Source organism: Sediminibacterium sp. FW305-C-61, from assembly GCF_058231065.1.
This window is the reverse complement of the sequence record NZ_JBIQXR010000005.1, coordinates 57,672-173,014: the sequence shown is the minus strand read 5'-3', so window position 1 is coordinate 173,014 and position 115,343 is coordinate 57,672. Positions and strand designations below refer to the sequence as shown.

Annotated in this window: 92 protein-coding genes (2 of these 92 cut by a window edge); 43 read left to right on the top strand and 49 right to left on the bottom strand. The window is 40.2% G+C overall.

The window, feature by feature from the left end:
- The 3 genes in view from ACH30E_RS13875 to ACH30E_RS13865 are tightly spaced (at most 57 nt apart) and all read right to left on the bottom strand, a layout consistent with a single transcriptional unit that may run on beyond the window.
- Window positions 1-909, bottom strand: the 5' portion of a protein-coding gene (locus ACH30E_RS13875) for an APC family permease (RefSeq protein WP_294990243.1). The gene continues 831 nt to the left of window position 1, outside the view; only the first 909 of its 1,740 coding nucleotides appear in the window; it begins with the start codon at window positions 907-909; its stop codon lies off the left edge, out of view.
- A gap of 35 nt (window positions 910-944) precedes the next feature.
- Window positions 945-2,321: a Gfo/Idh/MocA family protein gene (locus ACH30E_RS13870; RefSeq protein ID WP_294990246.1), complete on the bottom strand. Its 1,377-nt coding sequence runs from the start codon at window positions 2,319-2,321 to the stop codon at window positions 945-947.
- Between the two features lie 57 nt (window positions 2,322-2,378).
- On the bottom strand, window positions 2,379-3,698 hold the full coding sequence (locus tag ACH30E_RS13865) for a glycerate kinase type-2 family protein (protein ID WP_490825332.1): 1,320 nt from the start codon (window positions 3,696-3,698) through the stop codon (window positions 2,379-2,381).
- A gap of 156 nt (window positions 3,699-3,854) precedes the next feature.
- Between ACH30E_RS13865 and ACH30E_RS13860 the strand changes: the two genes are divergently transcribed.
- Window positions 3,855-4,736, top strand: coding sequence for a DUF1684 domain-containing protein (locus ACH30E_RS13860; RefSeq protein WP_294990252.1), 882 nt, complete (start codon window positions 3,855-3,857; stop codon window positions 4,734-4,736).
- A gap of 4 nt (window positions 4,737-4,740) precedes the next feature.
- Here ACH30E_RS13860 and ACH30E_RS13855 read toward each other — a convergent pair whose 3' ends face one another.
- From ACH30E_RS13855 to ACH30E_RS13835, 5 genes are all read right to left on the bottom strand, one after another.
- Complete coding sequence (locus ACH30E_RS13855) at window positions 4,741-5,412, bottom strand: DUF8737 domain-containing protein (protein ID WP_490825333.1); 672 nt, start codon at window positions 5,410-5,412, stop codon at window positions 4,741-4,743.
- Window positions 5,413-5,529: 117 nt separating this feature from the next.
- Complete coding sequence (locus ACH30E_RS13850; protein WP_490825334.1) at window positions 5,530-6,105, bottom strand: pentapeptide repeat-containing protein; 576 nt, start codon at window positions 6,103-6,105, stop codon at window positions 5,530-5,532.
- A gap of 60 nt (window positions 6,106-6,165) precedes the next feature.
- Window positions 6,166-7,686 (bottom strand): flotillin family protein, encoded by a 1,521-nt coding sequence (locus tag ACH30E_RS13845; protein ID WP_294990261.1) that lies wholly within the window; start codon window positions 7,684-7,686, stop codon window positions 6,166-6,168.
- Window position 7,687: 1 nt separating this feature from the next.
- A complete protein-coding gene (locus tag ACH30E_RS13840) occupies window positions 7,688-8,254 on the bottom strand; it encodes a serine protease (protein WP_294990264.1) in 567 nt (188 codons plus the stop codon).
- A 257-nt stretch (window positions 8,255-8,511) separates the two neighbouring features.
- The gene (locus tag ACH30E_RS13835; protein WP_294990267.1) at window positions 8,512-9,267 is read right to left on the bottom strand and encodes a phosphoglycerol geranylgeranyltransferase; all 756 of its coding nucleotides are present in this window, start codon (window positions 9,265-9,267) and stop codon (window positions 8,512-8,514) included.
- Window positions 9,268-9,647: 380 nt separating this feature from the next.
- Between ACH30E_RS13835 and ACH30E_RS13830 the strand changes: the two genes are divergently transcribed.
- The 3 genes from ACH30E_RS13830 to ACH30E_RS13820 all read left to right on the top strand — a co-directional run bounded on the left by ACH30E_RS13830 (window position 9,648) and on the right by ACH30E_RS13820 (window position 14,771).
- Entirely contained in the window at window positions 9,648-13,022 is a 3,375-nt protein-coding gene (locus ACH30E_RS13830; protein ID WP_490825335.1) for a vitamin B12-dependent ribonucleotide reductase, read from the top strand.
- Between the two features lie 416 nt (window positions 13,023-13,438).
- On the top strand, window positions 13,439-13,873 hold the full coding sequence (locus ACH30E_RS13825) for a DM13 domain-containing protein (RefSeq protein ID WP_294990278.1): 435 nt from the start codon (window positions 13,439-13,441) through the stop codon (window positions 13,871-13,873).
- Window positions 13,857-14,771, top strand: a complete 915-nt coding sequence (locus tag ACH30E_RS13820; RefSeq protein ID WP_490825336.1) for a hypothetical protein — start codon at window positions 13,857-13,859, stop codon at window positions 14,769-14,771. The genes ACH30E_RS13825 and ACH30E_RS13820 overlap by 17 nt, the downstream gene beginning before the upstream one ends.
- 35 nt (window positions 14,772-14,806) lie before the next feature.
- On the opposite strand, the gene ACH30E_RS13815 is transcribed toward ACH30E_RS13820, so the two are convergent.
- Window positions 14,807-16,930 (bottom strand): heavy metal translocating P-type ATPase, encoded by a 2,124-nt coding sequence (locus ACH30E_RS13815; RefSeq protein ID WP_490825337.1) that lies wholly within the window; start codon window positions 16,928-16,930, stop codon window positions 14,807-14,809.
- 272 nt (window positions 16,931-17,202) lie between these two features.
- Between ACH30E_RS13815 and tsaE the strand changes: the two genes are divergently transcribed.
- Entirely contained in the window at window positions 17,203-17,625 is a 423-nt protein-coding gene (gene tsaE / locus ACH30E_RS13810) for a tRNA (adenosine(37)-N6)-threonylcarbamoyltransferase complex ATPase subunit type 1 TsaE (RefSeq protein WP_294990288.1), read from the top strand.
- A gap of 63 nt (window positions 17,626-17,688) precedes the next feature.
- Window positions 17,689-18,903 (top strand): alanine dehydrogenase, encoded by a 1,215-nt coding sequence (locus ACH30E_RS13805; protein WP_294990291.1) that lies wholly within the window; start codon window positions 17,689-17,691, stop codon window positions 18,901-18,903.
- Between the two features lies 1 nt (window position 18,904).
- Here the strand turns inward: ACH30E_RS13805 and ACH30E_RS13800 are convergent, their stop codons facing one another.
- Window positions 18,905-19,342, bottom strand: a complete 438-nt coding sequence (locus tag ACH30E_RS13800) for a RidA family protein (RefSeq protein ID WP_490825338.1) — start codon at window positions 19,340-19,342, stop codon at window positions 18,905-18,907.
- Window positions 19,343-19,409: 67 nt separating this feature from the next.
- Window positions 19,410-20,612: an anhydro-N-acetylmuramic acid kinase gene (locus ACH30E_RS13795; protein ID WP_490825339.1), complete on the bottom strand. Its 1,203-nt coding sequence runs from the start codon at window positions 20,610-20,612 to the stop codon at window positions 19,410-19,412.
- Window positions 20,613-20,653: 41 nt separating this feature from the next.
- On the opposite strand from ACH30E_RS13795, the gene ACH30E_RS13790 reads away from it, so the two are divergent.
- The 7 genes from ACH30E_RS13790 (at window position 20,654) to ACH30E_RS13760 (ending at window position 32,006) form a co-directional block, all read left to right on the top strand.
- Complete coding sequence (locus ACH30E_RS13790; RefSeq protein ID WP_366517215.1) at window positions 20,654-21,463, top strand: DeoR/GlpR family DNA-binding transcription regulator; 810 nt, start codon at window positions 20,654-20,656, stop codon at window positions 21,461-21,463.
- Window positions 21,464-21,483: 20 nt separating this feature from the next.
- Window positions 21,484-24,600, top strand: coding sequence for a SusC/RagA family TonB-linked outer membrane protein (locus tag ACH30E_RS13785; protein WP_490847349.1), 3,117 nt, complete (start codon window positions 21,484-21,486; stop codon window positions 24,598-24,600).
- A gap of 18 nt (window positions 24,601-24,618) precedes the next feature.
- The gene (locus ACH30E_RS13780) at window positions 24,619-25,914 is read left to right on the top strand and encodes a RagB/SusD family nutrient uptake outer membrane protein (RefSeq protein WP_294990303.1); all 1,296 of its coding nucleotides are present in this window, start codon (window positions 24,619-24,621) and stop codon (window positions 25,912-25,914) included.
- A 124-nt stretch (window positions 25,915-26,038) separates the two neighbouring features.
- A complete protein-coding gene (locus ACH30E_RS13775) occupies window positions 26,039-29,449 on the top strand; it encodes a response regulator (RefSeq protein ID WP_490825341.1) in 3,411 nt (1,136 codons plus the stop codon).
- Window positions 29,450-29,471: 22 nt separating this feature from the next.
- Window positions 29,472-30,305, top strand: coding sequence for a CheR family methyltransferase (locus ACH30E_RS13770; protein WP_294990308.1), 834 nt, complete (start codon window positions 29,472-29,474; stop codon window positions 30,303-30,305).
- Window positions 30,306-30,309: 4 nt separating this feature from the next.
- On the top strand, window positions 30,310-30,879 hold the full coding sequence (locus ACH30E_RS13765; protein ID WP_490825342.1) for a chemotaxis protein CheB: 570 nt from the start codon (window positions 30,310-30,312) through the stop codon (window positions 30,877-30,879).
- A 17-nt stretch (window positions 30,880-30,896) separates the two neighbouring features.
- On the top strand, window positions 30,897-32,006 hold the full coding sequence (locus ACH30E_RS13760; protein ID WP_490825343.1) for a sensor histidine kinase: 1,110 nt from the start codon (window positions 30,897-30,899) through the stop codon (window positions 32,004-32,006).
- A gap of 68 nt (window positions 32,007-32,074) precedes the next feature.
- On the opposite strand, the gene ACH30E_RS13755 is transcribed toward ACH30E_RS13760, so the two are convergent.
- The 5 genes from ACH30E_RS13755 to ACH30E_RS13735 all read right to left on the bottom strand — a co-directional run bounded on the left by ACH30E_RS13755 (window position 32,075) and on the right by ACH30E_RS13735 (window position 37,467).
- Window positions 32,075-32,692, bottom strand: coding sequence for an ABC transporter ATP-binding protein (locus tag ACH30E_RS13755; protein WP_294990317.1), 618 nt, complete (start codon window positions 32,690-32,692; stop codon window positions 32,075-32,077).
- Between the two features lie 29 nt (window positions 32,693-32,721).
- Window positions 32,722-33,519, bottom strand: a complete 798-nt coding sequence (gene lpxA, locus ACH30E_RS13750; protein ID WP_294990320.1) for an acyl-ACP--UDP-N-acetylglucosamine O-acyltransferase — start codon at window positions 33,517-33,519, stop codon at window positions 32,722-32,724.
- 38 nt (window positions 33,520-33,557) lie between these two features.
- Window positions 33,558-34,964: a bifunctional UDP-3-O-[3-hydroxymyristoyl] N-acetylglucosamine deacetylase/3-hydroxyacyl-ACP dehydratase gene (locus ACH30E_RS13745; protein WP_490825344.1), complete on the bottom strand. Its 1,407-nt coding sequence runs from the start codon at window positions 34,962-34,964 to the stop codon at window positions 33,558-33,560.
- A gap of 115 nt (window positions 34,965-35,079) precedes the next feature.
- Window positions 35,080-36,135: a UDP-3-O-(3-hydroxymyristoyl)glucosamine N-acyltransferase gene (lpxD, locus tag ACH30E_RS13740; RefSeq protein WP_490825345.1), complete on the bottom strand. Its 1,056-nt coding sequence runs from the start codon at window positions 36,133-36,135 to the stop codon at window positions 35,080-35,082.
- Window positions 36,136-36,252: 117 nt separating this feature from the next.
- Entirely contained in the window at window positions 36,253-37,467 is a 1,215-nt protein-coding gene (locus ACH30E_RS13735) for an HD domain-containing protein (RefSeq protein WP_490825346.1), read from the bottom strand.
- A gap of 205 nt (window positions 37,468-37,672) precedes the next feature.
- Here ACH30E_RS13735 and porX point away from each other — a divergent pair, with 205 nt between their 5' ends.
- The 5 genes from porX (at window position 37,673) to ACH30E_RS13710 (ending at window position 42,948) form a co-directional block, all read left to right on the top strand.
- The gene (porX, locus tag ACH30E_RS13730; protein ID WP_490825347.1) at window positions 37,673-39,229 is read left to right on the top strand and encodes a T9SS response regulator signal transducer PorX; all 1,557 of its coding nucleotides are present in this window, start codon (window positions 37,673-37,675) and stop codon (window positions 39,227-39,229) included.
- 364 nt (window positions 39,230-39,593) lie between these two features.
- Window positions 39,594-39,866 carry a hypothetical protein gene (locus ACH30E_RS13725; protein ID WP_294997021.1) on the top strand — a complete coding sequence of 91 codons (273 nt, stop codon included), beginning with the start codon at window positions 39,594-39,596 and terminating at the stop codon, window positions 39,864-39,866.
- Window positions 39,867-39,920: 54 nt separating this feature from the next.
- Window positions 39,921-40,697, top strand: coding sequence for an MBL fold metallo-hydrolase (locus ACH30E_RS13720; RefSeq protein WP_294997023.1), 777 nt, complete (start codon window positions 39,921-39,923; stop codon window positions 40,695-40,697).
- Window positions 40,698-40,827: 130 nt separating this feature from the next.
- Window positions 40,828-41,655 carry a ComEA family DNA-binding protein gene (locus ACH30E_RS13715; protein ID WP_490825348.1) on the top strand — a complete coding sequence of 276 codons (828 nt, stop codon included), beginning with the start codon at window positions 40,828-40,830 and terminating at the stop codon, window positions 41,653-41,655.
- 150 nt (window positions 41,656-41,805) lie between these two features.
- Window positions 41,806-42,948 carry an acyl-CoA dehydrogenase family protein gene (locus ACH30E_RS13710; protein WP_490825349.1) on the top strand — a complete coding sequence of 381 codons (1,143 nt, stop codon included), beginning with the start codon at window positions 41,806-41,808 and terminating at the stop codon, window positions 42,946-42,948.
- Window positions 42,949-43,022: 74 nt separating this feature from the next.
- Here the strand turns inward: ACH30E_RS13710 and creD are convergent, their stop codons facing one another.
- The 5 genes from creD to ACH30E_RS13685 form a co-directional block, all read right to left on the bottom strand.
- On the bottom strand, window positions 43,023-44,810 hold the full coding sequence (gene creD, locus ACH30E_RS13705; RefSeq protein ID WP_490825350.1) for a cell envelope integrity protein CreD: 1,788 nt from the start codon (window positions 44,808-44,810) through the stop codon (window positions 43,023-43,025).
- Window positions 44,811-44,851: 41 nt separating this feature from the next.
- The gene (locus ACH30E_RS13700) at window positions 44,852-45,151 is read right to left on the bottom strand and encodes a winged helix-turn-helix domain-containing protein (protein WP_294997032.1); all 300 of its coding nucleotides are present in this window, start codon (window positions 45,149-45,151) and stop codon (window positions 44,852-44,854) included.
- Entirely contained in the window at window positions 45,148-45,786 is a 639-nt protein-coding gene (locus ACH30E_RS13695; protein ID WP_490825351.1) for a hypothetical protein, read from the bottom strand. The genes ACH30E_RS13700 and ACH30E_RS13695 overlap by 4 nt, the downstream gene beginning before the upstream one ends.
- Window positions 45,787-45,854: 68 nt before the next feature.
- Window positions 45,855-46,646, bottom strand: a complete 792-nt coding sequence (locus ACH30E_RS13690) for a TerC family protein (protein ID WP_294997035.1) — start codon at window positions 46,644-46,646, stop codon at window positions 45,855-45,857.
- Window positions 46,647-46,655: 9 nt separating this feature from the next.
- Window positions 46,656-47,696 (bottom strand): quinone-dependent dihydroorotate dehydrogenase, encoded by a 1,041-nt coding sequence (locus ACH30E_RS13685; RefSeq protein ID WP_490825352.1) that lies wholly within the window; start codon window positions 47,694-47,696, stop codon window positions 46,656-46,658.
- 130 nt (window positions 47,697-47,826) lie between these two features.
- Here ACH30E_RS13685 and ACH30E_RS13680 point away from each other — a divergent pair, with 130 nt between their 5' ends.
- A complete protein-coding gene (locus ACH30E_RS13680) occupies window positions 47,827-49,002 on the top strand; it encodes an acetyl-CoA C-acyltransferase (RefSeq protein ID WP_490825353.1) in 1,176 nt (391 codons plus the stop codon).
- Between the two features lie 44 nt (window positions 49,003-49,046).
- On the opposite strand, the gene ACH30E_RS13675 is transcribed toward ACH30E_RS13680, so the two are convergent.
- Window positions 49,047-49,763 (bottom strand): hypothetical protein, encoded by a 717-nt coding sequence (locus ACH30E_RS13675; protein ID WP_490825354.1) that lies wholly within the window; start codon window positions 49,761-49,763, stop codon window positions 49,047-49,049.
- A gap of 196 nt (window positions 49,764-49,959) precedes the next feature.
- On the opposite strand from ACH30E_RS13675, the gene ACH30E_RS13670 reads away from it, so the two are divergent.
- On the top strand, window positions 49,960-50,793 hold the full coding sequence (locus ACH30E_RS13670; protein ID WP_490825355.1) for a universal stress protein: 834 nt from the start codon (window positions 49,960-49,962) through the stop codon (window positions 50,791-50,793).
- 106 nt (window positions 50,794-50,899) lie between these two features.
- Here the strand turns inward: ACH30E_RS13670 and ACH30E_RS13665 are convergent, their stop codons facing one another.
- A complete protein-coding gene (locus ACH30E_RS13665; protein ID WP_490825356.1) occupies window positions 50,900-51,427 on the bottom strand; it encodes an RBBP9/YdeN family alpha/beta hydrolase in 528 nt (175 codons plus the stop codon).
- Between the two features lie 334 nt (window positions 51,428-51,761).
- Window positions 51,762-53,444: an NAD+ synthase gene (locus ACH30E_RS13660; protein ID WP_490825357.1), complete on the bottom strand. Its 1,683-nt coding sequence runs from the start codon at window positions 53,442-53,444 to the stop codon at window positions 51,762-51,764.
- A 117-nt stretch (window positions 53,445-53,561) separates the two neighbouring features.
- Here ACH30E_RS13660 and gldB point away from each other — a divergent pair, with 117 nt between their 5' ends.
- The gene (gldB, locus tag ACH30E_RS13655) at window positions 53,562-54,563 is read left to right on the top strand and encodes a gliding motility lipoprotein GldB (protein WP_490825358.1); all 1,002 of its coding nucleotides are present in this window, start codon (window positions 53,562-53,564) and stop codon (window positions 54,561-54,563) included.
- Between the two features lie 40 nt (window positions 54,564-54,603).
- Here gldB and apaG read toward each other — a convergent pair whose 3' ends face one another.
- Entirely contained in the window at window positions 54,604-54,990 is a 387-nt protein-coding gene (gene apaG / locus ACH30E_RS13650; RefSeq protein ID WP_294997047.1) for a Co2+/Mg2+ efflux protein ApaG, read from the bottom strand.
- 199 nt (window positions 54,991-55,189) lie between these two features.
- Between apaG and ACH30E_RS13645 the strand changes: the two genes are divergently transcribed.
- Window positions 55,190-56,644, top strand: a complete 1,455-nt coding sequence (locus tag ACH30E_RS13645) for an NADP-dependent isocitrate dehydrogenase (protein ID WP_490825359.1) — start codon at window positions 55,190-55,192, stop codon at window positions 56,642-56,644.
- Between the two features lie 110 nt (window positions 56,645-56,754).
- Window positions 56,755-58,380, top strand: a complete 1,626-nt coding sequence (locus tag ACH30E_RS13640) for a pyruvate dehydrogenase complex dihydrolipoamide acetyltransferase (RefSeq protein ID WP_490825360.1) — start codon at window positions 56,755-56,757, stop codon at window positions 58,378-58,380.
- A gap of 139 nt (window positions 58,381-58,519) precedes the next feature.
- On the opposite strand, the gene ACH30E_RS13635 is transcribed toward ACH30E_RS13640, so the two are convergent.
- The 3 genes from ACH30E_RS13635 to ACH30E_RS13625 form a co-directional block, all read right to left on the bottom strand.
- Complete coding sequence (locus tag ACH30E_RS13635) at window positions 58,520-60,928, bottom strand: zinc-dependent metalloprotease (RefSeq protein WP_490825361.1); 2,409 nt, start codon at window positions 60,926-60,928, stop codon at window positions 58,520-58,522.
- A 140-nt stretch (window positions 60,929-61,068) separates the two neighbouring features.
- The gene (locus tag ACH30E_RS13630) at window positions 61,069-61,518 is read right to left on the bottom strand and encodes a hypothetical protein (protein ID WP_490825362.1); all 450 of its coding nucleotides are present in this window, start codon (window positions 61,516-61,518) and stop codon (window positions 61,069-61,071) included.
- A 107-nt stretch (window positions 61,519-61,625) separates the two neighbouring features.
- Window positions 61,626-63,473 (bottom strand): outer membrane protein assembly factor BamB family protein, encoded by a 1,848-nt coding sequence (locus tag ACH30E_RS13625; RefSeq protein ID WP_490825363.1) that lies wholly within the window; start codon window positions 63,471-63,473, stop codon window positions 61,626-61,628.
- 160 nt (window positions 63,474-63,633) lie between these two features.
- Here ACH30E_RS13625 and ACH30E_RS13620 point away from each other — a divergent pair, with 160 nt between their 5' ends.
- Genes ACH30E_RS13620 through ACH30E_RS13610 form a run of 3 tightly spaced genes read left to right on the top strand, consistent with a single transcriptional unit; the run spans window position 63,634 to window position 64,775 of the window.
- Window positions 63,634-63,993 carry a hypothetical protein gene (locus ACH30E_RS13620; RefSeq protein WP_294997209.1) on the top strand — a complete coding sequence of 120 codons (360 nt, stop codon included), beginning with the start codon at window positions 63,634-63,636 and terminating at the stop codon, window positions 63,991-63,993.
- Between the two features lies 1 nt (window position 63,994).
- Window positions 63,995-64,420: a hypothetical protein gene (locus ACH30E_RS13615; protein ID WP_294997206.1), complete on the top strand. Its 426-nt coding sequence runs from the start codon at window positions 63,995-63,997 to the stop codon at window positions 64,418-64,420.
- A complete protein-coding gene (locus ACH30E_RS13610) occupies window positions 64,413-64,775 on the top strand; it encodes a CoA-binding protein (protein ID WP_294997204.1) in 363 nt (120 codons plus the stop codon). The genes ACH30E_RS13615 and ACH30E_RS13610 overlap by 8 nt, the downstream gene beginning before the upstream one ends.
- 4 nt (window positions 64,776-64,779) lie before the next feature.
- Here the strand turns inward: ACH30E_RS13610 and ACH30E_RS13605 are convergent, their stop codons facing one another.
- Window positions 64,780-66,546, bottom strand: coding sequence for a hypothetical protein (locus tag ACH30E_RS13605; protein WP_490825364.1), 1,767 nt, complete (start codon window positions 66,544-66,546; stop codon window positions 64,780-64,782).
- A 169-nt stretch (window positions 66,547-66,715) separates the two neighbouring features.
- Here ACH30E_RS13605 and ACH30E_RS13600 point away from each other — a divergent pair, with 169 nt between their 5' ends.
- From ACH30E_RS13600 to ACH30E_RS13590, 3 genes are all read left to right on the top strand, one after another.
- The gene (locus ACH30E_RS13600; RefSeq protein WP_490825365.1) at window positions 66,716-66,973 is read left to right on the top strand and encodes a hypothetical protein; all 258 of its coding nucleotides are present in this window, start codon (window positions 66,716-66,718) and stop codon (window positions 66,971-66,973) included.
- A gap of 65 nt (window positions 66,974-67,038) precedes the next feature.
- On the top strand, window positions 67,039-68,781 hold the full coding sequence (locus ACH30E_RS13595; protein WP_490825366.1) for a GMC oxidoreductase: 1,743 nt from the start codon (window positions 67,039-67,041) through the stop codon (window positions 68,779-68,781).
- 46 nt (window positions 68,782-68,827) lie between these two features.
- Window positions 68,828-69,487, top strand: a complete 660-nt coding sequence (locus ACH30E_RS13590; protein ID WP_294997196.1) for a gluconate 2-dehydrogenase subunit 3 family protein — start codon at window positions 68,828-68,830, stop codon at window positions 69,485-69,487.
- A 97-nt stretch (window positions 69,488-69,584) separates the two neighbouring features.
- On the opposite strand, the gene metG is transcribed toward ACH30E_RS13590, so the two are convergent.
- Window positions 69,585-71,696, bottom strand: coding sequence for a methionine--tRNA ligase (gene metG, locus ACH30E_RS13585; protein WP_490825367.1), 2,112 nt, complete (start codon window positions 71,694-71,696; stop codon window positions 69,585-69,587).
- 145 nt (window positions 71,697-71,841) lie between these two features.
- On the opposite strand from metG, the gene ACH30E_RS13580 reads away from it, so the two are divergent.
- From ACH30E_RS13580 to ACH30E_RS13570, 3 genes are read left to right on the top strand one after another with little or no spacing between them, the layout of a single operon-like run.
- The gene (locus tag ACH30E_RS13580; protein WP_490825368.1) at window positions 71,842-72,720 is read left to right on the top strand and encodes an SPFH domain-containing protein; all 879 of its coding nucleotides are present in this window, start codon (window positions 71,842-71,844) and stop codon (window positions 72,718-72,720) included.
- Window positions 72,721-72,745: 25 nt separating this feature from the next.
- Complete coding sequence (locus tag ACH30E_RS13575; protein ID WP_490825369.1) at window positions 72,746-72,931, top strand: type II toxin-antitoxin system antitoxin; 186 nt, start codon at window positions 72,746-72,748, stop codon at window positions 72,929-72,931.
- Between the two features lie 18 nt (window positions 72,932-72,949).
- Window positions 72,950-73,858, top strand: coding sequence for a S66 peptidase family protein (locus ACH30E_RS13570; protein ID WP_490825370.1), 909 nt, complete (start codon window positions 72,950-72,952; stop codon window positions 73,856-73,858).
- 83 nt (window positions 73,859-73,941) lie between these two features.
- On the opposite strand, the gene ACH30E_RS13565 is transcribed toward ACH30E_RS13570, so the two are convergent.
- The 4 genes from ACH30E_RS13565 to ACH30E_RS13550 form a co-directional block, all read right to left on the bottom strand.
- Window positions 73,942-74,742 carry an alpha/beta hydrolase gene (locus ACH30E_RS13565; RefSeq protein ID WP_490825371.1) on the bottom strand — a complete coding sequence of 267 codons (801 nt, stop codon included), beginning with the start codon at window positions 74,740-74,742 and terminating at the stop codon, window positions 73,942-73,944.
- A 202-nt stretch (window positions 74,743-74,944) separates the two neighbouring features.
- A complete protein-coding gene (locus ACH30E_RS13560) occupies window positions 74,945-75,730 on the bottom strand; it encodes an alpha/beta hydrolase (RefSeq protein ID WP_490825372.1) in 786 nt (261 codons plus the stop codon).
- A 214-nt stretch (window positions 75,731-75,944) separates the two neighbouring features.
- Entirely contained in the window at window positions 75,945-76,244 is a 300-nt protein-coding gene (locus tag ACH30E_RS13555) for a rhodanese-like domain-containing protein (RefSeq protein WP_490825373.1), read from the bottom strand.
- Window positions 76,241-78,229: a KUP/HAK/KT family potassium transporter gene (locus ACH30E_RS13550; RefSeq protein ID WP_294993537.1), complete on the bottom strand. Its 1,989-nt coding sequence runs from the start codon at window positions 78,227-78,229 to the stop codon at window positions 76,241-76,243. The genes ACH30E_RS13555 and ACH30E_RS13550 overlap by 4 nt, the downstream gene beginning before the upstream one ends.
- A 418-nt stretch (window positions 78,230-78,647) precedes the next feature.
- On the opposite strand from ACH30E_RS13550, the gene ACH30E_RS13545 reads away from it, so the two are divergent.
- The 5 genes from ACH30E_RS13545 to ACH30E_RS13525 all read left to right on the top strand — a co-directional run bounded on the left by ACH30E_RS13545 (window position 78,648) and on the right by ACH30E_RS13525 (window position 84,418).
- Window positions 78,648-80,168, top strand: coding sequence for a hypothetical protein (locus ACH30E_RS13545; protein WP_490825374.1), 1,521 nt, complete (start codon window positions 78,648-78,650; stop codon window positions 80,166-80,168).
- 17 nt (window positions 80,169-80,185) lie between these two features.
- Entirely contained in the window at window positions 80,186-81,175 is a 990-nt protein-coding gene (locus tag ACH30E_RS13540) for a hypothetical protein (RefSeq protein WP_294993543.1), read from the top strand.
- Between the two features lie 123 nt (window positions 81,176-81,298).
- Complete coding sequence (gene purQ, locus ACH30E_RS13535; RefSeq protein WP_294993546.1) at window positions 81,299-81,958, top strand: phosphoribosylformylglycinamidine synthase subunit PurQ; 660 nt, start codon at window positions 81,299-81,301, stop codon at window positions 81,956-81,958.
- A gap of 45 nt (window positions 81,959-82,003) precedes the next feature.
- A complete protein-coding gene (locus tag ACH30E_RS13530; protein WP_490825375.1) occupies window positions 82,004-82,456 on the top strand; it encodes a protein-disulfide reductase DsbD domain-containing protein in 453 nt (150 codons plus the stop codon).
- Window positions 82,457-82,471: 15 nt separating this feature from the next.
- Window positions 82,472-84,418, top strand: a complete 1,947-nt coding sequence (locus ACH30E_RS13525; RefSeq protein ID WP_490825376.1) for a protein-disulfide reductase DsbD family protein — start codon at window positions 82,472-82,474, stop codon at window positions 84,416-84,418.
- 8 nt (window positions 84,419-84,426) lie between these two features.
- Here the strand turns inward: ACH30E_RS13525 and ACH30E_RS13520 are convergent, their stop codons facing one another.
- Window positions 84,427-85,008: a sigma-70 family RNA polymerase sigma factor gene (locus ACH30E_RS13520; protein ID WP_294993554.1), complete on the bottom strand. Its 582-nt coding sequence runs from the start codon at window positions 85,006-85,008 to the stop codon at window positions 84,427-84,429.
- Between the two features lie 311 nt (window positions 85,009-85,319).
- Between ACH30E_RS13520 and uvrA the strand changes: the two genes are divergently transcribed.
- Entirely contained in the window at window positions 85,320-88,172 is a 2,853-nt protein-coding gene (gene uvrA, locus ACH30E_RS13515; protein WP_490825377.1) for an excinuclease ABC subunit UvrA, read from the top strand.
- Window positions 88,173-88,229: 57 nt separating this feature from the next.
- Here the strand turns inward: uvrA and ACH30E_RS13510 are convergent, their stop codons facing one another.
- Both ACH30E_RS13510 and glyA read right to left on the bottom strand, forming a co-directional pair.
- Window positions 88,230-88,637, bottom strand: coding sequence for a DUF4293 domain-containing protein (locus tag ACH30E_RS13510; protein WP_294993560.1), 408 nt, complete (start codon window positions 88,635-88,637; stop codon window positions 88,230-88,232).
- Window positions 88,638-88,730: 93 nt separating this feature from the next.
- The gene (glyA, locus tag ACH30E_RS13505; protein WP_490825378.1) at window positions 88,731-90,011 is read right to left on the bottom strand and encodes a serine hydroxymethyltransferase; all 1,281 of its coding nucleotides are present in this window, start codon (window positions 90,009-90,011) and stop codon (window positions 88,731-88,733) included.
- Window positions 90,012-90,669: 658 nt separating this feature from the next.
- Here glyA and ACH30E_RS13500 point away from each other — a divergent pair.
- Together ACH30E_RS13500 and ACH30E_RS13495 are read left to right on the top strand one after the other, a co-directional pair.
- Window positions 90,670-91,662 (top strand): sugar phosphate nucleotidyltransferase, encoded by a 993-nt coding sequence (locus tag ACH30E_RS13500; protein WP_490825379.1) that lies wholly within the window; start codon window positions 90,670-90,672, stop codon window positions 91,660-91,662.
- A gap of 140 nt (window positions 91,663-91,802) precedes the next feature.
- Window positions 91,803-92,726, top strand: coding sequence for an NAD(P)H-dependent flavin oxidoreductase (locus ACH30E_RS13495; protein WP_490825380.1), 924 nt, complete (start codon window positions 91,803-91,805; stop codon window positions 92,724-92,726).
- A gap of 116 nt (window positions 92,727-92,842) precedes the next feature.
- On the opposite strand, the gene ACH30E_RS13490 is transcribed toward ACH30E_RS13495, so the two are convergent.
- The 11 genes from ACH30E_RS13490 to ACH30E_RS13440 all read right to left on the bottom strand — a co-directional run bounded on the left by ACH30E_RS13490 (window position 92,843) and on the right by ACH30E_RS13440 (window position 108,989).
- Window positions 92,843-93,331 (bottom strand): DinB family protein, encoded by a 489-nt coding sequence (locus ACH30E_RS13490; protein WP_490825381.1) that lies wholly within the window; start codon window positions 93,329-93,331, stop codon window positions 92,843-92,845.
- Window positions 93,332-93,479: 148 nt separating this feature from the next.
- On the bottom strand, window positions 93,480-94,235 hold the full coding sequence (locus tag ACH30E_RS13485) for an SDR family NAD(P)-dependent oxidoreductase (RefSeq protein ID WP_490825382.1): 756 nt from the start codon (window positions 94,233-94,235) through the stop codon (window positions 93,480-93,482).
- A 61-nt stretch (window positions 94,236-94,296) separates the two neighbouring features.
- The gene (locus tag ACH30E_RS13480) at window positions 94,297-96,933 is read right to left on the bottom strand and encodes a PKD domain-containing protein (RefSeq protein ID WP_490825383.1); all 2,637 of its coding nucleotides are present in this window, start codon (window positions 96,931-96,933) and stop codon (window positions 94,297-94,299) included.
- Window positions 96,934-97,163: 230 nt separating this feature from the next.
- Window positions 97,164-99,785: a T9SS type B sorting domain-containing protein gene (locus ACH30E_RS13475; protein ID WP_490825384.1), complete on the bottom strand. Its 2,622-nt coding sequence runs from the start codon at window positions 99,783-99,785 to the stop codon at window positions 97,164-97,166.
- Between the two features lie 14 nt (window positions 99,786-99,799).
- Window positions 99,800-100,687: an alpha/beta fold hydrolase gene (locus tag ACH30E_RS13470; RefSeq protein ID WP_490825385.1), complete on the bottom strand. Its 888-nt coding sequence runs from the start codon at window positions 100,685-100,687 to the stop codon at window positions 99,800-99,802.
- Window positions 100,684-102,243: an apolipoprotein N-acyltransferase gene (lnt, locus tag ACH30E_RS13465; RefSeq protein ID WP_490825386.1), complete on the bottom strand. Its 1,560-nt coding sequence runs from the start codon at window positions 102,241-102,243 to the stop codon at window positions 100,684-100,686. Before lnt ends, ACH30E_RS13470 begins: the two co-directional genes overlap by 4 nt.
- An 87-nt stretch (window positions 102,244-102,330) precedes the next feature.
- The gene (guaB, locus tag ACH30E_RS13460; RefSeq protein WP_490825387.1) at window positions 102,331-103,830 is read right to left on the bottom strand and encodes an IMP dehydrogenase; all 1,500 of its coding nucleotides are present in this window, start codon (window positions 103,828-103,830) and stop codon (window positions 102,331-102,333) included.
- Window positions 103,831-103,970: 140 nt separating this feature from the next.
- Window positions 103,971-105,086 carry a DNA-processing protein DprA gene (gene dprA / locus ACH30E_RS13455; protein WP_490825388.1) on the bottom strand — a complete coding sequence of 372 codons (1,116 nt, stop codon included), beginning with the start codon at window positions 105,084-105,086 and terminating at the stop codon, window positions 103,971-103,973.
- Window positions 105,087-105,440: 354 nt separating this feature from the next.
- Window positions 105,441-107,360, bottom strand: a complete 1,920-nt coding sequence (locus ACH30E_RS13450; RefSeq protein ID WP_490825389.1) for an OmpA family protein — start codon at window positions 107,358-107,360, stop codon at window positions 105,441-105,443.
- A 47-nt stretch (window positions 107,361-107,407) separates the two neighbouring features.
- Window positions 107,408-107,989, bottom strand: coding sequence for a 7-carboxy-7-deazaguanine synthase QueE (locus ACH30E_RS13445; RefSeq protein ID WP_294993599.1), 582 nt, complete (start codon window positions 107,987-107,989; stop codon window positions 107,408-107,410).
- A gap of 115 nt (window positions 107,990-108,104) precedes the next feature.
- Complete coding sequence (locus tag ACH30E_RS13440; protein WP_490825390.1) at window positions 108,105-108,989, bottom strand: bifunctional 5,10-methylenetetrahydrofolate dehydrogenase/5,10-methenyltetrahydrofolate cyclohydrolase; 885 nt, start codon at window positions 108,987-108,989, stop codon at window positions 108,105-108,107.
- Window positions 108,990-109,363: 374 nt separating this feature from the next.
- Between ACH30E_RS13440 and ACH30E_RS13435 the strand changes: the two genes are divergently transcribed.
- The 3 genes from ACH30E_RS13435 to ACH30E_RS13425 all read left to right on the top strand — a co-directional run bounded on the left by ACH30E_RS13435 (window position 109,364) and on the right by ACH30E_RS13425 (window position 114,781).
- Entirely contained in the window at window positions 109,364-112,582 is a 3,219-nt protein-coding gene (locus ACH30E_RS13435; RefSeq protein ID WP_490825391.1) for a SusC/RagA family TonB-linked outer membrane protein, read from the top strand.
- A gap of 20 nt (window positions 112,583-112,602) precedes the next feature.
- Window positions 112,603-114,045, top strand: coding sequence for a SusD/RagB family nutrient-binding outer membrane lipoprotein (locus ACH30E_RS13430; RefSeq protein WP_490825392.1), 1,443 nt, complete (start codon window positions 112,603-112,605; stop codon window positions 114,043-114,045).
- Window positions 114,046-114,472: 427 nt separating this feature from the next.
- A complete protein-coding gene (locus tag ACH30E_RS13425) occupies window positions 114,473-114,781 on the top strand; it encodes a DUF3467 domain-containing protein (RefSeq protein WP_294993610.1) in 309 nt (102 codons plus the stop codon).
- Between the two features lie 291 nt (window positions 114,782-115,072).
- Here the strand turns inward: ACH30E_RS13425 and radC are convergent, their stop codons facing one another.
- Window positions 115,073-115,343: the end of a RadC family protein gene (gene radC / locus ACH30E_RS13420; protein WP_490825393.1), read on the bottom strand. It continues 419 nt past the right edge of the window; only the last 271 of its 690 coding nucleotides appear in the window; the start codon falls outside the window, past its right edge; its stop codon occupies window positions 115,073-115,075.

Genomic DNA, 115,343 nt, shown 5'->3' with positions numbered 1-115,343 from the left:
TAAGGTCATTCTTCGTATCAAACCATTTACACCAACAAAAGAAGTAAGCACAGCACCACTCAATACGAGCACAGCGTTAATGGAAATGATCGTAGCGAATAATTGTCCGCCAGTTAAACTGGCTATATGACTTAGCAAAGATTGCTGGTGCAAGTCTACTTCCGAAACAGGCATTACCCCAATGGCTAATAATGCAATTAGCGGATTTAATATCGACACTGCCAGCCACATATTTCTCAATGTCTTTGGAAATACACCTCTTTGCTGCTCTTCTACAAAATTGGCAGAGCTTTCAAAACCTGATATGCCTAAAAGTGCAGCACTGAATCCGAAGAAAAGAGCCGTGGCCAGACTACCTCCACGGACAGGCAGTGAAAAATTTTCAATGAGCGTGCCGGTACCGTGGGTAAATAAAAAATAACAGGCACTTATTACCAGCAATGCCATACATATCATGTGGATGATAAAGATCACCAACGCAACAATTGCACTCTCAGAAATACCTGATATAGTAAGACACAGGAAAAAGAACAACAATACGAATGTTGCGGTCATAATATTAATCTGTGGCAGGCTATGGTGGAGGTAATGCATGGCTTCACTGGCCGATATTACTGCTGTGGCCATATAGGAAAGAATGGTAAGACAGGCAGCAACTGATGCATTGCTTTTTGTCGTTGTATTTAAGAGTACATTATATGCCCCTCCATTTAACGGTAATGCGCCTACTACTTCTCCATAAATTTTTCTGAATAAGAATAATATGCCCGCAACAAATAACAAAGCTATCCAGGCGTATTGTCCGGCCATGGCAATGGTAATAGCAGAAACATATAAACAGGATGAAGTAATATCATTGCCACAAATGGCTGTTGCCTTCCATGTATTTAATTTTTTGGTAGTAGACATGCAGGAGATTAATAAATGAAAAGAATTCCAATAGGTTATAAATGTACATCTTCAATTGTTCTGAGCTGACGGCTTCTTTCAGCCGCAAAAGCCATTAGATGACTCTCTACTGATACTTCAATAGATGAACTGAGTAATTCTTTCTTTTGTTGGTAAACAGCCTGCACCCAGTCTTTAACCAGTCTGTGATCACCGCCGCCATGCGCATCTGTTTTTAAGCTCCAGGATGTTTGTTTGCGGGTTTTGAAATCTGTCAACACAAAACTTTCCATATCTCCAATGATATCACCGGCAGAACCCATTATTCTTGTGCGCCGACCCTCATAAGAAACATGAGCTTCCATTGAAAAAGCAGCAGTAACACCATTTTCAAAAAGCATATTCACAGTAAGATGATCTGGCTGATCATTATCCATTCGGTACACGCAACGACCATAATCGGTTGTCTTTAATTGTTCGAGAATATGCTCCCCCCAATCTTCATTCTCTGCAGGAGGATCGAATACATATAGTCTTTTCCTGTCCCGATAATAAATCTGTATGGCAGAATAAGGGCAGTTGCCTTCAACTTTACAGCCATCTGTACAACGCTCTGTACTGCCTGAAGGTGCATTTCTGTTAGTGAACCAACTGAGGTTGCCAAAACAGTGTACGTCGTGTACTGGATTATTTACGAGCCAGCGAATGATATCTGTATCATGTGAAGATTTAGCAAGGATAATTGGTGTTGCATTTTTACTGTTGCGCCATTTACCCCGAACATAGGAGTGACTCATGTGAATATGTTCAATTGGCTCCATGTGTTGTATGCTGATGATGTTGCCAATTAATCCGGCATCAATTACTGCTTTTAACTCTCTGAAATAAGGGGAATAGCGTAAAACATGACAAACACCTACGATTCTGCCGGTGTCATTTGCTTTCTTCAAAATTGCACGGCATTCTTCCTCAGTTGGCGCAATGGGTTTCTCCAATAAAACATCATAACCAGCGTCAAGTGCTGCCAGACAAGGCTCAGTATGTAATTGATCGGGAGTAGCTATGATAACCGCATCAGCAAATTTTGGTTGTTGAAAAATTTCCCTCCATTCTTTGAAACAAAGTGATGCTGGTATTTCATGGTCTTCCGATGTCTTAAGTCTTCTTTCAGTTGAAAGGTCTGCAACCGCCACTATTTTAAGCTCATCCGGATTTTCAATTGCATAATCTGCATATATAGTTCCGCGATGTCCTGCACCAATTAAAATGGCTTTCACAGGCTTGCGTATTTGAATGTGTAAGGGGTTGTGAAATACGTCATCTTCGAGTCCGAAAATGCCTGCAATTTCTTTCCATCCTAAAGTGGCCGTTTCTTTGAGTAAACTGAAAGGTCTTAATATTTTTCTGGAAGCAATGAATTGTCTTAATGACATCTATCTATCAAATTTTATTGTTTGGCAATTATATTTTTAGTCATAGGCTTAATCCGTCTATTCGATCAAAACAATGATAATGTCCATTACATTGGTTAGTGTTGGACCAGTTTTAAGTAAGCCATCTGTTTGTTTAAAAAATGAATAAGCGTCAAAGTTTTCATAGTACTGCAAGGGGTCTAGTCCTTTTTGAACCGACATAGCGATGATATGTACGTCTGCTATAGCTCCTGCGGCATCTGTTGGACCGTCTGTGCCATCTGTCCCTGCTGCCAGAAAACAAATAGAAGTAGTATCAGTATTACTCCTTGCTTTCATTTCCAGCAATGCGGCAAGTGCTAAATGCTGGTTTCTTCCTCCTGTTCCTTTTCCTGTAACCTGAACGGTTGTTTCGCCACCTGCCAGGATACAGAGTGGTAGTGGGCTTGAATAATTTTTGCAATAGCGCATCAGTGCTGTAGCAAACTCACCTGCATCCCCTTTCAATGGTTTACCAAAGCGTTGAACATGGTAGTTTAATGCTTCAGCCTTCGCTTCGGCTGCCATCAAAGCTTTTTGGTTATTTCCAATAATGATATTATGGTTAATCTTAAGTATTGGATTATTTTCTTTTACAGTTTCCGGTAATAGCCCCCTTAATCCATTTTCAAAATAGGCTAGAATTTCCGGTGAAATCTGTTTGGTGAGATCGTATTTTTCGAGGACCAGTAATGCATCTGCAAAACTGCTTTGATCGCCAGTTGTTGGTCCGCTGGCAATCACTGATAAATCATCACCAGGTACATCAGATAAAATTAAACTATACCATTTGGCAGCAGGTGCGTATTGTAAAAGTTGACCGCCTTTAATACCAGATAAATGTTTGCGTACACTATTGTTTTCTTCAATATCGCATCCACAGGTTAATAGTAATTCAATTGTTTGAAACACATCTTCCTGTTTTAACATTGGGGGAATATCTGTCCAAAGTGTGGAAGCGCCCCCGCTCAACAAACAAAAAACAATATCATCTTCTTTTACTTCTTTTAATAAATCAAGTGTTTGATTAACTGCAGCAATACTTCGCTGGTCTGGCATTGGGTGACCTGCTTCTAAACAATTTATAAAATCAAGTGGTACTTTATGTTGGTCTTTGGTAGTAATTAATCCTTTAAAAATCCGGTTACCTAATATTTTTTCGAGCGCACCAGCCATTGCTGCCGAGGCTTTTCCTGCACCTATCACAAATATTCTTTGCTTATCACTTAACTGAATGGAATGATCTTCAATTTTTAACAGACCATCGTTAAACTGCACATACTCCTTTATTAACCTGGAAGGATGTACTGCATCAAGTGCAGCTTGTAAGATAGATATGGTACTTTGTTTACCGGGCATAATGATATGATACAGGAATGATTAGCAATCATCTGCCCAGGTTGATAGTAAAGTTCGGAAACAATTGGGGTTTAAACACGTAAAATCTGGAAAGGTTGCCCAAAAGTTTAACAAAAATCACGAAATTACTTGCTGCATTGTAATAATGTTACACTAATGAACAGGAGAATATTAATCATACTGGTCTTTTCACAATTAGTTATAATCACTTGTTATGCACAGCATAGCTATTTAAAGGAAATACAAGTATGGAAAAAAGAAAGATTAACAGAATTGAAGTCTGAGAATGGTTGGCTAAACCTTACAGGGTTGTTTTGGCTGAAAGAAGGTCGCCAGAGTTTTGGTGGCAGCCAACATGATAGTATTCAACTGCCTATTCCTTCTTTTCCTGCAGAAGTTGGCTATTATGAGAAGCGTGGAAATCAGGTAAAGCAGGTGCTGCAGAAAAATATCAACATTAAAGTAAATGGTTTGTTTAAGCAGGAGGCAGTTATTTACAGTGAAAGTTTTACAAAACAACCTGAGTTGAGTTTTGCAAATTTCAGGTGGACATTTATCAGAAGAGAGGATAAGATCGGGATTCGATTTCGCAATCTCGAAGCACCAGCAGTTAAGGCTTTGAAGGAAATTCCCTGTTTTGATATAGATACCGTTTTTCGTGTAAAGGCAAAACTTGCGCGACCACTGATTCCTCAATCTATTCCGATTGAAAATGTATTAGGACAAATAACCATGCAGTTTTCTCCTGGTAAATTGTCTTTTACCATTGATGGGAAAAAATACGTACTTGATGCACTTGCAGAAGGAGATAAACTATTTATTCTTTTTGGTGATGCTACCAGCGGGAAAACCAGTTACGCAGCTGGTCGTTTTGTGTATGCAGATTTTCCTGGTGAAGATGGGGTAACCATTCTTGATTTCAATAAATCAATTAATCCGCCCTGTGCATTTACACCCTTTGCAACCTGTCCATTACCACCTGCGCAAAATATATTACCTATTGCCATAAAAGCAGGTGAACAAAAACCCGGTTCGTAACTAATTATTTCCTGATCAATTGTCTGATAGATACCAGATGTGCAAAAAGCACGGCAGGTACTATAAAGCCAGGTAAAAGAATATAAGGGAAATAGGTTAACCCAATATTTGGCTGTTCAAAACCAAAACGTTGAAATGGCGTTGGTACGGATAATATGCCATGGTATGCAATGTTGAAGAGCAAAGCCAGGCAGATAATATTCCATGTTAGCAGAATGTTTCTAGACCAAGTTTTTCTTCTATATCCATAATAGACAACCAGGGGTGCGGAGAGTCCGGAGATAATATCGAAATTAATACCTTCAAAAGTCATAAGCTTCGGAACCAATCCCGCATTAAATAAAAGGAGTAAACATATCTCTACCGGCACCCTAACTGTATGCAACCAGTTAAGCCATTCAGTATTGAGTGTGTCAATGTAGTTCCTTCCTTTCGCACTAATAAAAAGGAGAGCAATGCAAAGTATGGGAGGAGCTAATAAAGCCATCATTCTTGGGGGTAGTGTATTGGTTACTGTATAAAAACCGGTAGACGCAATGAGGCTTTGAATTATGAGCCAGATCAATAAAATAGTAATGGGTATACGCGCATTTTTAAAAGTGCTTCCCAAAAAAAACAAGGTAAGTATAACGGTAATACTAAAAATAATAGAAAGGTATAATGGTGCAGGTGCCATAACCCAATAGTTTATACAAAGGAAATAATCATTTTCAAATTGTCACAGTACTTTATTTCAATGGTGAGGAGCTATGTCGAAAGAATATATGTGTTGTATGAATGGAAATTAACAAGGTTATGGTTCAATGATCAGGTCATATTTTGCGAGCAAACCATTTATGGCATTTGCGGAGAAAAGCGCTTTTTTAAGTTTGTTTTTTTCCGGGTCAATAATATATCCAAAAGCCTCTCTGAAATCAGCTTTAGAAAGATCTGTTGCCTCAAAACGGGCATTGTCGAAGTTTGATCCGGAAAAAACGGCACTGGTAAGAATGGTATTTGAGAAATCTACTTCGGTAAGATTGCAGTTTTTGAAAACTGTTTCGGGCATTTTACGTTGGAAAAAATTGGAGTAGGTTAACTGACAGTTTTCGAAACCGATACTGAACATAATTGGGTGGCAATGTTCAAAATCAATTCCCATCATTTTACAATCGATGAACTTTACATTGCTGAATGAGGTATTGATTAGCTTAATACGATCGAGATTACATTGTTGAAAGGTGCAATCGATGAACCTAAAATCAGTGAGGTCTGATCCACTAAAATTACTATTCAAAAAACGGCATCCTTCATAAGTACCGGATGACAATTGCACAGTTTCTGCTGAATCGAATGTGTATAGCTGGTCTTCGTAATAATTGCCCTGCATAGGGTTGTATTTCAGATAAAAAAGAAAGGCAACAAAAATGCTGCCTTTCCTTAAAGAGATTTATTTGGCATCTGAATTTGTTTCAGATTTAGTATCAGTTGCTTCCTTCGCGTCAGCCCCTTTTAGATAGGTAGGCAGGTTAAGTCCAGCCATGTTAAACAGGTCATTTAAAGGAGGAACTGTTTTCATCATATTCGAAACAAAATTCGCAGTTGATGAACTGTTGTTTTCATTTGTACCACTACCGGAATCCCAAACAGTAATTTTATCAATTTTAATATTTTTAACTGCTTCTACCTGGGTTTTTACGAGCTCTGGTAATTTTTCAATTAGCAACAACTGGAATGCTTTTGTAGGATCACCGCCTGCAGCTGCAACTACTTCTTTATAACCCTCAGCCTGTTTGGTTAAGATTTCATACAAGCCTTTTGCTTCTGCTTCCATTTTAGCATAAATGGCATCTGCTTCACCTTTTGCATTCTCTCTGATTCTTTCTGCTTCTGCCTGTGCTTCTATGATAGCACGTTGTTTTGCAATTTCTGCCGGAATTACAATATTGGCTATTTGTGTGGAACGCTCTCTTTCTGAACGTGCCAATTCTGCTTTTTGTTCTGCCACATATGCTTCTTCCAGCGCTTTTGCCTGCTGAACTTTTTCGGCAGTAACAGCTACCCTTAGTGATTCTGCTTCTTTCTCTCTGCGCAATGCTTCTGAATTGGCAATAGCAATTTTGGCTTCATTTTCACCTTTAATAGCAATAGCGTTGGCTTCAGATGTTTTGATACGTGTATCTCTTTGTGCCTCAGCTTTACCAATGGCTTCATCTTTAACAGCAGATGCAATACTGATTTCTTTGTCTTTTTGTGTGATTGCAATCTTAACATCTCTGTCTCTGTGTGTCTCAGCAATCTGTGTGTCTTTTTCTCTGTCGGCAAGTGCCTTACCTGTTTCACCAATTTTCTCCTGCTCGGCCACACTTACTTTAGCTTCGTTAATCGCTTTAGCTGCAGCTTCCTTACCCAACGCCTCAATATAGCCAGACTCATCCTTAATATCGGTTACGTTAACGTTGATCAGCTTAAGACCAATTTTCTTTAATTCGCTATCTACATTTTTAGAAATATTGTCCAAAAATTTATCCCGATCAGAGTTGATTTCTTCGATTGTCATGGTAGCAATAACCAGACGTAACTGACCGAACAAAATGTCTTTGGCTAATTCCTGAATTTGTTCAGAAGTAAGTCCAAGCAATCTTTCAGCAGCAGTATTCATACTCTCTGCTTCTGTTGAAATAGCAATGGTAAAACGACAGGGTACATCAACACGAATATTCTGTCTGCTTAGTGCATTGGTGAGGTTTGCTTCAATAGACAGTGGTTTCAGGTCAAGGAAAGCATATCCCTGAATTACGGGCCAGATAAAGGTACCACCACCGTGTACGCATTTAGCGGAACTGCCACCTGTTTTACCATATACTACGAGAATTTTGTCTGATGGACATCTTTTATACCTTGCAAGCAATGCAGAGATAGTTACAAACAAAACAATAACGCCAACGACTATTATTACGATCGGAGACATACTAAAGGGATTTAACGATTAAAATATTATTATTTTCCAGTCTTGTTACAACAACAGTTTTTCCAGATGCAATCGTTTCGTTGTCGGTCATAGCATCCAACTCATGAACAGATCCTTTGACACTGATCAGTACTTTTCCTCTTCCGTTCATTTGACCAGGAATAGAAAGATATACTTCTCCATTTTTTCCAACGGTATCAGTTAGTTTGAAGGAATTGTCTTCAGATAATTTTTGCAATTGTTTGATAACATAAAAAAACAGCAGCACAAATAGTACACCTACTAACACGGATAAACCAATCAATAAACCTGTTGACCCGATTGTATTGTAGAATGAGATACCTGTCCAGCTAACACCTAATAAAAAATTGATGAGGTTTCTTAGTGTAAATAATTGAAAGGGCATTTCTCCATCTTCAAGATTACTATCGAAATCGGCTTCCACGCCTTCTCCCGCATCTGCGCCAGCAAAAGTCATGATGGTTTGAACGAGAAAGATCAGGCTGGCCGGAATAGCTATAAACCAAAAGGTTTTCAGTAGCAGTGGCATATTTTCAAAAAATTCCATGCGCATTTATTTTAATCAAACAATAGGATTTCAATAATTTTTAAATAAGTCGCAATAGCTGACGATTTCTTACAATGCAATTCAATAATCAATGAAACAGTGCATTATTATTTACACAAAACAAGGGGGGATTTGAAAATACAACTTTTTAGGTAATAACGAGCATCCATAGAGCATAGTCCATAGTCCATAGTCAATAGTCCATAGTCAATGGTCCATGGTCCATGGTCGTGGACTATGCTCTATGTATGCTCGGATTAAATACTAATAAAGCTGCTGTGTACGGCCGCGCTCATTTCTTTAATAAGGGAAAGGTCTTTTTCGATTGCGTTGCCAACCACAATAACATCTGCTCCGGCTTTACAATTCAGGTAGGCTTTTTCCGGATCTGTGATACCACCTCCGATGATGAGGGGGGCTTCGATATGGCGTGCCACTTTTTCTATCATGGCTTCTGAGATAGGGCGTTTTGCACCACTTCCTGCATCCATATAAATCAGCTTCATGCCAAGCATTTCACCGGCCATAGCTGTGCACATGGCAATTTCATTTTTATCGGCTGGAATAGGTGTTGCATTGGAAATATAGGAAACGGTTGTGGGTGCACCACCATCAATAACCATATAACCAGTGGGCATGATCTCCAGACCGCTTTTTTTCACAAATGGTGCGCTGATTACGTGTTGACCAATCAGTAATTCCGGATTACGGCCAGAAATGAGTGATAGGTATAAAAGAGCATCTGCATATTTACTAACCTGAGAAGGGGAGCCGGGGAACAATATCACAGGAATATCGCAGGCGGCTTTGATCTGCTGGATACATTCATCAAGATGGCTGGAAATAACCAGACTGCCGCCCACAAAGAAATAATCCACTTTTGCTTCAACGGCTAAAGTGACCAATTGGTCAATATTGCCGCCATCAACCTTATCGGGGTCGATGAGCACAGTAAATGATTTCCTGCCGGAACGCTTTCTTTCTGCCAGTTGTTGATATAAATCCTGCTTCATTCAGTATCAGATAGATGCTCCTGCAAAAATGCAGAAAAGTTTTTGTTTAAGATGCTAAACAACTGATTGTTTCGCATTTATTTGAAAGATAATGTGTTGGGGTAGTCCCGCAGCCCGGTTTTCCGGTTTTTTTTGTGGGAAAATAACTACAGGATTTACGAAAAAATCCCGGTTCAACAAACCAAAAGCCCAAAAAATCTTTCCCACAATCGGGGATATTGGCGGAAAGTCAGCCCTGAACAGGGCTATGAAAAAATCCACATTCTTTATTCACAAGCTGTGCATATTTACGGCCTTGGTTTATCAGAATGGAAAGATATTTTCGTCAACCGCTTAACCCGCAGGGCCCATTAAATAACCGCTAAAACCAGAACCGCTTTATGGCTACTACCCGCTCTAAAAAAGGCTTGCAATTCGGGCGTCGCTTCACAAAAGAAGGCGTTAGCCCCTACGATCAGTTTGAATATGATTACAGAGATAGTGTAATCAAGAACCCCAATGGAGAGAAAGTATTTGAGATGAATAATGTGGAGGTTCCCAAGCAATGGAGCCAGATAGCTACTGATATTCTCGCGCAAAAATATTTCCGTAAAGCCGGTGTGCCTCAACCAGATGGCTCTGTAGGTCGTGAAACAAGTGTAAAACAGGTTGCCCACCGTATGGCCCATTGTTGGCGCGTATGGGGCGAACGTTATGGATATTTCGCTTCAGAAAATGATGCCCAGATATTTTATGATGAGCTGGTTTACAGTATCCTTAACCAGGCCTGTGTGCCCAACTCACCACAATGGTTCAATACCGGACTTCATGAAGTTTACGGTATTACCGGTAAACCGCAGGGCCACTACTATGTAGATGCCAAAGACGGTAAGCTGAAAAAATCAAGTAATGCCTATGAGCGTCCGCAGCCACATGCATGCTTTATCCTGAGCGTTAGCGATGATCTTGTTAACGAAGGGGGTATCATGGATCTGTGGACCCGCGAAGCCCGTATTTTTAAATATGGCTCTGGTGTTGGTACCAATTTCTCTCAGATCCGTGGCGGCGGAGAAAAACTGAGCGGTGGTGGTACTTCAAGTGGTTTAATGAGCTTCCTGAAAATTGGTGACCGTGCGGCAGGTGCCATCAAAAGTGGTGGAACTACCCGTAGGGCGGCTAAAATGGTGTGTCTGGATCTCGATCACCCAGAGATCATGGAATTCATCAACTGGAAAGTAGAAGAAGAAAAGAAAGTGGCAGCACTGGTTGCCGCTGGTTATGATAATAGCTACGAAGGTGAAGCTTATGCGACTGTATCCGGACAAAACTCCAATAACTCTGTTCGTATACCTAATAGCTTCTTTAAAGTATTGGAAGAAGGTGGCGACTGGGAACTGAAAGCACGTACCGATGGCCGTACCATGAAAAAAATACCAGCTCGTGAAGTTTGGGAGAAAATCTCCTATGCTGCATGGCGCTGTGCTGACCCTGGTACCCAATACGATACTACCATCAATGAATGGCATACCTGTCCGAAAGGAGGACGCATCAATGCATCTAATCCTTGCTCGGAATATATGTTCCTCGACAATACAGCATGTAACCTTGCCTCTATCAATCTGCGCAAGTTTCATGATGATGATACCAATATTTTTGATGTAGCCGGATTTGAATACACAACACGTTTGTGGACCACCGTACTGGAGATTTCCGTATTGATGGCTCAATTCCCTTCAAAAGAAGTTGCACAGCTTTCTTATGACTACCGTACACTGGGTCTTGGTTTTGCCAACCTGGGTTCAATGCTGATGGTAAGCGGTATCGCTTATGATAGCGAAGAAGCACGTGGTATTGCCGGAGCTATTTCCGCTATCATGACAGGTGTAGCTTATAAAACTTCTGCTGAAATGGCTTCATTCCTTGGTGCTTTTGATAAGTACGAAGAGAATAAAGAAGATATGTTACGCGTTATGCGCAACCACCGCGCAGCTGCTTACGATGCAGATGAAGCTTATGTTGGACTGGAAATCAAACCACAAGGTATCAAGGCGAAATATTGTCCTGATTACCTGCTGAAAGCAGCTACCAAGGCATGGGATGATGCAGTACAACTTGGGGAGCAACATGGATATCGCAATGCACAAACAACTGTTATCGCACCAACCGGTACCATCGGTCTGGTAATGGATTGTGATACAACAGGTGTTGAGCCAGATTTTGCACTGGTTAAATTCAAGAAACTATCTGGTGGAGGATATTTCAAAATCATTAACCAATCTGTTCCACAGGCACTTAAAAACCTGGGATACAATGAAGCAGAAGCTACAGCCATTGAAAAATATGCAGTAGGTGCCGCTTCATTTGAAGGTGCTCCTTTCATTAACAATGAATCATTGGCTCAAAAAGGATTCACAGCAGAAGAAATCGCCAAACTGAATGGCGCTGCTAAATCTGCTTTTGAAATAGGATTTATTTTCAACAGGTTTACATTGGGCGACGAGTGTATGCAGCGTTTGGGCTTCAAAGAAGAACAATATGCTGACTGGAGCTTTAACCTGCTCGAATCACTCGGATTCACCGAAGATCAGATCGATGCTGCTAACGACTATGTATGCGGTACTATGACCATCGAAGGTGCTCCATTCCTGAAAGAAGAACACTTGCCTGTATTTGATTGCGCCAATAAATGTGGTAAGAAAGGAGAGCGTTATATCCATGCTTACGGACATATCCGCATGATGGGTGCCTGTCAGCCTTTCCTGAGTGGTGCGATTTCTAAAACCATTAACCTTCCACACGAAGCAACTGTTGAAGAAATTGCTGATTGTTATATGCTTAGCTGGCAGTTGGGTCTTAAAGCCAATGCGCTTTACCGTGATGGTTCAAAACTGAGTCAGCCTTTAAGCAATAAGTCTGATAAGAAGAAAAAAGACGACGCAGAAGGAGATAAAGAAGCAACCGCTGAAGAAGCAACACCAGTTGCTGAAACTGCCTCAAATATTGTAGACCTCAGCCAGTTAACAGTTGATGAATTACTGGAAGAAGTACAGAAACGCATGAACGCTTCTACTGATACCAAACTGAAACGTCAGTTGTCTACCATCGTTGAGAAAAAATCACTGCCTGCTAAACGCCGTGGTTTTACACAAAAAGCAAAAATCGGTGGACAAGTTCTCTTCCTTCGCACAGGAGAGTATGCAGATGGTACACTGGGTGAAATATTCATCGACCTGGCCAAAGAAGGTTCAACACTCCGTAGCTTCATGAACTGCTTTGCAATTGCAGTGTCTGTAGGCCTGCAGTATGGCGTTCCTTTAGAAGAGTTCGTAGAGAAATTTGTATTCACTAAGTTCGAGCCATCAGGTATGGTAGACCATCCGAATATTAAAACAACTACTTCATTGGTAGACTTTGTATTCCGTGCATTGGCTTATGAATACCTCGGTAGAACCGACCTGGTACATGTGCTCGATAGACCAACCATTGGCAATACAGGTGACGATGATGGAGATGCTACATTGCTGGGTAAACCAGAATTAAGTAGTGTTCGTGTAACCGCGCCTTCTGCAAATGCTACATCAGCAGCCCAACCTCAAAAATTACAAAGAGCAGCAGCTCCTGTAAAAGCTGAGTCTGGTGGACTTGATGCTGTTAATGCTGCAGCGAAAAATATGCAGAGCGATGCTCCTGCATGTAATACCTGTGGACATATCACCATTCGCTCAGGTACTTGTTATAAGTGTTTGAACTGTGGTAACAGTATGGGATGTAGTTAATAAATAAAATGAAAATTGTTAGTAAATACACTAAAAACCGCCTGCTGATTTCAGCGGCGGTTTTTTATTTAAGATAAATGCGGCGAAGAAAATGCTTCGGGTTTCTACTTCTATATTATATAAATACTGGTTGGATAAAAAAGTGAGTTTAAAAATATTTTCATCTCTCTTCCACTCGGTTTGTGGCTACATCTGGCTCGGATTTACTTATTTTATTCGCTCTTAAGAATAATTGTAATGTAACAGGTGAAAATATATTCACTTTCTGAACTGAAGGATCAATATATCGGTAAAAGAGGTAGTTGGAGCAGAGAATATTATGAAATAAAGCTCGTTCTAAAACTTTTCCTTCGAAACATCCTCAAATCTTTGTAAGGCTACCTGCAATCCCTCGTCTACCCGGCAAATTGCCGGATATGAAACTCGTGGTAAGTGTTTTTTTTGTGGTCATTGGCTTGTTGGCCTGCACCAAAGAAAGCGATGCACTCAAAGCAGGTTTACAAAGTAGCATACCCAATGCTGCTAATCCATCTGTACAACAAGTGTTAAAACGAGGCTTATTATACCCTACATCAGGAATTCAGGTAATGGGGGTGGCAAAAATTATTCAGCAGCCTTCAGGGTTGCAGGTGCAATTAGATAGTTTCTCTGTTAGCACTGGTCCGGATCTAAAAGTATACCTTGCACGTACTGCTGCACCAGGAAATCACCTGAACCTTGGTAACCTGCAATCAAATAGCGGCACCCAGTATTACCGCATTCCAACTGGAACTGATTTGTCGCTTTATCCGTATGTATTAATTCATTGCCAACAATATAATCATCTCTTTAGCTATGCAAGTCTTCAATAAAAAACAACTCATTTTACTTTTCTCTTTTACAATCGTTATTGCAACGAACCGATTGGCGGCACAAGGTTGTAGTGATGCAGGTTTTTGTACCATTCCATTACGTCCGGCAGCTGCCAGTAAAAACAGTATCCAAACAGAGTTTGCCTATTTAAGGGGAGAGGAAAATACTAATCTGCTTAATTTCTCTGTGAGTTATTCCAGACAAATTTCAAAGAGCCTGCAGTGGGACAATAAACTTGTACTAGCTTATGTAAATGGCAGTTACGGGTCAGTGTTTAACCTGGGAGATATTTATTCAACCCTTCGCTATGGCGTTAAAACATCCGGAGGTAAAACCGTTCATTTATTAGGAGGCGTGAAAATTCCTTTTAATCAGTCGAACCAGAAAATTAAAAACGTATCACTCCCAATGGTATACCAAACCAGTTTGGGTACTTACGACCTGATAGTAGGCGCGGCTTTCCCTGCGGGTAAACTGGATATGAATGTCGCCTTTCAATTACCTGTTGTTCAACAAAACAGGAATAGCTTTATTAAAGAACAAGCTCCTTTACCAGGGGATTTTCCTTCCACAAATCTTTTTCGCAGGAAAGCAGATGTATTATGGAGAGTTGGTTATCCTTTACAATCAAAATCATCAAAATGGAAATTCAATCCCAATGTTTTAGCAATTGTTCATTTGGGTGAGGATAGTTACGAAAATGTGTTTGGTAATAGGGTGAATATTAAAGGATCATCGGGACTTACACTAAATGCCAATCTGCAGATAAGTCATCAAATCAGTCAGCGACAATCATTGCAGTTGAGTCTGGCAGCTCCTTTTGTGGTGCGTGATACAAGACCTGATGGACTTACCCGTTCACTGGTAGCATCTGTAGCTTATCAGTTTGGATGGTAGATAATATTATTATAGGTCGACAATTTAAGATTGCGTTATGCCACTTTCTTAAAATTCAGTCTTACAGAATTCACAGCTAGTACCACATCACTCAAGCCCATTACTAAGGCTCCGATTGTAGGATTCAGGTAACCAAGGGCCGCAACAGGTATGGCAACAACATTATAGGCAAATGCCCAAAAAAGGTTTTCCTTGATGGTTATATAAGTGTGTTTGCCCAATCCGAGTGCCATTGGCAGATTTTTTAATCCATGATTCATCAATACTACCTGAGCACTCTGCATGGCAACCTGTGTAGCATCACTTAGTGAAATACCAACTGTGGCTTTTGCAAGAGCTGGAGCATCGTTTATGCCATCACCAACCATGGCTGTTGGAATTGCAGCATTAAATGCAGCAATTTTTTCCAGTTTCTGTGCCGGACTTTGTTCTGCTATGATTGTATCGATGCCAAGTTGTTTGCCTACTTTTTCACATTTCTCAAGTTGGTCACCACTTAATAAAATGGTTTTTATTCCCTTTGATTTCAATGCACTAATTACTGCGAATGATTCCTGTCTTATTTCATCGGCAACATCGATCCAACCAAGTAGTTTATCGTTACGAAGGATATATACATTGTGGGTGTTATCGGTTGTAAATTCGCCGGCTACTTTAAATGAACCTGCGATATAGGTATTTCCTGTTTTATCTGTTGCTTTCATGCCCAATCCTTTCACTTCCTCAATGCTTGCCCATCTCAATTCATCTTTGGTTTTCCAGTTACGTGATATCGCATTCGCGATCGGGTGGTTGGAATATTTTTCAAGTGAATAAGCTATACGCTGAAAGGATTCTTCTGTTTCTGTTTCATCACTTACAGAAAATCCAACAATATTAAAATGTCCAGTAGTAAGGGTACCAGTTTTGTCGAATACAACTTGCTTTATGTCTTTGAAAATTTCCAGACTTTTCGCATTCTTAAATAAAATGCCATTTCTTGCAGCACGTCCTAATCCAACAGCAATAGCAGCAGGTGTGGCAAGTCCCATTGCGCAAGGACAAGAAATAACTAATACCGCAATTCCCCTCAACAGGCTGGCGCTGAAAGAAGTATCTGCAAGGAAATAGTTTGCAAGTACGGTTATGAGGGCAATACTCACTACTGCCGGAACAAAGATGGCACTTATTTTATCGGCCAGTTGTTGAACGGGTGGTTTCTCTGTTTGCGCTTCTCTTACCAGTTTAAGTATATTGGATAATACCGTGTCTTCTCCTACCGCGGTAACATAGGCTTTTATGGTTCCGTTTTCAATGATACTTCCACCAATCAGGTGGTCTTTCATTTGTTTGAATACGGGAACACTTTCTCCTGAAATAATTGCTTCATTTACCTGCGCTTCTCCCCAAAGAATTTTGCAATCCATAGGTACCTGTTCGCCACTTTTAATCAATAGTAAATCTCCTACTTTGAGACTGGTACTTTCAACCGGAAAAATATGTTCCTGGTGTTGGTCATCGTAGGCAATCATATTGGCCATGGACTTCTGTGTAATGGCCAGTTTTTTTAATGCTGCTTGTGTTGTTTCAACGGAACGGTCTTCCATCCAGTTTCCGAGAAATACCAGGGTAATGATAGTTGCAGCAGTTTCATAAAATAAAAATTCTTCTGCACGACCAATTAGGGTACCATATAAACTATATCCAAATGCAGCTACTGCACCTAGTGCAATCAATACATTCATATTGGGAATACCCTTCCAGATACTTTTAATGGCGCTTCTGCCAAAGAAATCCATCCCAACCAGAAATACCGGAATGGTAAGTCCCAATTGCACATAAGGATTCATCAACACATGAATATGCACACCTGGTATCATGTGTACCATTAATGGGGCAGTAAATACAAAACAAAACCAGAATCTTTGTAAGTGGGAGGAGAATAATTTTTTAGGCTTTTCAGTTGAATCTGCATCGTTGTTTACAACATGGTAACCTAGTCCATCGATTCCTTTTGCAATATCTTTTGTAATCGTTTCTTCCGGTGCTTCAAAGCTAACGTCACCACCAATAAAATTTACTTTTACATTTTTCATGCCCTTTCCTTCCAGGTACTTATTTACGGTAAGGGCACAATTGGTGCAGGTCATTCCTTCTACTTTCCATTTCACTTGTTCCATAATCTGTCGTTTTCAGATGAATCAATCACAATACAAATTTACCAAATTGCTGAAGGTGGGTCTTTCGAATTGAGAAGAATATTATTACATCGATGTTGCAGATGAGGTTGACTGAAAGTCCGGAAGTCCGGGAGACCGGAAGCAGAATTATTTAATAAGAGGTATCAGTGAATAACCGCTTACAAATTGTTTTTGCAACCTATAGACAAAAAATTTCTTTCTGAGTTCCGGACTTTCGGACTCCCGGACTTTTTCCCCCGTACATTTGCATTATGGATGCAATTTTTGGACTTCCGCAAATTGAGCAGGTAGCAAAGGCTTTGTGGAAAGAAGGCAAAAAAAATAAAGTGTGGGCATTTCATGCCGATATGGGTTCTGGTAAAACAACTTTTATTCATGCCTTATGTACGTATTTGGGCGTAACAGACGCGATTAGTAGTCCAACATTTGCCATTGTGAACCAATACCAGAGCAAAGAGGCGGGAGTGTTATTACACATGGATTGGTATCGGTTAAAAGATGAGGAGGAAGCTATTATGGCTGGAATTGAAGACCAGCTACTCAGTAACCAGTATTGTTTTATCGAATGGCCTGAAAAAGCTGCTGGACTTTTGCCTGACGATACTTTTCATGTTTACATTCAACTCCTGGATGCTGCAACAAGACGATTATATACCGATGCAGAAGCAATTTGATGCTGACAGGAAATACGTTAACTTTATCTTTCTCTAAAACCATACATTAAGCAATCTGTACGCATGGCAACCAGTAAACCTTCTATTAGCGCTTCTTTTTCGTATGAAACCCTTGAAGAAACACTGGATATAAAACCCCAGGGAGCGAAATTACATATCGGTATTCCGAAAGAGATTGCCTTCCAGGAAAACCGTATTGCTTTAACGCCTGATGCCGTGGGTGTACTTGTTTCCAATGGACACCAGGTGGTTGTTGAACATAATGCAGGAGTGGGTAGTCATTATTCTGATAAGGATTATGCAGAACTCGGAGCCACTATTGTGTACGATAGAGAAAGTATATTCAAATGTCCCATACTTGTAAAAAGTGCTCCACCTGTAGCAGAAGATATGCCTTTGTTGCAGATGAACCAGACCATTGTTTCTCCCATACATTTATCTGCTTTACGCAAAGAGTATATTGAGAAGATGATGGAAAAAAAAGTGACCGCTTTGAGTTTCGAAAATTTTAAAGATGAAAGCGGTACTTATCCGATTGTAAGAAGTATGAGTGAAATAGCAGGTAGTGCCGTAATGCTTATTGCTGGTCAGTACCTGAGTAGTTTCAATAAAGGTAAGGGTGTGTTATTAGGAGGTATCAGTGGTATTCCTCCAACCAAAGTGGTGATTGTAGGGGCAGGTATAGTGGGTGAATTTGCAACCAGAAATGCACTTGCATTAGGTGCTTCAGTTAAAGTATTTGATAACAATGTTTATCGCTTAAAACAATTACAGAATAATTTAGGGCAGCGTATCTGGACCAGTGTGCTGGAGCCTCGCATTTTATCGAAGCAGTTAAAGACCTGTGAAGTAGCTGTTGGTGCACTTAGCAATGAATATGGCCGGGCGCCTGTGGTCATTACCGAAGAAATGGTAGCAGCAATGCGTCCGGGCAGTATAATTATAGATGTGGCCATTGATAGGGGTGGATGTTTTGAAACAAGCGAATTAACCAGTCATGAGCATCCCACTTTTGTAAAGCACGATGTAATTCATTATTGTGTACCGAATATACCCAGTGGTTTTGCAAGAACAGCCAGTCAGGCAATCAGTAATGTACTTATGCCATTAATGTTGTCGATCAGTGATGAAGGTGGTTTGGAAGAAATGGTATGGCATAATTTTAACCTTCGTGAAGGTATTTATATGTTCAAGGGTGCGCTTACTGATTTTTATATCAGTCAAAAATTTGACCTGAAGTTTACTGATTTGAATTTGTTGATAGCCAGCAGAAGATAGTTTATTGGCTCTTTGGCAGGTGTGCAATCACTTCAATCTCCAGCTTTGCCTCAGGCATATACAACCTGCTAATCTGCACCCAGGTAGCGGCAGGATAATCGCCTTTATACATTTTCTTCCTGGCTTCATTGTGCAATTTCATTGCTTCAATATCAGTGGTGTAAAGATTTTCTTTCACTACATTTTGAAGCGTAGCACCAAAATGCGCCAGGCTTTTTTCAATGGTTTGGTAAATATTTTGAATACTCTTTGGGGTAATTTCGGTAGCTACTGTTCCGGAAACATATAAAACATTATCCACTTTCACTACCTGTGCATATCCTGCTGTAGTATCCTGTTCGCGACCAAAATGAAATTTCTTTTTTTCTATTGTTTGTCCATGTGCAGAAAGCACTGAGATCGAGAGAAGAATGAATAAAGAAAGCATGACCTTTTTCATAACTTGTATTTGAAGTAAGTTAATCAGTTTTCTGAAGCTTCAGGAGGTTTCTTCTGTTGTTAATAGTCTATTTAGGAAAACTAATCTTTCCCATACTAACAGCGGGTATACCATTTCTGCCTGCGCCCAGTTTAACTTCACCGCCACAAATAGCTTCATTGGCAAGTATGGCAAACAAAACCGCTTCTTTGGCATCTGGATTAACATCCAGTTCTTCTGTATTCCTGAAGTTTATACCAGGAAGCTGCTCACGTACATGTTGCATAAGTAAGGGGTTATGCATACCGCCGCCACTTACGTAAACAATAAAATTAGTATCGCCATTCATGCATCGTTTCATGGCATCAACAATCATATCAGCAGAAAAACGATTCAGCGTTGCCATAATATCTGCAGGGGAAAGCATTGTTTCTCCAGCGCGTTGTTGTGCTTCTGACAAGTAGGTAAGGTTAAATAATTCCGGTCCTATGGTTTTAGGAAACTCATTGGTGAAAAAACTATGTTCTTTAAGTGCGTTGAGTAATGCAGTGCTGATATTTCCTTGTCTGGCAATTGCGGCGTCTGCATCATAATATTTCCCGGGATAATTTTCCTGTATATAAGCATCCATTAATGTATTGCCTGTACCGACATCTGTACTGAACACTGCATTGGCATCGAGGCTGGATGGGAGATAGGTGAAATTAGCTATACCACCAATATTCAGCATGATCCTGTTTTCCTGTTTACTGCTGAATATCAGGTAATCGCCATACACAGCAAGGGGTGCGCCCTCACCACCGGCGGCCACGTGTTTTTGTCTGAAATCGCTGAGGGTAATAATGCCGGTGGAAACTGCCAGATGGTCACCATCTCCAATCTGTAAAGTAGCATTATCAAATTCATCATCAGGATGAAGAAATTTTGGGGCATGGTAAATAGTTTGGCCATGACTAGCCACCAAATCGACCTCTTCTGGCGAAACCTGCCATTTTTCAAGACAGGAAAGGATGATTTTGGCATGTTCACGGGCTACCCACGCATTGAGTAAGCATACTTTTTCCAGGTCGACCTGCCGTTTAGAAAAAATAGACTTTATATGGTCTTTAAATGCAGCGTTATAGGAAACCGTATCAAATGCAAGCAATTGCAGGTTTGTTTCCATGCCTTTACCGGAGAAACGGCATAAAGCCACGTCTAACCCATCAACAGAAGTGCCGCTCATCAAACCTATAATGGTTCTTTCAGGCTTATTTGCAATTTTATAGAGTGCTGCTATATTCTGGTTCATGGGTTTAAATTAGACTTAAAAACGCAGTTTTCTGCAATTTCATGCAAGAAATTTTTGGAAATACGCAAGTTCCTGCATTAATTTTAGGACAATATATCCATGCTGCTATGCTGAAAACCGAACGACAAGCTTATATACTGCGTCAGATTGACTTGCATAATCGTATACTTTCTTCTGATTTAAGTAATGAAATAAATGTTTCCGAAGATACGATTCGCCGCGACCTTAATGAACTCGCGGAAATGGATAAAATCATCAAGGTTCATGGGGGCGCATTGTCTAAATCTTTTCACAGTTCTTTTCTGAAATCTGATGTATACAAGGCCGATAGTAAAAGACTTATCGCGCAAAAAGTGGTGCCGCTGATTCGCAATAACATGTTTATTCTTACAACCGGAGGAACGACCATTATTGAAATGGCAAGATTGCTTCCGGCAGATTTGCATGCAACATTTTTTACAGGAAGTATTCCTGCGGCTCACGAGTATGCGCAGCATCCAAATATTGAAGTTATTTTTCTGGGTGATAAAATTTCTAAAAGCTCTCAAATTGCGGTTGGGGGAGAAGCAATCTCAAAAATTAGTGGCATTAAAGCCGATCTGTGTATCATGGGTATTAATGCTATTGATGAAACGGGTGTAACAGACAACGATTGGGAAGTTATACAAGTAAAAAAAGCGATGATACAAGCCGCAGAAAAAACAGTTGTGTTGTCCATAGCAGAGAAAGTAAATACCCATCAGAAATTAACCATTTGTGGTTTGAGTGAGATTGATACTATGATAACGGAATTAGATCCAGCAAATCCGCTGTTCGAAAGTTATAAAAAACAAGGCATTACTATTTTGTAATCATCTATAAACGCTGAAATATGAAAATTACACCGCTTATGAAGCCGGGTAGTGTTAAAGGAGCTATATTATTACTCCTAACTACGCTGCTAACGGCTGCCGGTATGGCGCAAGTGCGCATATCCGGTAAAGTTACCGCAAAAGGAGGTACTGCTGTCGAAGCTGCTTCCGTAATCGTCAGAGAAAACAGTACTGGTACAGCAACCGATGCTACCGGGGCATTTAGTTTTACAGCCACACTAAAGCCTGGTACTTACACCATCGTTTTCTCCAGTACCGGTTACAAAACCACCCAATCTTCTTTAACCGTAACTGCAGGTAACAACAGTTATACCGTTAATGCAGAACTTGCTGAAGACGTTTCAAAACTCGATGAAGTTATCGTTACAGGTAACTCTCAGGGAACTACCCGTCGTCAATTGGGTAGTTATATCAGCTCTGTTAGTGCTGAGGATCTGAATAAAGGAGCAACAGGTAACGTTCTTGCAGCTTTACAAGGTAAGACTGCCGGTGCGCAGATTTCCCAGAACTCTGGTGATCCTGCTGGTGGACTTTCCGTTCGCCTGCGTGGTATCAGTTCTATTTCTTCTTCTTCAGAACCCTTATATATTATCGATGGAGTGATTGTAAACAATGCTACCAATCGTGTTACCAACACTTCCGGAAACTATGATGGAGGAAACTTTGTAGGAAGTATTGGTCAGAGTAGGTTGGTTGATATTAACCCGAATGATATCGAACGCATAGAGGTATTGAATGGTGCCGCTGCAGCAGCTATTTATGGTAGCCGTGCTAATGCGGGTGTGGTACAGATATTTACCAAGAAAGGTAAAAGCGGTGCGCCTTCTGTAAGTTTTTCAACCAGCTTTACCAACAGTAACCTGCGCAAAAAGCTGGCCGTAAACCAGGCCCCAACCAAATTTGGTGGCCCTACTGATGGTCCGGGTGCATTTACACAGGACATTCTTTCTCCTGCTGTAACCACTACTACGCCAGTAACCAGGTACGATTACCAGGATTATATTTTCAGGAACGCGAATGGTACAGATAATAATATCTCTATCAGCGGTGGGACGGATAAGACTAAGTACTACTTATCTGGTTCTTATTTTTATAACCAGGGTATTGTTAGAAATACCGATTTCCAACGCTATAGCTTCCGCAGTAATATTGAACAGGTTTTAAACAAGTGGGCAACTATGAACCTTGGTTTAAACTATGTGAACAGTACTGCAAATGAAAAACCCGATGGTAACTCATTCTTCTCCCCAATGAACTCTGTTACCATTATTGGTAACTTCCACAACATCTGGCAGAGAGATGCCCTGGGTAATATCCAGGCAGTAGGTGAACGTGGTCGTGCAAATCCTGTCTCTGTGATTGAAGACATTAAACAGCGTCAAACCACCAATCGCTTAATTGCAAATATGGGATTGAAACTCAGACCTATCAACGGTTTAACGGTAGACTACACAATGGGTATTGATAACTATGCTCAAAATGGTACTACCTATATTCCACCTTTTGCCTATAACGTAAGTACGGCATTCTTTGGTGGAGGTCCTTCACTTGATCCTACCCAAAATGGTTATGCAAGTACTGGTAATAATAGCTTCTTTGCTATTAACCATGACTTGAATGCAACTTATAGCAGAAATATTACCAATAACATCAACTCAGTTACTCAGGTAGGGTTCTCTCAGCAATACGAGAAGAATAATTATTCATTATTACAGGGAAGAGGTCTTGCTCCGTTTGTAAGAACCGTGAATGGTGCCAGTACAATTCTGGGTGGTGTTGATGAGCGCAGTGAAATTTCTATTTCTGGTGCTTATGTGCAACAGAACTTTAAATACAGAAACCAATTTTTCGTCACAGGTGCTATGCGTGTGGATGGTTCTTCTGTATTTGGTAAAAACCAGCGTAACCAAACCTATTACAAAGCAAGTGGTAGCTATGTAATTTCAGGTACAGATTTCTGGGCTAAATCTTCTGTTTCAAAATGGTGGGATTTATTTAAAGTACGTTTAGCGTATGGTGAGAGTGGTAACCTTACAGGTATCGGAGCCTATTCAAGGTTTAACACTTATAGCTCATCATCTTACCTTGGAAGAACAGCATTAAACTCTAGTGGTACTCTGGCAAATGAAAATGTAAAACCTGAAAGACAACAAGAAGTTGAATTAGGTTTTGACCTTTCGTTCCTGAATAACAGATTAGGCTTAACAGTAAATATTTACAACAAGAAAGTAAAAGACCTGTTGATCAACCGTTTCATAGCTCCAACTTCAGGCTTCGGAAGTCTGTTGGATAATTTCGGTTCTTTGGAAAACAAAGGATATGAAATTGTATTAACAGGTACACCAGTTGCTAAAAGAGATTTAAATTGGAACATCACCGGTATCTTTAACCATAACCGTAATAAAGCGGTTCGTATTGGTCAGGCACTTACCTTGTTAAGTACCAATGCTGGTGCACCAGTTGCAATTATTGAAGGCCAGCCAGTAGGAGTATTTTATGGTACCTTCTTTGCACGTAACGCTGATGGAACTGAGTTGAAAAATGCAGGTGGTATTCCTCAAACAGAAAGAGGTGTTCAAAACAGTGCTCTTTCTTATACTACCGGTAGAACAGCAGGTTTGCCAAGTGGTGCCGTATTACGTAAGGTAATTGGTGATCCGAATCCAGATTACACAGCAAGCTTAGTGAATGAGCTTACCTATAAGAAACTCAGCCTTCGTGTTCAGATTGATGCGGTACAGGGTGTTGATGTATTCAATGCTGATTTCCGTACCCGTCAGGGTGTTGGTAATGGTACCGTTGCTGAACAGGAGCATCGTGGTGTATTACCTCGTGGTTATATCAGTGGTATTTATGCCATCGAAGAATGGAGGGTTGATAATGGAAGCTATACTAAACTTCGTGAACTTTCATTGAGTTACAACTTTGGTAAAATAAAAGGATTCAGCGATCTGAGTATCAGTCTGAGTGGCCGTAACCTGATCAGTTGGGATAATTATAAAGGCTGTGATCCTGAAGTGAATGCTGGTGGACAAAGCACCATTCTTCGCGGAATTGATTTTGGTGCTGTGCCTATTCCACGCACATTCAGTTTTGGAATCCAGGCTAAATTTTAATCCTAAAAAATTACTTGTATGAAAAAGAGTATTCAAATATCACTATATACAGGTCTTGCGGCTGTGCTGTTAACAACAGCAGGCTGTAAAAAAGACTTCAGTAACCCGAATGCGGCTACATCAGACCAGGTATTCAGTTCTGCTAAAGGACTGGCTGGTATTGTCGTGGGCCTGCAAAGAACCTATGCATCGAATGTTGCTTATGGCATGTCTGATGCTACTGGTTTAATTACCAATGAAACCCTGTTAATGAATCCGGGTAATACCTCTGAGTTTCAGTTCAGTACAGGGGGTGCAGCCGTAGATGGAACCAATGCATTACTGGGTAATGTTTGGACCACAGCTAACAAGATTATTTTTGATGCAAACAATGTAATCAATGCTGCTGCAAAACTTTCAGACAAAAGTTATGCAAGCGGATTAATTGGATATGCAACTGTGTATAAAGCTTTATCAATGGGCTGTTTATCTAGCTTCTGGGAAAAAGTGCCTGATACTGTAGGTACTGCCACTACTACTTTCTCAGACAGAACAGTTGGATTTACCAGGGCTATTGCTGCAATCGATAAAGCGCTCGCTGCAATCAGTGCCAATGCAATTTCTTCGGCTTTTGCTGCTGATGTGCCGGTTGGTGTAGATATTGTAAACACGCTCTATGCTTTGAAAGCACGTTATTCATTGTTTGCAGGTAATTATGCTGCTGCATTGGCTGCTGCTAATGCGGTTGACCTTACCAAGCGTTCAGTGATGAATTTTGAAGCAGCGAACCCCAATCCGATTTTTAATTCGGTAACATCTACCAATAACGTGTATCAGCCTTTGGATTCCACACTTGGACTGCCAACAGCCATTGCACCTGATTTGGCAGATAAACGCATCCAGTTCTATACCGTTATTAATGCAACAATTAACCCTCGTTTCAGGTTGAATGGTTTCTGGAATACGGCAACTGCAGCTATTCCATTGTACTATCCTGGAGAGATGACCCTAATTAAAGCGGAAGCCTATGCACGTCAGGCGACACCTGATCTGGTAAATGGTATTCTTGAATTGAATAAAGTTGTTACCAAAAAAGCTGCCAACGATCCACTGGGTATTGGTGCTGATCTTGGTCCGGTAGCTCCGGCAAGTGCAGCTGAATTGCTAACACAGATATACCGCAATCGTTGTATCGAACTTTATTTGTCTGGTATGAAATTGGAAGATATGCGTAGATTCGGAAGACCTAACAGCGAAAGAAAAAGGAATCTTTTCCCTTATCCTTTCCGTGAAAGAGACAGCAATCCGAATACACCTCCTGACCCTGCTTTCTAATTAAGAAAGGTAGCGATAAAGGCCCCGGCTCATTGAGCCGGGGCCTTTTCTTTACAATGCGGTATGTATTGATAATCATTTAATTGCCTATCTTACAAGATCAATTAAAATTCAATATACAATCATGATTCGCTCCTTACCCCTTCGATTATATTCTGGCCTAGGTATTGCAGTGTTACTGGTTTTTATTGTAGGCTTTGTTACCATTGATTCCTTAGACAAGCAAGCGAAAGAATCAGATACGGTTCGACATACCCATCAGGCTATTTCTTATGTAAGGGATATACGCTTTTCAATAATGCAAATAAGGGGAAGCAGAAGGGCTTATTGGGTAACAGGTGCTTCAAAAGATTTAGATGCTTACGAAAGCGGATCAAGTTTTATACCTGTTCGGATCGTGGACCTACGCGATCTGGTAAAAGATAACCCGATTCAGGTTCAAAATGTTATCCGACTTGATTCAATGGTTACTGACTTATTAGGATACTGGAAAAGAGAAGGTGTGATTACTCCAAAACTCTCAACCGAAAACTTTAAGGAAATAGTACTTCAGGAAGAGAAAAAACTCTCCTCCTTATATATTCAGATTGAATCAATTAAAACAGTAGAAGAAGGCTTGCTTATTCAAAGGGAAGAAATCGTTGCAGGATATATTAAAAGAACCAAACTTATTCTATATATAGGGATCAGTGTATTGATGATTGTTGTTTTATTACTGATCAATGCAGTTATACAAACCCTGAAAAGCAGGTACAAAGCCGGCCTTCGATTACAGGCAAACCTGGAAGAAACGGAGAAGATCAATAAAATGGCCCAGGAAAAGAATTGGGTATTGGAAGGCATGAGTTATATCAATAATCGTTTACAGGTGGTTGATAGCTCAAGTGAACTTGCTCACCGGATTATTACAGCCCTTGTTCAATACCTTGAAGTTCCCTCCGGCGTTATTTATTTTGTTGATGATGATGGAACAAAATTAATTACAGCAGCTTCAGTTGCCGTTAGTGGTTCCTCAAAAAAATCATTTACGATTGGAGAAGGCATTGTTGGTAATGCCGCTTATGCAAAAACAGTCACTATCATAAAAAATATTCCACCCGATTACTGGAAGGTAGAATCTTCACTTGGTCAGGTAACAGGAAATGGTGAAATAGCCTGTATTCCATTATGGATGAATGAAGAATTGAAAGGTTTAATAGAGTTGGGCTGTTTCACTTCATTCACGGATTTACAAGTGTCATTATTGAAGAATTGTGCGGATATTCTCTCTGCGGCCATTAATTCCTATCAATCACGAGATCGTATCAATCATTTGCTCGACGAGCTACAAGAACAAAAAGAAGCCTTACTTGAGCAACGTGAAGAATTACGCCAAACAAATGATGAATTGAGCAGACAGGCCGAAGAATTACAGGCTTCTGAAGAAGAATTGAAAACGCAGGAAGAAGAACTTAAACAAATTAACCTTGAACTAAAAGGTAGAAATGAAGCAATTGATAACGCTCGTCAGGCATTGGCACAAAAAGCAAAAGAACTGGAAACTACCAGCCGATATAAGTCGGAGTTTTTGGCCAATATGTCGCATGAACTTCGCACGCCATTGAACAGCGTTCTCATCTTAGCCAAATTACTTGCTGATAATAATACGGATAACCTGAATGCAAAGCAAATTGAGTATGCTAACATTATTTATAAATCTGGTAAAGACCTGCTTCAGCTAATTAATGATATTCTCGATCTCTCTAAAATTGAATCGGGCAAGGTAGATTTATTAATTGAAGATGTTTCACTGGATAATATTAAAGAAGATGTATTGCAACTCTTTTCAGTAGTAGCCAATGAAAAGAATATTAATCTGTCAGTAGAAAAAATGACAGGTGCACCTGCAACTATTCAAACAGACAGACAACGTCTTTTACAGGTGGTTAAAAATTTATTGTCAAATGCATTTAAGTTCACACCGGCAGAAGGTAAAATTACCCTTTCCTTTGAACCAGTAGCTGCTACAGATCAATTACGGATTAATGTATCCGATACAGGAATTGGGATACCTGAAGAAAAGCAGCAGCTCATTTTTGAAGCATTTCAACAGGCAGATGGCTCAACAAGCCGCAGATATGGAGGTACAGGGCTTGGATTGTCTATAAGTCTTGAACTGATGAAATTGCTCGGTGGTTCAATTTCTGTAAAAAGCGAAGTGAATAAAGGAAGCATATTTTCCCTTCTCCTGCCACTTACATTTACTGGAAATGCCCATGCAGATTCAAATGTGGTTGCTGATGAACTTTTGTTACAGGATGAATTTGTTTCGATTGATAAAGTTCGTGAACAAACAATAGTTGCAGATGATCGCTTTCAACTAAAAAAGGGAGAACGTCTTATGTTGATAATTGAAGACGATGTAAATTTTGCTACAATTATCAGAGACTATGCACGACACAAGGGATACCAGATTATTATCGCATTACAAGGGGATGAAGGATTGTATTATGCGAAAAAATACAAACCCAATGCTATTATCCTGGATATACAATTACCTGTAATGGATGGTTGGACAATTCTCAAACAGATCAGAAATGATGATCAAATAAAACATACGCCGGTACATATAATATCCGCTTTTGAGGATAATCGATTCAAGGATGCCGATGTTATGACCTATCTTAAGAAACCGATTGAAACCAGTGCATTAGAGCAGGCATTTTCACTGCTGGGAGAACATTTTCAACAAGGTGTGAAACAGGTACTTATTGTTTCAGCAGAACATTTTGAAGAGAATGACCTACATAAACTCGCCGCGGAAAAGGACTATAAGATACATTTTCAACAGGTAATATCTATTGCAGACGCAAATAAATTGGTTGCGGAACAGAAATTTGATTGTCTGATTGTTCATATTGGTTCAACTATTCAGTTAGCTGATGCAAAACAGATTCATCAACAAGTTGCTGGGAAACAACTACCCATTATTATACACCTGGATGAAGATATTTCTACTACCGACGAGATTGAATTCCGTAAAATATCAAATATCATCATCAGGAGTGGAATTACTGCAAATAACAGGTTGCTGGATGAACTGGAATTGTTTCTGCATAAAATGGCGGAAAATGATCAAACCAGATCCAGTCAGTTAACGATCCCGGATAACGACCAATCCCTGTCGAATAAAAAAATACTGGTAGTTGATGATGATATGCGTAATGTATTTGCTTTAAGTGCAGTACTCGAGTCGAACAAAATGCAAGTGGTAGCTGCCAGCGATGGAAGAGAATCATTAGAACAATTAAAAAAGCATCCGGATACGGATCTTGTGTTAATGGATATCATGATGCCGGAAATGGATGGGTATGAAGCAATGGAAAGGATTAGAAAAGATTTAAAAATGCAGGAATTGCCCATTATTGCTCTAACTGCGAAAGCAATGGCAGGTGACAGGGATAAATGTATTGCCGCAGGAGCTTCTGATTATATTACGAAGCCGGTGGATATGCAAAAATTATTATCACTTATGCGAGTTTGGTTAACTAAGTAAGCATTAGAAAAAAATATTTAGGATGTCGATTCCCGGAAGACCTGAACTTTCTGCACAAGAGTTTGAGCTATTACTCAGTATGCTTCATCAGGTATACGGATATGATTTTTCGGGGTATTCGAAGAGTTCTTTGTTAAGAAGGATATCAAAATTTATGGATGAAAAGGCCGTAGCTGATGGACAGCATCTGGTGCAACTACTAGCTGGGGATACAAATGCATTCAATAGCTTTCTGGAAACAATTACGGTAAATGTTACAGAAATGTTTCGTGATCCTGCATTTTATAAATGCCTGCGCGAAAAAGTATTACCCGTACTCGCTACTTACCCCCAAATAAATATTTGGCATGCTGGTTGCTCTACCGGTGAAGAAGTTTTTTCTTTAGGTATTTTACTTCAGGAGGCTGGACTTCTTAAACGAGCACGGATTTATGCTACAGATATTAATGCAGCTAATTTAGATAAAGCAAGAACTGGTGTATTACCCATGCACCATATGCGTGAGTATACTGCGAATTACCGGCAGACAGGAGGAGTTAATGATTTTTCTGATTATTATACTGCCTTGTATGACCATGTAATTATTAATAAAGAAATTCGTGAAAGGGTTGTGTTCTTGCAACACAATTTGGTGACAGACAGGTCTTTTAATGAATTTCAACTGATTCTTTGCAGGAACGTAATGATTTACTTCAATAAACAACTACAAAACAAAGTCTTGCGATTGTTTTATGATAGTTTGTCATCACTTGGTTTTATGGGACTCGGCATGAAGGAAACCTTATTGTTTTCAGAGCTTAAAACAAAATTTACACCTGTAGACCCAACTGTAAAAATATTCAGGAAAAAGCGATAAAAAGTTGAAAGAAAATAAATACGATATTATACTAATTGGTGGTTCTGCAGGTAGTATTCCTCTATGTACGGCATTGCTAAAGTCGTTAAAGAAGGATCGTTCCATTCCGGTTGTGGTCATTATTCATAGAATGAGAAATGTAGAGAGTGAACTTGATAAATTACTAGCGAGAGAATCAGGGATTAAAAAAATTATTGAACCGGAAGACAAACAACCATTAAGTGTAGGAAAGGTTTACCTGGCTCCGCAGAATTATCACCTTCTGTTTGAAGAAGATGGCACTTTTAGCCTCGATTATTCAGATGCGGTACATTATAGCCGGCCATCAATAGATGTAAGTTTTGAAAGTGCGGCACAGGTATTTGGAAAGAAGATATTGGCTATTCTATTAAGTGGGGCTAATGCAGATGGTGCAAAAGGTATTTCTATACTTTCAGATATTGGTGCCGATTGCTGGATACAGGATCCTGTTACGGCAGAATCTGCAACAATGCCGGCTGCAGCAATTGCCGCAGCAAAAGGGGTTAGTATTTTGCCGGTTGAAAAGATGCAGGAACGCATAAGCGAATTATAATTATATTGCTGTAAGACATGAATATTCCGCCCATACCTTACCAAGATTTTACCATTCTACTGGTTGACGACAGACCTGAAAACCTGCTGTCGCTGGAACAAATACTTTTGAAGCCTGGTAGAACCTTTATTAAAGCAGCATCTGGTAACGAAGCTTTGAAACATATTCTAAAGTATGAACATATTGGGCTGATTATGCTTGATGTGCAAATGCCAGAAATGGATGGCTTTGAAGTAGCACGTATACTTAAATCAAACCCCAGAACAAAAGATATATCCATCATTTTTGTAACAGCCTTAAGCAGAGAAGAACAATATGTTTTAAAAGGATTTGCCGAAGGCGCCGTAGACTACCTTCAGAAGCCGCTAGATATAAACGTGGTAAGGGCAAAGGTGAATGTATTTGAACAGCTTTATTTTAACCAATTCCGTTTAAAGACTGCCTTAACAGAACTTGATCGTATAAATAAACAACTCGAAAAATTTGTATACATCGTTTCTCATGACCTCAAATCACCTCTTTCATCTGTAATTATGATGCTGGAATTGATTAAAAACGATCCGCATGTTGTAGCTAATCAGGAAGTGAAAGAGAATATTGATATGGTTTACCAGGCATCAGGGCGATTGTCTGAAATGATTATGGCTTTGTTGGAATATTCTACCACAAGCCTCTCCCAACAAACTATTGAGTCAACAGATGTACATTTAATGGTTGAACAACTAGTGTCTTTATTGTTCCCTCCAAAGAACATACAAATTCAAATACTCAATCAGTTACCCGTTATCCAAACCAAAAAGGTAAAACTCGAGCAGGTGTTTCAAAACCTTATCAGTAATGCTATTAAGTATAATGATAAACCACAGGGGCTGATTCAAATCGGCTTTGCTGAAAAGGAAGGCTTTTATGAATTTTTCGTAAAAGACAATGGCCCAGGTATAGAAGATGAAGATAAAAACCGGATTTTTAAGTTATTTGAAATAACCAATAACCAATCTCAAAGAGACAGCAGTACTGGTATTGGTTTAAACCTGCTTAAAATTATTGTAGAAGAGCAAGGTGGAAAAATATGGGTAGAATCAACGAAAGGAGAAGGAAGTGTGTTTTATTTTCAATGGATGAAGTAGTGAATTGTGAATAGTGAGTAGTCAGGGTGAGTGATGAGTAGCGAATATTAATTTCGAAATTCTGCTGTTTACTTATAGTTGGTAACCTGAATTATTTCTTTACAAAAGTCTATTTCCTGAACATCGTTGCTGCTGACGATGATGGTTTTATCTTTGCAATAGTTGCTGAGTAATTCATGGTATAGCTGATAACCTGCACTGTCGAGGTTGGTACAGGGTTCATCTAGCAGAAGTAAAGGTACATCACTGAAAAGGGCCTGCGCCAGTTTAACCCTTTGTTTCATACCGCTGCTATAAAAACGTATTTGTTTGTCTGCTGCTTTTTCGAGTCCAATGAGTTGAAGTATGGTATCAATGGTAAGAACAGGCAACAAAGGTTTGAAAGAGGCATGGAATTGTAAAAATTCTTTTGCGGTCATTTCTTCAATCAGCTCCAGGTAAGGGGCTGCCATTGAGAGGCGGGTATAAATTTTTTCTGGTGCAATTGACTGATTGTTTTCCATCCACTCAATACTTCCGGCTGCTAACTGCATACTTCCTGCGATGGCTTGTAATAAAGTGCTTTTGCCGCTTCCATTGGGGCCAGTAATAGCATAACTAACCCCGGATTGAAAGGTGAAATTAATTCCGCGGAATATCCATTCCCGGTTAAATTTTTTACCTGCATCCGAGAGTTGAATCTGCATAATTGCAAAAAATTGAATTGAAGGTTGTGTTAGTCTTCTTCGGTGGCACCTTTAGTAAAGCGCTTGATAATACCACGTCCGCTTTCACGAATAAACGTTACGATTTCATCACGCTCATCGCTTGCGGTTAATTCTTCTTCAATAAATTCCAGCGCTTGTGAAGTATTCAGCCCTTTATTGAAAATTATACGATAGATATCGAGGATATGGTTGATTTTCTCAAGTTCAAATCCTCTTCTTTTTAAGCCTACGCTGTTAACGCCACCATAACTTAATGGATTACGGACTGCTTTGATATATGGGGGAACATCTTTACTCACCAGACTACCTCCTGCGATATAAGCATGTTGACCAATGGTTACAAATTGGTGAACAGCACTCACACCCGCGATCCAGGCCCAATCGCCCATCACCACATGTCCTGCAAGCTGCACACTGTTACTGAGAATGCAATTATCACCTATTAAGCAATCGTGTGCAATATGGCTGTATGCCATAATCAGGCAGTTACTGCCTACTTTGGTTTTCCAGCGATCAGTAGTTCCCCGGTTGATGGTTACAAATTCGCGTATAGTGGTATTGTCGCCTATTTCAACAGTGGTTCTTTCGCCGGCAAATTTTAAATCCTGTGGAATCGCTCCTAATACGGCGCCTGGGAAGATTCTGCAGTTTTTACCAATTCTGGTGCCATCCATTATGGTAACATTACTACCGATCCAGGTACCCTCGCCAATCTGTACATCGCCATGGATAACGGTAAATGGGTCGATCTTTACATTGGGTGCTACCCTTGCATTTGGATCTATGTAGGTATAAGGATGCGTCATTGTTGCTGGGTTCTGTTATTAAATTGGGTAGGGATTGGTTAAGGTCTTTTTACGATTTGCGCTACTAGATCAGCTTCGGTGGCAACTTTTCCTCCTACATAAACGGTACCTCTCATTTCACATATACCGCGACGAATAGGACCTGTAAATTCCATTTTGAGTAACATGGTATCACCGGGACGTACCATTTGTTTGAATTTACAATTATCTATTTTAAGGAAATAAGTATCATACTGTCCTTCCGGCATTGAATTAATACAAAGAATACCACCCGTTTGTGCCAGTGCTTCAATTTGCAATACACCCGGCATTACCGGATTGCCAGGAAAGTGACCAGGGAAAAACCACTCATTGAAAGTTACATTCTTAACACCTACGATATGCGTGTCTGTCAACTCAATTATTTTATCGACCAATAAGAATGGATGACGATGCGGTAATGTTTTTTCAATTTTTTCCAATGGGAAAATAGGCGGCATGGTTGGATCGTAAACAGGCACATCTTTCACATGTTTGTTCTTCTTGATGTACTGTTTGATTTTTTTAGCAAATTCAACATTGCTGCTATGCCCCGGACGGTTAGCAATAATTCTTGCTTTAATAGGGTATCCGATGAGGGCAAGGTCACCAACCACATCTAATAATTTATGACGAGCAGGTTCATTCGGGAACCTCAGCTCAAGGTTATTCAGGTAACCTTCACTTTTTACTTCAATTTTATCGCGTTTGAACACTTTTGCCAAACGATCCATTTCAGCATCTGTGATTGGCTTGTCTACAACTACAATTGCATTATTGATATCACCGCCTTTAATAAGGTCATTATCGAGCAACATTTCAAGCTCATGCAAGAAACAGAATGTACGGCAAGGAGCTATTTCCGTTTTAAAGTCTTTGATGGTTTTTAGTCCTGCATGTTGGGTTCCGAGCACCGGACTGTTAAAGTCGATCAGTGTGGTTATTTGATAATCCAATGCGGGTAATGCCACCATTTCAACACGCTTGGCATCGTCGTAGTGGTAAATATTTTCATCAAGGCTATACCAGGCTTTTGCGGCTTCTTGTTGTAATACGCCTGTTTTGGCTATTAATTCTATGAATGGAGCTGAACTACCATCCATAATTGGAATTTCTGGCCCGTTTAATTCAATCAAAACATTATCAACACCCATTCCTACCAATGCTGCTAATACGTGCTCTACGGTGCTCACTTTCGCGTCACCAACCTGGAGGGTGGTTCCCCTGCTGGTATCGGTAACCAGATCGCAATCTGCCTTAATAATTGGCTGACCAGGCAGATCTACACGCTGGAATTGAATACCAAATCCGGGATTGGCTGGTTTCAATATCATATCAACCAAAACGCCTGTATGTAAACCGGTGCCGCTAATGCTGATGGCACTATTAAGGGTATGTTGCTTGTCGGGATTAAAATTATTGTCCATGCTGCTTTTTTTTCCTGAGAATCAATCAAATCCTGTAAAGAGGAAGGCTAATTCACCAACCCCTTGATTGAGAATATAATGCAAAAATAAGATTTAAGGACGGTTAATTAGTCTTTTAGGAGGCATTTACACGATCGGCAATCAGTTGTTCAACCAGTTTTTCAAGTTCTTTAACCCTTTTTTCAAGTTCCGGGAGGTTTCTCAGGTGGGCCTGGGCTCTTAAGGAGCGGGTAAAATCATCGGCTGGGGTGCCGGTTAATGTTCGGTTAGGCTCTTTGATATTTTTTGTAATACCACTTTGTCCATTGATTTTGCTTCCATCGGCAATGGTAAGGTGACCTGCAATTCCGGTTTGTCCGCCAATCATTACAGATTTACCAATTTTGGTACTGCCACTTACGCCTGTTTGGGCAGCGATAACGGTATTAGAACCAACTTCCACATTGTGGGCAATTTGAACCAGGTTATCCAACTTTGCACCAGTACGAATAATAGTAGAGCCCATTGTTGCGCGATCGATGGTAGCGTTGGCACCAATTTCCACATGGCTCTCAACAACTACATTGCCTATCTGGGGTACTTTTTTAAAAGTGCCATCACCCTGTGGGGCAAATCCAAAACCGTCGCTGCCAATAACAGCACCCGCATGTACTACAACATGATCAGCGATGGTACAATCGTGGTAAATTTTTACGCCTGCATGTAATATGGTGTTGTCGCCAACCTGCACATTATCTCCTAACACAACGCCGGGAAATATTTTTACCTGTTTGCCAATTTTAACATGTTCACCAATATGTGCAAATGCTCCGATAAATACTTGTTCGCCAATACTGGCTGTTTTAGCAATATAACTTGGCTCTTGTATGCCAGTTAATTGCTGGGTCATCAACTCCTGGTATTTGGTGAGAAGAGTAGCGAATGCTGAATAAGCATCGGGTACACGAATCAGGGTATTCTTAATGTTTTGTTTTAAAACCAGTGATTCATTAATAATGATAACCGATGCTTTGGTACAATAAAGATATTCTTCATATTTAGGGTTGGCCAGGAAGGATAGTTGGCCAGACACAGCTTCTTCAATTTTTCCGAAAGAGTGTACGGCTAAGGTAGGGTCACCCTCAAGTTTGCCGTTTATTAGCATCGAAATTTGTGCAGCGGTAAATTGCATACAGCGTGATTTAGTTTGGCAGATAGCGCATGGGTCATGGTCATTGGTCGATAGACCATAGCCAATTGTCGATGCTTGATGGTCTATGGACTATGGTCCATTAACTTTAAGCTACTGCTATGTCAATAAACAAATGTAATTTTTTTTAACTGGTGCAGAAAGAATTTGATGAATCAGGGCATTATCAACCGCTGAAATATCTTTCACCTCACCTCCCTTAAACAAAATATTGATGCGTTCATCAAAAGTTTGATAAAGGGTATTGGTTGCTTCACCTGTGAAACACACATAATGGATATCTGCAAGCGGAATGCCAAATTTTATAGAAGCCTGATTTTCTTTTTCCTTAACAAATTCAGTAGAAAAAATATCTGATTGTATCCTCGATTTATATAGTTGCCTGTTTAAAAACCGGGAACAGAGTAGGGAAAGAATTTTGTCGGGGTGTTTGGACCATCGTTTAAGGGCATGCATGATGTCGTGATCATCCAGCGAGCAAAATAGATCCAGGGTATCGTCATTCATCTGACCATTGAAATCGCCCAGGAAGTAATCAAGTGCAGATTGGGTTTGTAATGCCAGATCTGCTGCATTGTAAATGCTACGAACACGCTGAAGTATTTTGACCAGCATCTTTTCGGCAGACAAAACAGTTTTATGCAGGTAGACCTGCCAGTACATTTGTCTTCTTGCGACCAAAAATTTTTCAACACTATAAATGCCTTTTTCTTCTACCATTAATTGTCCATCATGCACCATCAGCATTTTCAATATTCGGTCATAGCCAATTACTCCCTCACTAACCCCACAGAAAAAACTGTCTCGGGTAAGGTAATCCATACGGTCTACATCCAACTGGCCGCTAATTAACTGGTGCAGGAAAGGTTTATGGTATTTGTCGGTAAAAATGGCAATCGCTAAAGAAAGTTGGTTGTCCAGATCGCGATTCATTTTTTGCATGATCTGAAGCGATAGTTGTTCATGATGCACTCCTTGTATAACCTCATGTTCCAGGGCGTGTGAACAGGGGCCATGACCAACATCATGCAAAAGGATGGCTGCTTTAACGGCAATTTCTTCATCAGGTGATATTTCAATGCCCTTGTTCCGGAGTTCATTTACGGCATTGCCCATTAAATGATAGGCGCCTAGGGAATGATGCAAACGGGTATGTACGGCACCCGGGTATACCAGTTGCGCCATAGCCATTTGTTTGATATTGCGAAGCCGCTGGTAATAGGGGTGTGAAATAATATCAAATATCAATGGGTGATTAATGGTAATAAAACCATAAACCGGGTCATTGATGATTTTCCTTTTTAGCTCAGACATACCTGTTGTTGATTTGTTAAATTGGCCATCGGGACAGTCGGCAAAAATACAAAGAGATACTTGATATGTTGGAATGAAATAGATTTACCCTTTAAAGCTGTACTGAAATAGCTCCCGCCTATCGGAAATTGTTACACTATCGCATTTATTTAATTATTTTGAACTGCACCGGAACATCCGGGGTTGTAACAATTAAGCACTGCTTATGCCACTAGCTACCATTTTATGGGTTGACGATGAAATAGAAAGCCTTCAATCGCAAAAAATATTCCTTGAACAAAAAGGGTACACGGTTATTACCCTAACCAATGGATTTGATGCCATTGAATATGTAAGCAATCAACCTGTTGATATTGTACTGATGGATGAAACCATGCCTGGCATCACTGGTCTGGAAACACTGGTTCGTATAAAGGAAGTAAATGCAGCTATCCCAGTTGTGTTAATTACCAAAAATGAAACGGAGAACCTGATGAATGAAGCTATCGGCCGACAGATCAGCGATTATCTCATTAAACCAGTAAATCCCAATCAGGTTTTGCTCAGTTTAAAAAAACTAATCGACAACAAAAGACTGGTAGCAGAAACAACAACCACAGCATACCAGCAGCAATTCAGAAACCTGTTCATGGCCTTGAATGATAATCCCGATTTTAATCAGTGGATGGATATCTATAAAAAACTGGTTTATTGGGAACTGGAAATGGAAAAAAGTGATAGCCCGGAAATGAGGGAAGTGTTTCAAACACAAAAGCAGGAGGCCAACACTGAGTTTTTTAAATTTATCAGTAAAAACTATGCTTCATGGGTGTCACCTAAATCAAGTGAATCGCCCATTATGAGTCATCAGCTTTTTCAATTCAAGATTTTACCACATGTTGAGAAGGGTATTCCTACTTTTTTTATCCTGATAGACAACCTTCGTTTCGACCAGTGGAAAGCCATACAACCCATATTTGCAGAGAGTTTCCGCATATTGGAAGAAGAAACCTTCTATTCAATTTTGCCAACCGCAACCCAATATTGCCGGAATGCCATTTTTGCGGGAATGATGCCGATAGAAATAGAAAAACAGTTTCCGAATTTGTGGAAAAATGATGACGACGAAGGGGGAAAAAATAATGAAGAAGAAACTTTTTTCAGGGCTCAACTAAAAAAATTAAAGAGAGATGACCTTAAAATAAGCTACCATAAAATCCTCAACCATCAGGATGGTCAGCAATTGGTAAACAATATGCATAATTTGCTGGACAACGATTTGAATGTGATTGTTTACAATTTTGTTGATATGCTGAGTCATGCAAGAACCGAAATGGAAGTGCTGAAAGAACTGGCAAGCGATGAAGCCAGTTACAGAAGTTTAACCCGTAGTTGGTTCGAACATAGTCCATTGCACCAGGCATTGAAAAAAATTGCTGATAAGCCCATTAAAATTGTACTTGCTACAGACCATGGTAGTGTAAGGGTTAAAACACCCCATAAAGTTATTGGGGATAAGCAAACCACTACCAATCTGCGGTATAAACATGGACGTAACCTTAATTATGAGACAAAAGATGTGCTGGCATTCAGAGATCCCAAAGAAGCGGGCCTGCCGGTGCCCAATGTAAATTCATCCTATATTTTCGCCAAGGAGGACGACTTTTTATGCTACCCCAATAATTATAACCACTACGTGAACTATTACAAAAATACTTTTCAGCATGGAGGAATAAGTTTAGAAGAAATGGTTGTTCCGATTATTAAGATGGTAAGTAAATAGTAGCTGCAGGCTTCACGCTACAAGCTACAAGCCTCTAGCTGCTAGCCTTGATTAGTGCTTGTTTTAGGTTTTCTGCTATTATTTGAATAAATGACAAGGCTTGCGAGTTTGTTTTGAAAAAAACTACTGAAAATAAATATTTAATTATCCAATTAAACTTGTGGATGGTTAAGTTGATAAAAAAACTAGCAGCCAGCAGCTAGCGGCTAGAAGCTTGACCTAGCGATTTCCATGGCTTGTAGCTTGCAGCTTGAAGCCTGCAGCTTTCCATTATGTGAATAACTAATTACCAGCCGGGCAAGCCTAAACCCCGGCGGAGTGGTACATTTGTTGTGTCATAGCATTACTAAAGACCGTATTGACCATGAAATACACGCAAACTACTTTAGACAAACTGGAAGATATTCTCGGAGAATCAGGATATGTAGTAAGATATGAAAGAGGTACTTTTCAAAGTGGCTGGTGCCTGCTGGAGGCAAAGCGCATAGTAGTACTGAATAAATTCTTAAACATAGAAGGTCGCATTAACACCCTGATGGAAATTATACCACAGTTAACCATCGATTACGACAAGCTAACACTTGAGTCTCAGAAACTTTATGAAGAAGTGGTGAAAAAATCGGCCACTGCAGCCTGATTTTTTGCGGGAAATACGCGGTCTCATCTCCCCATATTTACATAGATTTGGGCCGTGACCATTCCAAAGCTTACAATAACATTTTTAGGAACAGGCACCAGCAGTGGTGTGCCCATGATCGGATGCGATTGTACTGTTTGTACTTCTCCTGATAAAAAAGACAAACGTCTGCGTAGCAGTATATTGGTGGAATCACCAACGACTACTATTGTAGTGGATACAACACCCGATTTTCGTTACCAGATGCTACGCATCAATAATAGAAAACTTGATGCGGTTTTATATACCCATCCGCATAAAGATCACCTCGCCGGACTGGATGATATCAGGGCTTACAATTATTTTACCAGAAAGCCCATGGATATTTATGCAAATACACTCACCGAAGAAGCATTAAGGCGCGATTATTATTATGCATTTTCAGATACCCGTTATCCTGGTGTGCCAGAACTAAACCTTATCAACATTGACTTACAGGCATTTCAGGTTGGTGATATTCCGGTATTGCCGATAGAAGTAATGCACTATAAAATGCCGGTATTGGGCTTTCGATTTGGAGATTTTACTTATATCACAGATGCAAACAGGATTGAAGAAAGAGAGAAGGAAAAAATACGCGGAAGCAAGGTGCTGGTGTTAAATGCTTTGCGAAATGAACCACATATCTCACATTTTACTTTACAGGAAGCCATCGACCTAGCCAATGAACTTAAAGTGCCTGAAGTTTACTTTACACATATCAGCCATCAGTTAGGAACACATGAATCCGTTAACACAACATTGCCATCGCACATGAAACTTGCTCATGACGGATTACAGGTTAGTTTATAACGTGCATCAAAGCAAGTAATATTCTGGCGGCAAGTGTTGAGGGGTATAGGTGCATAAATGCTAATGGCTAACACCTAACGGCTATACATAAATTATTATTCAGGAAGAAGGGCATACAGTGAACCATTGTATGAAAAATAAAATACGCCCTTACTTCAGCTTTAGTAAAAAAGAAAGAACCGGTATCCTGGTACTGGTAATACTTTGTTTGATTTTATCTGTACTTCCTTATTTTATTCCTACAAAACCTTTAGAGGTAACCATTGGAGAAAGTATGGTGATTAGCCATGGACAAGAAAAGGAAAAAGATACTCTAGAAATAAAAGCATCTTTCTTTTCCTTCAATCCCAATACAATTGACCTTAAAACCTGGATGAAGCTGGGTTTAAGTGAAAAACTGGCACAGCGTATCATCAATTACAGAAATAAAGGGGGTAGATTCAGACAGGCTGCTGATCTGAGAAAAATATGGGGACTATTACCGGAACAAGCAGAAGCATTAATTCCTTTTGTAGTATTACCCGCAGAAAAGCCAATCAGTTACCCTAAACCTCTCATAATTGCCATCGATATCAATAAAGCTGACCAGCAGGCATGGGAGGCGCTCCCCGGAATAGGTGAAAAACTGGCACAACGCATTATTCGTTACCGGGAACAGGTTGGTGGATTTGCGATGCTTAGTGAATTGCAAAATGTCTATGGACTTAAAGACAGTCTTTTAGTAAAACTGACCCCCTACCTTTTACTCAACAATTCCAGCATTCCGAAGCTATCACTCAACCGGGCTTCTGCCTTTCAATTGGTTCAGAAAACGGGTATTTCGATCGAGATTGCCCGATTAATTGTTAAATGGCGCATGGACAACGGACCTTTTACAAGTTGGGGTGAATTAGAAAAAATAGCTGGTTTTGATAGAAAAATAGAAGAAGCCCTCAGAAAAGCCTTTCAATTGGACTAAAAAACTGTTAAGCATGTAAGCTTTTTTGGTTCGTATTGAGAAATGACATTCTTTTGCATTGAAAACTAACAAACGGTCGTTTGTTTTCAGAAGGTTGCCTTGATAACGATTGTTTAGTAAGGCAACCTTCGTCTATTTAAAACTATAGCAATGGATTTCAGGAAGACAGAACTTACAGAACAGGTAGCGCAAACAGCAAGGGATTTCGCCCAACAATATATTCGTCCCCACTTAATGGACTGGGATGAAAGTCAGGAATTTCCGGTGTCTGTTTTTAAGGAAATGGGAAAATTGGGGTTGATGGGAGTGTTGGTACCCGAAACTTATGGAGGAGCAGGACTAGGATATTTTGAATACAATGTGATTATTCAGGAGATTGCCAAAGTATGCGGATCTATAGGCCTTAGCCTGGCTGCGCATAATTCACTTTGTACCAATCATATATTGACATTTGGATCAGCGGAACAAAAAAAGAAATGGCTGCCATCATTGGCAACTGCGGAGTGGATAGGTGCCTGGGGATTAACAGAACCAAATACTGGCAGTGATGCGGGAAATATGAAAACAGTGGCTGTTAAGGAGGGAGATAACTGGGTGTTGAATGGCACCAAGAGCTGGATTACCCATGGAAAGAGTGGAGATATTGCGGTAGTGATCTGCAGAACAGGAGAACCCAGAACCAGTGGTAATTCAACAGCATTTGTTGTAGAACGAGGTACACCAGGCTTTTCAGCCGGTAAAAAAGAGAATAAATTAGGTATGAGGGCCAGTGAAACGGCAGAAATGATATTTGAAAATTGCCGTATTCCAGATGCTAACAGACTGGGAGAGGTAGGTGATGGCTTTCGTCAGGCAATGAAAATACTGGATGGAGGAAGGATTTCCATCGCTGCACTTTCACTGGGTATAGCTAAAGGCGCTTATGAAGCAGCTGTTCAATATTCAAAAGAGCGTCACCAATTTGATCAGCCAATCTGTAATTTCCAGGGTATCAGTTTTAAACTGGCAGATATGGCCACAGAAATAATGGCGGCTGAACTATTGATATGGCAGGCTTGTGACCTTAAAAACCGTGGACAAAAAGTAACCAAACAGGGGGCCATGGCAAAATACTATGCCAGTGAGGTGGCCGTAAAAACTGCGACTGAAGCTGTTCAGATTTTCGGGGGTTATGGATACACAAAAGATTTTCCGGTAGAAAAGTTCTATCGTGACGCAAAATTGTGTACTATTGGTGAAGGAACTTCCGAGATACAGAAACTTGTTATATCACGTGAAGTATTACACGGTTAGTCTCTTTTCGATTGCTTGCTTATATCAAAGTCCCGCTAGAAAGCGGGACTTTTTTAAAACCACCCCCAAAAAAACTAAGTTGTAACCACACGGGTTGAATCAGGAACTGTTTGATACCAGTTAATTTTTCTGCTGGCATACATTACCGCAGCCAATATGATGAACAATCCAATACTGCCAAGCAGTAATGCGGTATCTTCTAAACGCAGCAGGATATAAATGAATCCATATAATGTCGAAAGCAAAATAGTAAACCAGGCAGCAGTACCTGCTTTCTTAAAATGACTGTGTACATAAACAGTAATCAGTAAAATGGTAGCTGAGGCAGCAACAAAATAAGCGAAGTTGAAACTAGCTATTTCACTGATCGACAACAATAAGGTGTAGAATATAATCAGGGCAATTCCTACCAATACATATTGAACAGGATGTACTGGTTTGTTTTGCATTATTTCCATGATAAAGAAAAGTGCAAAGCTTAAACCTATTAAGAGGATAGCATATTTACTGCTACGGTCTGTTTGGGCATATTGATTGGCAGGTTGTAATAAACTAACACCAAATGCAAGCGATTGGTTAATACCCTTGGTATCTGTTACAAGGGTAGTGAAGGGTAGGTTTGCTTTGTTGAATGTCCAACTTGCATTAAACCCTGTCCTGCCAACTTTTCTATTTGATGGAATGGTATTTCCATCGAATGAAGGACTGGGCCATTTTGAGTGAATATTATAGGTGCTTGATCCTGCAAGCGGCATAAAATGTAATTGACCACTTCCCCTAACTGCAAGCTTTGTACTAAAATCAATAATAGTACCAAGGTCGGCCGCGCTTAGTGGTACATTAACAGAAAGACCATTCGAATCGATTTCAGAAGAAGGTAAACCGGGAAGCAGGTTAAATTCAGTGCCTTTGAAATTAGCCATAATCTCCTGTTCAATACCTTTAAAATCACTGATGCCAATGCAAAGTTTTATGTCGTTCCATTGTACCTCATCCTCTCTAACATCTTTTGGAAGTTGGAGTTGAAATTTACCCGAACCAGCTAACTGAGTTTTATATAATAGTACTTTATAAATGGAACGTCTTCTTTCTTCTGTATCAATGTTCCCAGTGAAGGAAACTTGCTCGGGTAACATAAAAAAATCACCATAGGTAATAACGGTTTTGCCTTTTTCGTCTTTGGTTATTTTTTGATAGGGAACATATAAGTATGGTCCCGATAATCTTTGAGGCGATGCCCATTTTTCGCTCACGTCTTTTTCAACGGTTTTCCGTCTTTGTTCTCTTTCCTTTACCAGATTAGAGACAAAGATCATCGGAATAAGCATCACCAGGATGAGAATGCCAGTAACAATGCCTTTGTATAAAATTTTATTGTGCCCTGTATTGCTTAGTGCAGTACTGTTTGTTGTGTCCATAGTAGATAGGTTTGAATATGAAATAAAAAAATGGTTTACCAGAAATGATTTTTGGTTTAATAAAGCAAGCAAGCTGGATGCGGATAATCCCAGAAAGAAAATGACTGCATCAATTATATTATCTGTGTGCAATCCATGCGATAGTTTCAGAAATAGTACGGTATATAGTAGCGCAATGGTTACATTGGTTATTGCGATGCAGAGAAATTTGATTTTAGTAGTTCTCTTTAATCTGTTAATAGGTGGTAATACAAGTAAATAAAAAAGAAATACAGGGAAACTGAATAGTGAACTGCCCAAGAAAATAAGGAATATACGGAGAAGGATATCTACAAAGCTGTTTGAAGCAGTATCATCCAGTATGAAATAAATATTTACTCCTAATGTGAACAACAATACATTGTTGAACCATAATTTGAAGCTTGATTTAACTATATACATCATTTAAAAGTGCTTTGAATTACAAAGTGAAAGGGTAAAAAAAATTACTTAATGCCTTTGATCATTTTTTCCAATGCTTCGAGATGGCTTTTAAATGCTTTTTCTCCAGCTTTGGTAACAGCGTAAGTAGTATTTGTTTTACGTCCGATAAATCCTTTGTTTACTTTTATATAATTATTTTCTTCCAGTGTTTTCAAATGGCTGGCCAGGTTACCATCGGTAACTTCAATTAATTCTTTCAGTTCATTAAAGTTTACTTCAGCATTTACCATCACAGCACTCATGATGCCGAGCCGGATTCGACTGTCGAAAACTTTATTCAGGTGTTCAATCGGGTTGTTCATACGCGTTCATATTTCCACCACATCATAGCACCATACAAAATATGTAATATGCCAAAACCAATGGCCCAGGCAATTAGACCGTAACCAATAAACCATAAATTAATCAGTCCCAGTATAATCTCAGAAATTCCCAGCCACCTGATTTCTGAAACGGTGTATTTGCTGCCATTCAGCAATGCAAGACCGTAAAAGATAAGGCATGCCGGTGCAATTAGTCCAAACAATTCAAACTGAAGTAACCGAAGAATAACAAAGCCGCCTGCCAGCAATGGAATAGCAGTATTGATCATTAGTCTTTTTGCGGAACTTCCCATCAGAGAAGTATTGGTTTTCTTGGTTCTGAGCCAGGTAAACAAAAAAGCAAGGGCAAGTGCTGCAACAAAAGTGATGATGCCAGTAGCTAAAAGATTTACCTGTAGCACAGTATAAGTATAACCAGGCAACTGCTCATTATTTTCCCTTGGAATTTTGTTGGTAAAACTTAACCATGATGGCCAAATATAGATAGTTGCTGCCAGCGCGCATAGTCCGGCAGCTATGCCACTCAATCCACTTAAACTGATGAAACGGCTACTCCTGTTCATCATGTCTTTAATGTCCTGAAGGGCCTCAAGTTGTTTTTGCTCCTGATTCATAAAAGCACTTTGAAATTCAAAGTAAGTAATCAATTTGCATATTTCCAAGTCTTTAAGGAAAAAAAATGTTAATGTGTATTTGATTCAGATGATTCTTCAGGTAACCTCGGGTGTCTTAGTTCCACTGGTTTACGATGTGCTTTTCGCATGCGCATATTCAACAGTTCTACAATAAAAGAAAATGCCATGGCGAAATACACATAATTCTTCAAGTGTAATTGATGTGCATTTACACTATCCCAACCCTCTACAATTAATACAAAACCAATCATCACCAGAAAGGAGAGCGCCAGCATTTTTAGTGTAGGGTGTTTATGGATAAAATGAGCAATATTGGCACTGAACAAAAACATCACCACCATAGCAACTACCACTGCGGCGATCATAATCTCAATATGCTTTGCTGTACCTCCGGCAGTAATGATACTGTCGAAACTGAACACCATATCAATCAGCATAATCTGAAATATAGCATTCCCAAAACCTAGTCGTTTACTGGTAATTCCATGCTCCTCTTCTGCTTCGCCTTCCAATTTATGGTGTATTTCACGAACAGTTTTATAAAGCAGGAAAAGTCCACCTGCCAGCATTACAAGACTGGCAAGATCGAAATCTTTGCCCATTGCACTGATCACTGGTTTGCCTTTTTGTGAAAGAAGCCATCCTAAACCAAATAATAAAATGATACGGGTAATCATTCCCATAACCATCCACAATACACGGGCTTTCTTCTGGTGCCTTTTTTCCATACGGTTCATGATGATGCTCACGAAGATTACATTATCAATTCCCAAAACAATTTCAAGTACTACCAGGATAAAAAAACTGATAAGACTTTCAGAAGTAAATAAGTGTTCCATTTTGTGTACTTAAACTTGTGATATGTGTTTACAAATATTTTTTACAATCGACGGTCCTTCATAAATAAAACCCGTCCAAACTTGAATAAGCGTAGCACCAGCAGCTAATTTTTCCGCCGCATCAGCACCAGTAAAAATACCACCGCTGGCAATGATGGGAATTTTTCCATCCGTGCCTTTTGAAAGATATTGTACAACTTCTGTTGACCTTTGTTTTACCGGTTTACCGCTCAAGCCCCCAGCGCCAATTGCTGAAATTTTTGCTGCAGGAGTAAGCAAACTTTCACGGCTGATGGTGGTATTAGTGGCAACAAGTCCATCCAGTTGAACTTCAAATGAAAGTGCAATAATATCATCCAACTGCTCCTGTGTAAGGTCTGGTGCAATTTTCAGCAAAATAGGTTTGGGCTTAGCTTTAGACTGATTGCTGTTTTGGAGAACAGAAAAAATTTGTTTGAGAGAATCTTTTTCCTGTAGAGCCCTCAACCCTGGTGTATTTGGAGAACTAACGTTCACCACAAAATAATCTACAAAATCGAAAAGGGTCTCAAAACAAATGCTGTAATCTTTCCAGGCATCTTCATTAGCAGTCACTTTGTTTTTACCAATATTCCCCCCCACAATTAACTTCGAACCCTGGTCTTTTCGGGTTGCAAGTCTTGCAGCAACTGCCTTTACGCCATTGTTATTAAATCCCATCCTGTTAATCAATGCCTTATCAGCCGGTAACCTGAATAATCGGGGTTGCTCATTTCCTGGTTGCGGTAATGGGGTTACGGTTCCTATTTCCACAAACCCAAACCCGAGGGCATCAAGCTCATTCAGGTAAACCGCATTTTTGTCGAAACCAGCCCCTAAACCAACCGGGTTTGAAAAACGGAGCCCAAAGACTTCTTTCTCAAGATCAGTTTTATGATAAGCAAAACGGCTGCTAATCAATTTTTTAACTGGTGAAAAAGCAGCGACAGAACGCATCAGGTCCATCGAAAAATAGTGCACATCTTCCGGAGGAAAACAAAAAAGCAGTTGTCTGATAAGGGGGTAAATCATGGTGTTGCGAAGATAAGGTGCATTTATATACCTGAATAAACCCACTGTACCATAACCAATGCATTAAATTTGGTTGCATAAACAACTTTTTTTAAAAAAAACCTTACATTTGATAGGAAAAATCAAGTTTATGCAGGAAGCATATATTGTTGCAGGATATAGAACAGCAGTAACAAAAAGCAAACGTGGCGGGTTTCGTTTTTTTCGTCCCGATGACCTTGCTGTTGAAGTGATCAAAGGATTGATGGCCAGTGTGCCTCAACTCGAAGCTAAAAGGGTAGATGATGTGATCGTAGGAAATGCAGTACCAGAGGCAGAACAGGGTTTACAATTCGGAAGAATTATATCAGCGCGTGCACTCGGCATTGACGTGGCAGGTTTTACCATAAACAGGTATTGTGCCAGTGGACTGGAGAGTATTGCGCTTGCGACAGCAAAAATACGCACAGGCATGGCCGACTGTATTATTGCAGGAGGAACAGAAAGTATGAGCCTGGTGCCAACCGCAGGTTGGAAAACGGTTCCGGCATATTCTATAGCGAAGGAAGAACCTGACTATTACCTTAGTATGGGACTTACCGCTGAAGCAGTAGCCAAAGAGTTTAATGTAAGTCGTGAAGACCAGGATCAATTCGCTTTTCAATCGCATCAAAAAGCAATGAAAGCAATTGAAAATGGTTATTTCAAACCGGGAATACTTCCTATTACGGTTGAAGAAACTTACCTGAATGAAAAAGGTAAAAAAGCTGTTCGCAGTTATGTTGTAGATACTGATGAAGGCGTTAGGGCTGATACAAATATTGAAGCATTGGCAAAATTGAAACCTGCATTTGCCCTTGGTGGATCAGTAACCGCAGGTAACTCTTCTCAAACAAGTGATGGAGCTGCATTTGTAATAGTAATGAGTGAAAAAATGGTGGTTGAACTTGGCTTAAAACCCATTGGCCGATTGGTAAATTGTGCATCAGCAGGTGTACATCCGCGTATAATGGGAATTGGTCCGGTAGCAGCAATTCCAAAAGTGTTGAAGCAGGCATCCATGAGTTTAAATGATATAGACCTCATAGAATTAAATGAAGCATTTGCTTCACAATCGCTGGCAGTAATTCGTGAACTTGGTTTAAACCCTGATATCGTAAACATTAATGGCGGGGCCATTGCATTAGGTCATCCATTGGGTTGTACGGGTTGTAAATTAACCGTTCAATTATTAAGCGACATGAATCGACTCAATAAAAAATATGGGATGGTAACAGCCTGTGTGGGTGGCGGACAAGGTATTGCAGGTATTATAGAACGGATGTAAGGGGGTGGCTTTCGGATAATTTTCCACAAGCTATGATCCAATAACTATTTACTTCCTTCAACAAATTCGCCCCGGCCATTCACAAAACCCTTTCTTTCACGAAATAGTCCAGATAGGTTACTGGCATTCCTGTTGGCCATTGCGGCAATGTCTTTTTTATTGGCTTCATAACCGGGCCCTCTGGCAAGTAGTCCGCTAAAAACTGATCGTTTTGAGTGATGTCTGCTAGCCATAATTCTTTTGCGGTATAACTGGTCGCCCTGAATAACGGTGATGTCTGTATTGAAGAATACTGAATAATAAGCAGTTTTATCGGTGCCACCATTGTCATTTTTGGTGCGTACCACTTCATCCTGCGAAAAACCTCCTTCATAATTTTGAATCAATATGAAAATATTTGCCTGATACTTCGTAGCTAGTTTTAATCTTACTCTATCATCATTTTGCAGTAAGCGGCTTTTTTCATCATCGGTTAATATGGTGTCTCTGAAAACGGTTACCTGTAGATCTTTTTTCAGCACATCAGGCAGATTAGAGAAGTATGCATTTTTAATACTGGTTACAACCGCTTCTCTTTTCTTTGTAATGGCTAGTCCTGGGGTATAAACATCACCTGCATCAATTAGAACAATTGATTTTGAAAAATCGCTAATGGGAATCTCTGGCGGTATCGTTTTTTGGGTGAATGACAAACTTTTACATCCCGTTGTGCCAGAACCTATGAATAGTATAGTTGCCAGGATTAGAGAACTGATTTTCATGAATTTTAATTTCAACGCAAAGATATTCAGCTACATACGTGCGAATGGGTGATTTATATGTGATGAACAGTTTTTAAGATAAATGGCTATTAGCGAGGATTATTGTACATAAACTGATTAAAAGCAACCCATACCCTGACCAATGTCATTTTTTTCGCGCACGGTTCTTGATAGTTTTACTACATAAACATGTGATATGAAAAAGATACTCGTTCCCACTGATTTCTCTGCAACCGCAAAGAATGCGGCATTGTATGCTTTTAAGCTGGCAGACCAGTTAAAAGCAACGGAAGTTATACTTTACCATGCTTATGCCGCACCAGTTAATATTGATCCAATGGTGCCAACAGTGGTTATGCCAGATATAGATACCCTGAAAGAGAGCAGTGAAGTTGCTTTGCAGAAGTTTAAATCTGTTGTTTGTCCTTTCTGTACCCCTGAAATTAAAGTATCTACTTTGGCGCGATATGATTATCTCGGTAAAGGATTAGATGAAATATGTGCCGATACAGGAGCAAGTCTGATAGTAATGGGTGTAACAGGAGCTTCTATGCTTGAAGAAAAACTTATTGGATCAAATGCATTGAGTGTTGCCAAAAATGGAACAGTGCCTGTTATTATCGTGCCCCCCAAAGCCGTATTTACTAAAATAGATGAAGTAATGCTGGCCTGTGATTTTAATAAGGTGGTGGAAACAACACCTGTTGCGCCTATTAAAGAAATACTGGATGCTACATCTGCCAAACTCTACGTATTACATGTAGACCATGAAAACAGAAGCTGGTCTGCAGATACTCCTTTTGAAAGCTTGATGTTAGATACCTTACTGCAGGGATATAATCCACAATATCAGTTTGAAAACAACAATAATTTTGTGGAAGCTGTAAATATTGTGGCACAAGAAAAAATGGTAGACCTTATTATTACCATTCCAAAGAAACACGGTTTATTTGAAGGGTTATTTCATTCAAGTGCAACAAAGCGATTGGCCTACCATAGCCATGTACCGATTATGGTGATTCATGAATAAATATGGTATCAGCTCATTGCAAAATGAGTGACTATAATGATCATCTGTGAGAAAAGGTGGTATATTTTGTTTAACATGATTATCGGGTAGGGGTTTAATGATAAAATTAACCCAATCTTTTTAATATTTCCAATCCTTCGTCCCAGTTGGTATAACCAGATGCAACATTTATATGTCCTGCATCACCCAGGTTGATAAAACCGCTACCCCAGCAATCGGCAAAGTATTGAGCTCTTTCCAGACTAACCCAGTTGTCATTTGCGCTGGCTACAACAATGGTGGGAAATGGTAATTTATTAAGTGGTATCGGTGCAAATCCTGTTGCAGGGAAGGTGTACTGTGGCGCTTCCAAATCACTTGGTGCAACCAGTAATGCTCCTTTTATTTGTCTTTTATATTTTTCAAACCAATGTGCAATAGTAGCACAACCGAGACTATGTGCAATTAATACAACATTGGATATGTCGAAATTTTTTAGTGTATCATCAATGGTTTTTATCCAGTCTTCACAATGTGGGGAGTCCCAGTTATCCTGTTCTATCCTGGAAAAATTATCTCCAGATCTTTCGAAATAACTCTGCCAATGTTCCTGACCAGAATTACCTAAGCCAGGAACGATGAAATAAGTGGTCATTGCGATTAGGTATGTTTGTTTATAAAATGATTAATTCGGTTGAATACGCTAACTATATCTAAAAAGCAAGTATGTAAACCGTTCCACTCGCAAAAAAAATCAGTTGAGCCCCACCAGCCACGTGTTACAGTTTTTTATATTGAATTCGGGTCTTAAACAATGTATTTAAGGCAAATAAGTATTTCTATTACCGACTAATTATAAATTTCTAATCCGCAGTCCCATACATTTATTCCAATAAAAGCAGAAAGCCTATAATAAGCACCCATCAAGGCTTGCAGCTTGCAGCCTGCAGCTTGAAGCCATAATTCCAGACCGCAATGATTATAAACGATTAATTAAGGTATTTACCTACAATCGGCACCCTTCTACCAACCCCAAATGCTTTGGGTGAAATTCGGATGATTGGACAAAACTGATTGCGTTTATATTCATTGTTGTTTACCATCTTTAGTGTTCTGTCTACCAGTGCAGCTTCATATCCCATTGATTTAATCTCACCAGGTCCCATTCTTTTTTCTATATACTGATAGAGTACCTGATCGAGCAGGCTGTAATCGGGTAAACTGTCGCTGTCTTTCTGATTGGGTCTTAATTCGGCACTAGGTGCTTTGGTAATAATATTTTCCGGAATGATTTCGCTGTTTCTGTTTATGTATTTAGCCAGTTCATACACTTGTAATTTATAACAATCGCCAAGTACGCCGAGTCCACCAGCCATATCGCCATACAATGTGCCATAACCAGTAGCAAGTTCACTTTTATTGGAAGTGTTTAAAAGGATATAGCCGAATTTATTAGCAATGGCCATCAATAAGTTGCCCCTTGATCTGCTTTGTATATTTTCTTCCGCAAGTGAAAATGGCAAGCCATTAAACACGGGTTCAAGGGTTTTTGTAAAGGCATTGTATACATCATCAATCCGGATGATGTCGTAAGGATTACCCAGATTCTTACTAAGTGCTACTGCATCATTAACAGAATGGTCGGTTGAGTAAGGCGATGGCATCAATATAGCTCTTACATTCTCAGCGCCAAGTGCATCACAGGCAAGGGCCAATGTAACAGCCGAATCAATTCCTCCGGAAGAACCCAGTATGGCTTTGGTAAAACCCATTTTAGAAAAATAATCACGAATGCCTAAAATAAGTGCATCATATACCTGATGTATATTCAATGCAGGTTCCAGTGTAGCGGGATTCAATTCTTTATCTGGTACCCTGCTGGCAGGTTCGAGAATCGGTGCATTAATGCTACCATCTTCATTAAGTTCAATGGTTACCATGGCTTCTTCAAACATGGGTAAAGCAGCACAAAGATTTGCGTCTTTATCAAATACAAGGGATGCGCCATCGAACACAATTTCTGTTTGACTTCCTACTGCATTGCAATAGAACATGGGTAATTTGTATTTCTGAACATTGGCCTTGATCACAGATTTCCTGTCTTCATCATGGGTGTAATCAAATGGGGAGGCGCTGATATTAAGCATTATATCTGGCGACTGTTCCATTAACTGATCCATCGGACAAATGCGGTATAAAGGGTTGTCGCCCATGTTCCAGATGTCTTCACAAATGGTGATGGCCAGTTTTTTTCCTTTGAAAGGAACTATTTTCCATTCATAAGCTGGTTCGAAGTAACGGTATTCATCGAACACATCATAGGTAGGTAAAAGTGTTTTATGAATCTCGGCTTTCACTTCTTTTTCATATAAAAAGAAAGCCGCATTAAAAAGATCTTTCCCTTTCAGGATACTGTTACGGGCCGGAGAGCCAATTAATACACCAATCGTATCGGCATGCTCGCGAATCTGATCAACGGCATCATAACATTTATTGATAAAATCGTTGAATTCTACAAAATCCCTGGCAGGATAACCACATATGCTCATTTCGCTGAACATTACCAGATCTGCCCCTTCAACTTTCGCTGCTTTAATTGCATCAATTATGCGGGAGGTGTTCAACTCGAAATTTCCGATATGATAATTCTGTTGTGCAATGCTAATCTTCATACAATTACCTGTTAATTGAGCTCAGGTACAAAGTTCCGTAACTTTTGCATAGGTTTTACAAGGTTCTTTGATTTGATCAAGCCCATTTATCAGCATCTTTGCAAAAACCGGATAATTATGAATCGCTGGCTTTGGATATTTTTTGCCCTGATTATTGTTTCCTGTGGTAATAAAAGGAAAGTGCCGGATGTTTCCGCAATCAAGGCGCCAGTATCGCTTCTCCGTTTTGAACGGTCTTTTTTTACCATGGATACCCTTCATTTTGAAACAGCTTTGCAGGATCTCACTACTGAATACTATGGTTTTACCCAGGATTTTCTCTTTAATATACTCGGTAGTTCAAGCAGCTCATTTACAACTGATGTACCTGCTTTTATTCGCAGTTATCAGGGGATGGCGAAAGATATTGCTGGTTTATATCCCGACCTTACCAAAGAGGTAAATGAGATCCAGGAAGGAATGAAATTTGTAAAACATTATTTTCCCGATTATAGGCTGCCTGAAAAAATCATCACATTTATTGGCCCCCTAAATAGTTATGGTAGTATTATTACTACTGATGCATTGGCCATTGGACTTCAACTTTACCTCGGCACGAATCACCCGCTATACCTTAGTGAAGAAGGGCAGCAATTGTATCCGCGTTATATATCACGCAGATTCAGTAGGGAGTATATTGCGGTTAACTCAATTAAAAATATCATAGATGACCTTTATCCACCGGCTTATGCGAATCAGCCCTTATTTGCCCAGATGGTAGAAGCGGGTAAAAGGCTTTATTTGCTTGATCAATTAATGCCTTATGCTGCGGATACCCTGAAAACAGGGTATACCCAAAAGCAGTTAGATGGTTGCTATGAAAACGAAAAAAATATCTGGAGCTTTTTCATTCAGAATAACCTCTTATTTATCAGCGATCCGGAAATTATTCGCGATTATATGAGTGATGCGCCTAACACACCCACATTAGGAGAAGCTTCACCGGGTTTTATCGGACAATTTGTGGGATGGCAGATAGTGAAAAAATGGATGTCGGGGCAAAAAGAAAAAGACAATCTGAAATTACTGATGGAAACCAATCCGGTAAAGATATTCGAACAGGCTAAGTACAAACCCTGATAAAGACCAGTTTAAAACTGTTCCGGATTTAATGAAATAATCAATTCATTTTTGAAGGAACAATCATATCAAAAGCAGGAATATTCACTTCGAATGGAAGCTTTGTGTGTTGATTTTCCATCTGGTAAGTGCCATACATTTTACCCATTTCAGTTCTGAGGTTACATCCGCTTACGTACTGATAATGTTCACCAGGTTGCAGTACAGGTTGGATGCCAACCACACCTTCTCCTTCTACTTCTCTATGCTCGCCATTACTGTCGAAAATATGCCAATGACGGCGCAGTAATTTGATGGTAAAATTGTTGTGATTCTCAATGGTAATCCGATAGGCAAACATGTATTCGCCATTCAGGGGGTTGCTATAATCAGACTGGAAAAAAGTCTCCACACTGATTTCTACACCTTCTGAAATTTTGGATACCATACGGTTGATTTGAATATAGTAAAAATACAAAAAAAAGGTGAATAGCTGATAGCGATTCGAATGTATAGTTTATTGATGGTTTGTCCATGGTCCATGGTCGATGGTCCATGGACTCCAGCCCTAAGACAAACGCCTTATTTTTAACACGAAAAATACCTTCCAGGCCTTACCTTCGCAGCACTTTAAAAAAGAGAAAAACATGACCAGGATTGCCGTTGCAAAAGGGGATGGAATAGGCCCGGAAATTATGGATGCGGTTCTATCGATTTTTACCGCAGCCAAAGTGTCTTTAGAGTACGATTTTGTAGATATGGGTAAATGGGTATTCGACAAAGGATACAGTAATGGGATGACCCCGGAAGCGCAGCAAACTATTGAAAGTCTGGGTATTCTGTTTAAAGGCCCGATGGAAACACCAAAAGGAAAAGGGGTAAAAAGTGTGAATGTTACCGCACGTAAAACCTGGAATACCTATGCCAATAAGCGTACTTTCCAGACTTTACATGGGGTAGATACGGTATTCAGTAAAGCTGGTATTCCCATCGATATTACGATTGTTAGGGAAAATATTGAAGATACTTATGGCGGTATTGAACATATGTTAACCCATGATGTGGCATTGAGCCGCCGCTTTATTACCCGCCCGGGAAGTATGCAGGTGATAAAATATGCCTTTGAAATGGCCAAAAAGAAAGGTGCAAGACGCATTACCTGCGGCCACAAGGCAAATATTATGAAAATAACAGATGGGTTATTTCTGGAGGTATTTTATGAAGTGGCTAAAGAATATCCGGAATTAAAGGCTGATGATGTAATTGTGGATGATCTATGTATGAAGCTGGTTAGTAAGCCAGATTTATTTGATGTGGTAGTACTTACCAATTTACAGGGAGATATTGTGAGTGATCTTTGTGCCGGATTAGTTGGTGGACTAGGTTTCGCTCCTTCTGCAAATATCGGTGATCATATTTCCATTTTTGAAGCGGTTCATGGCACGGCCCCGGATATTGCGGGTAGAAATATTGCGAACCCTACTGCCTTGTTGTTAAGCGGTATTGGCATGCTCCGTCACCTCGGATTGATGGAATCAGCCGCAATGATTGAAAATGCACTACTCTTTACGCTGGAAAGTGGCATTCACACAGGTGATTTTGGTGATAAAGCTATACCAGCAGTTAATACTACCCAGTTTACGGAAGCAATTATTGCCAATTTTGGCAAACTGCCGGCGCATAACCCAAAACCATTGCTCGCCGACCTTCCTGTAACACCTACTGTATTTAAACTGGAAAAAAATCCGATGCTCGAAACCATCGAGTCGAATGCAGAAAAAATTGTGGGCGTTGATATGTTTATTGAAAGCAATGAACAGCCTCAATTGGTAGCAGAAAAATGTCTGAAACATACGCTTGACCTGTTCAAACTGGTAACCATCAGTAATCGTGGTACCCAGGTATGGCCCAAAGGATCAGTATTTACCAACCTTGTAAATCAATACAGGTGCCGCTTTGAAAGTGTGGAAGAAATTGCCTTAACACAGGTTGATGTGCTGGAACTGTACAAGAGATTATCAGCAGATTTTAAGATTTGCTCAACAGAATTATTGAATGCCTGGGGCGACAAAAAGGCTTATAGCCTGGCCCAGGGGCAATAATTGGATAAAAGGCCATTTTTCACCAAAAAAGCGGCTTGCAGCATGAATCTGGTAGCTTGCAGCTTTTTTCCTAATTTCACGGCTTCAAACAAAAGCGCAATCGAAACTATATGGCAGAAGTGATTTTAATGCCCCGACTGAGTGATACGATGACAGAAGGTGTTATTGCCGCCTGGCATAAGAATGTGGGCGATGCAGTAAAGAAAGGAGACCTCCTTGCAGAAATAGAAACAGACAAAGCCACTATGGAACTGGAAAGTTACCAAGATGGTATTTTGTTGCATATTGGTACGCCAAAGGGAGGAAAATTACAAGTAAACGACCTTCTGGCCATTTTTGGTAAGGCAGGAGAAGATATTTCAGCCTTGCTTGCACAACATGCAGGCGGTGCAGCTCCGGCCCAAGCCACGGAAGCTCCGGCACCAGCCCCAGCGGCACCTGCAGCACCTGCATCGACGAGTTCTGTTGATGCAGCCAATATGGAAGAAGTAGTATTAATGCCTCGCTTAAGCGATACCATGACAGAAGGTGTTATTGCAGGATGGCATAAAAATGTGGGTGATACAGTTAAGAAAGGTGAAGTGCTGGCAGATATCGAAACCGATAAGGCCACCATGGAACTTGAAAGTTATAAAGATGGTGTTTTATTATACCAGGGCGCAAAAGCAGGTGAGAAAATCCTGGTGAACGACCTTTTATGTATTATCGGTAAACCCGGTCTTGATGTTGATGGAATTGTAGCATCCGTTAAAAACGGCGCTTCATCAGCAGCAACTCCTGCACCGGCCCCAACTGCAGCACCAGCGCCTATTGCAACACCTGCTTCTACTCAAACTCAGGAAGTCGTAAATGAAGGAAGAATTTTCGCCTCACCACTGGCTAAGAAAATAGCGGGTGAAAAAGGAATAGACCTGCGTTATGTAAAAGGAACGGGTGATAATGGACGCATCACCAAGAATGATGTAGATGCTTATGTGCCATCAGCAACTCCGGCCGCAGCACCTGCTGCTAAAGCAACTGCAAATACAATTGCAAATGCCGCTCCTGCCGGACAAATTAGCTTTGAAGATGTGCCTGTTTCACAAATGCGTAAAACAATTGCACGTCGTTTAAGTGAAAGTCTGTTTACCGCACCGCATTTCTATCTGACCATGTCAATTGACATGGATGCAGCCGTTGCTGCCCGTGGTAAGATTAATGAAACTGCACCGATAAAAATCAGCTTTAATGATATGGTGCTTAAAGCAACTGCTCTTGCTTTAAAACAACATCCTAAAGTAAATAGTAGCTGGCTCGGTGATACTATTCGCTTTAACCATCATATAAATATTGGTGTAGCAGTTGCAGTAGAAGATGGATTATTGGTTCCGGTTGTTCGCTTTGCAGATACTAAATCTTTAAGTCAGATTGGAGCTGAAGTAAAAGAATACGCACAGAAAGCAAAAGATAAAAAATTGCAGCCCGCAGATTGGGAAGGAAGCACCTTTACCATTTCAAACCTGGGTATGTATGGTATTGATCAGTTCACTGCCATTATTAATCCGCCAGACTCTTGTATACTAGCTGTAGGTGGTATTTCACAAGTGCCTGTGGTGAAAAACGGACAGGTTGTTCCAGGTAATGTGATGAAAGTTACACTTAGCTGTGACCACCGTTCTGTTGATGGTGCAACGGGGGCTGCTTTCCTGCAAACCCTGAAATCTTTACTAGAAGAACCTTTGAGAATGTTGGTGTAAATTGTTTAGTGTGAATTGTCAATGGTGAATTGTCAATAAAAAAGCCTCCCTTAAGTACTTAACGGAGGCTTTTTTATTGGTGGGGATCTTTTGTATTACTTCGAATTCACCATTCACAATTGACAATTCACAATTCACATCACCACTCACAACCAATTGGTGCTCCTGGCGCTATATCGCGGTGTTGGGGGAGTTCTATATCTTTTGGTTTCTCTATTCTCTCAACAGCATACAGGTAATGTGCACGCATGGCACTATTAACAGCAGCTTGTTGTTTTGCATAGGCTTTTAAAGAATTGAGTCTGTCAAAACAAATAGATTTAACCATATAATTGGCCGTTTTATCCTGACTAAGTCCCAATAACCAGGTGAGCACCATTTGCTGTGTTTGTGCCTGTACCTGGGCTTTGAGACCATCTGCTTTCTTACCCATCCATGTTTTTTTGATGATGGCATCTAATACATCGCTCCATCCAATTGTGCCGGCCTGAGCCTTAAATTGTTCAAGACGATTAGCCCTTTCAGGACTAAATAAAAAGCCCAGTTCAAAATCTGCCAAAGCTTCTGCTGCGGCCATGGGGTCGAAACTCATGCCAGTTCGTTTTGCAAAAGTTTCACCGATTCCATAATACATTGGTGGGCGTGGGGGAATAAGCATGCTGATACGGTCGGGTAGGGTAAGCACTTCCGGGTTTAAACATTCAAGAGCAGCCTGTAATGCTTTTTGTTGAATTGCATTATCAAGTACCTGGGGTTTTTGTTGCGCATCGCCTCTAACATTATAACTATAATTCATGCCCCCGATTAATTTGCACACAGCTTCAACCTGGTAGCGATGATAGTTGTAAACAGGAACTAGTACATCTTCCAATTTTGACATAGGGATAGATTCCTGGATAGCTTTTTCAGAAAACTGATCCAATGCTTTTTGACGAACCTGCATTACATTTTTCAGTTCATCCGCAACATCTTTTCCATTATCCCATAAATGCGCATAGGGGTGAAGACCGCTTGCTGCACGGGCATCTGCATCTGCTATAAATAAAAGCCCGCGCTGGGTATTTTCTTCCAATATTTTATTCAGGGCATTAGCTTCATTCGTTCCTGAAGGGAAATCCTGGTAACCAAATAGGATAGCTCTTTTGTCCCAATCACCAATTTCATTGGTATACACTTTACTGAAATCTATTTCTCCCTTGCTGTTTACAAAAACATTAGGGTGCGGGTAATCCATCACTGAGCCACGGTTATTAAAGCTGGAAGCGTAATTGTGTTGTAATCCAAGCGTATGTCCGATTTCGTGGGCCGACAATTGACGAAGACGCTGTAAAGCTGCTTCCCGCATTGTTGCTGGTACTGGCTTCCCTGTTTCATAAGGAGATAATAAACCGGTGAAAATTAGGTAGTCCTGACGCACACGCAGTGAGCCTAAGGTAACCTGTCCTTTAATGATCTCACCGGTACGAGGATCTGTTACGGAAGCTCCATAACTCCAGCCACGGGTAGAGCGGTGAACCCAGTTGATCATATTATACCGTATATCCATCGGGTCTGCATCATCGGGTAATACTTTTACAATGAATGCATTTCGATAACCTGCCGCTTCAAATGCCTGGTTCCACCAACGTCCGCCTTCAAGCAGGGCAGAACGGATGGGCTCAGGGGTGCCATTATCTAAATAGTAAACAATAGGTTTTACAGGGTCGCTTATTGTAGCCGTGGGATCTTTCTTTTCGAGTCTGTGGCGGGAAATAAACATTTGCTCAATTTGCTCCGAAAAAGGGCTGCTGAAATCATAGTAGGATATACCAAAATAACCACTGCGGATATCGTGTTTACGGGGTTTGTATTTATCGTCTGGAAGCTGTACAAAAGAGTGGTGCATGCGTACCGTAATGGCTTCGCTCGATGGGGTTACAGCATTTACATAACGACCAGCATCATTTCCACCCACAAAAGTAATACTGGCTTCAAATTCAGAATTGAGGGGGAAATTACGCGTATTGGGTAAATAGATGGCAGAGCGCGATTCATTAAATGCATAAGTGCCCTGACGCATACTCCGGATTTTATCAGCTACACCATGCGCATCCCTTAAGAAAAAGGAAGTAGCGTCTACCAATACTTTATCACCTTCATCTTCATCAATGGTAAAACCGGCAATGGTAGATTGTGCGAATGATTCCTGTACTGCTTCTCTTTCTTTTTCATCATTGGAAAGCGCTCTGTAGCGATAATTGGGTTGAACCATCAGGAGTTTTTTGCCAACTTTTTGGAAATAAACAATCCTTGTTCCTCCCAATTGCCCACGATCGAGTCCAATATCATTGGATCCTAATCCGGCAGGTAATGAATTTACGTAAAGAAATTCCTGGTTGAGTTTGTCAACCTGCAGCCAGATTTTCCCGGTATTGCCATCCCACCAGAAGGTGAAATAGCCATCATACCGTTTCATGTTTTTTGTTTTGTCTGCAATTTTAGAGCTGCTGTTTTGAGCCTGTATACTGCCGAAAAGTAAACAGGTGAGAGCCAATAACCAGTTACGCATGAATGAAAGTTTTGGTGAGTGGAATTAAATTGAGCGTCTATAAAGATATTTTAAAAGGATGTTACTGCTTCAGTTTCGGGGAATAAAAAAATCCTGTTATCAGGAGATAACAGGATTAATATGGATTGTTTACAACTATATTAAGCAGTAAATGGAATCTCTGGATTGCTTGGAGCCGGAGCTTCTACCGGTGCTGGTGCAGGAGCTGCAACTGGCGCTGGTGCTGGTTTTGGAGCTGTTTTCTTTTTAGGAGCGGCCTTTTTCTTTGGCGCTGCTTTTTTAGCTGCAGGCTTCTTAGCTACTGGCTTTTTAGCTGCTGCTTTTTTTGCCGCCGGTTTTTTAGCTGCTACTTTTTTCTTAGGAGCCGCTTTCTTTTTAGGGGCTGCTTTTTTAGCTGCTGCTTTTTTAACCGCTTTTTTTACGGCTGTTTTTTTCTTTGGAGCTGCTTTTTTAGCTGCTGCCTTTTTCTTAGGGGCTGCTTTTTTTGCTGCGGGTTTTTTTGCTGCTTTTTTTACTGCTTTTTTAGCAGGCTTTTTAGCAACTTTTTTTGGAGCTGCTTTTTTTGCGGCTTTCTTTTTAGCTTTTGCCATGATGGTATTAGTTTGTTGTTGTAAATGATGAGGAATGAAAGTTAGAAAATTATTTGTGAATAAAAATCAATACCTGCTTTAAAAAGTTTTCACGGTCAATGCACATTTTAATCGGCAACTTCCAAAAGGGTTACTTTTCCGTCCATGGTTGCGGCCAGTATCCTGTTTCCACTGAGCATGTTTACGGTGTTTACCATTGAGTTGTCGATCTTATGCACCCATTTAATCACCTGCTTAACCGGATCAAAACTATATATCCTGCCGCTTTTTGTACCAAATGCTACTGTCTGTTCTTTTTCAATCAGCATGGAAGGTACATGTTCGTATCCAAAGCCACAGTTGATTTTCCATGCAACAGACTGTTTTTCACGAGAAGTAGCAAATGCTACAACAAAATCGTTCATAGTTTTACTATAAATCCAACGACCATCCGCAGAAATACCAATTGATTCCCGAACAGTTGCTTCATTATTTCGCCATAAAGTAGTGCCTGTCTTGATATCTAAGGCAGTCAGGTATCTGTCTGGGGCTACGATGTATACTACATCATCTTTAACAACCGGTATACAAGCTGCCGGAGAAAAATTACGCACGCTGGAGCCATTGTTCCATTTCCAGTTGAGGGAACCTGTTTTTATATCCAGTGCATACAGGTTGCGGTCCCAGGCACCAAAAATTACCTGATTGCCTTCAACTACCGGCTTACTCATTACGGGCCCATCCAGCCCGGAAAAACGCCAGATTTCTTTTCCTGAGTTTACTGAAATCGCGCGGAAGCAATGATCGCTGGCTCCAATGTACACAATACCGTCTTTGATTAGTGGCGAACCTAAAATGGCAGCATCAGCCTTGTATTTCCAGACAATCCGGCCCTTGGCAGCATCAAAGCAATACAAATAACCATCTCCCGATCCTACAATTACTTTTTGCCCATCTACCGCCGGAGAAGAAAATACAGCACCACCGGTTTGATAATTCCAGCGTTTCCTGCCAGATTTAATATCTAATGCGGAAAAGTTTCCCAGGCTATTCCCAAAGAATACCAGTTTTCCATCAGTTGCGGGTGTGGCAATAACATTGGCCTCATCACTAAATTTCCACCTCACTTTTACTTTAGGAAAACTGTCATTTACCGTATAGGAAGGACGCAAGTCAGCAGAGGTTTTTTGGTAAGCATGTTTTTCAATCTTCAAACCTGTCCAGGATGAAAGGGTTTTCTGACCAGGTCTTCTTTCAGAAAACAGCAGAGAATCTTCCCTTACATCCACCAGATTATATCCCCCAATTTCAGCTTTGGCGCGAAGGTTTGAACGCCCCATTACCGCGGGGATACCCTCAAAATTCATCGCCTTGTTGGTATGTCCATGACCACATAAGGCAGCGATGGTATTTTTTTGTTTTAACCGGTCAATTGCTTCATACCAGTTATCAAGCCCATTGTCTAAAGGATAATGGTTCAAAAAAATTACCGGTAAATCATCAGGGGTATCAGCAAGTAACTTATCAAGCCAGTTAACGGCATCTCTGGGTATATGCCCATCGCTCATCCTTACATATGGTCCGGAAGCGCAGCCAATAAATCGAATACCATTATAGGTGAAAACAAACTTATCATATCCGAATACCTGTCCAAATGCAACACCACCACTTTCACTCCAACCAGTATCATGATTGCCGGGTATAATGTAATAAGGCACTTTCAATTCATCCAAAATCTCTCTCGCTTTTTTTATCTCCTCTGTTGTTCCCAATTCAGTTATATCACCTGTTAATACAACAAAAGCGATATCAGTCATCTGATTAATATCAGCAACCGTTCTCCTAAGGTCTTCCTCAGCACCTCCATTTGGGGAACCGATATGGGTATCTGATATAAAAGCAAACCTAAATGGCTTGATCTGAGCGTTTGTCTGAAGCATCAAAGCAACAAACAATAAAGAAAACAGGTATTTCATGGGCGAAAGTTACTGACAATATGAAAGTAAAACGAAGCGTTGCATGGATGAATTATTTTGTTCTGAGCAATGCTGCTATTTCGGTCCATAGACCATAGTCCATGGTCTATGGTCTCCCCTCATCAACCCTTGATTCGCTTAGAATGCTTAAATTTGATTCATGGCGGATAATCAGGAAATCTTTAAGAAAGCAGATATCATTATTCAGTCTTTGGCTTTTGTTACGATTGGAGCAATCTGGTTTTTTAATGAAGATCTTGCTATAACCAGCTTTTTTATTGGGATTGGGGGATGGCAATTATTGAGCATGGTTACGCATTTGATCTTAAAATGGAACCAGCATTTTTTGGGCAGACGTATTTACCAGATCGGTTTATTGGCATTGGTAGTTATTTTTCTGTTGAGCCTCTTATATGCTCCTTTGATGATTTGGGTATTATATTTCTATCTGTTTATTACCCCTCTATTTGCATTTTATTACCTGATCGTTTGTTATCTGGAAATTTTCAGGAGGAAATAATATGAAAAAGTCAATATGGCAGGATGCAGATATCTATGGACAGGTACTTGTTTGGGCACTGTCGGTATTCCCGTTCATCTATGCCTTTTCCTCTTTGTTTGTAGCAAGTGAATTGTATATTGTATTACTGGTACATGGTTTGGGTTTATTAATTCTTGGTGTATGGCAAATGGTTAGTTCCCTTGTTAATCTTTTATATGCAGAACAGAAAGGACAAAAATTCTTCCGGAATAATGTTTTTACTGGTTTGGGACTAGGATTATTATTTTTTTTCTGGGCTTATACGGATCATTTTAAAGTACCCTTGCCGCTGACTAAGGAGTATTACAATTATGTAGTGTCGGGTTATTTCCTGGTAATTGATATTGCTGCAATCCGATACTGGTTATACATCAGGAAATATTATAAACAATTGAACAATGGCTAAAAAAACAGTAGTGTTGGGTGCTTCTGAAAACCCCTCCAGATATAGTTTTCTCGCGGTTAATAAATTACGTGCAAACGACCATCCGGTAATTGCAATTGGAAATAAGCCAGGTAAAATTGGCGATACGGTCATTACCACCGATCACCCTTCCGAAGAAGGAGTAGATACGGTAACGCTCTATTTGAATCCTACATTACAACAGCAGTATTACGATTATATCTTTTCACTAAAACCCAAAAGAATCATTTTCAATCCTGGTACAGAGAATGATGAATTGGAGCGTTTGGCAAAAGAAAAAGGTATAGAACCTTTGGAAGCCTGTACCCTTGTTTTATTAAGTACGGGGCAATTTTAACGGGTTATTTTTTACTTGCTTTGGTAAGTTTAAAAGCGCCAATTCTGGAAGAATAAGTTTTGTCGCCCTTTCTTAAATAATCACCAACATACCAAATCGTTTCATCATCACTTGGGTCAATGGCTGTTTGGGTATAATCTTCCCAACGTAAAGTATTGGTTTGAGGGGCTTCTCCCTTAACGAGTATTACTTCATTGAGGGTTAATTGTCCAAGCGGATCTCCATAATGCCTGCCTGCAAATCGTTGACCAGGATAATCATTTTTACCACCGAATGAATATCCGATACCAATATTTCCTTTGCCATCAATTGCCGGACTTGCCATCCACCGATAATTGGAATCTGGGGCATAAGTTCCCTGCTGGTATAGTTTTAAACTGCGGTCCTTATTAACCAATAATTCATACCAGCGAACGCCACCGCCTCCAGCAGAAGTATTAACAGAATGAACAGCAACGATCGATTCGCGGTTACCGATTCTTCTGTAAACCAATCGTGCCATTAGTTTATCACCCTGTGAATCAAGCCGCGTATCGGTTTCAGGTTGGGGAACTGTTTTGGTGAGTTGTCCGCCACCAAGGTATTCATAAGGTGCAACATCTATTTTAACAGGCCCTTCGAGTCTTGTTTTAGAATGGTCTTTCCAATCAACATAAAATTTCCATACATAAAGACCATCATCTCCTAGCACTTTATTTAGTTGAGACCCTCCGGCAGCAAGCATAATACTCGGAGAGCCAGGGGGTGGCAACTGTTTTCCATCGAGGTCTGCATTGATGATAAAATTCACCTCCTTAATAATAAACGATTGTTCCTTCGCATCTTCACCCTTTAGCATTTTATTTCGGTCAACCACATAAGCGTGTCTTTCAATTACGTCATCACCAGTACTGGTGGTGGTATAATAACCATCAGGCCAAACAGTGGGTCTTGGATAATCCGGAAACAACTCTCTTTCAAATTCATAACGGTAATAGGATCCCAATGGATCGGCAGAAGTGCTAATGGCATAACACATACAATAAGTTCCTTTATCAGGAGGTCTTTGTCCGGCGGGTCTTGGAGGAGGTGCTGTGTTATTATTCTGTATTGTTGCTGGTGGTTGATAGAGTTGTACCGCTGCCCCCGGTTGAGGTAATACTTTTTTAGTTCCGGTAGCTGTATCTATATTCCTTGAAATACCTTTTCTGAAAGTGGGCATTACAATCAGCCATCTGTTGGCTAGTTGATCGTATCGTACCACAGCATCACCATTATTCATTTGTTCGCATGGGCCACCAAATCCACGGAAAACATTTTTGGTTTCCACCGGACCATACAATACTTCTCCTGATTCCGGATATTTTTTGCCTTTTTTGGTAAATATGGCCATCCGGGAGTTAACCGTTTGAACAATATGATCCAGCCCCACTGCCAGTGAATTGTCTGAGGGATTGCGTAAAACAGCTTTTCCCTGTGGACCACTAAAACTTTCACCCAACCCTTCGAAACTGCTAACCAAAATTGGAGACGCTTTACTACCAAACCATGTTTGTTCTACAGTAATTGATTTGAAATCGGGTGTTTTTTTGATAGAAAAAGGCTTTGGATTACTGGTTAATCGATCAATTTCTGCTGATGCGGCTTCTGCTTCTTTATGGATGGTAAAGAGTGGCTTTGAAACATCATGTTTAACAGCATCGCTGCTTTTTACCATCTCTGCGGACTGGCTTTTTTGAGCCTGTAAAGAGCAATAACAAAGGATTCCTGCAAACAAAAATGAAATCTTCATATCGGAATGATATTAAGTGTGATAAAAGCGGAAAAGCCTGAAATAATAATTTACATGAAACTAAAACCTGATTCATTTAGGGGGTTCTTATTAATTGTTATGTATTTCTCTGTTTTTAACTGGTGTTCTCTATTAAAAAAACTATATTCGACACACCAAATTACTACCGATGAAATCACCGCCCATTTCTGAAATGAACACCGAAATGCTTAAGAAAAACTATAAAACCATGAAGATGGTTATTATTATTCTGTCTGTTTTTCTGGTCATCATGGCGGGTTCTGGTGTATATATAACTTTATCAAAAGGTTTTGGGGCAGTTTCCATACTTCCATTTGTATTCTTACCACTCTTTGTTTTGAATATCGTAAATCTCAAAAAGATAAAAAACGAACTCATCACACGCGGTGAAACTCTAAATCAGTGATAAGATAACAAGCCAAAACTCTTATATTTTCAAATTTTCAAATTGCTAAATTTTCAAATTATCATATGGGAGATCTTCAGATTAAAAAACAACCCAAACAATACGATGCAGTCATCGTAGGTTCAGGTGCAGGCGGCGGAATGGCTGCCTATGTGCTGGCAAATGCCGGTCTTAAAGTTTGTTTACTTGAAGCGGGTGCCGATTACGATCCTGCCAAACATTCTTCTCAACTAAAAAACCCTTGGGATTCACCCCGCAGAGGAGCCAGTACCAAGTATCGTCCTTTTGGTGATTTCGACGGTTGTTTCTGGGGTTGGGAAATAGATGGGGAGCCTTATACCATGGCAGAAGGAAGTGATAAGTGGGATTGGTGGCGTGCCCGTATGATTGGCGGTCGTACCAATCACTGGGGAAGAATATCGCTTCGCTTTGGCCCTAAAGATTTTAAAAGGAGAAGCGTTGATGGTTTGGGCGATGACTGGCCAATCAGTTACGAAGATGTAAAACCTTATTACGATAAAATTGATAAGTTATTGGGTGTATTTGGCTCAGTAGAAGGATTGGAGAATGATCCGGATGGTATTTTCCTTCCACCCCCTAAACCTCGTTTACATGAGCTGATGATTAAAAAAGCAGCAACAGGTATAGGTGTTCCGGTAATTCCTTCAAGGCTGTCGATTCTCACCAAAAAAATCAACAACGAAAGAGGCGAGTGTTTTTATTGCGCACAATGTGGTCGTAGTTGTAAGGCCGCCGCAGATTTCTCTTCATCCTCTGCATTGGTGCAACCAGCAGTTAGAACGGGTAATGTTGATGTGATTACACAGGCAATGGCAAGGGAAGTAATTACTGATAAAGAAGGACTTGCTAAAGGTATATCTTATGTCGACAAGACCGATATGATGGAATATCAGGTAAATGGCAAAGTAGTGATACTCGCAGCCAGTGCCTGCGAAACTGCCCGCTTATTGCTGAATTCAAAATCACAGCGTCATCCTAACGGACTTGCCAATAGCAGTAATGTAGTGGGTAAATACCTACACGATTCAACGGGAGCTGCATTAGGTGGTGTATTGCCTGAGCTCTTCGGACGTAAACGTTACAACGAAGATGGAGTAGGAGGCATGCACGTTTATACACCTTGGTGGCTTGATAATAAAAAACTCGACTTCCCTCGTGGATACCACATTGAATATTGGGGCGGTATGGGGCAACCTGCTTATGGATTTGGCTTTGGCATGCAGGGTATGAATGGAAAGTATGCTGTGAACGGTGTTAAAAAAGAAGCCGGTGGTTACGGTACTTCCCTGAAAGAAGATGTGCGTTATTTCTATGGAGCAGGTGTTGGTATGGCAGGTAGAGGAGAAGCTGTTCCGCGTATCGATAATTACTGTGAAATTGATCCAAAAGTGGTGGATAAATACGGTATACCGGTACTGCGTTTTCATACAAAACACTCTGAGTATGAAATCAAACAGGCTAAGCACATGAAAGAAACCTTCAAGGAAATTATGCACGAAATGGGTGCTATTATTACCTGGGGTGGCGATGATGATGCATCAAATAATTATGGTCTGTCTAATCCAGGAAATATTATCCACGAAGCCGGAACGGTAAGGATGGGTAGCGATAAAAAATCATCAGCACTCAATAAATGGAGTCAGGCACATGATTGTAAAACACTTTTTTGTGTAGATGGTAGTCAGTTTACTTCTCAGGCTGATAAAAACATCACCTGGACAATACTGGCCCTTTCTATGCGTGCTTCGGAGTACATTATTGATGAAATGAAAAAACAAAATCTGTAAATCCAATCTCGTCTTTTTAAAATGAGATGAGAAAAAATATACTACCATGGACAGAAGAAAATCCATAAAAGCGTTGGTTGTTGGAACGGTTGCAACTGGCGTAATAGTTGAAGCTTGTAAACCAGGTGAGAAAAAAGAAAGCACTGATACTATTGCTGGTTTCAATGTTGAAGACAGAATGGCGGAAGAGAAAGCTTATCTCGAAAAGCTTTCCAAAGAAGCCGTGTTTTTTTCAAAACATGAAATGGCAACCATTGCAATTCTTGCAGATATTATAGTGCCTAAAGATGAAGTAAGCGGCAGTGCTACCGAAGCCAAAGTGCCGGAATTCCTGGAGTTTATTGTAAAAGATATGCCATCGCATCAAACGCCATTACGTGGAGGATTACGTTGGCTTGATATGCAATGCTTCAAGCAATTTGAAAAATCTTTTGTGGATTGTTCCGCAGAGCAAAGAATTGCGATAGTTGATCAGATTGCTTATCCTGAAAAAGCAAAACCTGAAATGGCACAAGGAGTAGCCTTCTTTAACCTGATGCGCGATTTAACTTTAACAGGCTTCTATACTTCCGAAATGGGCGTAAAAGACCTCGATTATCGTGGGAATGTCCCAAATCAATGGAACGGGGTACCTGAAGATGTTTTACAACAATATAAAATGGCTTATTCTGAAAGAGAATTGAAGGAATGTGCTAGTTATAGCTAAGGGGAAAAACAGATGAACAGAGAAACAGCAGAATTTCCAACTTCGAAGTTGAATATTCTGCTGTTCTTCTTTTCATTAATTGTTGTCAAGGCAGTACTTAACTTACGCCGCTACCCGGATTAATTTTATCCTCTGGATTAATGAAGTGTAATTTACCATTGTCTTCTGCCATCAGAATCATTCCATTACTTTCAATGCCTCTCATTTTGCGTGGAGCCAGATTGGTAACAACCGTCACCTGCTTACCTACAATATCTTCTGGTTTAAAATGCATAGCAATACCTGAAACAATAGTGCGGGTTTCAAAACCAAGATCAACCTGAAGCTTCAATAGCTTATCTGCTTTCTCCACTTTTTCCGCTGTAACAATAGTACCCACCTTCAAATCAATCTTAGCGAAATCATCAAAAACGATTTCAGGTTTAACGCTGATAGGAGTAGACTCACTACTCACTACTGACTGCTCACTCTCTTTCTTCACACTTGCTGCATTTAATTTTTCTACCTGTTCCATAATTTCACTGTCTTCAATTTTTCTGAATAAAAGTTCTGGGGCACGAAGTGTGTAGCCTACACTCAAAAGCTTCATACTTCCAGCATTTTCCCATTCCAGCATTTTGTCTACCACTTTCATCATTGAGCACATTTTCTTTGCGGTAAATGGCAGGAAAGGATTTATAAGTATGGCCAGGTTAGCTGTTAATTGCAAACAGATATGCAGGCAATTATCGATACTTTTTTGGGCATCAGCATTTTCCGGCAGCGTTTTTGCCACAATCCATGGTTCTTTTTTCTGCATGTACTGGTTACCCGTTCTGGCAAGATTGATTACTTCGAATAAAGCTTCCCTGAATTTATATTCTTCAAGTAATGAAGTAACTTTTTCAGCTGTTGACTTAATTTCAGCAATGGTAGACCGGTCCAGTTCATCGGCTATATCTGCATGGAACACGGGTACTTTGCCTCCGCAAAGCTTGTGCATCAGTACAAAAGTTCTATTCACAAAATTTCCGAAAATGCTTACCAGTTCACTGTTGTTAGCATCCTGAAAACCCTTCCACATAAATTCACTGTCTTTTGTTTCAGGGGCAATCTGTGTAAGGTAATAGCGAAGCACATCTGCCATCTGGCTGCCGCCATTCTCTTTATTGATAAAGTCGTTGATATAATCCTGCATATCGAGTTTCCAGTTACGACTGGTACTCATTTTATCACCCTCGAGGTTCATGAATTCATTGGAAGGAACATTGTCTGGTAAAATATTACCATGCAATTTCAACATCACCGGAAAAATGATACAGTGAAATACAATATTGTCTTTTCCAATGAAATGAACCAACTTGGTGTCCTTGTCTTCCCAATAGGGTCTCCAATCATTACCAGTATTGATGGTCCATTGCTTGGTGGCACTGATATAACCAATTGGTGCATCGAACCAAACGTATAATACTTTACCGGGTGCATCATCCAACGGAACTTTCACTCCCCAGTCAAGATCGCGGGTAACTGCCCGGGGCTGCAAACCGCCGTCGATCCAGCTTTTACACTGACCCAGTACATTGGCTCTCCAGTCATTGGCATGTTCCCCAAGAATCCATTCACGCAGAAAAGCTTCATGTTTATCAAGCGGGAGGTACCAGTGTCTGGTGCTTTTCTTAATTGGGGTTTTGCCGCTAAGGGTGCTAACCGGATTAATCAGTTCATCCGGACTTAAACTTTTACCGCATCGTTCGCATTGATCGCCATAGGCGCTATCGAAACTACAATTCGGACAAGTACCCTTTATATAACGGTCGGCGAGAAAAGTTTTTGCTTCTTCGTCGTAGTATTGTTCAGATTCTTTGATTTCCAATGCACCATCATTGTTCAACTTTGTAAAGAACTCCTGTGCGGTTTCATGGTGCAAAGGGTCACTGGTGCGATGATAAATATCAAAGGCAATACCAAGGTCCTTGAAATTTTGTTCCATTAAAGGATGGTACTTATCAATTATAGCCCTTGGGGTAGTGCCTTCTTTTGTTGCCTGAATAGGTATTGCCGTGCCGTGCTCATCGCTTCCACATACAAATACAACATCTCTTTTCCTTGCTTTCAGGTAACGCACGTATATATCTGCAGGTAAATAGGCGCCTGCCAGGTGACCAATATGTTTTTGACCATTCGCGTAGGGAAGGGCCGCTGTTATCAGGTATCTTTTCGGTTGATTCATGCTTTCTGCTCCTTATTCCGGTAATCCGGGCTGCAAAAATACAGAATGAGCGCTAAAGCAGTTAAAAGCGATTTTCCGGCAGAATTTTGGCGGTCCGGAGAGAATAATATATTTTTGATATCATTTTAATATCAAATTGAATTTTATGGAAAAAACATACAAAGGTTTCTCAGGCTTCGCGGCATTATTCGCAGCCCTGGTTTTGCTGATAGTTGGCATTTATATCCTTATTGAGCATGTAGCAGGCTCGGCTAGTCCGGATGGAGCAATGATTGTTACCATGATTATTTGTTTTGTGGCAACCGTTTTTATCCTGAAAGGATTGGTAATCGTGCAACCGAACTATGGCATTACACTCACTTTTTTTGGTAAATATGTGGGCACACTAAAAGAGAATGGTCTTTCTTTTGTAAACCCTCTTTTTGTAAAACTTAAAGTATCCCTTCGTTCAAAAAGTTTGGAAAGTGCAAAATTGAAAGTGAATGATAAGATGGGCAATCCGATAGAAATTGCCGCTGTGATTCTGTGGCAGGTGCAAGATACTTACAAGGCTGTATTTGAAGTGGTGAATTTTAACGAGTATATGACAAACCAGAGTGAAGCAGCCATACGCCACCTGGCTTCTAGCTACCCTTACGATAGTATTGAAGATGAATATGCAAATATCACATTGCGTGATGGGGGAGAAAAGGTATTTGAATTACTGGAAGCGGAACTGAACGAGCGTCTGGCAAAAGCAGGTATCGTTATTACAGAAGCAAGAATCAGTCACCTTGCCTATGCACCCGAAATAGCCGGAGCTATGTTACAAAGACAGCAGGCAACAGCCATTGTAGCCGCAAGAAGTAAAATTGTGGAAGGTGCAGTAGGAATGGTTGAGATGGCCCTGGATATGCTTTCTGAAAAAGAGATTGTTCAACTCGATGATGAAAAGAAAGCTGCAATGGTGAGTAATCTGATGGTGGTGCTTTGTGGCGATAAAGCAGCATCGCCTGTATTGAATACAGGAAGTTTATATCAATAGTATCTTTACCATCAATTAGCATAACGTGAGTAAGAAATCATTTGTACTAAGAATGGATGAACAGGCTTATGCCGCATTGGAGAAATGGGCGGCAGATGAATTTCGTAGTGTGAACGGACAAATTGAAATGTTACTTGACAAAGCACTTAAAGAAGCCGGCAGGAAAAAGGAACCCTGTGGCCCAGGCGGAAAACAAAAAATTAAAAAGTAAAAGCTTTTACCAACTACGATGAGTAAAATTCCAGACTACCTGAGCAAGGGGGATACAATCGGTATAGTTTGTCCATCAGGTTTCATGCAAGCCGATAAAGCAGCAACCTGCATCCGTGTACTGAAAGAATGGGGCTATAAGGTAAAAGTTGGAAAAACACTGGGCAATCGATTTCATTATTTTGCTGGAACAGATGAAGAAAGAAGACAAGATTTGCAGGAAATGCTCGACAACCCCGAAATAAAGGCGATTCTTTGTGGCAGGGGAGGGTATGGAATGAGCAGAATTATTGACAGCTTGAATTTTACTAAATTCAGGAAATCACCCAAATGGATCATTGGTTATAGTGATATCACTTTATTGCATGCTCATTTATATACAAAGTTTAATATTGCCTCTTTTCATTCCCCAATGGCTGCCGCATTTAACGACGGTGAATACGCCAATGAGTATATTCAAACACTAAGAAAGGGTTTAAAAGGAAATCGTTTATCCTACAAATCATCAGGCCATAGCTTTAACCGACCCGGAAAAGCAAGTGGAGAATTGATTGGTGGAAATCTTTCACTTGTTGCACATATGATTGGGTCGGCATCGGCTTATCAGACAAAAGGAAAAATATTATTCCTGGAAGATGTGGGTGAATACATCTACAATATTGATCGAATGCTGATTCAGTTAGAAAGAAGCGGCATGTTTAATCAACTTGCCGGACTAATCATCGGCGGTTTTACGGAAATGAAAGATACTCTTGTTCCTTTTGGGGCAACTGTGGAAGAAATTATTCAAGAGCGCATTGCAAAATATAGTTTTCCTGTTTGTTTCGGTTTTCCGGTTAGTCATGCCACAGAAAACTACCCGCTGAAAGTAGGAGTTAAACATGAACTGGTAGTAGGAAATAAAGTGGTTACACTTAAGGAAATGTAGGTGTTAGCTATTAGCCATTAGCCATTAGCAATTAGCCTAACACCTAACACCTAACACCTAGTACCTAGTACCTAACACTCAAATTATTCTTTCAATAAACTATCTAATTTTTCCTGCGTCAGCGAAAAGCTGTTAAGGTCGCGGTGTGAGCCTTTTTCAATGGTAATAAATTCATCGGTGGACTTTAAATATTTTTTGAGTTTGTTTGCATTGCTGTATGGTATCACACCATCATCGGTGCCATGAAAAATACTAATTGGTGCAGTAATTTTACCCATGTATTCATCTGTCGGAAATTGGTATTTAAGGATTGATTTTAGCGGGTACATCCATAAATAAATTCCTACCAAAGAACGCATGCTATTATAAGGCGTTTCCAGTATAAGCCGTTTGCAATCTCTTACAGATGCTAACTGAGCTGCTACGCCTGTTCCCATTGATTTACCATAAATAATTATTTCATTGGGCTTATAAAACTGTCTTGCTCTTTTATAAACCTGCAATGCCTGATCGTACATAGCAGTCTCGCTTAACACACCGGTTGATTTTCCAAACCCAGGGTAATCAGGCATCCATACCGCATAGCCGTTTGATAAAAAGCGATTAACAAATCGTCGATACCTCCTTACATTTCCCCTGTTCCCATGAAAATACAATACCACTCCTTTACGAAGGCTATCGGGAACAGTAAAATGAATCAAATTGGTTCTTGCAGTTTGATCTACCGGAATCCAGACTTCTTCATAAGGTTGTTCGAATTGATAAACGCTATCCTGAGCCACTACTACAGGCTGAAATAAAACACGCCGCTGAAAGGAATAAAATAAAATTCCAATCAGTGCATAAACCAAAACGATAATTTTTAACCAACGAGGAACTTTCATGATGTCTGATGTCTGATGTCTGATGTCTGATGTCTGATGTCTGATGTTTGATGTTTGATGTTTGATGTCTGATGTCTGATGTCTGATGTCTGATGTCTGATGTCTGATGTCTGATGTCTGACATTTTTTTGGAAATTCAAGTTAACAAAATTCAAGAAATGTCCCCTAAATCCGACATCAGACATCCGCCATCCGCCATTTCTCAATACTTCAGTATGTCTCTCACAAAATTATGATACTCTGAAAAGGAGGGCAGGTTATTGTGTCCGCCGCCTTCGATGCGTATAAGGGTAATTTTGTGCGGGTTAAATTGTTGGAGTCTTTCACTATGGGCAATTGGAATAAGTCTGTCTTTTGTGCCGTGAATGATATAAGTATGGCAGTTAACTTTTTGTATCCATTTATCGGTTCTTAAATGAAAACGAAGCACATACCGAATGGGTAAAATGGGCAGAAATCTCTCAGCAACTTTTTTAAAACTATAATAAGGTGCATCCAGAATAAGGTAGCGTGGCTGGTTATCTGATGCAAGTTTGGCGGCAAAGCCGCTGCCCATGCTTCTTCCGTAAACAAGGATATGGTGTTGCTGGTATTTTTCGCAGAGTTTTTCATACACATGTTGCATATCAGACAACATATCTTTCTCGGTCCGTTTACCAGTGCTCTTGCCGAAACCACGATAATCTACCAGTACCACATCATAATCATAGCGATAAAAATCCCGGGCGCATTTGGCCCATCCTTTTATGCTTCTTGTATTGCCGTGTAAATAAAGTATCAAACCTTTCGGTTCGAGTCTGTAAAAATGAAGTCCATTAATGCGTACACCTGGAGCTGGTTCAAAAAAAAGTTCTTCAAAAGGAATATCATATTGAAAGCGAAAATCCTGTTTCAGTTTCTCTGGTTTAAAAATAAATCGCTCCTGCACCAGATAAGCAATTAGTGAAAGCACAATGATACCCGATATGATGTATAGCAGGATGAGCAAAACAGTTATTTACTGTAAGATCGGTAAAAAAAGCAATCAGAAGATAGTAGTTAGGGTATGTTTTGAAATCAATGTTGTCCGGAAAAATTGGCTGCAAGCTACAAGCCGCAAGCTACAAGCCGCAAGCTACAAGCCTATATTAGTGCTAGAATTAAGTTATCTACTAATAACCGAACATATCCGACATCAGCCATCCGACATCAGCCATCCACTATCAGCCATCCGACATCCTTTTCCATGCCTCAATCCCCCCTCTTAGGTTCACGAGATTGGTATAGCCGAATTTTTCTTCCAGTTTTTGAATGGCGATCTGGCTTCGGATACCCATTTTGCAATACACAATAACTGTGCGGTCGGTTGGGATGGTTTGATGCAGTGAGATAACTTCACCCAATGGTACTAGGCTGCCACCAATATTAAATGCTGCATGTTCATCAGGTTCTCTGACATCCAGCAAATAAACCTCAGATTGCTCACGCAATTCCTTTAATTCATGGGGTGAAATATGTGTCATTCTAATTCACTTCCTTCAAAATATACCCGCTTTAAATTGAGCTGGGATACAGGCGCTACGATCAGCGGGAATTTTTCAATAGTAACATTACTAGGATCGAGACCGAAACCTCTTTCTTCCCCAAGACTAATCTCTTTGAGCCAGAAATATAACTTCATTACGATACGTTCAAAGAACGGAAGTTCATTATCCTGACTAAGGTATTTTTCCAGTACAATAAATTGAAAATCACCAACCACATTGTTCTTTTCAAGACTTTCATAGCGACTGGTAATATTTACTTCTTTGTTGTTTACCAGTTCTTCCACTACTTTTCTAAACATCAGGTTAATGCGTTGTTCAACGCGGAAACCGAGTCTGAATTCTACGCGGATAATATCGTTTGGAATGATATGTTCTACTGAAAACTCACAAGTGTATGGATCATCTAACACATCCACATGTACAAACCAATAAATATCTGCGCGCTTTGGTTTTTTGTTTAGAATCGAATAGATGATTTTGTGCTCAATTTCTTTTGGGTTATTGGCACTGGTCATATACACCAGATGGGTAGCATATTTTGGAATGGTTCTGTCGTTACTTAGTTCCTGAATCATCGGTATATAATGTTCGAGTCGTACAAACTCAACATACCTGTTTTTAATTTTCCTGCTACGGAACCACACATACATTACGGCAAATAATCCACCACCTACAATCAGGGTTACATAACCTCCGTTCATGAATTTTTCCAGGTTAGCTACCAGGAACGAAATTTCAATGGCCAGGTAAACCAATAGGTAGAGATAAATCCATGCCGGAAGAATCCTCCTGCTAACCAGAAAATTGGCGAAGAGAATTGAAGTGCTGATCATACACATGGTAATGGCTAAACCATAAGCCGCACCCATATTGGCCGATTTCTGGAAGTACAATACAATGGCCACACAACCAATAAATAATAAAAGACTGATTCCCGGAATGTATAATTGACCCTTTTCTTCTGTTGGGTAATGTATTTTCATTTTGGGCCATAGGTTCAATCGCATGGCTTCACTGATCAATGTAAATGATCCTGAAATCAATGCCTGGCTCGCAATAATTGCAGCAGTTGTTGCGATGATGATACCTGCCAGTTTAAACCATTGTGGCATGATGCCGATAAAAGGGTTAAACCCTCCTGCAATTAATTGTTCGGGAATTGGTCCGCCTTCATAGTTAGCCAGTAGCCATGCACCCTGTCCGAGGTAGTTGAGGATTAAGCACGACTTCACAAACACCCAGGAAATGCGGATATTTCCTTTTCCGCAGTGCCCTAAATCGCTATACAACGCTTCGGCCCCGGTAGTACAAAGGAAAACAGCACCCAATAGCCAGAAACCTTTGGGGTAATTGGTGAGCAGATCTACCGCATAATATGGATTAAAAGCTTTGAAAATAGCGATATCATCAAGCAAATGAATAGAACCCAAAACAGCCAGCATAGCAAACCATACAAACATAATAGGGCCGAAAAGCTTTCCTATAGAAGCAGTTCCGAATTGTTGCATGAAAAAGATAAGCGAGATAATGGCTATCACAATACCAACAATGGTACTGGTTTGGATATGACTGAGTGATGGTAATTGTTTCAGACCTTCAATTGCCGAAGTTATAGAGATGGGTGGGGTAATGATACCATCAGCTAAAAGCGCGGCACCACCCAGCATGGCCGGTATGACCAACCATTTTTTTCGACGCCTTACCAATGCATATAAACTGAAAATACCACCTTCACCTTTATTATCCGCTTTTAGCGTAAGTATTACATACTTGAAAGTGGTTTGCAGGGTTAAAGTCCATATTACACAGGATAATGAACCCAATATGAGTTGCTCATTAATGACTTTGCCATGAATGATTTCATTGAGTACGTAGAGCGGGGAAGTACCGATATCTCCGTAAATAATGCCTAATGCAATGATGAGTCCTGCAGAAGTTACCTTGTTTAAATTCTTGCTCACGCCAGACAGATTCGACCTTTGTGCCGAAATCTTTAACAAATGTATAGGAAAAAACAGGTAAGTATAAATACTTGGCACCTGTTTAAATTTTATTCGCAAAAGATATCAGAAAGCATTTTCGGGCAGGGGGATCAATGCTGTTAGGGAAATTTGGCTGCAAGCTTCAAGCTGCAAGCCACAAGCCACAAGCTGCAAGCTTCATGCACCAATCAAGGCTTGCAGCTTGTGGCTTGCGGCCTGCAGCTAAAATAACGCCCGATTAAGGGAGAAATTAAGATTTATTTCACCTCCCGGGGGCAACGAACCTTGCTGCTTTGGCGTTCTTATGGTATATAATACAGCAGTAGGATAAAGGCTGGTATAGAAGCCCTATCTTATTTACTTAAACCTTACTTTTGAAATAATTAAAAAGGGTGGGATGAAAAAAATTGTCGTATTAATCGCAGGAATGGTTTTGCTGGTTTCAACCAATCTTTTCGCACAGCAAATTACTTATTCTGAACCCGACCGGGAAGATGCCCGAGCTATGGGGTTTGAAGTAATCGGAAAAATGAATGGTAAAATACTGGTCTATAAAAATTACCGCGATCTGAACTTTATCTCCGTGTTCGACAATAACATGAAAATGGTGCAGAAACAAAAACTCACCTATCTCCCCGAAAGGATGCTAAGTACCGATTTCCTTATTTATCCCGATTATGCATATATGTTTTATCAGTACCAGCGGAGAAATGTAGTATATGCAATGGCGGTAAAACTTGATGCAAATGGAAATAAAATAGGAGACCCCATTCAATTGGATACTACAACTAATATGCGATCGTCTTCTACTAAAGTTTACTCACTCATGTCGAGCGATGATAAACAGAAGATCATGATTTTTAAAATCAGTAGTCAGAATGAAAAAATGCATATACTCACAACCCTACTGTTTGATAAAGAATTAAACCTCCTTAAAAAAAGCAGGGTAGGGGTAGATATGCCTCAACGAAATGATTTTCTTTCAGAATTCATCATCGACAGCGACGGCGATCTTGCCTGCATCAGGGCTTCAGGCACATCGCAGAATGATAATATCAATAAAGTAACACTTGTAACAAAGAAAGCCGGTGAAGACAATATCAGGATGACGGACCTTTCTATAAAAGGCATTTACCTGGATGATATCCGTATTAAAGCCGATAACCTGAACAGGCATTATATCATTACCTCCTATTACAGTAAACTGAGAAGAGGAAATATTGATGGTTTATATTACTACCTATGGGATAAAGATGCCCAGAAAGAAATGTTGAATACTACCACCTCTTTCAACGATGAATTCAGAGCTGATGCAAAGGGAGACGGTAACCTTAAAACGGCATTCAATGATTTCTTCCTGAAGAATATAATCCTGCGGAAAGATGGCGGGTTCATTGTTATTTCAGAAGCAGCATATAGCAGCACAAGGGGTAATACCTTGAGCAGGTGGGATTATCTATACGGTTCACCTTACTGGTCACAATTAGATTATTATTCATGGAATAGTCCATTGGGTTATTACCCATGGTGGCGTTCACCATCCTTTAATACGAACCTTACAAGGTATTATGCAGATAATATAACCGTGATATCTTTTGATCCTTCAGGCAAAATGGAATGGAGCAATGTTATCCGCAAATCACAATACGATGATAATACGGATAATTTTATCGGATTCGGTATGTTAAATGCGGGTGATAGACTCAATTTCCTCTTTAATATCCAGGAAAAAAGAGATAATGTGTTATCCGATCAAAGTATATCGCCTAATGGACAAATCAACCGTAATCCCACTTTTAAAAACCTGGACAGGGGCTATAGCTTTATGCCGCGCCATGCCAAGCAGGTGGGAGCAAGGCAACTGATTATTCCATGCCAGTACCGTGGGTATACCTGTTTTGCAAAAATTGATTATTAACCCTTTTATCACTGCACGTGGTCTTTTTATTTCGCGATAAATCATTTATCAATATTTTCTTCTTAGCCGTTTTAAGTATCGGCATTCATTTTCATTTTTTGATTGAAGCCCCATTGATCGATACCAATAGTGGCAGCAATGATGGTTTATTATCAGTTGTACTCGATCGGTATATCCAAGGATTACCTGCTGCAGTACGTTTTTTATTGTACCATGCATTGATATTAGTACAGGCAATCAGACTCAACCTGGCGATGAACGAATTGAGGATGTATCCCAATACAAGTTTTGTTCCGGCAATGACCTATGTACTAATGACGGCCCTGGTACCACAGTGGTGCGCTATTTCACCAGCATTGGTAACCAACTCGCTGGTCATTTGGATATTTATTAAACTTAGCCGGCTATATAACCACCCAAGCCCTAAAACCCTTTTATTCAATACCGGACTTATAGCCGGACTAGCCGTGATCTGTTACCATCCGATGGCCATTCTTATTGGGGTGGTGCTGTTTGCATTAGCGGTGGTTAGACCTTTCAGACTGGCAGAATGGCTGGTGTTGTTAATCGGTATTGTATTGCCTTACTATTTTGTTTTCTCAGGACTATACCTAACCAACCGATTACAGGTTATTGGAGAATTGTTGCCTGATTTTTATATAGGTCTGCCAGCAGGGTCAAATGACAAATTATTGATTGCGGGACTGTCTAGCTTAGCTTTACTGCTCTTATTCGGACTTTTTTTCTGGCAGGTAAGTATTGGCAGGATGGTAATTCAAATAAGGAAAAACTGGGGCGTAATGATGGTGATGCTGCTCACCTTATTACCTGTTCCCTTTATTTTCCAACTAGGTGGCATTGAATCTGGTTTATTATCGCTTGTGCCAATAAGTGCATTCGCAGCCAATGTATTTGGGAATCCCAGGAATATGAGCCTACCTAACCTGCTTTTTATTATCGTTCTGGGTGTAATAGCCATGTATAACTGGCAAATACTTAAAAATTAAAATTAGCCCTGTTTTAACGTCATCCGGCTTACCTTTGGGGTAATAATTGGTAATTTTTTATCATAACATTTCTATTCACTAAGCCATTGCTGGGTGGATCATCAAAACCATAATTAATACTCCATGAAATTCGGCGTTGTAGTTTTCCCGGGATCTAATTGCGACAGGGATATGCAGGACTCATTACAGAATGACCTAGGTAAAGAAGTAATCATGCTTTGGCACAAAGACAAAGACCTGAGTATGTTTACTACGGATGACTGCATCATCCTTCCTGGTGGATTTTCTTACGGTGATTACCTCCGCTGCGGTGCAATCGCCCGTTTTAGTCCTATGATGCAAAGTGTAATTGATTTTGCGAACAAAGGAGGTAAGGTTTTAGGCGTTTGTAACGGGTTCCAGATTTTATGTGAAAGTGGTTTATTACCCGGTGTACTTTTGCAAAATGCCAACCAGCAATTCATTTGTAAGAATGTTTATATCAAGCATAATGATGGTGAAGCCTTAAAAATTCCAATTGCGCATGGTGAAGGTCGCTTTTTTGCAGATGATGCCACATTGGATGCATTGGAAGCTAATAATCAGGTTATTTTCCGTTACTGCGATGAAAATGGAAAGATTGATCCTGCACATAATCCAAATGGTGCAGTAAGAAATATTGCAGGTATTCGCAATGCCGGAAACAATGTTTTTGGCATGATGCCTCACCCTGAAAGGGCAACCACCAACTCACTCGTTAACCTGGATGGCAAAAAAGTATTTGAAATACTTGGCCTGAATTAATTTGTAAGGACTGCAATTCGTAACCGTCTACACAACCACAACAGTATGAAAAAGCTATTTTATATTTTATTTTTTGGAATGCTGGTTAATAACCTGTCTGCTCAGATCAAGGATCCGGTTAGCTGGACTTTTGAAGCAAAGAAAAAAACTGCGGATACTTATGAAGTAGTACTTTCTGCCAGTATACAGGGTAAATGGCATATCTATTCCCAAAAAACAGGTAAGGGTGGACCAATACCCACCAAAGTAACTTTCAAAACGAATCCGCTGGTTACTAAAACAGGCGAGGTGAAAGAAGTTGGTAAAGTCGAAAAAATCTACGATGAGATTTTTCAAACAGATGTATTGTATCTCTCCAATAAAGTACAATACGTACAAACTGTAAAGATTAAAGGCAAGGCTAAAACTAATATCGCAGGTACTATTGAATACATGGTTTGCGATGATACCCAGTGTTTACCTCCCGCTAAAAAAACATTTGATATTAAACTTCTGTAAGACCCATTTATCAGGATGAAAAAAATTGTAAGCTTATTGCTGTTCTTCCTAACAGCAAGTCAGGTTTTTTCTCAGGAAACGAATTTGTTGCAGTGGAAAATTTCATCCAAAAAGATAAGTGAAGGCGTTTATGATATCAGCGCAAAAACTTCCATTCCTGCTGGCTGGTTTCTTTATGGAATCAATCCAAGTGTTGAAGGACTTGAGTCATTAAAATTTAGTTTTTCGAATGAAAATACGGGTTTAAGTGGTGCACCTTCAGTGGAACAAAAAGCGATTACTGAAAAAGATCCCATTTTCGATGGTCAAGCATTGAATGTTTATACCGGCGACATTACCGTAGTACAGCGTATTAGCATCAAAGGATTTGTTCCTGAGAAACTTCCTGTAATCATTGGCTCAAGTCTTAGAAAAGCCGATGAATTTAAAACAGAAGAAAGTACGGGTGAAGTTACTTTAGAGGGAGGTAAAGCTATTACAGCCTCTGCTGCCCGCATAAAAATTCCAAGCATCAATCTGGCCAGCCCGGTAAATAATTGCGGTGCAGACAGCGCACCGATAGCAGATAATGGCGTATGGACCATTTTCTTACTTGGGTTTCTTGGTGGACTTATCGCATTACTTACCCCATGCGTATTTCCAATGATACCTGTTACGGTTTCTTTCTTTACCAAGAAAGCATCTAATAAAGCACAGGCAATACGGAACGGATTACTGTATGGTTTTTTTATTTTCCTGATCTATGTTTTGGCTAGTGTTCCTTTCCATTTATTAGGAAATGTGCAGCCAGAGATTTTTAACAGCATATCAACCAACTCCTGGTTGAATATTATATTCTTCCTCATCTTTATTGTATTCGCCATTTCATTTTTTGGTTTTTTTGAACTTACCCTTCCTTCAAATATTGCGAGTAAAGCTGATTCAAAAAGCGGACTCGGAAGTTTAGGTGGTATCTTCTTTATGGCTGTTACATTGGCAATTGTTTCATTCTCCTGTACCGGTCCAATTCTGGGTTCTTTGTTGGTAGGATCTTTAAGTGGAGGTGCCTGGCAGTTGACATCCGGATTAGCCGGTTTTGGTCTTGCACTGGCATTGCCTTTTGCTTTATTTGCCATGTTCCCTAATTGGCTGGCCTCACTGCCAAAATCAGGTGGCTGGCTCGACACGGTTAAGAAAGTACTCGCATTTGTGGAAGTGGCATTGGCCTTTAAATTCCTTTCAAATGCTGACCTGGTAATGCACTGGGGTATACTCAAGCGTGAAGTGTTCATCGGTATCTGGATATTAACAGGAATCGGTTTAACCCTGTATTTATTTGGCATACTTCGTTTGCCACATGATTATAAGGGAATGAAGATTAGCACCGGTAGGAAATTTGTAGGTGTTCTAGCATTACTGTTTACTCTTTACCTGGTACCAGGTGTTACTGCCACAGAATATGCCAACCTGAAATTACTAAGTGGCTTTCCGCCACCTTTGAGTTACAGTATATATGGTAAACAAAATGTGCATGGAAAAGGACTGGAACCCAATGTGATCAATGATTATGAGAAAGCATTGCAAATGGCGAAGGATCAGCATAAACCTCTTCTGATAGACTTTACAGGCTGGGCATGCGTAAACTGTCGTAAGATGGAGGAAAATGTTTGGACCCAACCAGAAGTGTACAACTATATCCGCGATAATTTTATCCTTGTGTCTCTTTATGTCGACGATCGGGAAAAATTACCCATCGAACAAAGGTTTACCTATACAACTGCTGACGGAAAACAAAAGCAACTGATTACCGTTGGTGATAAATGGGCCACTTTTCAGGCTGAAAACTTTAATCAGGTAACACAACCACTCTATGTAATCATGGATACATCCGAGCGATTACTAAATCATCCGGTAGGGTATACACCAGATGCTGCTAAATATGTGGAATGGTTGAAATGTGGTAAAGAGGCGGCCAAGCAATAACAACAGGATTAAAGGATAATCTGTTTTTCCGTCATCATTTTTCTGAGGTTAATTAAGCCATAACGCATTCTTCCCAGGGCAGTATTAATGCTGCAATTGGTGATTTGCGCAATTTCCTTAAAGCTAAGGTTTGCATAGTGCCTCAAAACGATGATTTCTCTTTGTTCATCCGGTAAAAGATCAAGCATACGGCGTACGCGCTCATGACTTTGTGCACGCATCAATTTAGCTTCAGGACCTTCATCAGCAATTTGAATCAGTTCAAAAATATCCTGGTTATCGCTGGTTTTAATAGCAGGTGCTCTTTTTACTTTCCGGAAATAGTCAACACAAAGATTATGGGCAATTCGCAGGGCCCAGGGAAGAAATTTACCTTCTTCAGTATACCTGCGGTTTTTTAATGTATCGATGATTTTAATAAAAACATCCTGAAATAGATCCTCGGCCAGATAACTGTCTTTCACAAAAAACAGGATGGACGAGAATATCTTGTCCTTATAACGATTTACCAATACCTCAAATGAGTTGGCATCTCCATCCTGGAAGGAACGTATTAAATCAATATCAGACACTTGGTCTAATGTTTTCATGGTTAAGGCTTTTGATCGACAGTTAAAACAGGATATTGGGTATTAAAACCTGACCTTACACCCGGATATAAATACCGGATGATAAAATGGTTATGTTAAATTATACATCTTTTATACCCGGTTTTCTTTTGTGGATACATTGTTTTTCAAGCGGATGGTTATACACATTTTTCACATTTGTTTTATAATTTGAAAATGATTACGGGTCTACCCTGTGTATAGGCAAAATTTGCGTCTAAAGCCCCCTCATTTTCAAATTAGCCCATTTTCAAATTTTCAAATTTCCTTATTGTACCTAAATTGCTACACTTATGGCAACAAAGAAGAAAGAGGCTGGTACGGTAATGGAATTAAAAGGTAATGCTGACGATATCCTGGTAAAAGGGGCCCGTATGCATAACCTGAAGAATGTTACGGTAGCTTTTCCAAGAAATAAATTGATCGTAGTAACCGGTGTTTCAGGAAGCGGGAAATCATCCCTCACCATCGACACCCTTTTTGCAGAAGGTCAACGCCGTTATGCAGAAAGTTTAAGCGCGTATGCCCGTCAGTTTATGGCAAGAATGATTAAGCCAGATGTAGATTACATTAAAGGGCTCTGCCCGGCTATAGCCATAGAACAAAAAGTTATAACCAGAACGCCTAGAAGCACGGTCGGTAGTATGACCGAGATTTATGATTATCTCCGACTGCTTTTTGCACGTGCAGGTAAAACAATCTCACCTGTTAGTGGAAAGGAAGTAAAGAAAGATGATGTTACAGATGTGGTCGCAGCAATTAAAGCAATGCCTGCCGGAGAGAAAGTATTGATACTGGTGCCATTTAAACAACATGCTAACCGGGATACCAGGGAGGAGCTGAATATCCTGATGCAGAAAGGTTTTTCGAGGATTTGGACAAAAGTAAATTCAGCGGGTGAGGTGTTGCGGATTGAAGATTTATTGGCATTGAACGACAAAGAGCTTCACCAACAGTTGACGCCAGTTAAAAAAACGAAAAGCAATGCATCTTTTCCTGTTTATGTACTAGTTGACAGAATCGTTACCAAAACCTTTGAAGAAGAAGACTTACATCGATTATCAGATTCGATAAATACAGCATTTTATGAGGGAGAAGGTGAAATGTACCTTGAGGTAAATGGAACCACCCTCCATCATTTCAGTAATCGCTTTGAACTTGATGGCATTGTGTTTGAAGAACCGGTACCGAATCTTTTTTCTTTCAATAACCCTTATGGTGCCTGTCCGGTTTGTGAAGGTTTTAGTCAGGTATTAGGCATTGATACGGACCTCGTTATCCCCGACAGAAGACTGAGTGTGTATGAAGGAGCGGTAGCACCCTGGAAGGGTGAAAAGCTGGGATGGTGGCGAGATCAGTTTGTGAAAGCCGCAGGTGCCGCTGGTTTCCCCATTCATAAAGCCGTAGCTGAATTAACGAAAGAACAATATCAGCAACTATGGAAAGGCGTTGGCAGTGCTTATGGTATTGATGACTTTTTTAAAGAAGTTGAACAAAACCTCTATAAAGTTCAATACCGGGTTTTACTTAGCCGTTACCGCGGACGAACAACCTGTACCAGTTGTGATGGTTACCGGTTAAGAAAAGAAGCACTCTATGTTAAAGTGGGCGGTAAGCATATCGGAGAACTTTGTGAATGGCAGGTGCGCGACCTGAAAACCTGGTTTAATAACCTTACACTTTCCGATCACGATGCGCAAATTGCCAAACGTATTTTAATGGAAGTACACCAACGCCTGCAAACACTTTTGGATGTAGGTTTGGGTTACCTGACTTTAAACCGGCTGGCTAATTCTTTAAGTGGTGGTGAAAGTCAGCGTATTCAATTAACACGTAGCCTTGGAAGTAACCTAACCAATTCCTTATACATTTTAGATGAACCTTCTATAGGTCTTCATTCAAGAGATACCGAAAGACTAATTGGTGTATTGAAATCATTGCGCGATTTAGGAAACACAGTGGTTGTAGTAGAACATGATGAAATGATGATGCGTGAGGCAGATCATATCATCGATATGGGCCCTTTGGCATCACATCTTGGCGGGGAAGTAATTGCTGCGGGTAATTACGATGAAATTATTCATAATCCTCAAAGCCTTACAGGTAAATACCTTACCGGCGAACTAAAGATTGATATTCCTGCGGTAGTAAGAAAGTGGAATCGTTTTATAACAGTTGAGGGGGCAGCACAAAATAACCTGAAGAATATAACGGTACAGTTTCCATTAAATACACTTTGTGTAGTAAGTGGTGTTAGTGGAAGCGGTAAAACAACACTGGTAAAACAGGTACTTTACCCGGCGTTAAGAAAAATGAAAGGCGAGCCCGCTGAGAAAGTAGGGCTGCATACAAAAATAAGTGGCGATACGGAATACATTTCACAGATCGAACTAGTTGACCAAAACCCAATCGGTAAATCATCGAGAAGTAATCCTATTACTTATATAAAAGCTTATGATACCATCAGGGATCTCTATTCCAAACAGGGATTGGCGAAAATGCGTGGTTTTCAGGCCAAGCATTTTTCTTTTAATGTAGATGGCGGTCGTTGCGATGCATGTAAAGGAGAAGGTGAACAGGTAGTAGAAATGCAGTTCCTGGCAGATGTACATTTAACCTGTGATGTTTGCGGTGGTAAGCGATTTAAGGAAGAAGTACTGGAAGTACATTATAAAAACAAAAGCATATTTGATGTGCTGGATATGAGTGTTGATGAGGCCCTTGAATTTTTTGCTGAGGAAAAAAATATCCGCCAGGCAATACAACCGCTGCACGATGTAGGTCTTGGATACATCAAACTCGGACAAAGCAGCGATACCCTAAGTGGGGGAGAAGCACAGCGTGTAAAACTGGCCAGTTTTCTGGGTAAAGGAAAAGGCGCAGGTCGTATGCTTTTTATCTTTGATGAACCTACAACCGGATTGCATTTTCATGATATCAAAAAGTTACTGGCATCCTTCCAGGCGCTGATAGAGCAAGGTCATTCACTTATAGTGATTGAACACAATACTGATGTCATTAAATCGGCTGACTGGCTGATAGATATGGGGCCGGATGCGGGGGATGCTGGCGGACAGGTGGTATATGCTGGTGTTCCTGCAGGAATTAAAAAAGTGAAAGAAAGTTATACTGCGAAGTTCCTTTAAAAAAAATGCCGCATCTGCATAAAGCGGATGCGGCATACAAATATGCAGGGTTTGTTTTTACCTTAATCTGTCAACACTCTTCACCAGCTTTTCATCTTTTCTGATTGCAAGGATTGCCATTAACAATAATGCAGGAATGGCAAAACTGAATACAGCAGTTAGTGCAATCGCACCCACATCATACTTTTTTGTGAATACAAAGTAGAGGATAATATTCAGTACGCTAATCGCAAATCCGGCTAAGCCAATACGTTGCTGAAGTGGTCTGTTATTATAAAGAAAAATTGCTACCAGCGACACAATAGCCACCGCAACAGTTAAAATCATCAACAATGTGTTGGTGGTAGCAGAAAATGATTCAGCAGGTGCCGTACCTACACTACCCACATAAAATGGTAGTTTCAAAGTAGCAAACCCACAAATACTGGCACCCAGTAACCACAAAGTTTGTACACGTTGTATCATACTTTAAATTTAATCAATTTGAAAACCAACTTCAAAAATCAAAATTCAAAATTCAAAATTCAAAAATTCAAAATTCAAAAATTCTTCTGTTTTCTAGCTCATTTCCGGGTATAAAACAAACTGGCTCATAAATTCGTTTACCTGTGCTTTTACTTCTTTCAGTTTGGTTTCGTCATCGGCATTCATAAGGCTGGTATCGATAGCATTTACTACAAATTCCATGTCTTTTTCAATCATTCCTCTTGTAGTAATTGCAGCTACGCCAAAACGGATACCTGAGGTAACAAATGCGCTTTTGTCATCGTAAGGTACCATATTTTTATTTGCGGTGATATCTGCATGCCCTAAAACCTGTTCAGCCTTTTTACCACTGATGTTTTTGTTTCTCAAATCGATCAGCATCAGGTGATTATCTGTACCACCGCTAATGATTTGATATCCTCTGTCGGTAAATGCTTTAGCCATAGCCTGTGCATTTTTTTGCACCTGCTGCTGGTAGCTTAGGAATTCAGGCGTTAATATTTCACCAAATGCAATAGCTTTTGCGGCGATAACATGTTCCAGCGGACCACCCTGTGTACCAGGGAATACGGCCATATCAATGAGGTTACTCATTAAACGGAGATTTCCTTTAACGTCTTTCAGTCCAAAAGGATTTTCCCAGTCTTTTTTCATCATGATTACGCCACCTCTTGGTCCACGTAAAGTTTTGTGTGTGGTAGAAGTAACAAAATGACAATGATCAAAAGGATCAGATAATAATCCTTTGGCGATAAGTCCGGCAGGGTGCGCAATATCAGCCATCACAAATGCACCTACTTCATCTGCTACTTTTCTGATACGGGCATAATCCCAATCACGGCTATAGGCACTTGCTCCGCAAATAATTAATTTAGGTTTTATGGTTCTTGCTCTTTCTTCCAGCATTTCATAATCAACCAATCCGTCGTCTTTTTTAACGCCATAAAAATGAGGTTGATAAAGTTTTCCGCTGAAGTTAACTGCAGAGCCATGGGTTAAGTGTCCGCCCATGCTGAGGTCTAATCCGAGTATGGCATCTCCTGGTTGAAGGATTGCCAACATCAGCGCTGCATTTGCCTGTGCTCCACTGTGTGGTTGCACGTTGGCATATTCAATATTGAAAATTTCTTTTAAACGATCGATGGCTAATTGTTCTGTCTGGTCAACAATTTCACAACCCCCATAATACCTGCGACCCGGATAACCTTCTGCATATTTATTGGTCATAACATTACCCATGGCCTGCATTACCTGTAAACTGGTAAAGTTTTCAGAAGCAATCAGTTCAATACCACGGCGTTGACGTTCGAGTTCTTGTTTAATCAGGTCGAATACGAGGGTGTCTCTTTGCATGTGATGAAATTTGGTGCAAATATAGGATTTAGCGGCTAGCTTATAGCTCATAAACCATGGTCAATAGTCGATGGTCCATAGCCATTGCTGTCCGGGGAAATTTAACCGCGAGCTGTAGGTGTCGCGTATGATGGCACACAGATCTTCATGATTTTCAGGATTTATCATGATAGATCTTGAAAATCATGAAGATCCGTGTTCTATTAATAGCAGATAGTGCATTTACGACAACCAAATATTTCTTTAAGCAACTGACTTTAAATTTTCTAATTCGCAAGCCCACCTTTAATTTCATTAAAAGCAGAAAGCTTAGAATAAGCACGAATCAAGGCTTGCAGCTTGCGGCCTGCAGCTTGCAGCCAATTTTCCCCGGACAGTTCTGGTCCATAGCCAGTACCCCTTCCTTCAACACCTGATGCTCATTTCCAGCTTTGAGGGGTAGTTTTAGCATTTCTGCTAATGGTAATATTATATGGTGTAAATGGGCAGTTTAATGTATAAATGATAATGTAAAAAAGCGTTCGGTACTTTCAATCGGCTAAATTTCCACAATAATTGTTCAATGCTCAGATTTTCCTATTTTCGGCCTCTTGATGAAGTGTCATATTTACATGATTTAACAGCGTAGTGCATTCGGGTTCATCAAAAACAACCTCCCATGAAAGCAATCATACCAGTTGCCGGTGCCGGAACCAAATTAAGGCCACATACCTATACCCAACCCAAAGCCCTGATACCTATTGCAGGAAAAACGATCCTCAGTTATATCGTAGATCAACTCAGGGAAGCGGGCATTAATGAATTTATTTTTATTGTTGGGTATTTGGGTGAAAAAATACAAGACTATGTAAAGCAAACCTATCCCGATATGGTTGCTCATTTTGTTTACCAGAATGAAAGACAGGGTACTGGTCATGCAATAGAACTTACCAGGAGTATTGTTGGAGACGATGAAGTATTTGTGGCATTAGGTGATACCATCTGCGAATACGATGTAAAGGAAGTGGTGAATAGTCCATATAGCATGCTTGGAATTAAGAAAGTAGATGATCCACGCAATTTCGGTGTAGCATCTGTTGATGAAGAAGGTTTTATTGAACAGGTAGTAGAGAAGCCTTCTATCCCGAAAAGTAATATGGCTTTAGTGGGCTTGTATAAAATTAAAGAGACCCATTTTTTATTCGAGTGCCTTCACCATATATTTAAACAGGATATAAAAACCTATGGTGAGTATAATCTTACAGATGCGTTAGATTGTATGATTAAAAGAGGCGCAAAGTTTCAGGCTTTTAAAGTGAAGAACTGGTTCGATTGCGGTAAGAAAGAAACACTACTTGAAAGTAATGCCACATTACTCAAAAAATTTGGTGGTAACATTACTGACGGACATAATTTTAAAGATACCATTATTATTCCTCCTGTGAGTATTGCCCCTGGTTGTGAAATCAGCAATGCCATCATTGGTCCACATGTGGCTATTGGTGCAAATACTACCATCAAACATTCCATAGTTCGGGATAGCATTATTGGTTCTTATACCAACCTCTATGAAGTAGTACTCGACAATTCCCTCATAGGCAGCGACGCATCCGTTAAAGGCCTCAGCCGTAGTTTGAATATTGGTGATAATACGGAGATAGACTTTGGGTAATTTGAAAATTAGGCAATTTGAAAATTTGAAAATGATTCAATCAAATTATTTATGATTGGGTATAAAATATATATTTTGGGTACTTAAAATTAATCGATCCGGTCATTTTCAAATTTTCAAATTCTCTAATTTTCAAATTAATGAACAGAATCACCACCTTATTCGGCACCCACTACCCCCTCATCCAGGCTGGCATGATTTGGGCAAGTGGGTGGAGACTGGCCAGTGCGGTGAGTAATGCCGGTGGACTTGGCCTGCTAGGTGCTGGGAGTATGTATCCGGATGTATTACGTGAACATATTCAGAAATGTAAGGCTGCTACCGATAAACCCTTTGGTGTAAATGTGCCATTGCTCTATCCTGATATTGAACAGTTGATGCAGATTATTGTGGAAGAAAAAGTACCCATCGTTTTTACCAGCGCAGGAAATCCTAAAACCTGGACAGGAATTTTAAAAGAAAAAGGAATCAAAGTTGTACATGTGGTGAGTAGCAGCAAGTTTGCTAAAAAAGCTGAAGAAGCCGGCTGCGATGCGGTAGTGGCAGAAGGATTTGAAGCAGGTGGACATAACGGTCGCGAAGAAACTACCACCATGGTTTTAGTACCTGCTGTTTGCGAAGCCGTTAGTATCCCTGTAATTGCAGCAGGTGGCATTGCTACCGGCAGACAAATGCTCGCAGCAATGATATTGGGTGCAGAAGGTGTTCAGATAGGGAGTCGTTTTGTGTGTACACCCGAAGCTTCTTCGCACCTCGCATTTAAAGAAGCAATTGTAAATGCCCAGGAAGGAGATACGCAGCTTGCTATGAAGAAAGTTGTACCAGTGAGACTATTAAAAAATAAATTCGCTCAAGAGATCAGAGAGGCAGAATTAAGAGGCGCATCAGAAGAAGAACTCAAAACTATATTAGGTCGTGCCCGAGCCAAGAAAGGCATGTTTGAAGGAGATATGAACGAAGGTGAACTAGAAATCGGACAAGTAAGCGCAATTATTCATGATATTAAACCGGCGAAGGAAGTTGTGGAAGAAATAATGACGGAATTTGAAAATTTGAGAATTTGAAAATGAGCACAATTCGTCATATAAAAGCAAAGCTTTTACATGACGAATTAAATTTATGGCGAAGCCATGAATGCAATCATTTTCAAATTTTCAAATTGACTAATTTTCAAATTGTATCAATCCGCCTCCGGCAAATTATAAGTCTTCCATTCCTCCGCATTCGGTCCATAAATACCAGGTACTTTTAGTCCGGCCATTCGCATTAAAACGGTTAATTGTCCGCGGTGGTGTATCTGGTGAACAACTGTTACCCAAAGCGCAAAACCTTTTTTCCAGCTTTCGCCATACATGGGTGTTTCTTCCTGTAATGTATCGTCGGTCCATTGATCTATGCCCGACAAAACTTTATGGGTAGCTGCGGTATAAGCAGCAATCATGTCTTGCACTGTATGATATTCTTTTTTCTCGAATTGAATGGGTAGGGTAGCTTCCCAGGGAATGCCATCGGCACAGGCAATTATGTGATTCACCATTCGCTTAATGTTTCTGTAGTCGCCAAATGAAGAAGCCTGCAGACTTTCATCGGTTAACATCTGTAAACACTTTAATGTTGCTTCTGATTCTGTGTTCCAGATGGATTTAAAATGAGAGATGGAGGAGAACATGATAATTTGAAAATTTGATAATTTGAAAATTTGGAAATGGAGGAGATTATTCCTCCAAGCATTAAACGCTTATTTAAAATTAGCAATATAGTATGAATATTGATAAATGAATTTAAGCAGGTGGTATTTCCAAATTTCCAAATTGTCTCTATTTCTGTAAGTAAAAAGAATTCGCTTGCGATACACAGGTAACAACCAGGTCGTTTATGCAAACATGCTCAGGTAATGTGGCAGTATAATAAGTGATATCTGCAATATCTTCTGCCTGTAATGCTTTGTAGCCATCATATACTGCATCTGCTTTAGCATCATCGCCTTTAAATCTTACAATAGAAAATTCAGTTTCTGCCGCACCCGGATGTATCGCGGTTGCTTTTATTCGATAAGGTAGCAGGTCGATACGCATGGCTTTGCTGATGGCATCTACTGCATGTTTACTTGCGCAATAGGCATTGCCGTCTTTGTACACTTCTTTCCCTGCAGTTGAACCGATATTGATGATATGCCCTTTTTTTCGCTCCGTCATAAAAGGAATAACAGCCTTTGTTACATACATGAGTCCTTTTACATTCGTATCAATCATGGTATCCCAATCATCAAGGTTGGCATTTTCAAAACTGTCTCTTCCTAATGCTAATCCGGCATTGTTCACTAAGACATCTATATGCTTCCATTCATCAGGTAAACTGCCGATTGTTTCCGTAACTTTTTGGCGATTCTGCACATCAAATACGAGTGGCAATACTTTAACCGAATATTTTTCTTGCAGATCAGTTGCTATTTCCTCTAATCGGTCTGCTCTTCTGCCCGTAATGATGCAGTCCCAACCAACCGAAGCAAATTTGTATGCAATGGCTTTTCCAAAACCAGATGTAGCGCCTGTAATGAGGATAATATTATTCATGAAGCAAAGATAGTGAATAGACCATAGTCCATGGTCTATTCACTATGGACCATGGACTGCATTAACGTATCAATACCAGTGTCCCTTTTCTGTAAATCCGATTACCCAACTGATCAGTTCCAACAGCTTCATAGACATAAGTACCTGCGGGTTGTTTTACGCCACTGAATGTGCCATCCCATCCTTTGCCTAATTCTGAAGTGGAATATAGGAGCTGTCCCCAGCGGTTGAAAACGCGGAAATGTTGCAATTGTGCTATACCAACTCCAACAGGACGAATAATATCATTCAATCCATCTCCGTTTGGTGTGAATGCATTTGGAACGTATAAATCTGGCCCGTTCTTGAAAACACGCACCAATACATCATCTTCTGCAAAACATCCGCCTGCACTTGTTACACGGGCGATGTACCGGATAGAATCTACGGTTTCCGGAATGGTTGCTATTGGTGCATCGGTTGTAGGGTCATTTAAATAACTGGTTGGCCTCCACAAATAACTGATTCCTCCGGAGGCAGATAACTGAATAGGTCTTCCTGCTACCACAAAAGTATCCCTGCCAGCATTGGCATTAACGAGAGGTGTAACTACAATCGTAACCGTATCTGAAACTGGTCGGTCGCAGCCAATGGTGTCAATGGCTGTTAACACATATTGGGTAGTTCTTGATGGACCAGCAATCGGGAACAATGTATTGGCATTGATAAGCGAATTAGTTGGCGACCAGGCAAAACCTGCTCCCACAATATTTCCAGACAACTGAACCCTGTCACCAAAGCAGATGATGGTATCACTACGAACCGTTGCTTGCGGATAGGGGGCAACCAATACAAATACGGAATCTCTATCCTGACAATAACCAAGATTGGCCGTTACATAATAAGTAGTACTAACTAGAGGTTGAACTTGTGGGTATTTACTATTGGCAGTTATTGGTATACCAGTAGAAGCCGTCCATTGATAACTCAATGCATCGCTTTCGGGACTTAGTGTAAACTGATCTGTTCTGCAGATGGAAGTATCAGGACCAAGTTCTACTTTAATAAAATCTAACACGTTTACAGTGACCGTATCGGTGTTAATACAACCGTTATCATTTACCGTTACAACATAGCGAGTTGTATCTACCGGATACACTAATGGATTGGGCGTGTTGTTGCCAGACATTCGACTGATACTTGCTGCTCTGTCCGGAACCCATGTTACAGAACCGTTACCTACAGTGGCATTGAGTCGTAGTGTATCAATACTACAAATTAATGTATCGCGGAATGCAAGGTTTACAATGGGCTTATCTAATATGTTTACTGTTTTAACGATAGTGTCTATACAACCTTTACTGTTTGTTGTAATCAATCGAACCTGAACAGCCTGAGGGGAACTATATTTCCAGGCAGTATCTTTTCTGGTAGAAGTATCAGCTGTTGTAGTAAGATCACCAAGATCCCAACGCCAGCTATTTACCACTCCATATGCAGTAGTTGTTGCATCAATAAAATTATACGTGTTGAGGTAGCAGGTGCCTTGTACATTGAAGTTGGGTACAAAGCCTGGATATACGCGAACCTGTGCAGTAGTTGAATCCTGGCAACCACCAGCATTGGTTACTTTTAGCTTAAGTGTGAAAGTGCCGGTATCCGCATAAGTATGAGTTGGAGTAGGGTTTGAAGATACAGGTACATTTGCTTCACCGAAATCCCATAGGTAACTAGTGATGTTTGCGCTAGTTGATTCATTCTGGAAATTCATGGTAAAACCATCACAAGTAATATAGGAGGGTTTTAAACTCGCTGCTGCTACAGAACAGTTTGCCACATTAACATGGATTTCTTTTCTTGTTGTACCAATCAAAACACCATTTCTGTATTCATTTACACAAACTGATACTACGTAAGTTCCGGTAGCTGCTGGTGCTATACCTGAAATAATACCAGTTATCGGGTTTATTGAAACAGTACTACCTAAAGGTGTAGTTCCACTGTAGCCAGGTAAATAAGTTACTTGGGGGTAAGGTGGTTGACTAGGAATATCTGGCTTAGGGTCAGCTGTAGGTGTATTTACACCATCACAAAATGAATACGACAAACTATCTCCGTCAGCATCAGTTGCACTAAAATCGAAAGTGAAAGGAGCGCTGAAGCATAATAATACAGTATCTCTCTGTACGAAGGAAGGATTACTATTTTTAAAATAATCATTACCTCCTAATACGCCTGGCATCGTTGTAGTATAGGTAACACCAGTGTTACTTCCACCGCTGACAACGTTTACGATGTTCGCAATTCTGCAACATCTTTGAACAGCCAACGTGTAGCCAGTTGGAGTTGTCAGATTCGGCAAATCAATAGTCAACACATAATTATCAATTCTATAATTTACCCGAGGGTCTGGTGGGTTAGGGTTAATGCAGGGGTCGTAGTATTTTTTTGATGGGAATTCCGAAAAGGAAAGAGGAACTACTACTCGTGTAAATAATGCCCCATTGGGATTATATATCCCTAAGTTAATACTTTGGTCAATTTGGTTTGGCATAGAGGATGAATCAAGGTATTGCCTAACTGTGATCCTATATTTTGAAGTATTTGCCGCTGCACCATCACCCAAATATTCATATTGTATCCAACCTCCTTTCAGGTGGTTGGCTTTTGCAAATCCTGCAATGAAACAAATACATAATAAAATAGCTAGTTTCTTCATGAACTGATCCGGGCAATGTCAATTAGGGATTTGTCAATAATACCGTGAAAATACAACCCTTACCATTTGCAAAATCAACAGTAGCTGTTTTTAACGGGTTAACAACAGCTACTGAAAGATTAATATGGGGAGTTTTTTGCTGCTTTATTCATCAAATATTCGACGAATCAATGATTTTGACACATAAGGCGGTAAAACTGTTGCCTGAATAACGGTTTTAACCAGACCTTTTAACGAATAAGCACTACTGTGCCCTTTTTGAAGATGGTTTTGCCTGTATAATCACTCCCTTGAGCCATATATACATAAGTGCCCGCCCCTTGGGGAACGCCCTTAAAACTTCCATCCCAACCCTGTCCTAATGCACTGGTACTATAAAGTAGCTGACCCCAGCGGTTATAAATCCTGAAATATTGTAAATCGGTTATTCCAACGGTAATCGGTTTGTACAAATCATTAAGCCCATCCGCATTAGGCGTAAAGGCAGTTGGTAACAATATATCGGGTTTCCCTTTGAACACTTTCACTTTAATATCATCCTCTCCATAACAACCGCCAAGATCTGTTACACGCAAACGATAAATAATTGAATCAATATCATCCCCTAAATGAACAACAGGATTCAGGATATTCGTACTACTTAAACCCAATGGAGGCTGCCAGTTAAACTGATTACCAGATGAAGCAGTAGCCTGTAATTGGAGTGGCTGGTCAGGTACAATAATGGTATCCCTTCCGGCATTTACTTTGATAAATGGGATTACACCAATTCGTATGGAATCTATAACGGTCTTTGGACAACCGGAAGTAGTATCCCGAACCGATAATAAATAAGTAGTGTTTTGGGTAGGGCCGGCAATCGGATTTAATAGTGTGCCATTTAATAGAGACTGAGCAGGTGACCAACGAAAATGTGTACCCGTATAACTTGCCAATAATTGAACCCGATTCCCATAACAAATAACGGTATCATTGGTAAGAATAGAAACTTTTGGATAGGGGGCAACGGTTACTGTTATCTGATCTGTTGCCTGACATCTCCCAAGATTGCCGGTAACCGTATAAGTTGTTGTTGTAACTGGTGTTGCTGTCGGATTTTTTATGTTGGGATCACTAAGCGATACAGCAGGTGTCCAAACATAAGAACTCGCAATGGATGAAGGATGTAATATAAATGCATCTGTTTGACAAATAGTCGTATCTGGTCCAAGTTGAACAGAAATATAATCTACCACATTCACTGTAACTGTATCCGTATTAATGCAACCGTTTTCCAGCATCGTTACAATATATTTACTGGTGTCTTTGGGAAATACAATCGGGTTGTTGGTATTGGATAAAAGAATATGGCTATTAGGTGCCCAGTTAAAGGATCCGTTGCCAGTTACAGGTATTCTCAAACTATCAATGCTACAAATGACGGTATCTTTAAAAGGCAAACCTATAAAGGGTTTATCTCTAATAGCAATTATTTGTCTTGAACTGTCTATACAACCCTTACTGCTTTCAGATACAAGTAAAACCGACGCATTAAAGCCACCACCAGGATATTTATACGATGGATTTCGAATGATTGAAGTATCAGCAAGTGTTGTATCTACACCAAAATTCCATTTCCACTTATTTACTACGCCAAATACAGTTGTAGTTGCATCTGTAAATGAATATGGATTTTGAAAACAACTACCACTACTGGTAAAATTGGTTTTAAAACCAGGATATACCAACACTTCTGTGCTGTCGTTTCCAATACATCCTTCCGGACCGGTTACCGTTAAACGAACCATGTATTTTCCTGTATCGGCATAAACAAATGTTGGGGTAGCTTGTGAGGAAAAATTAAAAGGGGAAGTAGGTACGCCAAAATCCCAGGCATAAGAAGTAATGGCAGATGAAGTTGAACCATTCTGGAATAGAACGGTGTTATTATCACACTTGACAATTCTATCAGGAAGGTCGGCTTCAATAAGATCACAATCATCTACTTTAAGGATAAAATCCTTTCTATGTTCCGCAATCGGTTTTCCGTTGCGCCATTCTGTGATGCATACACTTACTACATATTGTCCACCAGGAGGGGCAATCCCAGATATAATGCCACTAACCGGATCTATACTTACTTTATCGCCTAACGGTAGACTTCCAGAGAAGGGAGCAGCATAGGATAATGGATCGAGTGTTAATGATCTGGGTACTGCTGTATTATTACTGCCACTCGCTGCAGTAAAACCTTCACAAAAAGAATAAGTTAGTACATCATTATCAATATCTGTAGCGCCAAAGTCGAGTACAAATTTTTTGTTTGTGCAAACCAATGCGGTATCGCGTACACGAAACTGCGGACTGCTGTTATGTTCTCCATCAGGAAGTGCAGCAGTTCCTGGAATGCGGGTAACATAATTACTGCCAACGCTCAAGGGGATAGCAAGGTTTGAAATACGATCTACCCTGCAACAACCAAGCCTGGATAATACATAGCCATTTTGATTATTAGGTAATGAAACTATATTCGTAAATATTGCCACCTCATAACAAACCTGAGGGTTTCCTACCAAACATTGAAATAGTTCTGTTTTTAAACGAATTTTCTCTATAGTTCCCTGCAGGGGAAGAAACAGTTCACTCACTAATGTGCCATTATCATAAATACCCACATTTACACGCTCATTTTCAAGAATAGGAGATACAGTAGCACAGTCTTTAAAAAGTCTTAAGGTAATGCGGTAAGTACTGGTATTAGGAGATGGCCCCGACCCAAGGTATTCATAATATAATTCACCCCCAGCAACATGGCGAGCCATAGCTGAGAGTGTACTCAGTGCAAAAATAATTATGAAGAAAAATTTCTTCATAAGAAGTAGGTAAACTATTGTTGAATGAATCTATTGAGTATTTCATTAAGCCTTTCTGTTGCTTCCCACATGCCCATATGTCCTATTTCCTCAAGTATATGAATATACGATTTTAATGGCAGATGGGTTTGCTTTAAAACATCATCTAATGGCGCAGCCACATCTTCCGTACCCATTACGAAAAGTACTGGTAAAGGGTTGCTTTTGAGTATGGCAGTATTGTCGGGGCGGTTCCTCATCGCCTTGTAATAAGCCTGTAAGACAGGTGTTGAAAAGGACGATGCTTTTTCTATCAGTGATATTATTTCATTATAATGCTCTTTCTTAAACTTTTCTCCAAAAAGATTGGGGATAGTGTTTTTGAGGAAGGAATAACCCCCATATTGTTCCATTAATTCAATACCCCTTAACCGGTTTTGTTTTTTTTCTTCACTATCAGCAAATGCAGTGGAATGGATTAAGCCAAAACCCTTTAACATGGATGCATACTTACCCGCAAATGCAAGGGTAATATATCCTCCCATACTATGCCCAAGCAGGTAGCAAGCATCAATTTTTTCTGCTGTTAAAAGATGATAAACAGATTCCGCAAGTTCCTCGATAGAAGCGGTGAATGGTGAATGGTGAATGGTGAATGGAGATGCATTATTGACAATTGACGATTCACTATTCACACACTCATTCACCATTGACAATTGACCATTCACCCCTTCCCATTCAGAGTTCCCCGTTCCAGGAAGATCCGGAACTATCAACATGCAATGATGTTGAAGAAACGCTACCTGCTTCTCCCAGATAGTGCTGTCTTCTCCAAACCCATGCAACAATACTACGGGAATACCTTGTCCATAAACTTTATAAGTAATGGTGCCTCCGGGCCAGTTTGCGCTTTTTAAGATCATATACGTGGTTTTATAAACCTGCCACTTAATTTCCATAGGATCAATAAAATGCTAAGCGCAACTGCCAGTTTGTATAAATAATCACCCCACTTAACATAGGCTGTCGAACCTGTAACAATTGGTACATTGTATTTTATGGTACTCATTTTGTTCCAGGGTTGGCGTTCAATAATAGTACCTGTTGGATCTATAACTGCAGAAATGCCTGTGTTGGCACTTCTGGCAATCCACTTCCTTGTTTCAATAGCCCTTAGTCTTGCGTATTGTAAATGTTGTTTGTGTCCTGGCGTATTACCCCACCACCCATCGTTGGTCATGATGGTGAGTATATTTGCGCCTTTTTGAACATATTCACCTACATATTCTCCGTATACACTCTCATAGCAAATAATTGGGGCAGCAATATATTTGTTACCTGGAGAAGTAAATACTGCAGCCGATGCTGATCTGCCATAACCACCTGTTGTACCTCCAAACTGCTCAAAAACAGGTGCAAGAAAATTGAGGAATGTTGGTAGCGATTCTACACCTGGTACAAGTTTACTTTTGTTGTAGAATGAAATGGGTTGTCCATTTTGAATATGTACCGCTGCATTAAAAGCATCATAATAACTACCATCTCCTCCTGCTCTTGCAGTAGGCGTAGCTTTGGTGGGTCCGTAATTTTTGAACGTTTCAATTCCTGATACAAGGCTTATTTCCGGGTGTTCTTTGCTGAATGCAAAAACCGGTTGGTAATATGGATTATAGCTTATGTTATTTTGCCAGTCAGCAATACTCATAGCTGTTTCGGGCCATAATACCATCCTGGTATTACTGTCTATTGCTTCTTTGGTTAGGTTGAGTAAGGATTGAATCTGTTCTGCGCCAGTTCCTGCATTAAATTTTCCATATGGATCAACATTGGGTTGAACAATAACCAGGTTTGCCTGATTCACTTCTCTCGGTAACACTGGTTTCACAAAATAGGAAATGAGTAATGGGAATGTGAGTCCGATTACAATAGCCCATACAAGTTTTTTATGCAGGTTTTTTTGCTGATAGGATAACCATGCCTCATACATCAAAATATTCATCAGCATTACCCATAAAGTACCACCTTGTACACCCGTATATTCATACCACTGAACGGTATCGGGATAAGCAGCGAATACATTACCAACCGTGAGCCACGGCCAGCTCAATTGCCAGTTGTGATGAATATATTCAAAACACATCCAGAATGCAATGAGCGAAAAGTACCCGGCTATTTTTCCTTTCTTTTTCAAATGAAAATAACCCCACCAGGGAAATGTCATCAGCATGCTGTTAAACATGATGGCCGCGATGGTACCTACATCTGTTGAGTTCCACATCCACCAGGTAGTACCTGTATTCCATACCAATAAACCCCAGAAGGATAGGCCAAAAAAACCTGCGGCTGTTTTGGTCTTTTCAGCCGCCATTAACAGTGGCACCAATGCAACAAAAATTAAGGGCATCAATGGCGATACCGGCCATGCAGCAAAAAGTAATAATCCACTTACCGTTGTTAGAATGAAGGCTGATTTTTTCAACTTGGAAAATTTGGAAACTAAGTTCGGAATAAAAAACAAAAGAGCGCCGCATTGTATGGGCGCTCTTTTCTATCTGTATGTGATTTTTTATTTACGGCTGTAATTAGGGGCTTCTTTGGTGATATCTATATCATGCGCGTGACTTTCTTTCATACCCGCATTGGTAATTTTCACGAAAGTTGCCTGTTGTAATGCTTTGATGTTTTTAGCGCCACAATAACCCATACCTGCTCTTAGGCCGCCTACATACTGGTAAATGATTTCGCTTAAGCTTCCTTTGTAAGCTACGCGTCCTTCAATACCTTCCGGAACAAATTTTTTGATATCGTCTTCAACATCCTGAAAATAACGATCACCGCTTCCCTGACTCATGGCACCTAAACTTCCCATGCCACGGTATTCTTTGAATTTTCTTCCTTCATAAATAATGGTGTCTCCCGGACTTTCCTGCACACCTGCAAATACACTTCCCATCATTACCATATTGGCACCTGCGGCTAAAGCTTTTACCATGTCTCCGGTATAGCGAATACCACCATCGGCAATTACAGGAATACCTTTGGTTTTTAAAGCCTGACTAGCTTCCATAATGGCAGTTAATTGGGGAACACCAGCGCCGGCTACGATACGTGTTGTACAAATAGAGCCCGGACCGATACCTACTTTTACGCAATCTGCACCAGCATCAGCAAGTGCTTTGGCACCTTCGGCTGTACCTACATTACCTGCTATAATCTGTAAGTTTTTGAAATTTTTTCTCAAAGCTTTTAAGGCTTCCATTACACCCTTGCTATGTCCGTGTGCGCTGTCGAGTGTAACTACATCTACTCCCACGTGTTGCAAAGCTGATGCACGATCCATGAGATCACGGGTGATACCAAGCGCTGCACCAACCAGTAACCGGCCTAAATTATCTTTTACGGCATTAGGAAAATTACTTAGTTGCATGATGTCGCGGTAAGTAATCAACCCGATTAATTTACCTTGTTTATTTACAACTGGTAATTTTTCAATTTTATAAGAACGTAATATTTTTTCTGCTTTTCTAAGATCTGTTCCTTCAGGTGCCGTGATGAGGTTTTCTTTGGTCATCACTTCCTTCACTTTTCTTTTCTTATCTGTTTCAAAACGCAGATCTCGATTAGTGAGTATACCTACCAGTTTTTGGCCGGCATCAACAATCGGAATACCCCCGATTTTATTTTCTTTCATCAGTTTAAGGGCATCGCCAATAGTAGCATCAACCAATAATGTTACCGGATCGATGATCATGCCACTCTCACTTCTTTTTACTTTACGAACCTGTTCGGCCTGCTTTTCAATACTCATATTTTTGTGCAGGATGCCTAAACCACCTTCACGTGCAAGGGCTATAGCCAAACTAGCCTCTGTTACGGTATCCATTGCCGCAGACAAAATGGGTACATTAAGCGTAATGGCTTTTGTTAACTGGGAACGAATGTCAACTTCGCGGGGAAGGATTTCACTGTAAGCCGGCATCAGGAGTACATCATCGAAGGTGAGCCCTTCGCCAAATAACCTGGAAGCGGCAGCGGTGTTACGGGGAGAAGATTTTCTTGTTGCCATGTGCAAAGATAGTGCGTAAGGTATATTTAGTCCAAAAAATGATTTTTTTCATAGACGATAGTCCATAGACCATTGTCCATGGTCCATGGGAGAGAAAGAAAGTTTAGTGCTATGGTCTATGGACTATGGACCATGGTCTATTAACTCAACCTGAAATATTTCCCTGGAAGCGGGAGTATGATATTCTGTAATTCAAGGTTAAGAATGGCTGCTGCCATTTCGGAATTACTGAGTTTGGATTGCAGGTATATTTCATCAATGTGAAGAGACTCTTTTGCCTGAAGTAAATCAACAATGATTTGTTCCTGCGAACTGAGCTCGTGGAATAATTTCTTTTCTGTGTTTTTTTTCTTTTTTATTTCCATCCATCCCATCGCTTCGAGAAAATGGGTACTACTGATAAAAGGGGTTGCTTTATTTTCAGCAATCAACTGTAAACAACCACTGCTTTTGGCATCATTGATACGACCCGGTAGGGCAAATACATCACGGTTGTATTGGAATGCCAGATCTGCCGTTATCATACTACCTCCTTTAATGGCAGTTTCTATAATCACCGTAGCATCAGACATGCCAGCTACAATTCTGTTTCTTTTTGGGAAATGATGGCGATCAGGTAATTCATCAAACATAAATTCTGTAAGTAGTCCGCCCCGCTCAATCATTTCCGATGCAAGTGATTTGTGAAGTCCGGGATAAATAGTTTTAAAACCATGCGCCAATACGCCAATGGTTTCCATCTTTTGTTGCAGGGCTGCTTTATGTGCAATGGCATCAACGCCGTATGCGAGACCACTAATTACAGTTACCTGAAAAGGTTTCAATGCCTGAATCAGTTGTTCAGTGGCCCATCTTCCGTATTCAGTGTGATGTCGGCTGCCAATAATACTTACCATTCTATTATGATTCAGGTCGGCATTTCCTTTATAAAATAATACCAATGGTGCATCCGGACAATTACGAAGTCTCCTCGGATATTTTTCATCAGTAATAAAAAGTAGTTCAATATTTTTTGCTGCTATGGCTGTGAGTTCATTTTCGGCGAGAGAGTGGTCCTTAAAATTTTTTATCTGTCCGGCCCTGTAAGTCCCAATTCCTTCCACAGCAGCCAGGTCTTTCAACCTTGCACTGAAGATGGCAGTAGCTGAACCAAAATGATCAATGAGGTATCTGGTAAGAATACTGCCCAGATCCGGTATTCTTGTAAGCGATAATTGATAAATCTGTTCCTGTGTATACATCCCGGCAATGTCCAAAAAATGCCGTTCAAAAAGATCAGGTATTAATGCATAGATTTTTACTCAGAATAACTATTGTTTACCATTGCTTTCGGGGGAAGTTTGACAGCGAGCTGTAATTGTTTCGTATGATGGAACACAGATCTTCATGATTTTCAGGATTTATCATGATAGATCTTGAAAATCATGAAGATCCGTGTTCTATTAATAACAGATAGTGCATTTACGGCAACTAAATATTTTTTACGCAAATGAAGTTGAATTTTCTCCCACCTTTAATTCTATTAGATGCAGAAAGTCTAAAATAAGCACCCATCAAGGCTTGTAGCTTGCGGCTTGCAGCTTGCAGCCCTTCTTCCCAACCATCAATAATTACAACCCTGTTACCGTAAAACTTGTTCTTCTGTTTTTTGCTCTGCCTGCTTCTGTATTGTTATCTGCAATAGGCTGGGTGTCGCCATATCCTTTATAAGTTAATCTTGCAGCATCAATTTTCTGCGTAATCAGGTAATCAACGATTGCTTTTGCACGATTTGTTGAAAGCGACATATTGTCTTTTGCATTACCTGTATTATCCGTATGACCACTGATTTCTACTTTCAGTGTTGGATTATCCTGCAATACCTGTACTAATTGCATTAACTCTGCCAATCCTGTTGCAGGTAATTCATAACTATTAACCGCAAATAAAATATTGTTGAAGATGAAACTTGCATTCAATTGAACAGGGGAAAGCTGTATATCTTTTTGATAAGTGCTATCTGCTTCTTTTCGGCTAAGCGCATATACTTCACTATAAAACAAATAACCTTTTCTGTTTACCGTGAAAGTATAATCTTTACCTGTTGGTAATGTTATCAGGTAATCACCCATTTCATCTGTCTGTACCTTCATCAAAACCAGGTTACTGTTGTTTTCTGTTAACTCAACAGTAGAGGGTATTCCTTGTTTGGTTTTGCTATCGGTTACTTTTCCTTTTACATATAAGGTTCTGTTCGGTCTGATATTCGGGCGAAGCTGAAAACTATATAGATCAAGGTTTCCACGGCTATCGCTTCTGTCGCTTGCATAATAGGCGGTCAAGCCATCAGCGGATACAGCTAAGCTTCCTTCGTTTTCAATGGTATTTATCGGGTAGCCCAGATTTTCGGGATTACCCCATTCGCCTTTTTCATTTTTCCGTAACATGAAAAGATCTGAATTGCCGTAACCTGGAAGTCCATCAGAAGTATAAAAAAGTGTTTGATTATCTGCATGAATAAAAGGAGCTAACTCATCGCCCGCAGAGTTTACTGCTGGCCCCATGTTAGTTGCTTTGCCCCATCTTCCATTTACATCACGAACCGACATATATAAATCTCTGCCACCATATCCTCCGGGTCTGTTGCTGCTGAAATACAATATGCGTTTGTCGGGACTTAATGCCGGAGAGCTTTCCCAAAATTCTGTATTGATATTTGGTCCAAGGTTTTGCGGTTCGCTCCAGCCCTGTGGGGTATTTTGTGAAAGATAGATATCGTAACCGCCAAGACCAGGACCAGAAAGATTACCTGCAAACAACAACCATTCCCCATCCTGCGAAACAGTGATAGCTCCTTTTAGTGGTTCAATATTAATATCACCATTGATCAATTCAGCTTTACCGAAATTTTTGTTTGTCATAGTGCTTTGCATGAAATCTTCACGCTGGTCGCCTGTTCTTCTTGTAAAAACAAGTAAACTATCTGTTACGGTTACCGAAGGATAGTATTCGGATCTTGGACCGTTAACACTATCGCCAAGGTTTACCGGTGCAAATTGATAATCAGTTGCAGGATGTTGTTGTGCATATTGAATAGCAAATTGGTAAGTAGCTTTTCTATACGTTGCACTTTTGACTCCACGCTCACTTAAATTTGGTATAGCAAGAAAATTATTTACGGCGGCAAGTGCTTCTTCAAACCTGCCTAATCCTGCCAGGTTAATAGAGTAGGGAAGATGATATACATTAAAATATTGTGGATCCTTTGCTTTTACTTTTTCATATAAGGTTACTGATCGCTGGTATTGTTTAAGTTCACCCATAGCACCAGCCAGTGTTAAATAGGCGTCTAAAAAATTTGAATCAATGGAAATGCAGGCTAATAAAACAGGTACTGCATTTTTTGTTTCCCCATATTTAAGGAAATCGATAGCTTTTTCATATTGGGTAAGTGCTTTAGGGTTTACCTTTTCAGGATCGTAGCCTTGTGCAATGGCATTAGCTGTGCTAAGAATAAAGATTATGCTAAAGAGAATATTCCGGTTTTTCACCCGTGAAAGTTCGGAAAAATCAGGAGAGCGGCTTGTTAAAATTAAGTTTAAGGAACATTAATAAACTTATGCGTTTGTAAGCTAAGTTCCCATTGGGGGTGGTTTTTAATATACTCAACTATCAATGGTGTAACTATAGATGATTTATCCCATTCAGGCTGTAAATAAAGTTTACAATCTGGTTTCACTTGTGCGGCATAAGTTTCCGCCCATTCAAAATCATGTTTATTGAAGATTACTACTTTTAGTTCATCAGCGAGTGGAACGATGTCGGGAATAGGTGCTTTGAATTTTTTTGGAGAAAGGCAGATCCAATCCCAGCTACCACTTAGTGGAGAAGAGCCGGAGGTTTCAATATTGGTTTCAAATCCTGCATCATGTAATGCAGTGGTTAATGCATCGAGTTGATGCATCAATGGCTCACCGCCTGTTATTACGGCCAGCCTGCCAGGATATGCTGCAGCAGCAGCTACCATATTTTCAACAGTTAGTTGAGGGTGTTTTGAAGCATCCCAACTGTCTTTCACATCACACCAAACACAACCCACATCACATCCACCAAGTCTTATGAAATATGCGGCACGCCCCTGGTGAAATCCTTCACCCTGCAAGGTGTAGAACGCCTCCATAACGGGCAAGGTAGTATGTTGATGGTTGTTGCTGATGGGGATGTTTTTATTTAGGGGATATTATATTTTTGGTACATAGACCATAGTCCATAGACCATAGTCCATGGTCTATGGTCTATGGTCTATGTTCTTTCTGCTCGTAGGCCTGCATGGTATTTTTCAGCAAACCTGCAATGGTCATTAGGCCAACACCACCTGGAACGGGAGTAATGGCGGATGCTTTGGCGGCTACTTCATCATAGGATACATCTCCTTTGATCCGGAATCCTTTTTTGGCAGTAGCATCTTCTACACGGGTAATGCCGACATCTATAATTACCGCACCTTCTTTAACCATATCTGCTTTCACAAAACCCGGAATACCAAGTGCAGCTACGATAATATCTGCCTGTAGACAAAGCTCTTGTAAGTTTTGGGTATGTGAGTGACAAATAGTAACGGTACAATTGCCTTGTTTAATGTTGCTGCTTAATAATATACTCATGGGGCGGCCTACAATATTGCTTCTGCCTATTACTACTGCGTGCTTTCCTTTTGTTTGAATATTAAAATGTTCAAGCATCAGCAATATTCCATAAGGTGTGGCAGGAATAAAAGTAGGAAGTCCCTGTACCAGCTTACCTACATTCACCGGATGAAATCCATCCACATCTTTAGCGGGGTTGATGGCTTCGATTACTTTTTGTTCACTGATTTGTTTGGGTAAGGGCAACTGAACCAGTATCCCATCAATGTTTTGGTCGTTGTTAAGTTGTTCGATGGTTTGAAGTAAGGTTGCTTCTGAACTCTGTTCATCAAGTCTGATCAAAGTTGATTCAAACCCAGTTTCCTCACAATTTTTTACTTTACTTGCTACGTAAGTTTCACTTGCACCATTATTGCCAACCAGGATGGCCGCAAGATGTGGTTTTCGTTTACCAGTAGCGGCAATTGCTGCTGTTTTTATTTGAAGAGAAGCTTTAACTGCAGCGGCTGCTATTTTACCATCTAGTACTAACATGGCGCAAAAGTATTCAAATAAGGGGTACTTCCTTTTTCAAAGTGGAAAGAAAATAAACTGATTAAAAATTAATTTAATATTTTTCAAAAATTAGCCTTTAACTAAGCTTGTTTAGCTTGTTTTTCATGATAAACTCAAGAACTATCCAGTTTTTTGACCAATAATTGATTAGTACTAATCAGACAATCGATTAAATATGTCAGATTTTTACATACCCAAACGATACTTATGTAAATTATTGAAAATCAATTATTTGGTTAAAAATGTTAAAGAAAGTAAAATTTTTTTTATTGGTTAATGAAAAACATCCCTAACTTAACGCTCAGAAATTGTTAATTTTTTTAACAATCATTCTTCATTCTAAAATTACGCACATGAGAAAAAGTCTAACACTGTTAGCTGCTGCTTTGCTGTGGACACTATCCAGCTTTGCACAAACAGTGGTGGTACAGGGTCAGGTTTCTGACGACAGAGGACCGGTACCAAATGCCACTATTCAAGAAAAAGGCACTACAAATGCCGTAAAGGCCGATGATTTCGGCAAGTTTACCTTAAGAGTTAAGCAGGGTTCAAAAGTTACTGTTTCAGCCGTAGGCCATGAAACGTATGAGTTTACTGCTTCATCTGCTTATCAGAACATTCAAATCAAAACACTGGCAGGCGAACTGGAAGAAGTATTCGTAACAAGTGCCTTCGGTGTAAAAAAATCACAGCGTACAACACCATTTAGCTCACAGGTAATCAGCGACGAAAAATTGAATGTGATTCGTCAGCCGAACCTGAACAATGCACTTGCCGGTAAAGTGGCTGGTGTTCAGTTCAGGGGACAGTCTGCTGCCAAACTGAACGACCAGGGTTTCCTGCGTATTCGTGGTGGTGGTTCATTGACTGACCAGGGTGCTATATATGTTGTAGATGGTACTATTACCAACTCATTCGACATTAACCCGGATGATGTAGCTGATATCACTGTATTAAAAGGTGCGAATGCTACAGCCTTGTTTGGTAGCCGTGCCGGTAACGGTGCGATCGTAATCAGCACAAAGAAAGGATCTAGAACCAAGGGTATTGGAGTTGAAGTAAACCAGTCTGTTACTTTCGACAAAATGGCTTTCCTTCCTCAGTACCAGAATTCATATGGTGGTGGTGATGGCGATTGGTTAACTTTTAACTATGTTGCTGGTATGCCAACAGAATGGCAGGCAATGAACGGTAAGCGCTACCGCGATTTCACGGATGATGCTTCTTGGGGTCCTAAAATGGATGGCTCTGAATATATTCCCTGGTATGCGTTCATACCTGGCCATGCACGTTCAAGCAAAACCGCAAGCTTTACACCTCAACCAAATAATGCAAAAGATTTCTGGAACACTGGTGTAACATCTAATACCAACGTAAGTTTCTCTCATAATAATGGAGCAGGAACAAGTCTTCGTGTATCCTATACAAACCAGACTATCAAGGGTACACTTGAAAACAGTAAATCTCTCAGAAACTCATTGAATACTTCATTCAGTATGGATCTGGGACAGTATGTAACTGTAGGTGCTAACATCAACTATACCAATCAGCGCATCAGTGGTGATTTCTCTGATGGTTATGCGAACAACTCTGCAGGTAACTTCAGCCAGTGGTTTCACCGCGATCTTGATATCGATATCATGCGTGAACTTTCTGGTTTGAAAACACCAATAGGTACTTTTGCTTCATGGAACTTCCGTCGTAATCCGGGTTCATGGAGTGCTGCCGCACCACGTAATAGTGTGTATTCAGCTAACTACTGGTACAATCCATTTACATGGTTCCAGAATATTGATCTTACTCAGAGAAGAGACAGGCTTTATGGAGACGTGAACCTGACTATTAAATTCAATAAACACTTCAAGTTTAAAGGTGCTGTTCGTAAAGACCAGTTCAGTGGTGGTGTAGAAAATATCATCCCATCTATTCTGGAAACTTCAGGAAGCCAGACAGGTACTTTGGCAAGCTATGCTACAAGTACAACTGTTAATGGTGAGTGGAACTTTGAAGGAGTTGCTACTTATACACAGAAATTTGGCGACTTAGACATCACTGCAAATGTGGGTGCTAACAAGCTGAATATCCGTAACAGAAATGTTGCTGCTAATACAAATACAGGTCTAAACGTTCCTGATCTGTATGCTATCAGCAACTCAAAAAATGTTCCTACTATTACGAATGGTAGATCAGACCAACAGGCTAATTCACTGTTTACATTTGGTGATATTGAGTATAAAAAATACCTCAGTTTAACTTGGGCATTCCGTAATGACTGGTTCTCTACGCTGCCTAAAGGAAATAACTCATTGTTATCTCCATCTGTGGGTGCTTCATTTGTATTCAGCGAATTCACTAAGAAAATTTCCTGGTTAAGTTTTGGTAAAGTATATGGATCATGGGGTAAAAAACCAAAAACCCTCAATCCTTATGCACTTAACCTGAACTACTCTGTAAATGCATTGTTATGGGGAAGCAACTTCCTGATGTCTACACCAAATGGTACACCAGATGCAAACCTGCAAGGTGCATTAACAACTACCTGGGAAGCTGGTGTGGATTTACGCTTTGCTAAAAACAAAGTTCGTTTGAATGTGGTTTACTACAATGAAACCAATAACAAAGAGCCTCTTGCTGTAACAGTAAGTGGTGTAAGTGGTTTCACCTCACAAACCATCAATGCAGCTTCTGTAAGCCGTTCTGGTTTAGAAGTTGAATTAGGTGTGAGTGTAATGAAGAAAAGAAACTTTAGCTGGGAACTTAATAAAACATTTGCTTACCTGTTAGATAACAAAGTAAATGCACTTGCTCCTGGTTTAACAAGTTACACACTTGCTGGTGGTTCATTCGGTACTCGTTTTGCCCGTGCTTTCCACTTTGTGGGTCAGCAGTGGGGTATGTTAAGAGGTGGTGGTATCAAGCGTAATGCTGATGGCCAACCATTGATTACAACCAATGGCTTCAGTGGAGGTTTGGGTTGGTATCAGGCTGAAACCAACAAAGATTGGGGTTCAGTTGTACCAAAACTTACTGGTGGTTTACAGAACTTTATCTCTTATAAAAACTGGAATGTTGGTATGACCTTCGATTACCAGGTTGGTGGTAAATTCTTCTCACTTTCTGAAATGTGGGGTAACTTCTCTGGTCTGATGGCTCCTACTGCAGCAATCAACGACAAAGGAAACAATGTTCGTGAAGATGTTGCTGCTGGCGGTGGTGTTCGTGTAAGAGGTGTGGATGCTGCAGATGGTAAAACTCCTGTAGATGTGTACATCAGTGCATACGACTACTATCACCAGTTCTACTATCAGCAAATTGCTGAGCCATTTGTACACAGCTTATCTTTCGTGAAACTCCGTGAATTAAGCGTAGGTTATGCTATACCAACGCAGAAACTGGGTAAAGTAGGAAAGGTATTCCAGGGTGCATCTTTATCAGTAATTGCGCGTAACCTGTTCTTTATTTACCGCGACAGCAAAAACTTCGATCCATCTGAAATCAGTGGTGTACAAGGTGAAGACGGTAACTTACCAGGTGCTCGTTCAATCGGATTTAACTTAAAACTTAATTTCTAAAACCCTATAATATCATGTATATGAAACAAGTGAATTTAAAAAGAGCCGCGATGGCATTAGGGGTTTTTGCTACCTTATTAACGGGTTGTAGTAAAGGAATTGATGACTTCGGTAATATCAATGCCAATCCTAATGCTACTACTGTACCTATTACATCTGCATTGCTTACCAACGTATTGGCAGGCGCTGGTGGATATATTTGGGGAAATGGTATCAATACCCAGGCAGGCTTATACTGTCAGTATATGTCAGAAACACAGTACACTGATGCTTCAAGGTATGCAACACCTGTAATTAACTGGGATGGTACTTATTCAGGTGATCTTTATGATCTTCAGAATATCATCAATGTAAATACCAATCCTGATACAAAAGCTGCTGCTGCACAGTTTGGTTCTAACAATAACCAAATCGCAATTGCACGTATCCTGAAAGCATTTTATTTCTGGATGCTTACCGATGCTTATGGCGATCTGCCTTATTTCGAAGCTTTGAAAGGTAACGGAACCATTGCTTATGATAAGCAAGAGCTCATTTATCCTGATCTGATCAAAGAATTGAAAGAAGCAGTTGCTCAATTTGATGGTGGACTTACCGTTCAAGGTGATGTTCTCTACAGTGGTAATACTACCAAATGGAAAAAGTTTGCTAACTCACTCATTGCTTCAATAGCACTGCGTATGTCTAAAGCAAACCCAACATTGGGTAAAGCTGAATTTGCTGCTGCTATTGCTGCAGGTGTAATTGATAGCAATTCTGATAATGCTGCACTGGTTTATCCAGGCGGTAACTATCGTAACCCTATCTACAACTATTATGTGGTTACACAGCGTTTCGACTTTGCAGTTAGCCAGACTGTTACAGACCAGCTTACCGCTAAGAACGATCCTCGTATCAATGTGTATACCAGCAATGCTAAAGGTTTTCCTTATGGTTTAACTCGTGCTGATGCTTTGGCATGGCAGACTAGCAACCCAACTTTTGGATTCCTTTACAGCTTTACTACTACACCTCAAACCATGCCTATGTATCTGATGACTGCCGGACAGGTTTACCTGGCTCGTGCTGAAGCAGCTCGTTTAGGTTGGACTACAGAACTGGCAGCTACTAACTATGTGGCTGGTATTACTGCTGAAATGAATCGTTGGGGTATTACTAATACAACCACAATTGCAAATTACCTGGCTCAGACAAATATTGCTTTAACCGGTACTGGTACCGATGCGCAAAAAATTGCAGAGCAAAGATGGTTAGCTTACTATCCTGATGGAAATCAGGGTTGGGCTGAATATCGCAGAACAGGTTTCCCTGCTATGGCTCCTGTTCCAGGTTCTACAAATGCGGTTCCAAGACGTATTCCTTACGGAACAAACGAACCATTGTACAATCCAACCAATTATGCTTCTGCGGCAGCGAATTACAATTCTAATTCAATGAACGCAAAAGTTTGGTGGGATAAATAGTGCGATAAATTTGGAATTGTTGTATATTCCAATTGAATAACTAGTCACTCGTTTTCAGTTTTTATAGTTTATCATGCACATGAGAACGGCCGGTAGTAATACCGGCCTTCTCTTTTTTGGCTACAAGCTACTAGCTGCAAGCAACAAGCTTCAAGCTACAAGCCTTGATGGTTGCTTATTATAGGTTTTCTGCTATTAACGGAATAAAATTGAGGGGAGATAATTTAAGGTCAGCTTATTAAAGAAAGATTTCGTTGCCGTAAATGCACTATCTGCTATTAATAGAACACAGATCTTCGGGATATATAATGATGGATCTTGAAAATCATGAAAATCTGTGTTCCATAATACGCTTGAATTATCAAAGCGACCCCTCGGAGCAACTCGTGTTCAATTTTCCCTACTTTTGTTCTTCATAAAGAACGATATGGAACAACAACCCAATAATCAACTGAATATCGAAATCAGTGAAGAGATGGCTGAAGGTGAATATGCAAACCTGGCTATTATTACCCACAGTAATGCCGAATTTGTAATCGATTTTGTAAACGTAATGCCCGGAACTCCCAAAAGCCGTGTAAAATCCCGGATCATCTTTACGCCTATGCACGCAAAGCGTTTCATGAAGGCACTGGAAGAAAATATCGAAAGATTTGAAGCAGCCAATGGTACTATTCAAGACCTTGAACATATTGAAATACCAATGAATTTCGGTGGTCCAACGGCGCAGGCGTAAAGTAATAATCGGAAGTTTAGCTGCAAGCTGCAAGCCTCAAGCTACAAGCTATGCATATGACGGGACACAGATTTTCATGATTTATCATGATAGATCATGAAAATCATGAAAATCCGTGTTCTATTAATAACAGGTAGTGCGTTTATTTCATCAACTATTTCTTCAACAAGCTGATTTTATATTATCTAATTCGCAAGCACGCTTATTTATTTCATCAATAGCAGAAAACCTATAACAAGCAGCCATCAGGCTTGCAGCTTGCAGCCTGCCGCTTGCAGCTATTCCCACGCATTACAAAAGCCCCTCATCAGCAAAACTGAAATACCCATCCGTACTTACAATAATGTGATCGAGTAGTTTGATATCAAAAAACATCGCGGCATCTTTTATTTTTCCTGTGATCTGCTCATCTGCTTTACTGGGTTGTAAATTCCCACTAGGGTGGTTATGGCATAACAAGATCGATGTAGCATCGTTTAAAACTGCCTTTTTGAGGAGTAAACGAATATCAACAACCGTTGCAGTAATTCCTCCTTCACTAATCGTATCCATGGAAATAATT

Coding starts and splice junctions, on each gene's coding strand:
- ACH30E_RS13770 (WP_294990308.1), top strand. CDS start 29,472: ATGTCGATTCCCGGAAGACCTGAACTTTCTGCACAAGAGTTTGAGCTA.
- ACH30E_RS13725 (WP_294997021.1), top strand. CDS start 39,594: ATGAAATACACGCAAACTACTTTAGACAAACTGGAAGATATTCTCGGA.
- lpxD (WP_490825345.1), bottom strand. CDS start 36,135: ATGCAATTTACCGCTGCACAAATTTCGATGCTAATAAACGGCAAACTT.
- ACH30E_RS13780 (WP_294990303.1), top strand. CDS start 24,619: ATGAAAAAGAGTATTCAAATATCACTATATACAGGTCTTGCGGCTGTG.
- ACH30E_RS13825 (WP_294990278.1), top strand. CDS start 13,439: ATGAAACTCGTGGTAAGTGTTTTTTTTGTGGTCATTGGCTTGTTGGCC.
- ACH30E_RS13800 (WP_490825338.1), bottom strand. CDS start 19,342: ATGAAAAAGGTCATGCTTTCTTTATTCATTCTTCTCTCGATCTCAGTG.
- lpxA (WP_294990320.1), bottom strand. CDS start 33,519: ATGACGCATCCTTATACCTACATAGATCCAAATGCAAGGGTAGCACCC.
- ACH30E_RS13830 (WP_490825335.1), top strand. CDS start 9,648: ATGGCTACTACCCGCTCTAAAAAAGGCTTGCAATTCGGGCGTCGCTTC.
- ACH30E_RS13435 (WP_490825391.1), top strand. CDS start 109,364: ATGAGAAAAAGTCTAACACTGTTAGCTGCTGCTTTGCTGTGGACACTA.
- ACH30E_RS13690 (WP_294997035.1), bottom strand. CDS start 46,646: ATGGAACACTTATTTACTTCTGAAAGTCTTATCAGTTTTTTTATCCTG.
- ACH30E_RS13605 (WP_490825364.1), bottom strand. CDS start 66,546: ATGAAGATTTCATTTTTGTTTGCAGGAATCCTTTGTTATTGCTCTTTA.
- ACH30E_RS13510 (WP_294993560.1), bottom strand. CDS start 88,637: ATGATACAACGTGTACAAACTTTGTGGTTACTGGGTGCCAGTATTTGT.
- ACH30E_RS13715 (WP_490825348.1), top strand. CDS start 40,828: ATGAAAAATAAAATACGCCCTTACTTCAGCTTTAGTAAAAAAGAAAGA.
- ACH30E_RS13660 (WP_490825357.1), bottom strand. CDS start 53,444: ATGAAGATTAGCATTGCACAACAGAATTATCATATCGGAAATTTCGAG.
- metG (WP_490825367.1), bottom strand. CDS start 71,696: ATGAATCAACCGAAAAGATACCTGATAACAGCGGCCCTTCCCTACGCG.
- ACH30E_RS13670 (WP_490825355.1), top strand. CDS start 49,960: ATGAAAAAGATACTCGTTCCCACTGATTTCTCTGCAACCGCAAAGAAT.
- ACH30E_RS13590 (WP_294997196.1), top strand. CDS start 68,828: ATGGACAGAAGAAAATCCATAAAAGCGTTGGTTGTTGGAACGGTTGCA.
- ACH30E_RS13855 (WP_490825333.1), bottom strand. CDS start 5,412: ATGGCACCTGCACCATTATACCTTTCTATTATTTTTAGTATTACCGTT.
- ACH30E_RS13700 (WP_294997032.1), bottom strand. CDS start 45,151: ATGAACAACCCGATTGAACACCTGAATAAAGTTTTCGACAGTCGAATC.
- ACH30E_RS13610 (WP_294997204.1), top strand. CDS start 64,413: ATGGCTAAAAAAACAGTAGTGTTGGGTGCTTCTGAAAACCCCTCCAGA.
- ACH30E_RS13755 (WP_294990317.1), bottom strand. CDS start 32,692: ATGCAGATTCAACTCTCGGATGCAGGTAAAAAATTTAACCGGGAATGG.
- ACH30E_RS13615 (WP_294997206.1), top strand. CDS start 63,995: ATGAAAAAGTCAATATGGCAGGATGCAGATATCTATGGACAGGTACTT.
- ACH30E_RS13790 (WP_366517215.1), top strand. CDS start 20,654: ATGCAAGAAATTTTTGGAAATACGCAAGTTCCTGCATTAATTTTAGGA.
- ACH30E_RS13815 (WP_490825337.1), bottom strand. CDS start 16,930: ATGGAACAAGTGAAATGGAAAGTAGAAGGAATGACCTGCACCAATTGT.
- ACH30E_RS13685 (WP_490825352.1), bottom strand. CDS start 47,696: ATGATTTACCCCCTTATCAGACAACTGCTTTTTTGTTTTCCTCCGGAA.
- ACH30E_RS13600 (WP_490825365.1), top strand. CDS start 66,716: ATGAAATCACCGCCCATTTCTGAAATGAACACCGAAATGCTTAAGAAA.
- ACH30E_RS13570 (WP_490825370.1), top strand. CDS start 72,950: ATGAGTAAAATTCCAGACTACCTGAGCAAGGGGGATACAATCGGTATA.
- ACH30E_RS13620 (WP_294997209.1), top strand. CDS start 63,634: ATGGCGGATAATCAGGAAATCTTTAAGAAAGCAGATATCATTATTCAG.
- guaB (WP_490825387.1), bottom strand. CDS start 103,830: ATGGCAACAAGAAAATCTTCTCCCCGTAACACCGCTGCCGCTTCCAGG.
- ACH30E_RS13565 (WP_490825371.1), bottom strand. CDS start 74,742: ATGAAAGTTCCTCGTTGGTTAAAAATTATCGTTTTGGTTTATGCACTG.
- ACH30E_RS13530 (WP_490825375.1), top strand. CDS start 82,004: ATGAAAAAGCTATTTTATATTTTATTTTTTGGAATGCTGGTTAATAAC.
- ACH30E_RS13635 (WP_490825361.1), bottom strand. CDS start 60,928: ATGCGTAACTGGTTATTGGCTCTCACCTGTTTACTTTTCGGCAGTATA.
- ACH30E_RS13525 (WP_490825376.1), top strand. CDS start 82,472: ATGAAAAAAATTGTAAGCTTATTGCTGTTCTTCCTAACAGCAAGTCAG.
- ACH30E_RS13545 (WP_490825374.1), top strand. CDS start 78,648: ATGAAAAAAATTGTCGTATTAATCGCAGGAATGGTTTTGCTGGTTTCA.
- ACH30E_RS13840 (WP_294990264.1), bottom strand. CDS start 8,254: ATGGAATTTTTTGAAAATATGCCACTGCTACTGAAAACCTTTTGGTTT.
- ACH30E_RS13500 (WP_490825379.1), top strand. CDS start 90,670: ATGAAAGCAATCATACCAGTTGCCGGTGCCGGAACCAAATTAAGGCCA.
- ACH30E_RS13845 (WP_294990261.1), bottom strand. CDS start 7,686: ATGTCTCCGATCGTAATAATAGTCGTTGGCGTTATTGTTTTGTTTGTA.
- ACH30E_RS13485 (WP_490825382.1), bottom strand. CDS start 94,235: ATGAATAATATTATCCTCATTACAGGCGCTACATCTGGTTTTGGAAAA.
- ACH30E_RS13640 (WP_490825360.1), top strand. CDS start 56,755: ATGGCAGAAGTGATTTTAATGCCCCGACTGAGTGATACGATGACAGAA.
- ACH30E_RS13680 (WP_490825353.1), top strand. CDS start 47,827: ATGCAGGAAGCATATATTGTTGCAGGATATAGAACAGCAGTAACAAAA.
- ACH30E_RS13440 (WP_490825390.1), bottom strand. CDS start 108,989: ATGTTAGTACTAGATGGTAAAATAGCAGCCGCTGCAGTTAAAGCTTCT.
- ACH30E_RS13425 (WP_294993610.1), top strand. CDS start 114,473: ATGGAACAACAACCCAATAATCAACTGAATATCGAAATCAGTGAAGAG.
- ACH30E_RS13785 (WP_490847349.1), top strand. CDS start 21,484: ATGAAAATTACACCGCTTATGAAGCCGGGTAGTGTTAAAGGAGCTATA.
- ACH30E_RS13555 (WP_490825373.1), bottom strand. CDS start 76,244: ATGACACATATTTCACCCCATGAATTAAAGGAATTGCGTGAGCAATCT.
- ACH30E_RS13495 (WP_490825380.1), top strand. CDS start 91,803: ATGAACAGAATCACCACCTTATTCGGCACCCACTACCCCCTCATCCAG.
- ACH30E_RS13595 (WP_490825366.1), top strand. CDS start 67,039: ATGGGAGATCTTCAGATTAAAAAACAACCCAAACAATACGATGCAGTC.
- ACH30E_RS13760 (WP_490825343.1), top strand. CDS start 30,897: ATGAATATTCCGCCCATACCTTACCAAGATTTTACCATTCTACTGGTT.
- ACH30E_RS13835 (WP_294990267.1), bottom strand. CDS start 9,267: ATGAAGCAGGATTTATATCAACAACTGGCAGAAAGAAAGCGTTCCGGC.
- apaG (WP_294997047.1), bottom strand. CDS start 54,990: ATGGTATCCAAAATTTCAGAAGGTGTAGAAATCAGTGTGGAGACTTTT.
- ACH30E_RS13520 (WP_294993554.1), bottom strand. CDS start 85,008: ATGAAAACATTAGACCAAGTGTCTGATATTGATTTAATACGTTCCTTC.
- ACH30E_RS13710 (WP_490825349.1), top strand. CDS start 41,806: ATGGATTTCAGGAAGACAGAACTTACAGAACAGGTAGCGCAAACAGCA.
- ACH30E_RS13870 (WP_294990246.1), bottom strand. CDS start 2,321: ATGTCATTAAGACAATTCATTGCTTCCAGAAAAATATTAAGACCTTTC.
- ACH30E_RS13820 (WP_490825336.1), top strand. CDS start 13,857: ATGCAAGTCTTCAATAAAAAACAACTCATTTTACTTTTCTCTTTTACA.
- ACH30E_RS13645 (WP_490825359.1), top strand. CDS start 55,190: ATGACCAGGATTGCCGTTGCAAAAGGGGATGGAATAGGCCCGGAAATT.
- ACH30E_RS13795 (WP_490825339.1), bottom strand. CDS start 20,612: ATGAACCAGAATATAGCAGCACTCTATAAAATTGCAAATAAGCCTGAA.
- ACH30E_RS13475 (WP_490825384.1), bottom strand. CDS start 99,785: ATGAAGAAATTTTTCTTCATAATTATTTTTGCACTGAGTACACTCTCA.
- ACH30E_RS13580 (WP_490825368.1), top strand. CDS start 71,842: ATGGAAAAAACATACAAAGGTTTCTCAGGCTTCGCGGCATTATTCGCA.
- ACH30E_RS13445 (WP_294993599.1), bottom strand. CDS start 107,989: ATGGAGGCGTTCTACACCTTGCAGGGTGAAGGATTTCACCAGGGGCGT.
- ACH30E_RS13860 (WP_294990252.1), top strand. CDS start 3,855: ATGAACAGGAGAATATTAATCATACTGGTCTTTTCACAATTAGTTATA.
- creD (WP_490825350.1), bottom strand. CDS start 44,810: ATGATGTATATAGTTAAATCAAGCTTCAAATTATGGTTCAACAATGTA.
- gldB (WP_490825358.1), top strand. CDS start 53,562: ATGAATCGCTGGCTTTGGATATTTTTTGCCCTGATTATTGTTTCCTGT.
- ACH30E_RS13470 (WP_490825385.1), bottom strand. CDS start 100,687: ATGATCTTAAAAAGCGCAAACTGGCCCGGAGGCACCATTACTTATAAA.
- glyA (WP_490825378.1), bottom strand. CDS start 90,011: ATGCAAAGAGACACCCTCGTATTCGACCTGATTAAACAAGAACTCGAA.
- tsaE (WP_294990288.1), top strand. CDS start 17,203: ATGGATGCAATTTTTGGACTTCCGCAAATTGAGCAGGTAGCAAAGGCT.
- ACH30E_RS13695 (WP_490825351.1), bottom strand. CDS start 45,786: ATGAATCAGGAGCAAAAACAACTTGAGGCCCTTCAGGACATTAAAGAC.
- ACH30E_RS13850 (WP_490825334.1), bottom strand. CDS start 6,105: ATGCAGGGCAATTATTACGAAGACCAGCTATACACATTCGATTCAGCA.
- uvrA (WP_490825377.1), top strand. CDS start 85,320: ATGGCAACAAAGAAGAAAGAGGCTGGTACGGTAATGGAATTAAAAGGT.
- ACH30E_RS13775 (WP_490825341.1), top strand. CDS start 26,039: ATGATTCGCTCCTTACCCCTTCGATTATATTCTGGCCTAGGTATTGCA.
- porX (WP_490825347.1), top strand. CDS start 37,673: ATGCCACTAGCTACCATTTTATGGGTTGACGATGAAATAGAAAGCCTT.
- ACH30E_RS13480 (WP_490825383.1), bottom strand. CDS start 96,933: ATGAAGAAACTAGCTATTTTATTATGTATTTGTTTCATTGCAGGATTT.
- purQ (WP_294993546.1), top strand. CDS start 81,299: ATGAAATTCGGCGTTGTAGTTTTCCCGGGATCTAATTGCGACAGGGAT.
- ACH30E_RS13625 (WP_490825363.1), bottom strand. CDS start 63,473: ATGAAATACCTGTTTTCTTTATTGTTTGTTGCTTTGATGCTTCAGACA.
- ACH30E_RS13430 (WP_490825392.1), top strand. CDS start 112,603: ATGAAACAAGTGAATTTAAAAAGAGCCGCGATGGCATTAGGGGTTTTT.
- ACH30E_RS13665 (WP_490825356.1), bottom strand. CDS start 51,427: ATGACCACTTATTTCATCGTTCCTGGCTTAGGTAATTCTGGTCAGGAA.
- ACH30E_RS13735 (WP_490825346.1), bottom strand. CDS start 37,467: ATGTCTGAGCTAAAAAGGAAAATCATCAATGACCCGGTTTATGGTTTT.
- ACH30E_RS13865 (WP_490825332.1), bottom strand. CDS start 3,698: ATGCCCGGTAAACAAAGTACCATATCTATCTTACAAGCTGCACTTGAT.
- ACH30E_RS13630 (WP_490825362.1), bottom strand. CDS start 61,518: ATGGCAAAAGCTAAAAAGAAAGCCGCAAAAAAAGCAGCTCCAAAAAAA.
- ACH30E_RS13745 (WP_490825344.1), bottom strand. CDS start 34,964: ATGGACAATAATTTTAATCCCGACAAGCAACATACCCTTAATAGTGCC.
- ACH30E_RS13805 (WP_294990291.1), top strand. CDS start 17,689: ATGGCAACCAGTAAACCTTCTATTAGCGCTTCTTTTTCGTATGAAACC.
- ACH30E_RS13490 (WP_490825381.1), bottom strand. CDS start 93,331: ATGTTCTCCTCCATCTCTCATTTTAAATCCATCTGGAACACAGAATCA.
- ACH30E_RS13675 (WP_490825354.1), bottom strand. CDS start 49,763: ATGAAAATCAGTTCTCTAATCCTGGCAACTATACTATTCATAGGTTCT.